Below are 115343 nucleotides of genomic sequence, written 5' to 3'. Positions count from 1 at the left end.
TAGTGGGCGTCGATGAGGCCCGGCGTGTTGACTATAGACAGGCCCTGCTTGATGGCCAAGCCGCTGCGGGGCTGGACGAAGCCGGCGTAGCCATCGGGCAGGGCGATAGCCAGCCCCGTAGAGACCAGACGGCGTTCGAAGGGCTTCAGGACGCAGTCTTCGTTGGAGCGTAGATCCAAGCCGGCATCGGTGGGATGAGCGTATTTGGGAAGCTCGACGGTGGGGTCGAGACGCTTTATGTTGACGGTAATGTTGGACATGGAATCACCTTAGCTTGTCGAGCTCTTGCAGAAACTCATCGACGTCTTTGAAATCACGGTAGACCGAGGCAAAGCGAATGTAGGCCACCTTGTCGATCTTGGCCAAGCGCTTGAGCACCATGTCACCCAACTCATGGGACGTGACGGCCGTCAGCGTGCGAGAGCGCAGCTCGACCTCGATGTCATCGATAATCTCATTAAGCTTCTTAGTGTCGATATCGCGCTTGATGGTGGCGCGCATCAAGCCGACGAGCAGCTTATTGCGATCGAACCGCTGCTTGGTTCCGTCTGACTTAATGACCTCGATTGGGTCTTCGCATCGCTCGAACGTTGTAAAGCGATAGTTACACGAGCAACATTCGCGACGGCGCTTAATGGTGTTATTTGACTCCTGCATACGAGAATCAACGACGCGGGTATGTGCCTTGCCGCATTTGGGACAGCGCATGGTACCTCCTCTTAAACGATAACAAGGGTACCATGCGCAGCGCGATAATGATTACGAACGAGCAGGAACCTTAAGATGCGCACCGGCGGCGAGCGAACCATGCTCCAGATGATTGACATTACGGATCATGTCGGAAGTCTCTTGCGTGGAAAGGCCTTCGATTGGATATTCCTCGGCAAGCGACCAAAGAGAATCGCCAGTCTGAACGCGAATGGTCTCGTAAGTAATGTTGGAAACGGACTCGGCATACGCGGCGTGACGAGCGCTAAAGACCGAAGTAGCGAGGACAAAGAAGAGCGTAAGCGCAACGGCGACGGCGACAATCGTCGGAACCTTCAGGGCAACGCGGGCCGGCGCGACTACAGCCTGCTGATTGCGAGCAGGCTGTACGGTCAAAGGTTGAATGCCGGAGCGGCCACCCTGAACAACCGTAAAAGTGGGTTCTGCAGGCGTCTCGAGCTTAAGGGCGAGGTTTCCCTGGACCATATTCGTTACGTTCATCATGTTCTCCTCTCGCGTGTTTTGCTGAGAACAGTTTTATCAAGCCGCGCGGACAAAAATGTCTAGCGCGAGAACGAATGTTCGGTTATTATTATCTTCGAACAGTTGTTCCTGTCAAGCAAAATTCGAACATTTGTTTGACATGGGTAGAGAGGATGCCCTGATGGCTCGCAAAATTACCAAGCGTCAGCAGCAAATTTACGACTTCATCAAGGAATATCAGCAGGAGAAGGGTTATCCGCCCAGCGTGCGCGAGATGGCTTCTGCCGTGGGCCTTTCCTCCCCCAGCACCGTGCACGCCCATCTCTCTGCCCTGGAGGCGCGCGGGCTACTCAAGCGCGACGCCACCAAACCGCGCGCCCTGGAACTCTTTAACGAGGACGGTTCCTCTGTATCAATTTCTAAATCTGACGAGCCCACCGCACCTCGCGGAACGGTCTCGCTACCGCTCGTTGGTCGCGTCGCGGCTGGGATTCCCATTCTGGCCGAGCAGAATATCGAAGACACGTTTACTATCCCGACCGAAATCGCCACCGATCAGGGTTCCTTTATCCTTGAGGTGCATGGGAGCTCAATGATCAATGTCGGCATCTTCAATGGCGATTACATCATCGTCCGTGAACAAAAGAGCGCCATGAACGGCGAAATTGTCGTGGCCATGATTGATGGTTCAGCGACCGTCAAGACGTTCTACAAGGAGCAGGGACGCGTACGCCTGCAGCCCGAGAATGACACCATGGAGCCTATCTATGCAACGAATCCCGTTATCTTGGGCAAAGTCGTCGGCTTGATGCGCCGGTTCTCGTAATGCAAAAACGCATCACCATCTTTGATACCGTCCGCGGGTTTACGATGATTTCTATGGCAGGTTTTCACGCTTGCTACGATCTCGCGTACCTGTACGACTGGGAGATGCCATGGTTTACCCAGACTCTCTTTCAAGACATCTGGCGCGCCAGCATCAGCTGGGTATTTTTGTTTATCGCGGGTTGGATGTGCACGCTCTCACGCAACAATGTTAAACGAGCGGCCAAGTACGCTGCCGCAGCTTTGGTCGTTTGGATCGCAACAACGCTCGTATCGGTCGACGATTCAGTGAACTTTGGCATCATTTATTGCATGGCGGCGTGCACGGCGGTGGTTGCACTCACCCGTCCGCTACTCCAAAAATTACCGGGCTCGTGGGGCATCGCGACGTGCCTTGTTCTTTTTGCCCTAACCTGGGGCATTCCTAAAGCGATCTACCCACTCCCCTGCCTGGCATGGCTAGGATTTCCGGGCCCGGGTTTTGTTTCGGGAGACTACTATCCGCTCATTCCGTTTGTCTTTATGTACCTTACCGGCTATTTTGCTGCCCAGGTAGCACAAGCATCAAGCCTCGAAGCGCCAGAATGGACCTACGCCAATCCCATCCCGGCGCTCGCCAGCCTTGGACGCCATGCACTCCCCTTTTATCTGCTGCATCAGCCCATCATTCTGGGCATTTTGGAGCTCGTCTACTCGGTGCGATAACGCTCGAGCCGCGGTGCAATACGAGCCGGCAACTTCGCCACAATGCGAACACCGTCCTCGAGATATTCTTCATGCAGAAGGGTTCCCTGCTCATGCACCAGCGTGATGAGAGCGCCCTCGCGATACGGGATATCAGCGGAGAGCAACACATCGGTGGCAGCTGCCTCGCGAGCAATCCGGTCGACGAGATCGTCGAGCCCCTCGCCCGTTTGGGCCGAGAACAGAACGGCCTCCGGATAGCGACGACGGAAACTCAATCGATCGACGCTATCGAGAAGATCGATTTTATTGAATACGGTCAGCGTTAGGCGCTCTCCGGCGCCGATCTCATCAAGCACGCGGTCGACAGCCTCCAACTGCCGCTCATAGTCCTCGTCAGACGCATCTACGACTTTGAGAATTAGATCGGCACCCAACACCTCGGACAGCGTCGATTTAAAGGCATCGACCAGACCATGCGGCAGCTTTTGAATAAAGCCGACAGTATCGGTAATCGTCATGCCGCGACCGCCGGGCAGACGATACGAACGCGTCGTCGGGTCGAGCGTAGCAAACAGCTTGTCCTGCGAAAGTACCGTAGAGCCGGTCAGACGATTGAGCAACGTCGATTTACCGGCATTGGTATAACCGGCTAACGCGACGCGAAACGCCGGTGACTCAATGCGGCTCTTGGATTGAACATCGCGACGCTGTTCAACCTGCTTGAGCTCGCGACGAAGCGCAGCGATTTTATTACGAATGAGGCGACGGTCGACCTCGAGCTGACTTTCGCCCTGACCAAAGCGTGAGCCGATGCCGCCGCGCGTCTGTTCCTTGGCGAGATGACTCCACATGCCACGCAGACGAGGCAACAAATATTGAAGCTGTGCCAGCTGTACCTGTAGGCGTCCCTCACGCGTCTGAGCATGCAGGCCAAAGATATCCAAGATCAGTGCAGTACGATCGATAATCTTTACCGGCTCGCCCACGGCTTTCTCCAAATAGGATTGCTGCGAGGGCGTCAGGTCGTCGTCAAAAATAACGACATCGGCATCCATGCGATGTACCAGGCCGCACAGCTCTTCAACCTTACCGGAACCGATAAACGATTTAGGATACGGCTTTACCAAACGCTGCGATAAGCGTGCCACGCACTGGGCACCAGCCGTGTGGGCAAGACGCTCCAGCTCATCAAGCGAGCGATCGAGCGGCCATGCATTGTCGCGCCATTCAACACCAACCAAAATGGCACGCTCGGGCTCGGGTGCCGTGGGAACAAGAGGAAAACGGGCCATTAGGCAGCCTCAATACGATGCAGGATATCTTCAACGACCTCATCGATCGTACATTCATCCATATCAAACCACACGATACGGTCATCGCGCTTAAACCACGAAAGCTGACGCTTGGCATAACGACGCGAACGCATCTTGATGAGTTCGCGAGCCTCATCCATGCTCATCATACCATTGAAAGCATCGATGATCTCTTTATAGCCAATTGCCTGCATCGACGTCAGGGCATCTCCCAGCCCCTGGCCCATAAGACCGCGGACCTCATCGACAAGGCCCTGCTCAAACATCAGATCGACACGCAGGTTAATGCGCTCGTAGAGCACCTCGCGATTACGCGTCAGACCAAACCACAGAGCGTGATAATGCTCGCGCGGAACACTAAACTGCGACTTTTGCTGCGCATAGGAGACGCCATCATCGTGCATTTCGAGCGCGCGAATCACGCGGCGAACATTATGAGGGTGGATGACCGCAGCGGACTCGGGATCACGCTCGGCAAGCAGGGCATGCAGCTCTTCCTCGCCAATACGCTCGGCAAGCTCCTGATAGCTCGCACGACGATCGTCCTCAAGTTCACCCGAGGGAAAGTCCATCTCATCAAGGGCGGCCTTGAGATACAGCCCCGTACCTCCACAAAAAACCGGCAGGCAACCCAAACCAAGGAGACGTTCAACATGCGCGCGAGCGTCAGCCTGATAAAGCGCAGCAGAATATGCCACACCCGGCTCTACAATGTCGACGAGACGCAGCGGCGCCGTACACTCATCGGGCGCCATCTTTGCGGTACCGATGTCCATGCCGCGATAGATTTGCATCGCATCGCACGACAGCACTTCGGACGAAAGACGAGCTGCCAAACGGTCGGCAACATCACTCTTACCAACCGCCGTCGGACCGACGATCGCAACGGCGGAAAGACCTGCCCCGGGAGAAACCATTAGCGCGGCTCGCCCACAACGGAGCCGGACAAATACCAGGTCTTGGCAACGTCAACATCAACATCAACGATCTTGCCAACAAGCTGATCGATGCTGTAACCCTCTGGGATAGGCGCATGCACAGTCTGATTCTTGGGACTCTTGCCCAGCAGGACCGCGTCGTTCTTTTTACTCGTTCCCTCAACGAGCGCCGGCACCACAGTATGAAGCTCACCCTGGTTATACTCGTGTGCCGTGGTCTCGATAACCTTAACCAGGCGGTTGAAACGCTCGAGAATAACCTCATGCGGCGTAGGATCGTCAATCTCGGCGGCCGGGGTACCGGCGCGCTTGGAATAGATGAAGGTATAGGCCTGAGCATAGCGGACCGTCTCGGCAAGTGAGAGCGTCTGCTCAAAGTCTTCTTCAGTCTCGCCCGGGAAGCCAACGATAATGTCGGTCGAGAGCGCGATATCGGGCATGCGGTTGCGAATGCGATCGACCAGGCCCAGATAGTCCTCGCGTGTATAACGGCGATTCATCTCTTTGAGGATCCGCGTCGAACCTGACTGGACGGCCAGGTGCAGCTGCGGCATAACGGCAGGCGTCTCGGCCATGGCGTCGATGGTCTCGGGCAGCAGGTCCTTGGGATGCGAAGACGTAAAGAAGATGCGCTCCACGCCCGTATCGCCCACGGCACGCAGCAGATCGGCAAAACGCGGCTTGCCAAACAGATCGCGACCATATGAGTTAACGTTTTGGCCCAGCAGCGTAATCTCACGCACGCCCTGGCGCACCAAACCGGTCACTTCGTCGACAATCTCCTCGAAGGGGCGGCTCTTTTCGCGACCGCGCACGTACGGCACGATGCAATAGGTGCAGAAATTATTGCAGCCCGTCATGATGGGCACCCAGGCGTGATACTGAGTCTCGCGATGCCACGGCATGCTCATGGCATCCGTATCCTCATGCTCATTGGTGCGGATATGACGCTTACCATCAAGGAACGCCTCGGCAACGAGCTCGGCCACATGTGCGATGGAATGCGTACCAAAGATGACATTGACGTTATCGACGTTGGTGAGCAGGCCCTCGCCATCGCGCTGCGCGATGCAACCACCAACGGCAACCACGCGCTTGCCCGAAGGCGAAGTCGGCAGGCTTTTGCAGGAATTGCACTGACCGTACAGGCGAGTATCGGCGGCCTCGCGCACGCAGCACGTCATGAAGACAACGATATCGGCATGCGCGGGATCGAGCGCCATGAGGCAGCCATACGAATCAAGCAGACCGCTCACACGCTCGGAGTCGTGCTGATTCATCTGGCAGCCAAAGGTGCGGATAAAGTAGGTTTTACCGGCAAGAATATCGCGTACGGAACGCTGGTCCATGTGCATAAGTCCTAACGATGGGGAGCGAAACAAGGCAAGCAGAAGCTATGCCACAGGCTTAACATCATCCATGACGACGTTATCCATAGCAGCTCGATTGATCTGGTGAACGTAGATAGAAAGGCGGATGGCCGTGCGCGACTCCCCGTTAATGAGGATGTCGGAGAACACGGGCGCGCAGGAAATATCAAAACCGGTTGGAATCAAAAAACCGCGCGCGATAGCAACGGCCTTAATGGCCTGGTTGACGGCACCGGCGCCGACACACTGGATGTTGACGGGCACACCGTCCTTGACCATGCCGGCGATGGCGCCGGCAACGGACGCGGGCGATGATTTGCTTGATACCTTCAGGCAATCCATGAAGAAACTCCTGCATTTAAAAGTACGTTTTAACTGCAATAACTGTATCGTACCGAGTGGACTCGGTAAAGGCACTATTCCTCTTTGGCAAGATCAAAGGTCACGGTGATTCGATCACGCGAAACACGAATCTTTGGGTCGCCGCAAAGGTTGAGATAGTACCGAGCGGCAAGGTCATTAAAGTCGCGCTCCACAGCACGCGAAAACTGTGCCATGTCATCCTTGGCAATACGTAGCCCGCGACGATCCTTCGCGAGATCAACAGGAGCCGGCGCATGCGAGGACGAATCACGCTCGCGCAGCAGACGCGCGGTCACACCGCGAACGGGCTTAATCTGCCCTGCCAAAATGCGATGGGCCGTGCGCTCGGACATCTCAAGACCCAAACCCAAACAGATACGGATAAAGTCCTCGGCATCAGAAGCAAGGCCTAAACGATCGACAACCGGAAGCTCGCATTCATCATCGATGAACAGGAGACGCGACGTATCGAGCCGGCTAGATGCCTGAGCGTAGAGGGTCGCGGCAATCTCAGACGGAGAACCAAGATAGACATCGCAACCACGCAACTCCTCGAGCGCAAACTCACAAGCAGCGCGAATAATATTATGTGGACCGCGAGCGCAGACATAACGTCCGTCTTCATCCTTGACGGCCTGGGGCCAGCTGGACTGATCGGCACGCTCACTGAGGCGGTCGGCCGCGACGCTCACCTTAAAGGCTGAACCAAGATCGACACCGGACGTGACCACACGGGCCTCATCGGTGTTCTGCTTGATCGAAAACAATGCCATGCCACGACCGTGAACGCCCCAGCGGTCCATCTTCATGCTCTCGAGCTTGGAGGTAACGCGGGCATCGAAGATTCGCTCTTGCATATCCTGCGGAACGCCCGAACCGTTATCCAGAAAGACAAGCGTGCGGACGCCGTCTTCCTTGGTCGTGGCGAGATAGACCTTGTCGGCGCCGGCATCGCGAGCATTACGGAGCATTTCGATGACGATATCCTCGACATGCTGAATGTCGTGCTTTGCTTGGCGCCGCTCGGCCTCCGAAACGCGGAGGCGGACATACCCCTCGCCAAGGTTCTCCTCGACGCGAAGGTTGCCCTCCCCCGACATCGACGCGATAAATGAGATGAGCTCGTTCGCGTCGCTCATGTTATTTAGCGATATCGACAGCGCGGCTCTCGCGAATCACGACGACGCGCACCTGACCGGGATACTCCATCTCTTCCTCGATCTGATGGGCGATATCGTGAGCCAGAACCGTGGACTGGGCATCGGAAATCTTGTCCGGCTGGACCATGACGTGGACCTCGCGACCGGCCTGCATGGCATAGGTACGTTCGACGCCGTCATGGGAGTTGGCGATCTCCTCGAGCTTCTCAAGACGCTTGATGTAGTTCTCGGCAGACTCGCGACGGGCACCGGGGCGAGAGGCAGAGACAGCATCGGCGGCCTGTACCAGGACATCGAGCACCGTGTTGGGGTCGACATCGGCATGGTGAGCCTCGATAGCGTGGACGATAACGGGCTTCTCGCCATAACGGCGGGCCAGCTCGGCGCCGATGACGGCATGCGGGCCCTCGACGTCATGGTCGATTGCCTTGCCCAGGTCGTGCAGCAGGCCGGCGCGCTTGGCGGTCACAACGTCCAGGCCAAGCTCGGAAGCCATCACGCCGCACAGATCAGAGACCTCAAGGGAGTGCTGAAGCACGTTCTGACCAAACGAGGTACGGTAGCGCAGGGCACCAAGGGTCTTGACGATCTCGGGGTGCAGGTCGTGGATGCCGGTATCGAAGGCAGCCTGCTCGCCAGCCTCACGCACGCGCTGCTGGACCAGATCGGCAGCCTTGTGATACATCTCCTCGATGCGGGCGGGGTGAATGCGGCCGTCGGCGATGAGGTTCTCGAGGGCGACACGGGCGGTCTCACGACGGACCGGGTCGAAGCTCGAAAGAACGACGGTCTCGGGCGTGTCGTCGATCACGAGGTTGACGCCGGAAACCTGCTCGAAGGTCCGGATGTTGCGACCCTCGCGACCGATGATACGGCCCTTGAGGTCATCAGAGGGAATGTGCACGGAGGTAACGGTGACCTCGGCAGTGTGGTCGGCAGCGCAGCGCTGAATCGCCAGAGACAGAATCTCCTGGGCGGTCTTGTGGCACTCGGCGCGAACCTGCTGCTCGGACTCGCGAATGATCGTGGCGGCCTCGTGGGTGACCTCGCCGCGAACCTTATCGAGGAGCTCCTTGTGGGCGTCCTCGCGGGTAAGGTCGGCGATACGCTCAAGCTCGGAGGTCTGCTTTGCACAGAGCTCCTCGAGCTCACGGGAGCGCTTCTCGACCTGACCGGCCTGGCTGGACAGCTGATGCTCGCGCTTGTCGAGAGCGTCGTTGCGGCGATCGAGGGATTCCTCGCGCTGCATCACGCGGTTCTCGAGCGTACGAATCTCGTTCTTACGCTGCTTGTCCTCGGCCTCGGCGGCCTGCTTGTTCTTGATGATCTCCTCTTTAGCCTCGAGCAGAGCCTCTTTTTTGAGGGTCTCAGCCTGACGCTTAGCATCACCGATCAGGGACTCAGCCTGTGCATGTGCCGACTGAATCTTTTCGTCGGCCTCGTGAAGACTACCCTGCTTGGCGGTGCGCATGTAGGCAATGGCGGCGATGGCACCCAAAACGATGCCAACGAGCGCTGCGATGATAGGCATGCTCACTCCTTTTTATGGATTCGTTACACAACAAAGCGAACCGTCCTTACGAACGGCTCGCGACATTTGAGTAATATGGGCGCAGCTTATGCGGGTCGGATACAGATAAACATATAAACAAACTCATCACAGATGAGCACATATCACAAAACAAATGACAGTGTTTATCGTACGTTGAACCACAACAACTGTCAAATAAATGGCCCCAGCACGGCGGCTAAAACGCGGTGAACGGCAGGGCCACAAAACGCATACGCCTAAAGCGCATATTCCTCGCATTCGGCATCAAGACGTGCCTTAACGGCTTCGGCGGCGATGTGATACGAGAAGCCCTTGCCCATCAAAAACCGAACCAGTTTTTCGAATCCGCGCGTCTCTGGAACACGCCGCTTGGCGAGCAGGGCTGACGCACGCGCCAAATCGTCTTCGACGGCAAAATAATCCTCGGGATAACCGGGAATGTCGTCGAGCACGACATGACGGCGCTTGAGCTCGGTCTCGATTTTTCGCTGTCCCCAACCACGCCGCTTGCGTTCCTCGATAAAGTACGAGCAAAAGCGGTTCTCGTCTAAAAAGCGATACTCGGTGGCGCGCTCGACGGCGAAATCGATCGCGGGCTGGTGAAAGCCGTAGCGAGCCAGCTTGTCACGGACCTCACCCGTCGCATGGTCGCGGCGCGATAACATCTCGGTCACCATGGTAAGCGCACATTTACGCTCGATGAGCTGCACCGCATCACGAAAGTTATCCCAATCACAGGGAAGATCGGGGCGGTTTTTGACATACAGGCGCGCGACCCGCACGGGAATCCAAATGGACCGCTCAAAACCGCCCTCAAGTTCACAATCGATATGTGCACAAGGCTTTTTGGACGCATACCCGCTCGAGAACGAGGAGGCCGCCTTCTTATCGGGAAAGACGACCGCGGCCTCGGTCACCGTATACGACATGAACGTAACCGCTACTCGTCGTCATCATCGAGCATGGCTGACCCATCGATGGCGTAAAGCTCGTCAAACTCCTCAGGCGCAGGCTGATCGGTCAGCTCAACCTCGGACGGAGCATCGTCATCAAACTCAAGTCCGCAGGCAAGACGGACCTTATGCTCAATCTCGTCGGCGCAATCGGGGTGTTCGCGCAAGAACGCCTTGGCAGCCTCGCGACCGTTGCCGAGCTTGTCCTCGCCATAGGCAAACCAGGAGCCCATCTTCTTGCAGATGCCGCACTCGACAGCCATGTCCAGAATCGAGCCCTCCTTAGAGATGCCCGTACCGTACATGATGTCGAACTCAGCAGAACGGAACGGAGCTGCCACCTTGTTCTTAACGACCTTGGCGCGCACGCGGTTACCGATAACCTCGTCCTTAAGCTTAATGCTGTCGATGCGGCGAATGTCGATACGCACCGAAGAGAAGAACTTAAGGGCGCGGCCGCCCGTCGTGGTCTCGGGGTTGCCGAACATGACGCCGATCTTCTCACGCAGCTGGTTAATGAATATGCACGTCGTGTTGGACTTGGACAGCGAACCGGCGAGCTTGCGGAGCGCCTGGCTCATCAGGCGAGCTTGCAAGCCGACCGTGGTATCGCCGATCTCTCCCTCGATCTCGGCACGCGGGGTCAGCGCGGCGACGGAGTCGACGACGATGGCATCGATGGCGCCGGAACGCACGAGCATGTCAACAATTTCGAGCGCCTGCTCACCCGTATCAGGCTGGGAAATCAGTACCTCGTCGATATCCACGCCGATGCGCGCGGCATACGTGGGATCGAGCGCGTGCTCGGCATCGATAAATGCCACAACGCCACCCATTGCCTGGGCCTCGGCCAGGATCTCGAGCGAAAGCGTCGTCTTACCGGAGGACTCGGGACCGTAGATCTCGACGATTCGGCCGCGCGGCACACCGCCGATACCCAGAGCGGCATCGAGTGCCAGAGCGCCCGTGGGGATGGCCTCGACCTCGAGCTCGGGGCCACCGTCGCCGTACCTCATGATGGAACCCTGGCCGAATTTCTTCTCGATCTCGGCCTTGGTGGTGGCGATCATCTCATCGCGCTCTTTACCCGTCGTGCGAGCATGAACGGTACGTACGGGACCTGAATTCTTGGCCATGAAAAGCCCTCCTCTTAACAACCTGCATCGATAATAAACGAACGGCTGTTCGTGGTCAACCGTTCAGATAAATCATATGCAGCCGACCTTTCCAAAACCCAACCAAACGCCGACCAAACACTGACCAAAAACTTGACCGCAGGCGAACCAAGAAAATCATGACGAGAAAAAATACAACAACTACCTGCACAAAGATAAAATTCGTCAGGGGTCCCTATCTCCACAATTAAGGGGCCCGAAGGCCCCTTAAAACACGTCTATTCCATAGAGTTAAGCACAAGGGCAATGCGTCCCAATGCCTCCGCGACCGCATGGGCACGAACACACGAACGGTCGCCCTCATAGTGGCAGCGCACAGAGTCCACGACCGGCACTTCCCCATCAGCCGCGCGATACGCCCAGCCAATATAGAAAGTGCCAGCCGGATCGTCCTCAGTGCCGCCGCCGGGGCCGGCATAACCCGTTGCGCTCACTGCAATATCGCTCTGGTACAGCTCCAGCGAACGCGCCGCCATCTCGCGCGCGGTCTGATGCGACACCGCGGTATAGCGGTCGAGCGTCTCCTGATCAACACCCAAAACGCGATGCTTGATCTCATCGCAGTAGGTCACCGCACCGCCACGCAGCACCGCCGAGGCGCCCGGGATATCGGCAATCGTCGAGGCGATCATACCTGCTGTCAGCGACTCAGCCGTCGAAACCGTCACGCCCCGAGCGCTCGCGCGCTCGACAATATGACGCGCCAGCTCCTCGTTATGTGCGGAAATCTGCTCAAAAGAGTCCGTCATACCCACCAGAACCTAGACCGAAAAGACGATCTTGCGGCAGTTCCAGAAGTACTGGGCGCCCGAGATAACGGTCAGGACAACGGCAACGGCGTACAGGAAGCGCGACACCGAGTAGATGCCGAGCGTCAGCGCCAGCGGGCCAAGGTGCAAGCCGGCCATCGCAAAGACGCACAGGTAACCGCAGATGGAGACCATCGTGGTCGCCGTCTTGTACTTGCCAAGCTTATCGGCGGCAACGACCACGCCGGCGGCACTCGCAACCATGCGCAGGGCGCTTACCAACAGCTCGCGGAACAAGATGATGAACACGGACCAAACCGACACGGCGCCAAAGTCCAAGAACAGCAGCAAGGCCGAGAACACGAGTAGCTTGTCGGCGATGGGGTCCAAGAATTTACCGAAGTCGGTGATCTCGTTGCGCGAACGCGCCAGGTAGCCGTCAACCTTATCGGTGCACGACAGGATCACATACAGAATGAAGGCAGCGGCGGCGAGCGGGCCGTCGAAGGTGCTCCAATCCGTACCGGCAACGCTCGTGTGAGACAGTGCCGACACGATCATGAACACCGGGATAAAGACGATGCGAACGCACGTCACGATGTTGGCGGGCGTCCAGACACTCGTCAGTTCCTTATTGCTCTCGTTTGCCACGATGCTCTCCTACTCCACAACATGGCCGATAAGCTCATAGCAGAAGCTATCGGTAAACTCGACGGTCAGAATATCGCCCACGGACGCCTCGCTGGCGTCCAGATGCACCGCGCCATCGGAATCGGGCGCCTGGAACCAGGCATGTCCGATGAGCTCGGCACCATCCTCGTTCTCCTCGATACCGTCGACGATCACCTGGGCGCGCTCGCCCACATGTGCGGCAGTTGCAGCAAAACCGAGCGACTCGGCCAGGTCCATGGCCTCCTGGGCGCGCTCGAGCTTGACCTCTTCGTCGACCTGACCCTCCATCTTGGCGGCCAGGCTACCCTCCTCCTGCGAGTAGGCAAAGACGCTCGTGTAGTCAAAGCCGACGGTGTCCATAAAGTCGATAAGGTCGCGGAACTCATCGTCGGTCTCGGTCGGGAAGCCGACCATGGCCGTGGAACGAATCACGATGCCGGGGATGCGCTCACGCAGATCGCGGAACAGGTCCTCGAGCTCCTGGCGCGAACCGGAGCGACGCATGGCCTTAAGGATGCGTGCGTCGCAGTGCTGCACGGGGATATCGATATAGGGTAGCACCTCGGGGGTATCGCGAATCGTCTCGATAAGCTCGTCGGTCATGCCCTCGGGCTGCAGGTAGAGAACACGGACCCAGACGTTCTGCGGACGCACGGCCTCGGCTACGGCGCGCAGCAGCTGCGCCAGATTGCGCGGCGAGCCAACGGTGACGTCTTCGTCGGCAAAGTCGGTGCCCCAGATGCCCGTGTCCTGGCCGATCAGCACGATCTCGCGCACACCGCCGGCAACCAGGTCGCGTACCTCGGAGATAATGCTCTCGGCATTGCGCGAATGATAGCGACCGCGAATATAGGGGATCATGCAGAAGCTGCAGAAGCGGTTGCAGCCATCGGAAATCTTGACGTAAGCAACGGCGCCCTCGACAGTGCGCTTGACTTGCGGAATATAGGCAGCGATCTCACGCTCGACACCCAGCACGCCATCGATGACCGCCACGATGCCGTCCTCCTCGTCGGCCTTCACAAAGGCAGCGACCTCGGGCAGCTCGTCAGGCAGGTCGTCGCCATAGCGCGACGGCACACAGCCGCACATGACGATGGGACAAGAACGAACGCCGTCCTGAACCTCGTTGGCGAGCTCGAGCGTGGTCTCGATGCTCTCGGACGTTGCGGAGGCGAGGAACGAGCATGTATTGACGATGGCGATATCGGCATCCTGTGGGTCGAATGCCTCCTCGTAGCCCGCGGCGGTTAAAAGAGAACGCATGCGGTCGGTGTCAACCTCGTTCTTAGCGCACCCGAGGGTGATGTAGAGCACGGAGCCCAACGGTGTATCCATGTTGGAGAGCAGTCCTTTCGAATGATATTAGCGGTAGTTGGTGAACTGCAGCGGCTGGCCGTAGTCCTGGTCGCGCAGGAACTGGATCACGGTCTGCAACGCGTCCTTCGAAGCAGAGGAAACACGCAGCTTCTCGGCCTCGATGGTCACCTTGACCTTGAGCTTTTGGTCCTTGATGTCCTTATTGATCTTCTTGGCGGTCGCCTGGTCGATACCCTCGACGATATGGCCGAGCACGCGCACGGTGCCGCCCGATGCCGCCTGCGGAGCATCCCACGAGACGGCCTTGAGGTCGATGCCGCGCTTGATGAGCTTGGAGCTCAGGACATCGATGATCTGCTTGGAGACAAAGTCGGCCGGGGCGTTGATCGTAAAGAGTTTGTCGCCCTTCGAAAGCTCGATCGTGGCGCCGGAATCCTTCAGGTCATAGCGCTGGGAAATCTCGCGCGTTGTCTGCTGGAAGGCGTTGTCGAACTCTTGCATGTTGACCTCGGACACGACGTCGAAGCTGGAATCTTTAGCCATGATGTTTCCTTTCGCGTACGAGCGGCTTAGTAGCTATCGTACGAATAGTCGGTAGAATCGGTGGGCGTCTGGCCGTCAGTTGCGGTATCGTCGCCATCCGTGGACTGGGCATCGGTGCCGTCGGTGGTGTCGGTACCATCGGTGGTGTCGGCACCATCAGAACTTTCACCATTCTCGGAATCAGTCGTCTCCTTCTTGGGAACGGTGATCGTCACACGCGCTACGCCCGAGGTCTTGGTATCGTAACGGACCTTTTCGCCGTTCTTGGTAACGGTGACATCGGAAGGCTTGGACGTGGTGATCTCGATCGAGGACTCGGGCGTGTACTCCTGCTCAAAGGGGCCAGTCGCCTGGGCACCATAGACCGACTTACCGTCGACCTTGACCTCAATCCAGGCGGTCTTTCCCTTGGCAACGGAGACCTTGACCTTCGTTACCTCGTTCTCTTCCTTTTTAGCCGTCGTCTTGGTGGCATCCGAATCGGTCGACTCATCCGTCGCCTCATCGGTGTCTTCGTCCTCGTCGACCGTTTCGGTCTTCTTAGAAGACTTCTTGGTCGTCGTCTTGGTAGCAGTGGGCGTCTCGAGCGTGGTCTCGGGCGTCGAAGATGCGCAGCCGCGCAGAAGTACCACGATGAGCACGACCAGCAGCAACGCCACGGCACCGATACCGGCGTAGACGATACGCGGATCGAGCCCGTTGTTTTGAGGAGCATGGGAACCGCCGCGTCCACGACTGGAACTGCTGCGGCCGCCTCCCTGAGGCATACGACCACGATTGCTATCGGAACGGCCGCGATAGCCACCCTGGCCCTGAAGGCTGCGCTGACCCGAGCGGGGCGCAAGTTCACCGCGACCTTGATAGCCACGCTGGCCCGCACGCGGAGCCGAAGAGCGCTGGCCATACGGCTGTGGTTGAGAGCGAAGACGCGGCGTCACCTGCGTGGTGTCGGCGTCCGCATAGCCACCGCGAGAGCGTCCGGTGGAGATACCACGGTGACCGCGATCGGAATAGCCGCCGTCGCCGTAGCCGGCACGAGGGTCACGCGCCACGCCGCGGGCAGCGGGAAGTGCACGGTCCTCGGGCATCGGCGTACTGCGGAACCGGTCACGCTGTGAGCGAATCTCCTCGCCCGAACCCGTCTCGGTAATATAACCGGCCTGCTGAGGACGCTGTCCATAGCGGGTCGAACGACCGCCCTGAACCATCAGAAAGCGCCCGTTATCGACAGAGGAACGCGAATTGACGTAGCCGGCAGCGTCCTGGAAACGACCGCCCTGCTGCGACGTCTCGCGTTCGTATGCCATCAGGTCGTCAAAGTAGGCATTGACGACCTCACGCGGATTGAGGCCCAAAAAGCGAGCATAGCTCGAAATCATGCCCTGCGCATAGCCACGCGGCGGCATCGAAGCAAAATTACCGGTCTCGAAAAACTCGATGATCTGCGGCCTGATTTTGATGGTGTTGGCGACCTGCTGAATGGAAAGGCCCATTCGGCGACGCTGCTCGAGCAGCATGTCACCAAAGCGTGCAGCCATCAGAATCCTCCAAACTCACGATCTTCACGTGCCATCTCGGCGTCGACAGATTCCAGCGCGGCAAGCCCCTCCTCGTCCAACAGGACCTCGCGCGGCTTGGAACCGTCGGGCGGGCCGACGACACCCTTTTCTTCCAGCATGTCCATAATACGCCCGGCGCGCGCATAGCCAACCTTCAGACGACGTTGCAGGCCAGATGTGGAGCCCAGCTGCGATTCCACCACAATATGGGCGGCTTCCCAGATGAGCGGATCATCGTCTTGCGGCTCGGAGACTCCGGTGCGGACAATGCCGCCGCCACCAGCCATGGACATGGAAGCGGGCGCCACGGCGGACAGAATCTCCTCGTGGTAGTCGGGCTCGCTTTGCGACTTGACGAACTCGACAATCTCGTTGATTTCGTCGTCCGAGACAAAGCAGCCCTGGATACGGCGAGGCTTGCCCCAGTCGACCTTTGAGAACAGCATGTCGCCCAAACCGGTGAGCTTTTCGGCACCCATCTGGTCGATGATGACGCGCGAGTCAATGCCCGTGGCGACGTTAAAGGCGATGCGGTTGGTGATGTTGGCCTTGATAAGGCCCGTCACCACGTTGGAGCTGGGGCGCTGCGTGGCAACGATAAGGTGAATACCGGCGGCACGGCCCAGCTGTGCAATACGCATGATCGAGGCCTCGACATCCTTACCGGCGACCATCATCAGGTCAGAGAGCTCGTCAATGATGATGACCAGGTAAGGCATCTTTTGCGGAGGGTTGTCGTAATGCTCAAACTCGCCGGCGGCCTGCTTTTCGTTGTAGGTCGAGATCTTACGCACGTTGAGCCGCTCAAAGACCTTCAGGCGACGCTCCATCTCGGACACGGCCCATTGCAGAGCGCTCGCGGCCTGCTTGGGCTCGGTCACCACGGGCACATAGAGATGCGGCAGACCGTTATAGCCCGCAAGCTCGACGCGCTTGGGGTCGACCATGATCAGGCGAACGTCCTCGGGAAGGGCGCGCATGAGCAAGGTCGTGATGATGGAATTGATCATCACCGACTTACCAGAACCGGTCGTACCGGCGATAAGCAGGTGAGGCATCTTGGCGAGGTCGGCGACAACCGGCGTGCCCTCGGCGTCGCGGCCGATGGCGAGCTCGAGCGGACCGCCCTTCACATAGGGCAGCACGTCGCCCAGATTGACGTTCTGGCGCTTGCGGTTGGGAATCTCGATGCCCACAAGCGAGGTGCCGGGGATCGGGGCAAAGATACGTACCGACTGGGCAGCGAGCGAAAGCGCGATATCGTCCTCGAGGCTCGAAATCTTGCTCACGCGCTCGCCCTCGCCAGGTTGCAGCTTAAAGGTCGTCACCGTGGGGCCGGCGATCCAGCCGACCACGCGGGCACTGCGGCCAAACTCAAGCAAGGTGGATTGCAGTGACTCAGCGGTCTGCTCAAGCTCCTTGTCCGAAGACGCGGCGGAAGCCGACTGCGGGTTGGCATGCAGAATTTCGAGCGGCGGAAGCTTGAGGCCGTCCTCTTCTTCGCCCTCGTTATCTGCGGCGCCGTCATCCACTCCCCCATCACGAGCCGCAGCCGATTCGACAGCACTCGTGGCAGGCGCATCGGCAACCTTGGGATGCTTCAGGAAGTCGGGAATCTGAGGTGCGGCCGAGACGGGATTTACGGCAAACGGCGGCTCGGACTCGTCGATCTTATCGGAGTCGTCTTCCATCGAAAGCTGGCCGGTTACCTGGCCGCGCTTTGCATGGCGACGCGGCAGCAAAGTTGTCTTTGCGGTCTCAATCGGAGCCTCGTCGTCCTCGTCATCGCCCTCGGTGAGCTCAATCTCGCTATCGGACCAAGACGGGTCGGGCTCACTCGTATTGAGCTTAGGCGCAGCCTTGCCCTTCTTGGCATGGCGGCGCGGCAACAGCGTGGTCTTAGCGCGCTCGGCCTCCACGGCCTCGGACACATCGACAAACGGGTCATCGTCCTCGTCGTCATCGTCCAAAACCGGGTCCACATCGTTGCCCATGACCGTGGTCACGGCAGCATCGGAGCCCTTTTGACGAAGAATGCTCAGGTGCGGACGGGCAACGCCGGGCACCGACAGGGCTTCGTCGTCACCCCAAGGGCTGGCGTTGACATCGGCACGACGGCGTTCGGCAAAATCGGAAGCGCGATCGCGTGCGGAGCGCAAAACGCCACCCACCGAAAAACCGATAATGACCAAACCAACGACGACAAGCCCCAGCAGGACTACCATGGCGATAGGCTTACCCAGGGCATTCTGCAGCGCACTCGCAATAAACGCACCGATGTAGCCACCCGACACGGAAAGGTTCTGCGGCGTAAACATAAGGTCGCACGAATCGCTCGTGCCCGGCACCATCAGCGAAAGAATGGAGACGACGGCGATAAAGACCACGGCGCCGCCCGCAACAGAGCGCACGTTGAGCGGCGAGTCCTCACCCAAAAAGAGCGTGGCGGCAAACAGCAAGATGACGATCGGCAACACGTAGGCGCCCAGGCCAAAGCCCAGGTGATAGAACCCGGCAACAGCAGCCGTCACGGGCGCTGTTGCCGGTGAGATCACGGCAATGAAGGACGCGATCGCCAAAACGGCAATGACCACGCCGGCGATATCGCGGTTGGCCGAGGGCTCGACCAAGGGCTCAAAATCGTCGAAGTCTGCCTCGTGGCCCTTATTGGCACGCAGATGGGAACCGGCACCCTTAGCAGATGCCGGTTGGTTATTGGCCTTATTGCCTTTGGCGTTTTGTGCAGATCCGCGCGCCAAACTAAACCTCCATGACGACCGGGATGATCATCGGACGGGTGCGCGTACGGCTCCAGATAAAGTTAGAGAGCGAATCGCGCACGGCCTTGCGAATGGCATCGGAACCGCTGCTGGTAAAGCTAAACTTACCCTTCTCGATCGTCTTCATAATGGACGCGGAGGCATCCTCGGAGAACTGGTCGTCGATGGCAAACGAGACGCCGCGGCCCGAGAACTCGATGGCCTCGATCTTCTTGTGTTTGAGGGAGACGATGGCAACGGCCGTGACCATACCGTCGTTGGCGAGCTTCTGGCGATCGCGAAGGACGATGGGGTCGGTATCGCCGATACGCAGGCCGTCGACGTAGACGACACCGGACTCGACGGGCGTACCGAGCTTGACGATACCGCCGCGCATCTCGAGCGTGTCGCCGTTATCGAGGATAAAGATATGATCGTCCTTGATGCCCATCTTGCGGGCCAGCTGGGCATGGGCGCGCAGATGCACGGCCTCACCGTGAACCGGCATAAAGTACGTGGGCTTGGCCATGGCCATCAGGAGCTTGAGCTCCTCCTGGCTACCGTGACCCGAGACATGGACGAGAGCGCGGTTCTTATCCCACACGTCGCAGCCGAGCTTGGCCAGGCTGTTGACGACCTGCTGGACGGCCTTCTCGTTGCCAGGAACGGGAGTTGCCGAGAGGATAACGGTATCGCCCTCGTGGATGGAGAGCGTCTTGTGCTCGCCATTGGCCATGCGGGACAGGGCCGACAGTGGCTCGCCCTGCGAACCAGTGCACATGACGACGATCTTGTCGTCAGGAAGATTATCAATATCGAAGGCATCGATGATATCGGCATCATCGATATTGAGATAACCGAGCTCGCGCGCCACGCGGGTGTTCGTGAGCATGGAGCGACCGGTCACAACGACCTTACGGCCGCACTTGCGGGCGGCATCGCAGATCTGCTGCAAACGATGGATGTGGCTCGAGAACGATGCGACGAACACGCGACCCGGGGCGTTCTTGATGGCGTGCAGCAGGTTGGGACCAACCTCGGCCTCGGACTTGGTAAAGCCGGGAACCGTGGCATTGGTGGAGTCGGAAAGCAGCAGGTCGATGCCCTGCTTGGCAAAGCGGCTGATAGCGGCATAGTCGGGCGTGACGCCATCGATGGGCGTCTGGTCGAGCTTAAAGTCGCCGGTGTGCATAACGGTGCCTTGATTGGTGCGGATGAACACGCCCAGAGCGCCCGGGATGGAGTGCGTCATCGAGAAGAAGTCGAGCGAGATGCCGCCGAGGTTGACATGGCTGCCGCCCTTGACCTCGCGGAACTTAGGCGCGCGGATGCGGAACTCGGAGAGCTTGCCCTCGATAAAACCGAGCGTCAGCTTGCTCGAGAAGATGGGCACCTTGTTGTTGAGGTCCTGCAGCAGGTACGGAAGCGAACCGGTGTGGTCCTCGTGGCCGTGAGTGACGATGATACCGCGGAGCTTCTCCTCGTTCTCCAGAACATAGGTGTAGTCGGGAAGCACCAGGTCGATACCAGGCTGGGAGTCATCCGGGAACATAAGACCGGCGTCGACGAGCACCATGTCGTCGCCGCACTCGAAGACCGTCATGTTCTTGCCGATGCCGTCAAGACCGCCGAGCGGGATGATCTTCAAGGGAGATGATTTTTTAGCTGCCATAGGTTAGTGTGGTTTCCTTTCTTCGAAACGGGTCTGGAACAACCGACGGGGCGCTTCTGGCAAACCGACCGCCGGGAACGTACAAACATGCAACGCAGAGTCGATGCAATAACCACAGTATGATACCCATTTGCACAACAACAGACCACCCATGCATCAAAGCCCCATCTGAACCGGTCTATCCCGCCGGTCTGGTCTCAGCGGGCCCGGCACGGGCTAAGTTTCCTGCTCTACAGTCCTGCGCAAGACGGAAAGCACATTAAGTGCTTTCCTTTGCGTGCGGAACTCGCGATAAACTTAGCCCGTGCCGGGCCCGCTGAGACCAGACCTGCCAAAATAGGACAGCTTTATTTTGGTCGGTTTTATCTGGGGCAATGACGCGCATGCGATTGTCAAAAGATCTGAATTCAAATAACTGAATAGACTGTCTGACACAATCGCAACCCGCCCAAACCAGCCCTTTTGCTATTCCCGGCGGGGTCCGCGGGTAAAGTTTATCGCGAGTTCCGCACGAACAGGAGGCCACTTAATGTGGCCTCCGTCGTGAGCAGGACTGTAGAGCAGGAAACTTCATGTGCGGCCCTCCCGGGCGCAAACAAAAGGGCGACCCCTGTCCGGAGTCGCCCTTTTTGAGCTGCTTATGTGTTGCTGTTACTCGGCGTCGTGGTGACGGCGGGGCTTGCGGCCTCCGTTGTCGCCGGGACGGCGCGGACGGTCGCTGCGCTCAGAGCGCTCGCGACGCGGACGCTCACGGCGCTGGAAGTGCTCGCCGTCGCCCTCGGAGGAACCCTCGGCGCGAGCCGGGGCCTCGGGCTTGTCAAGACGATCGAGCGAGATCTTGCCACGATCGTCGACCTCGATGACGACGACCTTGACCTCGTCGCCCACGTTGAGGACGTCCTCGACCTTCTCCACGCGGCCCTTGGCGACGCGGGAGATGTGCAGCAGGCCGTCCTTACCGGGCAGCAGGTTGACGAAGGCGCCGAAGGGCTGGATGGAGACCACGCGACCGGTGTACTCCTCGCCCGGCTCGGGAACCTTGATGATGAGCTTGATACGCTCGACGGCCTGGTCGACGGACTCGCCGGTGCCGCCGACAAAGACGGTACCGTCCTCCTGGATGTCGACCGAGGCGCCGGTCTCGTCCTGGATACCGCGGATGACCTTACCGCCGGAACCGATGACGTCGCGGATCTTGTCGGTCGGAACCTGGATGGAAACGATGCGCGGAGCGGTGCTGCGCGTGGTGTGGCGCGGCTCGGGGATCACATCGAGCATCTTCTGCAGGATGAAGGCGCGACCCTCCTTGGCCTGCTGCAGGGCGCGGGCCAAGATGTCAAAGGTAAGGCCGGTGGCCTTGTTGTCCATCTGCAGAGCGGTAATGCCCTCGGTGGTGCCGGTGACCTTAAAGTCCATGTCGCCAAGGAAGTCCTCGAGACCCTGGATGTCGGACAGGACCACGGTCTTGCCCTCCTCCTGGATCAGGCCCATGGCGATACCGGAGACCGGGCGCTTAATGGGCACGCCGCCGTCCATAAGGGCGAGCGTGGAGCCGCAGGTCGAAGCCATCGAAGAGGAGCCGTTGGACTCCATGACCTCGGAGACGACGCGAATGGCGTAGGGGAACTCGTTCTCGTCGGGGAGCACCGGAAGCAAAGCGCGCTCGGCCAGGTTGCCGTGGCCGATCTCGCGGCGCTTGGGGCTGCCCATGCGGCCGGTCTCGCCGGTGCAGAACGGCGGGAAGTTGTAGTGGTGCATGTAGCGCTTGCCCTCGGTGGGCTCGATGGTATCCAGACGCTGGCCCTCGTTGAGCATACCGAGCGACAGGACGGAAAGCACCTGGGTCTGGCCACGCTGGAACAGACCGGAGCCGTGAACGAGCGGCAGGTAGTTATCCTTCACCATGATGGGGCGAATCTCATCGGCGGCACGGCCGTCGACGCGCTCGCCGGTCTCGACGACCATGGTACGCATAGCCTTCTTCTCAAGCTTCTTGAGCGCCACGGGAATCTCGCGCTCCCAAGCGGACTGCTCCTCCTCGGTGAACTCGGCACGGATGGACTCCTTCAGAGCCTCGACCTTGCCGATACGGGAGAGCTTGTCGGCGTCGCGAAGGGCGGCTGCCATCTCGTCGTAGTGGGCGAAGATGCGCTCCTGAACCTCCTCGACGGGCTGGTCGAGCGGGTACTCCTTCTTGACGATGGCGCCGTTGACCTGCTCCCACTCGGCGACAAACTCGTCCTGAGCCTGGCAGAAGGCAGCAAGGGCCTCCTGGCCAAACTTCATGGCGGCGAGCATGTCGTCCTCGGAGATCTCCTCGGCGCCGGCCTCGACCATCGAGATGAAGTCGGCGGAGCCACCCAGCTCCAGATCCAGATCGGAGTTCTCGCGCTCCTCATAGGTGGGGTTGACGATAAACTCGCCGGTCTCCACGTTACGGCCGATGCGCACGCAGGCAAGCGGGCCCTCAAAGGGCACGCCGCCGAGCGTCATGGCCAGGGAAGCACCCATGACGTTGATGACGTCAAAGGGGTTGACCTGGTCGGCGACGAGCGAGGTGGCGACGATGTGCACCTCGTTGCGGAAGCCGTCCGGGAAGCTCGGACGAATCGGGCGGTCGATCATACGGGCCGTGAGCGTGGCCTTCTCGCTGGGACGGCCCTCACGCTTGAGGTAGCCACCCGGGATGCGGCCGGCGGCGTACATCTTCTCGTTGAAGTCGACGGTCAGCGGGAAAAAGTCGTAGTTCTTACGCTCCTTGGAGACGACCACGGTGTCGAGCATCGTGGTGTCGCCCTGCTTGACCAGACAGGCGCCGGTGGCCTGCTTGGCAAGCTCGCCCGACTCAAAGGTGTAGGTCTTGCCGTACAGCTCAAAGGTCTTGGATACGAGTGTCATTGTTCTCCTTTACCCCACAGGCCCCTTGCCTGCGGGCTTCTCATGTGACGCGGGCCCCCTGCCCCCGCCACGCTTCAGAGCGTGATTGTTCACGCCCTTACACAAAAAGAGCGCCCCGCTACGCAGGACGCTCTTAGCATGTACAAATCCTACTGGATGTTGTCGCGGATGCCCAGAGCCTTGATGAGCTCACGATACTCGACGATGTTGTTCTTCTTGATGTAGGAGAGAAGACGACGACGACGGCCGACGAGCATGAGCAGGCCACGACGGGTGTGGAAGTCCTTCTGGTGGGACTTCATGTGCTCGGTCAGCTCCTTGATGCGCTCGGTCAGGATGGCGACCTGAACCTTGGGGTTGCCGGTGTCGACCGGGGTGTTACCGAACTGGGCAGTCAGCTCCGCCTTGCGCTCTTTGGAAACAGTCATTGTTTCACCTTTCGTTTTGCGTCGCCCACGGGCGACTCGATTCGCCTCGGACTGGGAAGCCGCCGGTGGAGCGAGCATCCAAGGTCGAGGTACCAACAGATCGGTATGTTACCACAAGCAGCCCGTGCCTGCGCATCATCACCGACCCAACATGAATTCCATCGCACGGAGACGTTGATCGGTGTGCGTCGCAGCCCACACGTGCGAAAGCCCCAGCAAAAAGGCAGCGGTATGGGGGTCGACCCTCTCGGCCATAAGCGCATCGAAGGTCATAGACATGAGGGCGCGCAGCCATGCGACCTCACCGGTCGACACCAGCTCGGCACCCGGAACGCTCGACGCGCACGACCCGCACATGAGACCGCCCGCCTGGGGCGAAAAATACGACAACATGGGGTCTCCGCACAGCACGCAGGCCGAAAAATCGGGTCGGTAGCCAACGTGGGACAGCAGCTTAAAGGCATATGCCGCCACAAGTAGATCCATATGCGCCGCGTCGAGCCCGCCGCCCACCAAGGCAAGCGCTCGCTGCGTGATGGCAAAGGTAAACGGGTCCTCGGCGTCCTCGAACGAGCACACGCGCGCCACCTCGGCAATCGCGCTTGCGGCGCAAGTCGTCTCGTAATCGGGCGCGGCGCCGAGCGGCGCCTCCATGAGCTCGGCCTGAGAAACCACGTCGAGCGACCGACCATGCGCGAGCAGCATATCGACGGTGCAGAACAGCTCGCAGCGCGCCGCCAAGCGCCCGCCGGGTTTGCGCGCGCCCTTTGCCACGGCACGAACCTGCCGACCCCGCTCGTCAAGCATCGTCAGAATCAGGTCGGTCTCTTTGAGCTTGGTCTTATCGAGGACGAGTACCTTTGTGCGATATGTCCGGGAGCCTGCCATGCGCGCCGCGTGTCCCTAATCCTCGGCGTTATAGCCAAAGCGGCGAATCTGGGCCTCGTCGTCACGCCAGCCAGCCTTGACCTTCACGTCCAGCTCCAAAAAGACCTGCGTGCCAAAGATGCGCTCAAGATCGCGACGGGCGTCGATACCGATATGCTTGATCATCTCGCCGCCCTTGCCGATGATGATGCCCTTTTGGCCCTCGCGCTCGACGTAAATGGTGGCGTGCACGCGCAGCACCTTCTTGGTCTGCTCAAGCGCATCGCAAATCACGCCCACGGAGTGCGGGATCTCATCACGGGTGCGGCGCAAGACCTTCTCACGCACAAACTCGGCAACGAGCGTCTCATCGGAAGCGTCGGTACCCATGTCCTCGGGGAACCAACGCGGACCCTCGGGCAAAAAGTGCGCAACGGTCTCGATGAAGGCATCGACGTTAAAGTTCTTGACCGACGACGTCACGATCTCGTCGTCATATTCCATAAGCTCATGGGCGGCCTTAAGCTGCTCCATGACCTGTGCGGGGTCGGCTTCATCGGCTTTGGTGAGCACCAGGACCTTCTTGGAACGGGCATTCTTGACACGCTCGGCAACCCAGGCGTCTCCCCTGCCGATCGGTTTGGTGGCATCAATCAAAAACGCGACAACATCGACATCGTTCAGCTCGAAAAGAGAGCTCTTGTTGAGCTCGGACCCCAGACCGTCCTTGGGCTTGTGAATACCCGGGGTATCGACAAAGACCAGCTGGTAGCCGGGACGATTGACGACGGCGCGCATGCGACGGCGAGTCGTCTGGGCTACCGGCGAGGTGATGGCGACCTTTTTGCCATAGCATGCATTGAGCAGCGTGGACTTGCCGGCGTTGGGGCGTCCGACCAGGGCCACAAAGCCGCTGCGGAAACCGGGCTCCACGTCGCCAAAGCCCGCGAGGCTGTCGCCCTCGTCGCACAGGGCGTCGAGCTCCTCATCGCTCATGCCCTCAAACGGGTCGAACTCCTCGGCCTCGTCAAACGAATCGGCACCTTCAGCCTCGTCCAGGGACTCGTCGTCCAAAATCTCATCGGTAGGCTGCATATTGTCGGACATGGGAATCCCTTTCTAAATAAAGCCGAGCGCGTGGGCAAATACCAGCACGCCCACAATCGCGGCGGTGATGGAAAGAACGTATACAGAGGCGGCGGCGATGTCCTTCGCACGCTTGGCCAGCGGATGGAGCTCCTGGGTCGCCAGATCGACAATGGCCTCCATAGCGGTGTTGCACAGCTCGCCGTGAATCACCAGGCCGCAGCAAATGATAATCGTTGCCCACTCGGCAATGTCGAGCCCCACAATGCAGCCGGCAATGACGGTGCAAACGCCCGCCACGAGCATGACCTTAATGTTGCGCTCGGTCTTGACGGCGGTAACGAAGCCCTCCATGGCGTAGGAGAACGACTTTAAGAAGGACGGATGGTCCTTGTTCGATCCGGGAATCATAAACGGCTCCTAGTCGTGGGCATGATTGGTGATGGGGCCGACGTGGACCAGTTTAGGATCCTCGCCGCGCTCGAGCGCCAGATCGCGCAGGATAGCGTCCTCGCGAGCCTCCATGACCTCAGCCTCGTCGTCCTCGATGTGGTCATAGCCCAGCAGGTGCAGCATTCCGTGTACGAGCATCAGACGGCACTCGTCAGCGGGGCTATTGCCAAAACCGGGGGCCTGACGGGCAATGACCTGCGGGGCCAAGATAATATCGCCGAGCTCGAGCGTCTCGTCGGCGGGAATATCCTCGTCAAAGGCCGAGTCGCATTCAAACGAGAGCACATCGGTGGTGCGGTCGATGCCACGCCACTCGTGGTTGAGCTCGTGCATCTCGTCCTCGTCGACATACGAAAGGGAAATCTCGACTTCACGTTCAACGCCCTCGGCGGCAAGCACAACCTCGCAGATGTGCTCCACTTCCTGCACGTCGAGCAGCGTATCGAGCTCGGCATCGTTGCTGATCAATACACTCAACGGGACTCCTTTCGGTCGCGCGAGCGCTGCTCACGCACGTCATCATAAGCATCGTATGCCTCGACGATACGACCCACCAGGGCATGGCGCACCACATCGGCGCGCTCCAGGTGTGCAAACGCCACATCGTCGACACGGCCCAAAATCTTCTCGACATCCGCCAAGCCACCACGACGACCCACCAGGTCGCGCTGGCTCAGGTCGCCGGTAACCACGAACTTGGAGTTGAAGCCAAGGCGTGTCAGGAACATCTTCATCTGCTCGGGCGTGGTATTTTGCGCCTCGTCGAGTACCACGAAGGCATCGCTCAGCGTACGACCGCGCATGTAGGCGAGCGGGGCGATCTCGATCACGCCGCGCTCCATAAGCTCATCGGAGCGCTCACGATCCATCATGTCAAAAAGGGCATCGTAGAGCGGGCGCATGTACGGATCGATCTTTTCCTCGAGGGTGCCGGGCAAAAAGCCCAGGTTCTCCCCCGCCTCGACAACCGGACGCGTCAAGATCAGACGGCCCACCTCGTGGCGCTTGAGCGCGGCAACGGCGAGAGCCATGGCCAGATAAGTCTTACCGGTACCGGCTGGACCCAGGCCAAACGTGATGGTATGCGAGCGGATGGCATCCACATAGCGCTTTTGCCCGAGCGTCTTGGGGCGAATGACGCGGCCGCGATACGAAAGCAACACGTCATCGCGAAGCGACGTAGCCTCGTGCTCACCGTCGCGCAAGACGGCCAGGCAGCGAGAGACATCGTCGGCAGACAGCGTGCGCCCGGCGGCCGCCTCGCGAAAAGCGTGTTCGAAAAAACGCGCCACGAGCTCGACCTCGTCCGGGTCACCGCTCACGGCGATACTATCGCCACGGGCGACCACGTGAGCGCGAACCAAACTCTCGAGCGCACGAAGGACGCCGTCGCCGGCGCCCAAAACGCGCGAGGGATCAATTCCCTCGGGAACGGTAAGTCTAATCTTCGAGGCTTCCATGGACCTCCCTGCGCGCATGGACCAAGCCGGAATCATCGACTCCGATGATAGCAACATCGAGCAGGCACGGGGCTGTAAGTCCACAGGTATCGTCAAGACGGGCATGATGGAACGAACCGAGCGTCAGGTTGTCACCATACTCGAGCACGGCACGCTCGACAGTGCCCACGCGACAACGAGCATCGGCAATAGCGAGCTCCTGCGCCGTGTCTCGCATACGACGGCTGCGCTCGGCCATAACCTCGGGCGGCACCTGGTCGGGCATGTCGGCAGCAAGGGTACCGGGACGCTTGCTGTAGCGGAACACGTGCATACGCGAGAAACCCACACGGCGGCACAGCGCCAGCGACTCCTCGAACTCCTCGTCCGTCTCACCAGGAAATCCGACGATGACATCGCACGAAAGAGACGCCTGGGGCAAGTTGGCGCGAATCATACGCACCGTGTCCTCAAAGGCCTCGGCACTATAGGGACGACCCATGCGATGCAGCGTCGCCGTACAGCCGGACTGCACGGGCAGGTGCAAAAACGGGGCAATACGCTGCGGATAGCGCGCCATAACCTTAAGCAGACGCTCAGAGATATCCATGGGCTCGACCGAGGAAATGCGCACATGCGCAATAGTCGTGCGCTCCATGATGGCCTCGAGCAGCTCATCGATTTCGACATGCTCGTCGGTCGCGCTCTTGCCATCGTAGGCACCCAGGTTCACACCGGTCAGCACCACCTCGGGCACGCCGGCCTCCTGGGCTTCACGCACCTGTTCGAGAACGGACTCGACGGGCACGGAACGCTCGGGGCCGCGGGCCTTCCACACAATGCAATAGGTGCAGCGATGGTTGCAGCCGTCCTGAATCTTCACGCCCAGCCGCGAACGACCGAGCGCATCGACCACGTCACCATCGCTGCAGGCGGGAACGCTATCGGACTCAACGCCCAGCACCTCGCAGACACGTTCGGCGACATTGATCTTAGACGGCTCGGCAATCACGCGATCCGAAAGCTCCAACAGCTCCTCGGGGTGCAAATTGACCACGCATCCGGTCACGACCACATAGGGCTCGTTTGGATGGGCCAGCGCATGACGGACGGCCTTACGGGTCTTGGCCTCGGCCTCGCCCGTAACGGCACAGGTGTTAATGACGATCAGATCGGCATCGTGGGGCTCCACCATAGCAAAGCCCAGGCGCATAAGATCGGCAGTGATACGGTCAGACTCAACCCGGTTGACACGGCAGCCGAGGTTGACGACGGAAATATGGGGTGCGAGCACGCGGGCTCCTTAATCGAGGATATCGTCGAGGGCACTCTTGATACGGTCGGTCACCGACTTCTTACCGGAAGCGACGTCATCGCCCATCTCATCGGCAAAAGCACGGAGCAGCTCGCGTTGCTTATTGGAAAGATTGGTGGGAACGACCACGCGCAGTTGCACGATCAGGCGGCCACGCGAACCGCCACCGCCAATGCGCGGCATTCCGTAATTATTGACGCTCACGGTGTCGCCGTACTGGGCACCGGCGGGAACCGTCACCTTAACGACCTCGTCGGGCATAATGCCCTCGACCTCGATCTCGCAGCCGAGCGCAGCCTGCGCAATCGAGATATCGCTCACCAGGTACAGGTCGTCACCGTTGCGCTTAAAGCGCTCATGGTCGGCGACGCGCACGTTGACAATCAAGTCGCCCGAAGGCTCGCCGCGAAGGCCGGCCTCGCCAAAGCCGCTCACACGCAGCTGGCGACCGGTAGAAACGCCGGCGGGAATATCGATGTCGATCTTTTCGTGCGAAGGCGTGCGGCCCTGACCGTCGCAGGTCTCACAGGGATGGTCGATGACCGTGCCCTCGCCATGGCAGTCGGGGCAAGGCGAGGAAGACTGAACCTGGCCCAGGAACGAACGCTGAACCGTCGTGACGTAGCCCGTACCGTGGCAGCGGCCGCACTGCTTTTCCTGTGCGCCCTCGGCCCTACCGGTGCCGTTGCAATCCTCGCAGGGGGCAAGGCGGTCATAGCTGATCGTCTTTTTGCAGCCGAGCGCCGCCTCCTCGAGCGTCACCGAAAGCGAGATGGCCATGTCACGTCCGCGACGACGCTCACGACGGCCGCGGGCGCCACCGCCGGCACCGCCGCCAAAAAACGACGAGAACAGGTCGTCCATGCCCATGCCACCAAAGATATCGTTGATGTCGACATAACCAGAGCCACCGGGGCCGTCCGCGGTGCCGTAACGGTCGTAGTTAGCACGCTTCTGCTCATCGGAAAGAACGGAATAGGCCTCGTTGAGTTCTTTGAACTTGGCCTCGGCCTCGGGATCGTCCGAAACATCCGGATGTACGGTACGGGCCTTCTTTAGAAACGCACGCTTAATCGTCCGCGCGTCGGCATCCCTGTCGACGCCAAGTACCTCGTAGTAATCCCTATTTTCCGACACGACCGAATCCTTCCGACTTTCATTATTGTCACAGTGCGTCCTATACCCAAGCTGGGCCGACCGCAAACAGAGGGTTTGATGTTATTGCATTTGGTACGGCGAAAGCATGGCCCGTTGCGAGCAGCTCGCGAACCAAACCGACACGAGCGCGAACATGAAGCCGTTGGCAAAACCGTTGGCAAACTGCATCGCGCCGCGCTTCCACCACAGCAGGCTGCGATGAAGCACACCGTCCGAAAGCACCATGAACAGGCCCATGGTAAAGGGGATAAAGCACATCACGGCAAAGGCCGAGAACACGCCCGAGATGGCCGAGAGTACCAAAAACGGCGCCACGATGCCCATCAGGTAAAAGCCAGTACGGGCCTTGCCTTCCAAGCGCTCGGCCTCAACATGGGCGCGGCCGACCAGGTCGCCGCCCGCGGCACCGTTAGTGCCAGCATGGCCCATGCCGCTAATGCGGACCTCGTCGCCATCGTGCGTGCCGGCAGGAAACTCAATCGTCTGCTCGGAGGTCACACGGGTTCGCCCGCTGCCGCCGCAATCGGGGCAGGGGTCGGCCACGACCTTACCGGAACCGCCGCACTCGGGACAGACCGACTGGAACGTGCCCGCACCAAACAGGAAGGACAGGTCGACGTCGATGTGGCCGCGGCCACCGCAGCTCGGGCAGGTATGTGCATGCTCGGACGAAACGGAGCCAGAGCCGCCGCAGTGACCACAGGTATTGAAGCGCGTGTAGCGAACGGTCTTGCGGGCACCGCCCTTGGCCTCCTTGGCGTCGAGCTTGATATCGACGACCGCGTTGGCGCCGTTCTCGGGATTGTAGGCAGCCTGGCCGCGACGCTGCTGGCCCCAGGCGCCACCAAAGGGAAAGCCGCCCTCAAAGGGATTGCCATAGCCCGTGCTGCCGGCGTAGCCGCCACCATAGGGCGAAGCCGTAGGAGCACCGGCAAAGGGATTGCCAGAACGCATGGCGTCGTAGCGCGCACGTTTTTGCTCATCCGAAAGCACGGCATAGGCCTCGGAAACCTCTTTAAACTTTTCCTCGGCATCCGGCTCTTTATTGACGTCCGGATGGAGCTTACGGGCCTTTTGCTGGAAGGCCTTTTGAATATCACGCGAGGTGGCGTCCTTGGAGACACCCAGAATCTCGTAGTAATCTTTTTCGTTCATCGTCGCCATGCGCGGCAACCTCCTGCTCACAGCAGCGTATATATTCCGGTAATTCTACCCGAGCGGCCTAAGCTAGATCCCAAAACAGCTCGAACAGAACATTTCCATCGAGCCAGCCCAGATGGGTCGGTGCCAGACGAGCTCGAACATGGCCCGCTACGACATCTGCCGAAGTGAAGGGTCCCTCATGACCCCAGAGCGTCTCGGGCACCCAAGTGGCAAGACCCAATTCGAGCGCGCGATCGCAGGCAGCTGCCAGCTCGCCCGTTGGGATGACGCAAGCTGCACGAGCCAACAGGTCGGACGCAACACCGCGCGTCATGCGACAGGCGAGCATCAAGTCTTCGGCGACAGCCTCGCGCTGCGACAGATATTCGGCCTCGAACGCCGTCGCGTCATCGTCACGTTGCACCAGACGCACGCGGTACGCATCGCCTCGAGAAGACACGCCGGGGAACAAACCTGCAAGACGGTCGAAATCCTCGTCGTCGAGCATGCCCGCGGCAGAACGACCCAGGCCCAGGTAGCCCCGTCCGGTCCAGTAGGCAATGTTATGGGCGCACTCATGGCCGTCGAGCGCGTAGCTTGCCACCTCATACGGATGATAGCCGGCCGCACCCAGGCGCTCACGCGCCGCGTCCATGCACGAAGCCTGAAAATCCTCGTCGGGCTCGAGAGACTCGTCACGGCACGCCATGCGATAGAGTGGTGTGCCCTCCTCGAGAGTGAGCGGGTACACCGATACATGATGCGGCGCCGCCGCCAGCACGCCATCGAGCGTGCTCCGCCAGCTTGCGGCCGTCTGCCCGGGAAGGCCGCACATCAGGTCGCACGACACATCGAGGCCAGCGTCCTTCACCGTCGCGATAGCCGCAAGTGCCCGATTAGCATCGTGAATGCGGCCAATAGCAGCCAGCTCGGTATTATCGAGGGTTTGCACGCCAAGAGAGATGCGCGTGACGCCCGCCTCGGCAAGCGCGGTGGCGAGCTCAGCGGTCAACGACTCAGGATTGGCTTCGCAAGTAAACTCAACGGGCTTGCACCACATGGAGATACGACGGGCAAGTTTCACCAGGCGCTCCCCTGCCAGCGACGGCGTGCCGCCGCCTACGTAGACAGTGCGGATCTGTCTGAGTGCCCCAGCGTTGCCAAAAACATCGAGCCGCGCATACAGGTGCTCAAAATAGGCATCGAGCGCAGCCTCCAGGTCGCACGGGGCCACGCTGCGCGAGTCAAAGTCGCAATAACGGCATTTCTGAGCGCAAAACGGCACGTGCACATACAGCGCGGTAACGGCCACCCTTAAGCCTCCAGCGAATGCGCGGGCACCGACTCACCGGCGGCAAGCGCGGCCTCGCAGACCACAACGTCGCGCTCGACATCATCGACCAGCGCCATAAATTCCTCGTACGTGGAGCAGCGCACCACCTGAGCGCGCCAGGCGGCAGCATGGGGCATGCCCTTTAAGTACCAGCTTGCATACGTACGGGCGCGCGACATAAGCGGCAGAAGCTCGTGCGTCAACGTCAGGTGCTCGCGCAGAGCCTCCAGGCGCTCGACCGAGGAGCGAGAAGGAAGCGGCATGCCATCGAGTGCAAGGGCTCGGGCATCGCCGAACACCCACGGATTGCCGTAGATGCCGCGCGCGATAAACACCGCGCTGGCACCCGAGCCTTGCAGATGCTCAACAGCGTCCTCGGCCGAGAACACATCGCCCGAACCAATCACGGGAATCTCGACAGCGTCGGCAACCTCATCGACGACAGACCAATCGGCCTGGCCCGTATAGAGCTGCGTGGCACAACGACCGTGCACGGCAACTGCAGAGGCGCCTGCCCCTTCGAGCATCTGGGCAAACGTTGCGGCGTTGCGATCCTCGGCATAAAAACCCTTGCGGATCTTAACGGTCACGGGCACGTGCGCCGCGCCCACCGTGGCCTCGACGATCTTCTCCGCCAGGTCGGGCGTGCGCATAAGCGCCGAGCCCTCGCCCTTGGTAACGACCTTGCGGGCGGGGCATGCCATATTGATATCGATGAGCGACAGGCGATCGCCAACGCGCTCCTCGACGGCGGCGACGGCGCTCGCAAACTGATCGGGCTTGGAGCCAAAGAGCTGCACGCAAATCTGCTGCTCCTCGTCGGCCGGCAGCACCAGGCGCCACGTTTTGTTGCTGGCATAGGCAAGGCCTGCCACGCTCACCATCTCGCTGTAGGCAAGGTTGGCACCGCGGCGGCGACACATGATGCGATAGGCGGGGTCGGTAACGCCCGCCATGGGAGCCATAAGGAACGGCTGCTCGGCATAGGCGCCCAGCAGCCGCAGACTATATTCGGAAAGAGCCATAGACCTACTCGTCCACCTTGAGGATCGCCATAAAGGCCTCCTGCGGGACCTCGACCGATCCGATGGCCTTCATACGCTTCTTGCCCTCTTTCTGCTTCTCGAGCAGCTTGCGCTTACGCGAGATATCGCCGCCGTAGCACTTAGCAAGAACGTCCTTGCGACGCGCCTTGACGGTGGAACGGGCGATGATCTTGTTGCCGATAGCACCCTGGATGGGCACCTCGAACAGCTGACGCGGGATGATCTCCTTAAGCTTGTCGCACAAGCCGCGGGCCAGGCCATAAGCCTTATCCTTGTGCACGATAAACGACAGCGCGTCCACCTCGTCGCCCGAAAGCAAAATATCGAGCTTCACGAGCTCGGAGGGACGGTACTCGTTGAACTCGTAGTCGAGCGAGGCGTAACCCTTGGTGCGGCTTTTGAGCTGATCGAAGAAGTCCAAGATGAGCTCGGCGAGCGGCATATCGAAGCGCATCTCGACCGATTTGCTCGTCAGGTGGATCATGTCAGTCGTGACGCCGCGGTGCTCGATGGCGAGCTGCATGACGGCACCCGTGTACTCAGGCGGGCAGATGATCTTTGCCTTGAGGTAGGGTTCCTCGATACGTTCGATGCGCGTGGCCTCGGGAAGGTCCTGCGGACTGCGGACATCGATCATTTCGCCGTCGGTCTTGTAGACGTGATAGTCGACCGAGGGACTCGTGGCAATGAGGTCCAGGTTGAACTCACGCTCGAGACGCTCCTTAACGACCTCCATGTGCAGCAGGCCCAAGAAGCCCACGCGGAAGCCAAAGCCAAGCGCCACAGACGTCTCGGGCTCCCAAACCAACGAAGGGTCGTTAACGTGAAGCTTATCGAGGGCGTCGCGCAGGTTCTCGTAGTCCTTGTTGTCGATCGGGAACAGGCCCGTGTAGACCATGGGCTTGGCCTCGCGGTAGCCCGGAAGCGGCTCGGGGCAGGGGTTCGAGGCCCACGTGAGGGTATCGCCCACGCGCACGGCCTCGGGGTCCTTCAGGCCCGTGACCACGTATCCGACCTCGCCGACCGTCAGCGCGTCGACCGGGGTCTCGGCGGGACGCTTGACGCCCACGCCATCGACCAAAAAGTCGCCCTTTGCCTGCATCATGCGCAGGGTATCGCCCTTTTTGATGGAGCCGTCAAAGATGCGCACCGTGGCGACGACACCACGATACTCGTCGAAGTACGAATCCAGGATGAGTGCCTTGAGCGGCGCGTTCGCATCGCCCTTGGGCGGAGAGATCAAAAAGACAATGGACTCCAGCAGATCGTGGATGCCCTCGCCGGTCTTGCCCGAGACGCACACGGCATCGTCGGCGGGAATGGCCAGATCATCCTCGATCTCGGTCTTAACCTCATCGGGATGGGCCGAGGGCAGGTCGATCTTGTTGATGGCCGGCACAATGTCCAGATTGGCGTTCATGGCGAGCGTCGCGTTGGAGACGGTCTGCGCCTCGACACCCTGGGTGGCATCGACGACGAGCACCGCGCCCTCGCAGGCGGCCAGAGAACGCGAGACCTCGTAGGTAAAGTCAACGTGGCCCGGCGTATCGATCAGATTGAACTGATACGTCTCACCATCGTCGGCGTCATAGGAAACGCGGACGGCATTGGACTTGATCGTAATGCCGCGCTCGCGCTCGATATCCATGGTGTCGAGCAGCTGCGACTCCATGTCGCGTTCGTCGACGGTATGGGTGAGCTCGAGGATGCGGTCGCTGATCGTGGACTTGCCATGGTCGATATGCGCAACGATCGAGAAGTTGCGGATGTGGGAAATGTCAATTGAAGTATTCATGCGGACTATCTTACCCGAGCGGTACAAAAGATGGAGCCTGTTCCATAAAACAGGCTCCATTTATGCGCGTAATCTGTGTGGTGTGAAATTTACAACTTAAGCGTTGATGCTGTTCACGAGCTTGGCAAGACCGGACTTGCGGTTGGAAGCCTGGTTCTTATGGATAACATGCTTGGCGGCAGCCATGTCGAGACGCTTGGTGACGGTCTTGAGGGCAGCCTGGGCCTTCTCGGCGTCGCCCTCGGCGACGGCGGACTGGACGTGCTTGGTCAGCGTCTTGAGCTCGGACTTGACAGCCTTGTTACGCATGCGAGCTGCCTCATTGGTGCGGATACGCTTCTTCTGAGACTTGATGTTTGCCACTTCTGGAGTTCCTTTCGAGTTCCTTGCAAAAAATGTATGACACCTCTGAGACACGGTGAGGTCATGCAAGCGCCTACTATAGCACGCTCCCTCTCAAAGGGATAGAACGAATTTGTCAAATAGGCAGGTATCATCACGATTTTCTCAAGATGTTCGTAATCCAGAGCAAAAGCGCGGTCTGAGAATCGGCCGAACCCTTGAGCGCGAGCTCCACATCAACGGCACCCTCGAGCGCTGCGACGAGCTCTGCCATCGAAAAGCGACGTGCCCAGGTCAGGTGATTCTTGACCTGCCAGGACTGGAGCTTGAGCGTTGCGGCGAGCTCACGACCCTGTCCGCGCGCATCGAGCGCCTTGGCGACGATCAGCTCACGGATTCGACCGCATAGCAGCGTGTAGGTCCACACGTAGCTCTTGGCGGGCAGTAGATTGAAGAGCTCGAGCGAGCGTCGCATGTCACGGGCCGAGACCGCATTGAGAAAGTCCCAGGGCTGAACCTCGGCCGTACGTACAATCCAGCGCTCAACGTCGGCAAGCTCAATCTGGGGCACCTCGACCATCTGGGCAAGCTTAGCCAAGTCGTTATCGAGCATGCGAGTGTTTTCACCCGAACGCGAGACGAGTTCCTCGGCGGCCGCCGTCGAGATCGACTTGCCGTGCTGCGTCGCCATCTGCTGCACGCGGCGCGGTAACTCCCAGCGCTTGGTGCAGGAGCAATCGACGATAGCCTTCTTGTCGATCTTGGCGATCGCCTTATACAGGCGCGTGTTCTTGGCAAGCGAGTCGGCGATGATGAGGCAGACCGTTGTGGGACTGGGACTCGCCAGATACTCGACGAGCGGCTCCGAGACCGCCTTAGCGAGCTTTGAGCAGCCATCAAGGATTACCAAGCGAAACTCGCTGCCCATGGGAAAGGTGTTAAGCGATCCGATAATAGACTCGACATCGGGGTCCTTGGTCATGTCGCGCTCGTCGAGGTTGAACTCGACCATGCCCGTCTTTTCCAGACGCGCTTTCATACGCGAGACGGCGTGGTCGCGTTTGACGCCGTCAGTACCGACGATCAAATATGCCGGCAGCAAACCGGTTTCGGACATTGCGCTCCCCTCCCGCAGGCCTTCGTATTCGTTCCGTGTCATTCTAGCCCAGGGGCCCACCACACGCCAACGACGTCGTCACGGTCGCTGGCATCGCATCGCAAAGCCATTCGCAGTCGGCGTGACGGTAATGTCGCCGTGTTCGATAGTGCACGCGAACACACCACCCGCTTCCTTAACGGCATCGATGCAGGCGTCAGACGGATGGCCGTATCGATTCCCCTCACCCGCGCTCGCGAGGGAAAGCTCGGGCTTCAGGACGTCCAGCAACTCGCCATCGACTGAAACCTTGGAGCCGTGATGTCCAAGTTTAAGGACATCGATATCCCCCACTTCCTGCACGAATTCCCGTTCTTGGTCGAGCTCGGCATCACCGGTGAGAAGTATTCGCAGGCCCTTGCCTTCCTGAACATAAGAGAGCAACAGGACAAGCGAGTCCTCATTTCCCTCGCCATCCACGGACTCGAATGGCCACATCACGCGGGCGCAAAAAGAGCCGATGTCGACCGTATCCCCACGGCGCACCTGCCGATACTCCACGCCAGGTCGGTTCAATACCTCGGCAGGGGCATCCTCCAGCGCATCGGCCGCCACGGCAATCGTTCCGACCGAAAACTGTTCGAGCACGGCAGGCAGACCACCCCAGTGGTCCTCATCCCAATGCGTCACAAAGACGGCGTCGATATGGTGCACGTTATTGCGAACCAACGCCGCCACCACGCGCTCGTCGAGTCCGCAGTCGACGAGTGCAACTGCGCCGCCCTGGCGGATAAGAATCGCATCGGCCTGGCCCACATCGAGCACCGTCACCGAAGGCGGAGCAAATCGATCCCAGTAGACGTACGGAATCGCAGCCAAAAGCACCAGGCATACAAGCCCCACCGCCATAGGACGTGCACGGGGACGCGGCCACCAGACCAGCAGAACCGCCAGCAAACACGGCACTAAGTAAATCCACATGCTATCGGGCGGCACATTCACGGATGCACCCGGCACGGCGGCAAACAGTTGCTCGAAGAACAGCGCGCAACGGGCGGCAATCATGGGCACAAAGAGCGCCCAAGTCCGCAACGGTCCCACGAGCGAAAAGGGAGCCAACACGATCGACACAGCGAGCAGTACGCTCACCACCGGACCGATGACCGCATTTGCCAGCGGAGCAATGATCGAGAACGTACCGAAGGCGGGAACGGTAATGGGAAGTGTCGCCAACTGCGAGCACAGCGTGACGGAAAGCATGCCGGCAACGCCCGATGGCACACGCAACTCACCCAAAGCGTAGGTCGCATAGGGGCAAAAGCAAAGGATGGCTAAGACGCTGGCGCATGAAAGCTGAAAGCCCATCTCGAACAGCACCGTCGGCCGCAGTAGCACAAAGATGGACATGGTTACGAAGAGTGCCGAAAGGCCGTGCCGACGACGCCCCGCGCCGTTTACGACAAGCGTCGCGAACACCATGCAGCACGCACGCACGGCCGAGGGAGACGCGCCCGTAAAGGCAGCATAACCCACAAGCGTTATCGCCAATATCGCCCGCTGAAGACCACGTGAGCACCGAGTCTTTTGCAATACACCCTCGATTACAAACCCCACGATAGCCAAATGGCTGCCCGAGACGGCGATAAGATGCGCCGTTCCCGTCACCGAAAACCAGTCGCCCGCCGGCTGGGCGCGCAGCTCGGCCGAACGACCGCAGACGACACCGGCTATGAGCGCACGCGCCGGGTCGGTCGCAGGCGCGATGGATGCAAGCAGCCCATTTCGCAGCCGAAGCAGCGGCACCGGAAAGCCCTCATCGACCGACACGATCCGAACGGATTTAACCTTGCGCACCTCGCCTCGGAGCACGCGCGATCGTCCATACGCATCGTTCTCAAAACGTAAAACGCGACCGATAACACGCACGTGCGCCCCGACCTTGAGCTCACGATCACACGATAGGCGAACCGTTGCCAAGTTCTTACCGTCCGCGCGTGCCTCGCAGGTATAGGAATACACGTCGTCGTTTATGGATGGGTCACCCTGCACGACAAACTCGAGACTGCTTGCCGCTCGACCGTCGAGCGTCTTCGCGGCACTGAGCACATCCACGGACCACCACGCCGAGACGACCGCACTCGCTACGAGGCCGACGGACGCGGCATACAGCCACCGCTTCAAAGGGGCAAGCCGCGCACAAGATTGAGCCAGTACAACGAATACCGCCGCCGCAACGGGAATGGCCCATAGCGGCCCGAACGCCGGCGCCCGCTCCCTCAGCAGCGCATCAGCGGCCATGTTGAGCACCAAGACGCAGCTCATGCACATGCCGGCACACAAGGCCATCGTCCACGGAATCAGGGGCCGCGGAGGCATCACATGCTCGCGCTCGGTCGCATTCATACGCAGATGCAATCTTTGATTTTGGCAAGCTTCTTCTCGCCGATTCCCGACACACGCATCAGATCGTCAACCGAGGCAAAAGCACCGTTCTTTGTCCGCTCATCAATAATCGACTGGGCCATGGAGGGGCCGATGCCCGAAAGCGTCTGCAGCTCTTCTGCGCTTGCCGTATTGATGTTTACTAGACCTGTTGCGCCACTAACGCCCGACGATGCGGAAGCCCCACCATCAACACCGGCTTCCGCAATGGACGCCTGCTGCTCCCCTACCGTTGGAACGTGAATCTTCTGTCCATCGACGACCTTAGATGCCCGATTGAGTCCCGTAACGTCTGCCTCGGGCGCCAGCCCGCCGGCGGCATCAATCGCCTGAGCCACCCGCGCGCCGTCCTTGAGACGATATACACCGGGCGACACAACGGCGCCGTCAACATCGACATAGACCTCTACCGCGGCAGACGCCTTAGGCGAAGAGCCTTCGGATGTCTTTCCGCTCGAAGCATCTCCGGATACCGGCTCCACTAACGAGCCCGAACCATCAGTGCGCTCAAACGACACGCCGCCGGCACTGCCGCCTAGGTTCGCCATCGCCAGTCCACTCGCCATCGCAATGACGACCAGTATCGCCACCACCACTGCCTTATGACCGAGCAGTTTGCCCGCCCAGCGGTCCATCTTTTTGACTCGTTCGTGTTGTTCGCGCTGCGCCATAGCAAAACCTCCCAACACCATCGTGTCAGGAAAGGAGCTCCGCAACGGCCACGCCCCAAAACCGGTTTTTGCGGTCAAACCAAAAGCTGACCAAAACCTTGCACAAATCTGTCCATTTATTCAAGCACGCGTCAGCAAATGAACACTTAGTCGCAAAATGCCCAGATAGCAAAAGACCGACGATACAGGCGCATCGTCGGTCTATGCACAAATTTACTCGTGATCTTGGTAAATCTCACGCGGAGCAAGCTCCGAATGTTTGCGTTTTAAGGTCTTAGGGGCCTTATATGTGTTGCTCTCGAAGTCGATGTACTCGGTCTGCTTGAGCAGGCGCTCAATCATCTCCTCGTGATCAAACAGTTCCCACGCCTCATGCACGGCATCGAGTTTAGCGTGTGTCTCGGGACGGCGCGGCATAAACAGCGTGCAGCAGTCGGGAGCGGCCTCAGTCGAGATATCGAACGTACCGATCTCCTCGGCGCGCGCGATGATCTCCTGCTTGTCCGAACCGATGAGAGGACGGAACACGGGGATCTTCACGGCCTCGTTGACGGCCATGATGTTCTCAAGCGTTTGGGAGGCAACCTGTCCAAGCGATTCGCCCGTAACGATGGCCTTGGCACCCTCGATGTGTGCAATGCGCTCAGCAACCGAATACATAATGCGGCGATACATGATCACGCGCAGGTTGCTGGGACAGGTGACCGAAATCTCACGCTGGCAGTCGCCAAACGGCACCACGTACAGGCGGCCGACCTGGACACCCGGCTCAAGCGCACGGATGATGTCCTGCACCAAATACTCACTCGTATCGGGCGTCTGCGGACGACCGGAGAAATGTACCGGCACGCACACCGCGCCGCGGCGCGCGAGCATCCAGGTCGCCACCGGAGAATCGATACCCGACGACAGCAGCGTCACGACCTTGCCGGCAGAACCCACCGGCAGACCGCCCACGCCGCGCTCGGAGCGCGCGTACACATAAACGCTACCCTGGACCACCAGTACGTGCACCATCGCATCGGGGTCGTGCATTTGAACCTTTTTATCGGGAAAGGCCTCACACAGCACCTCGCCCACCTGACGATTGATATCGATCGAGGTGAGCTCATAGTCAGTATTGGAGCGCTTGGCGTGCACCTTAAACGAATCGAAGGAACCAAACTCGCGCAGCGCCTTCACGGCGGCGGCACAGTACTCCTGCGGGTCGCGATTGGTGTGATACGCCAAAGACACACGGGCAACGCCGGGAACGGTGCGAATGACACGCGCCGCCTCGTCGGCCTGATGCTCGTTAAAGGTCACGAGGATATAACCGGAAATTCGAGACACGGCGTTCACGGAAAAGGCGGCCAAGGCCGCCTTGATGTTATCCATGAGGATATGCTCAAAATGTGCGCGGTTCTTGCCCTTCAGCCCAACCTCGTGATAGTGGACCAGGCAGACGCGAGCCGCCATTTAGGCTTCAGCAACCTTGTGGCCGAGCGCCTTCTCGTAACGGGCCTCGTCGTAAGAGATGTCGCCGTCGACAATCTCGTCCATAGCCATCGAGATGGTATCGGCACCGGAAAGCCCGATGGTGATGTCATCGACATCCTGGACGGCAAGCACGCGGTTGTGCTGGCCACGCAGCATGCTATTGATGTCGCAGGCGCGCTTGGAGGCAAGCGAAGCGAGCAGGAAGCGGTTGTGATCGGTCTTCTCCAGAAGATCGTCAATGCAAGGCTTTACAACGGACACGGACCTCAGATCCTTTCATGCATATCGAGAACGCGAACGAGCTCATCGGTCGCGCGGTCGAGATCGTCATTCACCACGACGTCGTCGTAGCGGTCGGCAAGGGCAAGCTCATCGGCGGCGTTTGCCATACGCAGCTCAATCGTCTCGGGCGTCTCGGTACCGCGACCGACTAGACGCTCGCGGAGCACCTCAAGCGAAGGCGGCTTGATAAAGATCAGCACGGCCTCGGGGAAACGCTCCTTCACCTGCAGGGCGCCCTGGACATCGATCTCCAAAATCAGAGACGAGCCCGAGGCGAGCTTGGATGTGACCTCGCTCACCAACGTGCCGTAGCAGTTACCGTGGACCTCGGCCCACTCAACAAACTCACCGTTTGCCACGCGGCGGTCGAACTCCTCGCGCGTCAGAAAAAAGTAGTTGACGCCGTCGACCTCACCTTTGCGTGGTGCTCGCGTGGTAGCCGAAACCGTCAGACCCAGGTTCGAGCGGCGCTCGCGCACACGAGTGACGAGCGTACCCTTGCCTGCGCCTGACGGTCCAGAAATCACAAAGAGCTTGGAATCCTGAGCGCTCACTTATTTGGTCAGCTGCTCGAGGAGCTGCTCGCGCTGACGGACGCCGAGGCCCTGGACGCGACGGGTAGCAGAGATACCGAGCTCCTCCATGATCTTGGCGGCCTTGGCCTTGCCGTAACCAGGGAGAGACTCGATGAGGGTGGAAACCTTCATGCGGGAAGCGATGGGGTCATCGGAGTTGAGCACGGACTCGAGGGACTTCTCGCCCTTCTTGATCTGCTCGCGAAGCTCAGCGCGGGCGTGACGTGCGGCAGCAGCCTTCTCAAGAGCCTGCTTGCGCTGCTCGTCGGTAAGCTGAGGGAGTGCCATTCGTACCTCCAAATAGTTGGGTTATATCTGATTCAATAATTGGCATTTTAGCACGTAGAACGTACAAAATGCCCAATCGCGGCTCCATAGGTTAGACGATACCCGCAAAAAGTGCAATATACTGCGCCCAAAGTTAAGCCCCTGACCTGCGATTCCACACAAAGGATGGGAAAGTTTACGCAGGCACAGGGGCTATTTTGTGCTAATGAGACCCAAAAGTGGTGACTTAGGGGAATCTTTTACGCGACGTTTTCGACCAGCTCGGCGACGATGGCGTCAAAGGCGGCAACCGGATCGTCGGCACCGGTGATGGGACGGCCCACCACAATGTGGCTCGCGCCGCGCTCGATAGCCTGGGAAGGCGTCGCCACGCGGGACTGGTCACCAAGGGCGGCACCCACCGGACGCACACCCGGAGTCACGATCAGGGCATCAGGACCCAGCAGCTCACGCATGTCGTGAGCCTCCATCGGTGAGCACACGATGCCATCGATGCCGTTGGTCTGAGCGAGCTTTGCCAAGCGGGCGGCCTCCTCGGCCACGGGCGACTCGACGCCGATCTCGCTCAAGGCATCCTGATTCATGCTCGTAAGCACGGTGATGGCGACGAGCTTGGCGCGGTCCTCGCGCGCCTCCTCGGCACCCTCACGGCAGGCAGCGAGCATAGCGCCCGAGCCCAGGCCGTGGACCGAAAGCAGGTCGGCACCGGCAAGCGAGGCCGAGCGGGCAGCGCCGCGCACCTGATGCGGAATGTCATGGAACTTAAGGTCGAGGAAGACCTTAAAGCCAAGGTCCTTAAAGGTCTTGACGATCTGGGGACCCTCAGCGTAATAGAGCGTCATGCCAACCTTGAGCCAGGCGGCATGGCCCGAAAGCTCGTGGGCGAGCTCGAGCGCGCGCTCACGGTCGCAGTCGAGGGCGACGATAACACGGTCGCGGGCATCATTCTCTAGCATTCGAAAGCACCCACCAGCTCGTTGATGTCCTTTACGCCCTGGGACTCGGCCCAGGCCTCGAGCTCATGCGCGATCTTAAGCGAAGCACACGGATCGACGAAGTTGGCCATGCCGACCGACACGCAGGTGGCGCCGGCCAGGATAAACTCAGCCGCATCCTCGCCGGTCATGACACCGCCGACACCGTTGATGGGGATATCGACGGCCTGGGCAACCTCCCAGACCATGCGCACGGCGATATGGTGGCACAGCGGGCCCGAAAGGCCGCCCTTGGGCTTGGCCACGCGGGACTTGCGGGTATGGACGTCGATGGCCATACCCTGGATGGAGTTGATGACCGAAAGGCCGTCGGCGCCGGCAGCCTCGAGGGCCTTGGCGATCTCGGCGACGTTGACCGGTGCCATCTTCACGAACAGCGGCTTATCGGTCACCTTGCGGCAGGCAGCCATAACGGAGGAGGCGCCCTCGGGCGTGGAACCCATGGCGGCACCGCCGGCGGCGATATTAGGGCAGCTCACGTTGATCTCGTAGCCGGCGGCCCAGGGGCACAGCTCGACATACATCTCGAGTGCGCGGACAAACTCGTCAACGGAGTGGCCGGCAACCTGACAGATGACCTGGCAGCCGTCCTTGGACAGCTGTTCGAGCCACGGACCGGACTCGCGGGCAAAGGCGGCCACGCCGGGGTTCTGAAGGCCCACGGAGTTGATCATGCCGCCGGGAATCTCGGCCATGCGGGGCGCGGGATTGCCGGGCCAGGGCTCGGCAGCGCAACCCTTGGTGGTGATGGCGCCCAGCTGGGAAACATCAAAGAAGTTCTGGAACTGCCAACCGTAGCCAAAGGTACCGGCTGCGGTGTTGATGGGGTTCTGCATCTTGACGCCGCCGAAATCGACGGCCATGTTCACGGTACCCACTAGAAGACCACCACCTTGGAAGCATCGAACACGGGGCCGCACATGCAAGCACCCTTCATACCGTCAACCGTCTCGACATTGCAGGTGTTGCAGGCGCCAAAGCCACAGCTCATCATGCGCTCAAGCGACACCTCGCAGTACGCACCGGCCTCGGCGGCAGCGGCGGCGACTTTCTTCATCATGACAGCGGGGCCGCAGCTGGCCACATAGTCGTAGCCGCCCTCGCCGAGCAGCTCGGCTGCCGGGTCGGTGCAAAAACCGTGCGTGCCCAGCGTGCCATCATCGGTGCACACGTTAACCGTGGCGCCCAGCGCGCGGAACTCATCGACTCCCACGGCCTTGGAAGCGGTGCCAAAGCCCAGGCAAACGTCGACATCCACGCCCTGCTCGGCAAGCTTGTCGGCAAGGCACAGCACGGGCGGAACGCCGATGCCGCCCGCCACGAGCAGCGCCTTCCTGGTGCCCTCGGGAACAAGCCAGCCGCGGCCGCCAGGGCCCAACAGGTTGGACTTGGAGCCGGGGGCCATCTGCGACAGACGACGGGTGTCGTCGCCCACGACGGCGTACCACAGCTCGACGGTGCCGGCCTGGGCGTCGGCGCGATAGAAGCTCAGGGGCACGCGAAGCAGCGAGGACGCATCGCCGGGCACGGCAATGTTCACAAACTGACCGGGCTTGAGCGCACTTGCAAGCTTGGGGGCCGAGATAACGAGCGAGAAGATGCCGTCGGCGATCTCCTGGTTCGAGACGACCTCGAAGTCGTGCATGCGTGCAGTGGAAGGTGTGGGCATAGACGCTCCAATCCCCCATGCGGTTGCATGGTTCAGGCGAACAGAAAGCGCGGCACCGCAAGGGCACCGCGCACAAAAGCGATAAGGCTATGCTAGCAGATGCAGCCGTCGGCGAGCGTCTGCTTGCCGCCGACAAACACATCGGTGGCACGACCGGTGAGCGTGCGGCCGGCAAAACCGGAGTTCTCGGCGCGCGACTCGTAGCCGTCCTCGCCGACGGTCCAGGTGGCAGACGCGTCGAAGACGGTCAGGTCGGCAACGGAGCCCGCCTTGACCTGAACCTGGTCGAGGCCCAGGATCTCACGCGGCTTGATGGCCATGAGCTCGACCATGCGGCCCATGCTCATCTTGCCCGTGTTGACCAGCTCGGTGAGCACAAGCGACAGCGAGGTCTCGAGGCCGATCATGCCAAAGGGCGCAAGCTCGAACTCGCGGGCCTTCTCCCACGGGGTGTGGGGAGCATGATCGGTGACGATAGCGTCGACGGTACCGTCGATGACACCCTGGCGGATGGCCTCGGCATCCTCCTCGGTACGCAGCGGCGGATTGACCTTGAGCGAGGTATTGTAGGTCTCGTCCAGGTCGTTCTCGGTCAGGAACATGTGGTGCGGGGTAGCCTCGCAGGTAACCTGAACGCCAGCGGCCTTACCGGCACGCACGATCTCCAGGCCATGGGCGGTGGAGATGTGCTGGATGTGCAGCTTGGCACCGGTCAGCTTGGCGATCTCGATGTCGCGGGCGATCTGGAGCTCCTCGCCGGCAGCCGGCCAGCCCTCGAGAGCCAAACGGGTAGAGACCTTGCCCTCGTTGATCTGGCCGTGGCCGACCAGGTCCTCGTCCTGGCAGTGGCTCATAAAGACCTTGCCGAACATCTTGCCGTAGTCCATGCAGCGACGGAGCATGCCCGCGCCCTGCACGCCGCGACCGTCGTCGGTAAAGGCGACGGCGCCGTGGGCAACCATATCACCCATCTCGGACATAGCCTCGCCCTTAAGACCGCGGGTCATGGCGCCCGACGGATAGACGCGGCAGTGACCGACCTCGGCAGCGCGGGACTTGACGAACTCCACGACGGTGCCGTTATCGGTGACGGGATCGGTGTTGGGCATGGAGCACACGCCGGTAAAGCCGCCCTTGGCAGCTGCGCGGGTGCCGCTCTCGATGTCCTCTTTGACCTCGTAGCCGGGCTCGCGAAGGTGAACGTGCATATCCACCAGACCGGGGACGAGGTACTTGCCGGAAAGGTCGCGGACCTCGGCTCCCTCGACGGCGAGATTCTCGCCGACCTCGGCGATCTTGTCGCCGTCAATCAGGACGTCAACGACACCGTCAAGCTCGACGGACGGGTCGACGACGTGGGCATTCTTAAGAAGCAAGGCCATTATCGGCACCTCCAAGCAGTAGATACAGGATAGCCATACGCACGCAGATACCGGCGTAGACCTGCTCCAGGATGACGGAGCGTTGCGGGTGGTCGGCCATATAGGAGTCGAACTCGACGCCGCGGTTGATGGGGCCCGGGTGACAGATGATCGCGTCGGGCTTCATGAGCTTCTCGCGGTCCTTGGTCAGGCCGAAGAGTTTGTGGTACTCGCGAATGGTCGGGAACGGGGCACCCTCGAGGCGCTCCTGCTGCACGCGCAGCATGTAGACGACGTCCAGCTCGGGCAGGACGGAATCGAGGTCGCTCGTCACGTGGTCGCAGCCCAGAACCTCGGGCGCCGGCGGCAGCAGCGTGCCGGGGGCGACGGCGTAGGTCTCGCAGCCCATGATCTTCAACGCGGGGATCAGCGAGCCGCAGACACGGGAGTGCGCGATATCGCCGACGACGGCGACCTTCAGACCGTGGAAGTCGCCCTTGTGCTCCCAGATGGTGTACAGGTCGAGCAGGGCCTGCGTGGGGTGGTTGTGCTTGCCGTCGCCGGCGCAGATGACGCTCGCGGGCGAGTTCTGCGTGACGATGTAGGGCGCGCCGGCATGCTTGTCGCGCACGACGATGCAGTCGATCTTATAGGCGTTGAGGGTCTCGACGGTGTCGACGAGGCTCTCGCCCTTGACCGTGGAGGTCGAGGAGCCGCCAAAGTTGAGGCTGTCGGCCGAAAGACGCTTCTCGGCGAGCTCGAAGGAGCTGCGGGTGCGCGTCGAAGGCTCGTTAAACATGTTGACGATGGTCTTGCCCTTGAGCGTGGGGACCTTCTTGATCGCACGCTCGTTGACCTCGGAGAACGCCTTGGCCGTCTCGAGGATGAGCTTGATGTCCTCTTCGGAGTACTCGGTAATGTCGATCAGGTGCTTATGGTTGAACGCCACGGTACTACTCACCTCCCAGCGGCGCGGAGCCCACGTGGGAACCCGGCGCGACGTCGTTAATCTCGACGGCGGTGTGGCCGTCGACTTCCTTCATATATAGGTGCACGTTCTCCTCATGCGACGAGGGAACGTTCTTGCCGACAAAGTCCGGCGAGATGGGGAGCTCACGGTGGCCGCGGTCAACGAGAACTGCCAGCTCGATGCGGCTCGGACGGCCCAGGTCCATGACGGCGTCCAGAGCGGCGCGGATGGTACGACCCGTGTACAGGATGTCGTCCACCAGCACGACGCGCTTGCCGTCGACGCTGAAGGGAATGTTGGTAGCGTGGATCGCGGGAGCGAAATTGGTCGCATAGTCATCGCGGTAGAAGCTGATGTCCAGGCTGCCGAGCGGAACGTCGACGCCCTCGATCTCCTTGATCTCCTCGGCGAGCTTCTTTGCCAGAAGGTCGCCGCGCGTGACGATGCCGACCAGAGCGAGGTCTTCACAGCCCTCGTTGCGCTCGAGAATCTCGTGCGCGATGCGGGTCATCGCTCGATTGACGGCGGTCTCGTCCATGATGACCGCCTTGGGGGAAGTCGTGCCCATCGATCTCCTTCCTCACATGTCTTGACTGCTGACACAGTCAAAAAAATAGATGCCCGACCGCTCAAAGCGGACCAGACACCCACAGGAAGGGCTGCTCTTTGGCAGCTATGTAATTCCATGTGGGTATCTCGTACCCCTTTAATGGTCAAGGGATAGTGTAGCCAACCTTGAGCTTAATTGCGAGCATAAATACAGAGCAATCCGTAAACGGAGCCCTACGCTCAATAAACCTATATATATTTGTGGGACGAGCTTGAAAACGCACGCACGAGCTGGCATAATCCCCCCTGCTGCACGCAAATCGGATCTACGTCCAGGGCCGTGGCGTGGGCACTATCGCCAAAAGAGGAATATCTCTGTGTAGATTGCGCACAGGGAGTGACTTCTGTGCTATAGTTCAGGCTTGTTTGTTAACGCGACATGTTCGTTTGTCGCCCAAGGAGGGTCAGTTATGTCCAAAGTTTGCGAAGTTTGCGGTAAGCACCCCGTTGCCGGTCGCTCCATCAGCCACTCTCACCGCGTCACCAACCGTAAGTTCCGCCCCAACATCCAGCGCGTCTACGTCGTCGTCGATGGTCACCGTCGCAAGATGAACGTTTGCTCCACCTGCCTCAAGTCCGGCAAGGTTGCGCGCTCCTAAATAAGGTCTTACCAACAAGTACCTCGGACTCTCCGGGTCAAAGACCTCGCGTTCACATAGAACTTACCAAAGGCGTCCTCCCCTACGGAGGGCGCCTTTTTGCACTCATTGGGGACGGATTTAAATGAGTGTTTGCGAATGTCAAAGGGATCGTAGCCCAGCTGATATGCCTTGTAGCTTGACCTGCGCCCAATAATTGAGGCGATGCGGCAGGCGGATCGTTTTGTTAAAACGCTTCAGTATATTGAAGCGTTTTAGTATGCCTTTTACGGGAATCTTACCGTTCGCCGAATAATTTCTTGCTATCATGCAAGGCGTAGGGTAAATCTCCGATCGCAAGGAGACACAAATGGTGAAGAAGTCACCGGAAAACACTACTCCCGCAATTGTGGACAACGTAGAGGCGCTTGAGGCTAAGCTCGCTCAGATGCGAGAGGCCCAGGCGCTTTTTGCTACGTACACGCAGGAGCAGGTCGACAAGATCTTCTATGAGGCCGCCATGGCCGCCAACAAGGCTCGTATCCCGTTGGCGAAGATGGCCATCGAGGAGACCGGCCGCGGCGTTCTTGAGGACAAGGTCATCAAGAACCACTACGCCGCAGAGTACATCTACAACGCTTACAAGAACACCAAGACCTGTGGCGTTCTGGAGCGCGACGAGGCTTACGGCATCACCAAGATCGCCGAGCCCATCGGCATCGTGGGCGCCGTCATCCCGACGACCAACCCCACCTCCACTGCGATCTTCAAGACGCTGATCAGCCTGAAGACCCGCAACGCCATCATCATCTCCCCGCACCCGGCTGCCGCCAAGTGCACCATCGCCGCCGCCAAGCTCGTGCTTGACGCCGCCGTCAAGGCCGGCGCCCCCGAGGGCATCATCGGCTGGGTCGATGTCCCCTCCATCGAGCTGACCAACATGGTCATGCGCGACGTCGACATCATCCTCGCCACCGGTGGCCCGGGCATGGTCAAGGCCGCTTACTCCTCGGGCAAGCCCGCCCTGGGCGTTGGCGCCGGTAACACCCCGGTCGTCATCGACGACACCGCCGACGTGCTGCTCGCCGTCAACTCCATCATCCACTCCAAGACCTTCGACAACGGCATGATCTGCGCTTCCGAGCAGTCCGTGACCGTCATCGACACCATCTATGACCAGGTTAAGGCCGAGTTCCAGAAGCGCGGCTGCTACTTCGTCAAGCAGGGTGCCGAGATGGAGGCCCTGCGTGCCGCCATGTTCAAGAACGGCGCCCTCGACCACCGCATCCCCGGCATGGCTGCTGCCAAGATCGCCGAGCTCGCCGGCATCGAGGTTCCCGCCAAGACCAAGATCCTGATCGCTGAGGTCACCTCCACCGACCCCGCCAAGGAGGAGTTCTCCCACGAGAAGCTCTCCCCGGTCCTGGCCATGTATCACGCCAAGGACTTCCAGGAGGCCGTCGACAAGGCCGAGCACCTGGTGCTCGCCGGTGGCCCGGGCCACACCGCCTCTCTGTACGTGCACCCCGCCCAGGCCGAGAAGATCAGCCTGTTCGAGCACGTCATGAAGGCCTGCCGTATCGTCATCAACACCCCGTCCTCGCACGGCGGCATCGGTGACCTTTACAACTTTGGCATGAAGCCGTCTCTGACCCTGGGCTGCGGCTCCTGGGGCGGCAACTCCGTCTCCGAGAACGTTGGGGTGAAGCACTTGATCAACGTTAAGACTGTGGCCGAGCGCCGTGAGAACATGCTGTGGTTCCGCGCTCCCGAGAAGGTCTACTTCAAGAAGGGTTCCACGCCCGTCGCCCTCGACGAGCTCGGTACCGTCATGGGCAAGAAGCGCGCCTTCATCGTCACCGACCAGTTCCTCTTCAAGAATGGCAACACCCGCGCCATCGAGGCCAAGCTCGACGAGATGGGCATCGCCCACGACTGCTTCTACGACGTCGAGCCCGATCCGTCGCTGCAGTGCGCACGTCGCGGCGCCAAGCAAATGGCTCTCTTTGAGCCGGACGTCATCATCGCCGTCGGCGGTGGCTCCGCTATGGACGCCGGCAAGATCATGTGGATGATGTACGAGCACCCCGAGTGCAAGTTTGAGGACATGGCCATGGACTTCATGGACATCCGCAAGCGTATCTTCACCTTCCCCGAGATGGGCAAGAAGGCCTACTTCGTCGCCGTCCCGACCTCTTCGGGTACCGGCTCCGAGTGCACGCCGTTCGCCATCATCACCGACAAGGAGACCGGCATCAAGTGGCCGCTCGCCGACTACGCGCTGCTCCCCAACATGGCTATCGTCGACGCCGACAACTGCATGACCGCCCCGCGCGGCCTGACCGCTGCCTCCGGCATCGACGTCATGACCCACGCCATCGAGTCCTACGTCTCCATCATGGCTTCCGACTACACCAAGGGCCTCTCCGAGCGCGCTGCTAAGCTCGTCTTCGAGAACCTGCCCTCCAGCTTCACGAACGGCGCCAAGGACCCGCATGCCCGCGAGGAGATGCACAACGCCTCCTGCATGGCCGGTATGGCCTTCGCCAACGCCTTCCTGGGCCTCAACCACTCCATGGCTCACAAGCTCGGCGCTTTCCATCACCTGCCCCACGGCCTCGCCAACGCCGTCATCCTGACCCGCGTCATGCGCTACAACGCCGCCGAGGCTCCCGTCAAGATGGGTACCTTCTCCCAGTATCCTTACCCCAACGCACTGCACAACTACGCCGAGATGGCCAAGTACTGCGGCATCGAGGGCAAGGACGACAAGGAGGTCTTCGAGAACTTCATCACGAAGCTCGAGGAGCTCAAGGACTTCATCGGCGTCAAGAAGACCATCGCCGACTACGGTGTTGACGAGCAGTACTTCCTCGACACCCTCGACGAGATGACCGAGCAGGCATTCAACGACCAGTGCACCGGCGCTAACCCGCGCTACCCGCTCATGAGCGAGATCAAGGAGCTCTACCTGGACGCCTACTACGGCCGCGAGCCTCAGGACTACGCCGTCTGCTAGTTTTAGCACGGTTTTTAACGGCGGGGGTGCACGGGTGTTTCACACACCCCCGCCGTCACTTCTATCGCATCGTTGAAAGGATGCAACCATGCTGCTACCCGATTCCAAGACCGAGCTCGTCCGCCGTGGCAACAAGGTCGTTTACGACCTGGGCGACAAGATCGTCAAGGTCTTTAACGAGACCAAGCCCGTCTCCGACGTGTTCAACGAGGCTTTGAATCTTGCCCGCATCAATGAGTGCGGCATCCGCAGCCCCAAGGCTCTCGAGGTTTCCCAGCTCGAGAACGCCAATGGCTGGGCGCTCGTGACCGAGAAGGTTCCGGGCACCACCCTTGCCGAGAAGATGACTGCCGAGCCCCAGCGCTTTGGTGAGTACCTTGAGATGTTCGTCGACCTCCAGATCGAGATCCACGGCTACACCTCCCCGTTGCTCAACCGTCAGCGCGACAAGTTCGCCCGCATGATCGACAGCCTTGATCAGCTCAATGCCACCACGCGCTACAACCTTCAGGAGCGTCTGGACGGCATGACCAAGGAGTTCAAGGTCTGCCACGGCGACTTCAACCCCTCCAACGTCATCGTCGGCGACGACGGCCAGCTCTATGTGTGCGACTGGGCACACGCCACCCAGGGCTCCCCTGCTGCCGACGTTGCCACCACCTACCTGCTCTTCGCCCTCAACAGCAAGGACCAGGCCGAGGCCTACCTGGAGCTCTACTGCGACCGCGCCGACATGCCCATGCAGGTCGTGCGTCAGTGGACGAGCATCGTCGCCGCTTCCGAGCTCGCTCGTAAGCGCAACGTGAACGATGAGTTCCTGAAGAACTGGATCGACGTCGTCGATTATCAGTAATATCTGAGCGATTTATTTCGCATCGGAGGCACAAGGAAAAACCCCGCAGCTCATATGGGCTGTGGGGTTTTTCCTTTTAGATATTGAGAATGCCACGAGATAAAAGGACGGCTCCGCATCTCCCCGATTTGGAGAAATGCGGGGCCGTCCCGTATATCGAACTACAAGCGAAATCGTCGATTAACGGCGGGCCGCCTTAACAAGCTCAGCAACCTTGGCGACGACCTCGTCGATCGCCACGTCCTCACGCTCGCCCGTGGCACGATCCTTGAGCTCCACAGTACCATTCTTGAGACCACGCTTACCCAGAACGACCTGATACGGGAAGCCCATGAGGTCGTTATCGGCAAACTTAAAGCCGGGACGCTCGTCACGGTCATCGACGACAACCTCGATACCCTCGGCGCACAGGCCCTCGACGATTTGGTCGCAAACGTTAGCGCACTCCTCCTTCTTGGGATCGAGCGGAATCACCGCGACCTCGTACGGGGCAACGGAGACCGGCCAGACGATGCCGTGTTCGTCGTTGTGCTGCTCCACGACGGCAGCAAGCGAGCGGGACACACCAACGCCGTAGCAACCCATGATGAGCGGCTTCTCCTTGCCGTCCTCGTCCATAAAGGTGGCACCCATGGCCTCGGAGTACTTGGTGCCCAGCTGGAACACCTGAGAGACCTCGATGCCGCGGGCAGCAGAGAGCGGCTTGCCGCAGTGCGGGCAGGGATCGCCGGCAACGACGGTGACCAGATCTGCCCACTCATCGACGGTAAAGTCGCGCTCGGGGCAGGCACCGGTAAAGTGATAATCGACCTCGTTGGCACCGCAGACCCACTGCTTGGACTCGCGCAGGCTCTCGTCGCACACCAGACGGATGCCCTCGGGCAAGTTAACCGGTCCGATAAAGCCCTTGTGCAGACCGTAGGTCTGGAGCTCCTCGTCGGTCATCATGCGATAGCCCTTGCCAAAGACGTGCTCGGCCTTGCAGTCATTGAGCTCGTGGTCGCCCGGGACAATGGCCACGACGGGCTTGCCCTCGGCATCGATCAACGCCAGCGACTTTCGCGTACCGTTCTCGGGGAAGCCAAAGAACTTGGCAACGGCCTCGATGGTGCCCATGCCCGGAGTCTCGACCTTGGTGAGCGTACCGTCGCCGGGGCCCTCGGTCACGACGACCTTGGTGCTTGCCGCCTCGTCATCGGCAGCAAAGCCGCAATCGTCGCAGTAGACCAGCGAAGCCTCGCCGGCGTCGGCCAAAGCCATGTACTCGACGGAGGTATCGCCACCGATCTCGCCGGAGTCAGCGACAACGGGCAGAGCCTTGATGTAGCAGCGCTCGCAGATGTTGGCGTAGGCCTGCTTCATCTTGTCGTACTCCTCCTGCAGACTCTCCTGCGTGGCGGAGAAGCTGTAGGCGTCCTTCATGATGAACTCGCGACCGCGCATCAGGCCAAAGCGAGGGCGGAACTCGTCGCGGAACTTGTCCTGAATGTGGTACAGATTGACAGGCAGCTGCTTGTAGGAACGCAGCTCATTGCGCACCAGGGCCGTGACGGTCTCCTCGTGGGTGGGGCCCAGCACGAACTCGCGACCATGACGGTCGTCAAAGCGCACAAGCTCCTTGCCATAGGCATCGATACGGCCGGACTCACGCCACAGCTCGGCGTCGACCATAATGGGCATCATGAGCTCCTGGGCGCCGGCGGCGTCCATCTCGTCGCGCACGATGTTCTCGATCTTGCGAATCGAGCGCCAAGCAAGCGGCAGGTAGGAATACAGGCCGGCGGCCTCCTTGCGGATCATGCCGGCACGGAGCAGCAGGCGATGGCTCGCAAGCTCGGCGTCGGCCGGATCCTCTTTGAGCGTCGGAGCATACAGCTTAGACATATACATTGCTCGGGTCATTTATTTCTCCTCAATAAGCTTGTCGACCTCGGCCATGAGCGCGTCGACAATTTGATCCTCAGCTACTTTACCAATGATCTGGCCATGCGAAAAGAGCAGGCCCTGACCTCGTCCACAGGCCACGCCTAGGTCGGCGTCGGAAGCCTCGCCGGGGCCATTAACGGCACATCCCATCACGGCAATCGAAAGCGGCGCGGAGTAGTTCTTAAGCCGCTCGGTGACCTCCTCGGCGATGGGAATGAGGTTAACCTGGCAGCGGGCGCACGTGGGGCACGAGACAATCTCGGGACCACGGCGACGCAGGCCCAGCGACTGCAAAATTCCCCAGGCGACCGGCGGCTCCTCAACCGGATCGGCCGTGAGCGACACACGCATGGTGTCGCCGATGCCTTCGGAAAGCAAGATACCCAAGCCTACAGAGCTCTTGATGGTGCCCTGAAGCTTGGTTCCCGCCTCCGTCACGCCCAGGTGGAGCGGAACATGCGGTATCTCGCGCGACAGAGCGCGATAGGTATCAAGCGTCGTCTGTACGCTATGGGCCTTGGCGGAAAGCACGATGTTGGTAAACCCACGGTCCTCAAAGTGCCGCACAAAGCGCTCGCTCGACATCACGAGCTTCTCGGGCTGCGTAAGCTCGTCGCGCTCTGCGATGTCCTGCTCGAGCGAGCCGGCGTTGACGCCGATGCGAATCGCACAGCCCGCAGCGCCGGCAGCGTCGATGACGGCATCGACCTTAGCCCAATCGCCGATATTACCGGGATTGATGCGCAGTTTGGCGGCACCAGCCTCGACGGCGCCGATGGCGAGCTTATGGTTAAAGTGAATATCGGCGACAATCGGCACCGGGGACTCAGCACAGATGGTACGGAAGCCCTCGAGCGCGGCCTCGGTGGGCACGCTCACGCGCACGATATCGCAGCCCGCCCGCGCCAACGCGCGAACCTGCCCAAGCGTTGCCTGAGCATCGGCGGTATCGCTGCAGGTCATGGACTGAACCACGACCGGCGCGCCGCCGCCGATCTGCACGCCGCCCACATGCACGGGGCGCGTCAGCTCGCGCGGCAAAGAATGGGATAGAGACAATCCAAACACTCCCCTACAGAATAAATCGAAGGATGTCGGAACGAAGCATATAGACAAACAGCAGTGCAAAGAGTGCGATGCCCACATAGCTCACAATCGTCTGGACCTTGAGCGGCAGCTCGCGGCCAGCAATCTTTTGAATGATCTCGATGACCAGCTTGCCGCCGTCGAGCGGCGGGATAGGCAACAAGTTCATAAAGCCCAGCGAGAACGAGATGAGCGCGGCAAACGACAAGAACGTGATGGGACCGGCAGCAGCTGCCTGCGAAGACATGACGCTAATACCCACGATCGAGGAGGATTGATCGAGGATCTCCATCGTATGCTGCGGCTGGAGCAGGCGTAGCACGCCCTCCGCCGTCTGCGCAACATAGGAGAAGGAGAGGCGCGCCGAGGTGATGGGGTCCAAACGAACCACCTGCGTAGAGGCATAAACGCCCAGGCGTTCGTTCTCTTTGAGTGCGACCGAGGTCGAGCACTGCTTGCCATCGCGCTCATATTCAATAGCAATATCGTCCTTACCGGCGGCCTTGCCGATGGCATCGTAGACATCCATCCAAGTGGAACATGAGACACCGTCAACCGAAAGGATCGCATCACCGGCCTCGATACCCGCTTTGGCGGCAATAGACCCCTCGTCAACCTGACCGATCACGTTGGTATCCATCGGCACGGTGACACCCGCAATGGAATAGATGCTCATAAGGAGCAAAAAACCCGTCAAGATATTGACGATAATGCCCGCGAGCAGCATAAAGGCGCGCTTGAGAAAGCCTTGGCCAAGATAGGTGTGCGAGCGCTCTTGCGCAAGGAACTCGGCCTCGCCGCACGGCAGCTCCCACACATCGCCCTCGGCAGTCGCATGTTCGCGATCGAAACGGCGACCATCAAAGGTGGTATAGCCTGCCGTATCTCGCGGCAACGTCTGATATTTGGTGGGATAGTAGCTCGGCGAGGGCTTCTCCCCTTCCTCATACCAGGGTGCGATGGAGCCCCAGCCTAGCAAAAGGGCGCATGCCTCGAGCACATCCTCCTCGGAAAGCTCGAGCTCGACAGCAAGGTCGGCCACGGTCACGCGACCATGACGATAGATAGCCGCGAGCACGCGATCGGAGCACGAGACATCGGTCGGATCCATACCGCAGATGGCAGCGTAGCCACCCAGCAGCAGCGGGGTCACGCCAAACTTGGTTCCAATGCGACGCGACGTGTAATGGATGTCAAAGCGGCACGGCAGACCCAAAAAGAACTCTGTCACACGGACGCCGCAGGCACGCGCCGCCAAAAAGTGGCCGCCCTCGTGCAAAAACACGAGGACGGAAAGCATCAGCAGGCCCCAAAAGACCGATGAGAGAACGCTCAGAACAGTATCCATAAAACGAAAAAGCAATCCTTATGGGTTAGGAACGGGTTGCAGCGAGCACCTGCGCAGCCTTTTCACGCGCCCACGCATCGATGTCGCGAAGCTGCTCAAACGAATCGACCGCCTGCATATCGTGGGCGTCCATGCAGGATTCCACAATGCGATCGATATCGGTAAAGCTGCAGCCATCGTGCAGGAAGGCATCGACGGCGACCTCGTTGGCGGCATTGAGCACGCACGGCATGGTGCCACCCGTCTTGCCGGCACGCTCGGCCAGTGCCAGACAGCGGAAGGTATCCATGTCGGCAGCATCAAACGTGAGCTGCCCCAGCTCGCGGAAATCGATACGAGGCGCCGGGGTATCCCAACGCTCGGGATACGAGAACGCGAACTGGATGGGAATACGCATGTCGGATGCACCGAGATGCGCCATCACGGAGCCGTCGGCGAACTCGACCATAGAGTGAATCTTGGACTGACGCTGCACGACCACGTTAATGAAATCGAGGTCGCAGTTAAACAGATGCATGGCCTCAATGCGCTCCAGGCCCTTGTTCATAAGGGTGGCGGAGTCAATGGTGATCTTGGCACCCATGGCCCACGTGGGATGCGCGAGGGCATCGGCACGCGTCACGCGATCGAGCTCGTCGCGCGTGCGGCCAAAGAACGGACCGCCCGAGCAGGTGAGCCAAATGCAGTGGGCCTCGCGCGGGTTCTCCCCCAGATAGCACTGGTAGATGGCGGAATGCTCAGAGTCGACCGGAATAAGCTGGCCCGGTTGCGCCAACGGCATAAGCAAGTCGCCACCGACAACGAGGGACTCCTTGTTGGCAAGGGCAAGGCGCTTATTCGAGGTCAAGGCCGCATGGCTCGCCTCGAGACCGGCGGCGCCCACAATAGCGACAAGCACGCAGTCGACATCGTCGCGACGCGCGAGCTCGCAAACCGCCTGCGCGCCAACGCCGAGCTGCGTGCCCTCGGGCAACTCTTGCAGCACGGCGTCATCGCCATGATCGACATCGGCCACGGCAACCGCCGGAACCGAGAACTCGCGGGCAGCGGCAACGAGCTCGGAGGTACTGGAGTTAACGGACAGCGCCGTCACCTGCAGGCGATCGGCATGCTGGCGGCACACATCGAGCGCCTGGGTGCCGATAGAGCCCGTACAACCCAGGATGGCAACGCGAAGGCGTCCATCGGGGCCATACGCCGTCTGGAAGGACATTACAGCACGCCTCCGATCATGAGCAACAGCTGCGCGGTGATGCAGCCGAAGATAAGCGAGTCGCTACGATCGAGCATGCCGCCGTGGCCCGGGATAAGGTTGCCGGAATCCTTGACGCCCACACCGCGCTTGATGCGCGACTCGATAAGGTCGCCGATAACGCCCAGGATGGACACGACCACGCCGCACAGCAGCGCATAGGGCAGGCTGAGCTTGTAGAAGTGCGTCGCCCACAGGATGAGCCAAATCAAAACCGAGCCCAGGATGCCGCCGGCAAACCCCTCCCAGCTCTTTTTGGGAGAGATCTTGGGAACCATCTTGTGCTTGCCGATACGGCTGCCCACGATGTAGGCAAACGAATCGGAGACCCAAAGGGACGCGCAAACGCCCACTGAAAGCAGGGCACCGGCAAAACCGGGCACGGCATCGCGCAGCAGCACGATAGCCGACAGCATAAAGCCAGTGTAGATGGGGCCCATGAGCGTCACGGCCACATCAGAGATACGGGTACGCGGCGACCAGACATACCAAATGCCCACAGCGAGCATCAAGGCAAAAAGCAGGGCATTCAGCAACATCGAATCGCCCAACGCCGATAGCGGAAAGAGTACGGCGGCAGCGATACCCATGCGCTCGTTAGCCATCTTGCCATCGAGCCTTGTCATACGGAAAAACTCATAGCAGCACAGACCGCTCATAACAGAAACAAAGATGGCCGTGGGCACGATACCCAAAACCAAGCACAGGATAAAGACAACGGCGTAGACGATACCGGCGGCGGCACGGGTGATAAAGCCCGCCAGCCACGAACCGGCGCCGTTCTTCGCTGCAGGCGCTCCCGCAGCGGCAGCTTTGCGCGCAGGCGTCTTGGGAGCAGATGCCTTGGGACGATCGGACACGATTAAGCCTCCTCGGTCTTGCTCAGTCCACCAAACCTACGGTCACGGCCCTGATAGGCCAAAATGGCGTCGACAAGGCCCCAACGATCAAAGTCGGGCCAATAGGTATCGGTGACGTAGAATTCGGAATAAGCCACCTGCCACAGCAGATAGTTCGAAAGGCGCAGCTCACCAGAGGTGCGAATCACAAGCTCAGGATCGGGAAGGCCGGCAGTATAGAGGTGGGAAGCCACCATGTCGTCATCAATTGCGGCAGGATCGATCTTACCGGCGGCAGCGTCGAGTGCAATCTGACGGACAGCGCGGGTAATCTCGGCACGCGCGCCGTAGTTGACGGCAAGCGCCAGCGTCATACCGGTGTGATCGGCGCACTCGGCAAGACCGCGTTCAAAAACGTCGCGGGTCTTCTTGGGCAGCGCGGAAATGTCACCCAAAAAGACAACACGCACGTTTTCGCGCTTCAGAAGCGGCAGCTCGTCGATAAACGTCTTGACAAACAGATGCATCAAGACGTTGACCTCATGCTGCGGACGGTTCCAGTTTTCGGTAGAAAACGCATAGGCAGAAAGCACGTCGACGCCCAGGCGCACGCAGGCGGTAATGATCTCGCGCAGCGAGACGATACCTGCCTTATGACCCTCGGTGCGTGCAAGACCGCGCGACGTGGCCCAACGACCGTTGCCGTCCATGATGCACGAGATATGGTGCGGAATGTTATTGAGGTCAAGGTCGGAAAAACCGACGCCCGCAGGGGCGTCGGCAAAGTACTCGACCAGTTTATGCTCGTCGTATTGCACCTTAGATCTCCATGACCTCGGCTTCTTTTTCCTTCAGAAGCTCCTCGACCTTGGCAACATACTCATCGGTGTGCTTCTGGACCTTGGCCTGCTCGCGACGGACATCGTCCTCGGTGAGCTCCTCATCGCGCTCGAGCTTATTATTGAAGTCGCGACGGATGTTACGGATAGACACCTTGGCCTGCTCGGCGTACTCGCGGCACTCCTTGACGAGCTCGCGACGGCGCTCCTCGGTGGGAGCCGGGAACGGCAGACGAACGACGGTGCCATCGGAGTTGGGGGTAATACCCAGATCGGAAGCGCCGATGGCCTTGACGATGGCGTTGATAAGCGCCTTGTCCCACGGCTCGATGAGGAGCATGTGGGCCTCGGGGGTCTTGACGGCGGCAACCTGCGTGACCGGCGTGGGAACACCGTAATAATCGACGGTGATGTCGGACAGAATGTTAGCGTTGGCGCGGCCGGTACGGACCTTGGAGAAGTTATGCTTGAGGGACTCGAGCGACTTGTCCATATGGGCGGTGATGTTCTCTGCCATGCTTAATCCTCCTGATAGACGAGCGTGCCGACGGGCTCACCCGAAAGCGCGCGCTTGACGGTGTCCTCGCCATCGATGTTGAGGACCAAAATGGGCATACGGTTATCCTGGCACAGGGCCGTAGCCGTGGAATCCATAACCTGCAGGCCGCGAACGAGAACCTCGTGATAGGTAATCTTGTCAAAACGGACGGCATCGACGCACTTGACGGGATCCTTGTCGTAGATGCCGTCAACCTTGGTGGCTTTAATCAGAATCTCGGCGCCGATCTCGCACGCACGAAGAGCCGCGGCGGTGTCGGTCGTAAAGTACGGATTGCCCGAACCGGCAGCGAAGATGACGACGTTGCCCTTGGACAGATGGTTGATAGCGCGACGACGAATATAGGGCTCGCAGATCTCGTTCATCTGGATAGCGCTCATCACGCGGCAGGGAACATCGTTGTGCTCGAAGGCATCCTGCAGGGCGAGCGCGTTCATAACGGTTGCAAGCATGCCCATGTAGTCGGCCTGAGCACGCTCCATGCCACCGGCAGCGCCGGCCATGCCGCGGAAAATATTGCCACCGCCGACAACGACGCCGACCTCATGGCCAACGGCGAGCAGCTCCTTGACCTGCTTGGCAAGATGGTCGGTAACCTTGGGGTCGATGCCATATTGGCCGTCGCCCATCAGTGCTTCGCCGGAAAGCTTAAGAAGCACGCGTTTATATCGGATGTCGGACAAAGCGATCCTCCTTTAATTAGACTCTCAATATGATAACAAAGGCTTAACGGGGAGCCATGAAAAAGCAGGCTGTGAGTAAAACCCACAGCCTGCTCATTACCAGCTACAAGAGCTTATTTACTCGCCACGGACCAGGCGGTCAAAGGCAACGACGGTAATGGTGTCGCCGAGCTCCTTGGAGACCTGCTCAGCGTACTTCTTGATGGTGAGGGAGCTGTCCTTGATGAACTCCTGCTCGGTGAGCACGGACTGCTTGTAGAACTTCTCCAGACGGCCAACAGCCATCTTCTCCTGGATAGCCTCGGGCTTGCCGGACTCGGCAGCCTGGGCCATGTAGATCTGCTTCTCATGCTCGACGGTCTCGGCCGGAACCTGATCGCGGGTAGCGCAGATCGGTGCGACGGCGGCAACCTGAAGGGCAACGTCGTGAGCGAAGGTCTTGAAGGACTCAGCCTGAGCGGTCTCGGCCTTCTCGAAGGCGAACTCGACGAGGACGCCGATCTTACCACCCATGTGGATGTAAGAAGCGAGCGCGCCGTTCTCGGCCTTGCGGGCGGCGAAGCGGGAGATCTTCATGTTCTCGCCCATGATGTGAATCATCTCGGTGAGCTCGGAGGAAACGGTCTCCTCGCCCATCGGCTTCTCGAGCAGAGCGTCGACGTCAGCAGGCTCGGTGGTAGCGACAACCTCAGCGACCTTAGAAGCAAAGCCGGTGAACTTGGCGTTGGAGCCAACGAAGTCAGTCTCGCAGGAGAGCTCGAGCAGAGCGCCGGTCTTGCCATCCTCGGAGACGAACGCGGCGACAGCGCCCTCGTTGGTCTCACGGCCAGCCTTCTTGGCAGCCTTGGCAAGGCCGTTCTTACGCAGAACGTCGACAGCGGCGTCCATGTCGCCGTCAGCCTCGACGAGAGCCTTCTTGCACTCCATCATCGGGGAGTCGGTCATCTCGCGGAGCTGCTTGACCATAGCGGCGGTAATCTGGGCCATTGTGGTTCCTTTCAAAGAGATGAAAAAGAATTAACTAAGACTGATTTACTCGGCCTTGGGCTCAGCGGCCATCTCGGCCTCGGAGACCTGCTCCTTGCCGGAGCCAGCGAGGCAGGCGTCAGCCATGAGCTCGCACATAAGGGTGACAGCAGAGATAGCGTCATCGTTGCAGGGGATGCCGTACTCGACCTCGTCGGGATCGGAGTTGGTGTCGATCAGAGCGACGACGGGGATGTTCAGGCGCTGAGCCTCCTTGATAGCGTTCTCCTCGCGCTTGGTGTCGATGACGAAGAGAGCCTGGGGCAGACCCTTCATGTCGCGGGCACCACCGAGGTTGGTCTGGAGCTTGGTGAGCTCCTTGCCAAGAACAGCCTGCTCCTTCTTGGGCAGAACAGCCATGCGACCGTCCTCGACCATGGCCTCGAGCTCCTCCATGCGGTTGATGCGGGAGCGGATGGTGACGAAGTTGGTCAGCATGCCGCCGAGCCAACGCTGGTTGATGTAAGGCATGTTGGCGCGCTCAGCAGCGTTCTTGACGGCCTCCTGAGCCTGCTTCTTGGTGCCGACGAACAGCACGTTGCCGCCCTTGGCGACGTTCTTGACGAAGGTGTAGGCCTGGTCGGCGTCGAGGATGGTCTGCTTGAGGTCGAGGATGTAGATGCCGTTGCGCTCACCGAAGATGAACGGCTTCATCTTGGGGTTCCAGCGACGGGTCTGGTGACCGAAGTGGCAGCCGGCCTCGAGCAGGGTGCGGATATTAATCTTGGTAGCCATGTTAAACCTCCTGTGGTTTGCCTCCGCGCGGGGTCATCCTCCAAAACCAACCCGGACATGTGCTACCAAAGCCCGGGCACCACGGTATGAAGTAGCCGCGCGTGCGTGATAAAAACATGTTGCCGTGAAGCAACCCGATGAATGATAGCAGGATTGCTTCTTCCTGCCAACCCGCAATCAAAACCACACACCTGAGTGCGGCATGGAGGGCATCCCTCTCAAAAAATCGCCGCGCGTTACTCACCGCGGGGATGAGCTTGAGCCACGGCACGTTTGAGCCGATCGGGCGTGAGGTGCGTGTAGATCTGCGTCGTGGACAGGCTCGCATGACCCAGCAGCTCTTGAACCGAGCGCAGGTCCGCACCGCCCTCGAGCAAGTCGGTCGCAAAGGTATGGCGCATCGCATGCGGGGCGATGTCGGCCGGAATGCCGGCGAGTGTCGCCAGCGTATGGAACCGCCGCCTGAGCATGGCGGCACTCATGCGATTACCGCGCGCCGATATAAGCAGCGGATGCGGCCCGGTAGCGGGGTCACGGCGCTTTGCCCGAGCGAGCAACTCCGGCCTCCCCTCCTCAATATAGAGACGCGTCGCCTCGAGCGCACGACGATACAGAGGGACGATACGTTCTTTGCTCCCCTTGCCCCACAGGCGCAGCGTGCGTTCGGACCACGCAATGGACTCCACATTGAGTGCTGCGAGCTCAGAGATACGGGCGCCCGAGGCATAGAGCAGCTCGAGCATCGCCGCATCGCGCAGTCCCGCGGGTGTTGAGGTATCAGGCGTCTTGAGCAGCGCCTCCACCTGTTGGGTTGTAAGGACGCCCGGCAGGTCACGCGGCAGCTTGGGCGATGCGATCGCCGAGACCGCATCGCCCTCGACAATCCCCTCGGCAGCCATCCAGCGATAGAGAGATCGGATAGCCGACAGGTGCGCCGCAAGCGTTCGGGGAGCTACCTGCTCACGCGAAAGCTCGGCAAGATAGCGACGAATGGTGCGCACGTCGGCAGCGAAGGCATCGATATCCTCGCGCTCGCACCAGGCAGCGAAGCGCTCCAGCCTCGAGCCATAGGCCGTCACCGTGTTGGGAGAAAGTCCCTCGACACGTGAGATATAGGCGATAAACGAGTCGACGGTGTCGTACAGGTCAAAGGCTATGACCGGTCGCCTCCAAACAGATCGGGGCGAGTGGCCAGATAGGCATCAAGGGCCTCGAGCGCACGGTCCGCATAGGCCTGGTAGCGGTCGCGCTTGCTGCGGCGCTTACCGTCCTCGAGCGGCGGCACCAGGCCAAAGTTGACATGCATAGGCTGATAGCCCACGGTGGCAGGATCGGTCGCATAGCCCACGAGCGCACCCAGGGCGCCAACACGCGGCAACTCGATGCCCGCGGCACCGATAGCCTCGGCATAGGTGTTGAGCGCCGCGAGCAGACCTGTCGCCACGGCTTCCATGTACCCCTCGGTGCCGGTGATCTGACCGGCCAGGCGCACGCCGGTACCGGGCACGGCAAAGGTGCCATCGAGCACGTGCGGGGCGTCGACAAAGGTATTGCGGTGCATGACACCGTAGCGGAAGAACTCAGCGTTCTCCAGGCCCGGCACCATATGGAAGATGCGCTTCTGCTCGCCAAAGGTCAGGTTGGTCTGGAAGCCCACCAGGTTATAGGCGGTCTTCTCCTTGTTCTCGGCACGCAGCTGAATCGCCGCCCAGGGACGACGACCGGTTCGCGGGTCGGTGAGGCCGACGGGCTTCATGGCGCCAAAGCGAATGGCGTCCTTGCCGGTGCGCGCAACTTCCTCGGCAGGCTGGCAGGCCTGGAACAGATCGCCGCCCTCAAAGTCCTTGAGCACCACGCGGTCGGCCGTGGTAAGCGCCTCGATAAAGGCATCGTACTCTTCCTTGTTGAGCGGAGCGTTGAGATAGTCGCCGCTCCCCTGCTCCTCGTAGCGCGACTGCGAGAACAGCACGTCCATATCGAGCGTGGAGGCATCGACGATCGGCGCTGCGGCATCGAAGAACGCAAGGGCGTCGCCACCGACGAGCTTCATGACCTCTTCGCTCAGCGCCGGCGAGCACAGGGGGCCGGCGGCAATGACCACGTGGCCTTCGGGAATCTGCGTGACCTCGCCGTGAACGATCTCGATATTGGGACGGGCGGCAACCTCGGCCTCGACAAGCTCGGAAAACTTGACGCGGTCGACTGCCAAGGCGCCACCGGCGGGAACAGCCGCGCGATGGGCGCAATCGAGCAGGACTGAACCCATGCGCTCAAGCTCGGCCTTCAGCAAACCAGCCGCGGAATCCGGACGGGTCGACTTAAACGAATTGGAACAGACGAGCTCTGCCAGGTGATCGGTATGGTGGGCCGGGGAGCTCACCTGGGGGCGCATCTCGCACAGCTTTACGGCAAACCCGCGGTCTGCCAGTTGGATCGCGCATTCCGAACCCGCCAGACCGCCACCGATAACCGTCACCTGATCAAACAGCATCTGCAAACACCTTTCTAATTGACACGTTTTCCATTGTGACCGAAGGGTGTCTGGGCGTGAAGGGCAAACTTGGAGGGCGCATACCTTCCATCCATCATGCGCTCGATAAGACCCTCGAACTCAAGCGAGCCCAGGAGCTTAAGTACGCCGACGGCATCGAGCGAGACGAGCGCCGCGATGTCGTCGACCTTGAGCGGAGAGGCGATGAGCGCATGCATCACGGTCTGCTGCGTTGGATCCAGGTCGGCAATGCCGGGAGCATCGGGGCGCGAGTAGCGCAGGGTGCCGTAGATGCGTGAGATAGCCATCTCGATAGATTCCTCGTCGATGATGCAGCAGGCACCGTTCGCAATGAGGTAATTCGTGCCACGCGACTCGGGCGATAGGATCGACCCCGGCACAGCAAGAAGTTCTCGCCCCAAATCCATAGCAGCCTCGGCTGTAGAAAACGTCCCGGAAGGCATACCCGCCTCGGATACAAAGAGGGCTTGCGACAGGGCCGCGATCACGCGATTGCGGCGTGGAAAGGCAAACTTGCGCGGACCCATGCCCCACGGAGAAATCGACACGACCGCGCCACCCGTATCGAGCGTGCGCGTAATAAGCCCCGCGCTCGAGCGCGGATAGACCACGTCGGCGCCCGTCCCCAGCACCACGACGTGTTTGCCGCCAGCGTTGACCGCAGCCCAACCCGAGGCCTGGTCACAACCGACCGCGCCACCCGAAACTACCGTCACGCCCGCCTCGACCGCAACCTTTGCCGCAAGCTCTGCCACGGCAAGACCATACGGAGAGGCCTTGCGCGCGCCGATGATGGAGAGCGCGGGCGTCGAAAGCACCTCGGGGTTGCCGCGCACATAGAGCGTCTGGGGTACATCAGAAAGCTCCAAAACGGTCTCGGGATACAACGCATCACCTGGATGCAGCTCAAAGGTCTCCTCGGCCATCATTGGTCCCTCCTTCCCTGATACATCGCCGCCTCGAGCACGTGGTTCTGCGTCACTTGCTCGCTCTCGGCGACATCTGCGATCGTACGCGCAATGCGAACCAGGCGCACGATGCCGCGGCCCGTGAGATGCGTGCGCTTCGACAGGCCGAGCACACACTTCTCCGCCGCATCATCGAGCTCAAAGGTCGATACGACGCCGTCAATGGACCGCGTCTCATCATCCTCGGCCTCGGCATCCGCATCGTCCATACGGGACTCGCGCCAGGCGCGAAAGGCGCGACCGCGCACAACGTAGTCACGCAACTCGGCAGACGACATACCCTCCGCTCCCTCGATAATCACCTGGGGGTCGGGACGGGTCACATCGATCATCATGTCGATACGGTCGGCCAAAGGACCGCGCAGTTTAGACCGATAGCGCTCGACCATCGATGCCGAGCAGCGGCATGGCACCTCACGGTCGCCCAAAAAGCCGCAGGGGCAGGGATTACTCGCAGCCAGCAGCTGAAAGCGCGACGGGAAGGTAAAGGCCCCGTCGACGCGCACGATCCTCACATAGCCGCGTTCGATGGGCTGACGCAGCGTCTGCAGCACACCCGTGGGAAACTCGGCAAGCTCGTCCAAAAAGAGCACGCCGCCATGAGCCAGGCTGATCTCACCCGGATGCACCGGGCGTCCTCCGCCAATGAGGCCAGCCGTTGAAATGCTGTGATGGGGACTTCGAAACGGCCGATGACCTGCCAATAATCCATCGATGTTCTCGCCCAAGACCGAATGGATGCACAGCGCCTCCTGTTGATCCTCAACGGAAAGCTCGGGCAGGATGCCGGTCATACGACGGGCGAGCATCGTCTTGCCCGATCCCGGGGACCCGATCATAAGCAAACCGAGCTCACCTGCCGCCGCAAGCGCCATGCCGCGTTTTGCGACTTCCTGCCCTAGTACGTCGGCATAGTCGAGCTCGGGCTCAAAGGTCGCCTCGACGCCCTCAGAATCCAAGTAGTGCCGCGCGGCATCGCCCATACCATGAGCAAGCTGAGACAAATGATCGATGAATCCACAATCCACGCCCGCAAGCGGCACATGCTGATCGGACCTGCCGGCGATAAAGGACAGCCCCATATCACGCGCCAACAGCTGAAACGCCACCTCGCCCTTGACGGGCAGCACGGTGCCGTCCAGACCAAGCTCACCTGCGATAAGGCAGCGATCGAGGTTGTCGTGGGGAATCTGACCATCGGCCGCCAATACCGCGATGGCGATGGGCAGATCAAAGCCGCTACCGGTCTTGCGAATATCGCCGGGTGCCAGATTGACCGTAATGCCCGAGCGCGGGATCTCGAACCCGGCGGAGCGCATCGCGCAGCGAATACGACCGCGTGACTCCATCACCTCCATACTCGGAATGCCGAGCATCTGGATGCCCGGCACGCCGCCGGCAAGCGAGACCTCGACCGTGACGTGAATCGCCTCGACGCCGCGGATGCAGGCCGCGTGAACGGCAAACGTCTCGAACGCCATCACGACACCTGCCAATCGAACGCGTTGTACTGATGCTCGATCTCGGCGATATGCCCGCCACGAATGGTGACACCCACGGCATCGAAGCGAATCGCCTTGAGCGGATAATGCTCCATGAGATAGCAACTTGCGATGCGGCGATAGCGGCGTTGCTTTCGGGCGTCCACAGCCTCCTCGGGAAAGACCCGCGTGCTGCAATCCAGCGCAACGCGTCTGGTCTTGACCTCGGCCATCACCACGACATCGTCGAGCTCATCGAGCAGCACCAGATCGGCCTCGCCCTCGGAGCAACGATAACCCTGCTCCAGCAAGGTGTAGCCGCGCTCGTTAAAGTAGTCGATGGTGATCAGCTCGCCCAGCATGCCCAGCTCGCGGGGACTGAGTCCCTTGATAAACTCGGGCGTCATCGCCCCGCAGTCGAGCTCGCCGTTTTCCCAACGCTCCTTGAGCTGCTGCGTCTTGCTCTTTTTGCTTGCGGCACTCATGGGGTCTCCTTTCCCGCACGCTGCATTGCCCCGATGATGAGGGCACCTTTCATGCGGGTAAGTACCGGAAGCAAACCAAAAGCTGACCAAATGCCGTCAAAAAACGGGCCGTACGCAACAATGGTGTTGCATACGGCCCGCTACCAGCAGGTTTATAAAGCCCCAGAGGTCCCTGTCTCCACAATTGACCTAGAAAAGGCGCTCAGTCTGCAGAAAGTTTCCGCAAAAGCTCACGCGGTGCAGTGGACAAAGTCCATGTTTGCGAATGGCCTCGATATGCTCGGGGCTTGCATAGCCCTTCGACTCGGCCAGATGGTACTCGGGATACTCGGCGTCGTACTCGACCATCATCTCGTCACGCGTGACCTTGGCCATGATGGACGCCGCGGCGATGCAGGCGATTTTGGCATCGCCCTTCACCACATCGCGCTCGTTAGGAACGGCGCCCAAGGGGTTGCCATCCATGAGGACGCAGTCGGGTTCAAGTCCCGTATCAGCCACGGCGCCCGCAACGGCGGCACGGATAGCACGGGCCATGCCCATCTCATCGATATCCGCAGGAGCGATATGGCAAAAGCCAATGGCAGTCGCCACCTCGGCTATCTTCACCGAGAGCAACTCGCGGCGCGCGGGCGTGAGCTTTTTGGAATCGTTGATACCCCAGACGCGCGGCTCCATAGGAAGACAGACGGCGCATACCGTCAAAGGGCCGGCCACCGATCCGCGACCCACCTCGTCGACACCAACGACCACCCCATCGCCGCCAAGCTCATGCATAAGCTCGTACATGTCATTGACGCGTTCGCGCTCGGCAAGCTCTTTGGCATGGCGTTTGAGGGCGCGCTCACAAGCCTTGATCACCTGCTGGCGCGGGTCCTCGCGATAATGCTCTACGAGGGCGGGAATCTCCTCAAACGTAGCGCTCGCCAACTCACCGGCAACCTGCGATGCCGAAACCGAGCTCGTCATGTTGGCCATACCAGGCCCTCCTTGCATGCAAATCAGATAAAAAGAAGGGCCACCCGAAGGTGACCCTTGTGTCCAAACGAGTGGACAGACGCTGCGATCTTCTTAGCGCTTCTCGGGGATGCGAGCAGCCTTGCCCACCTTGTCGCGGAGGTAGTACAGCTTGGCGCGACGGACGCGACCATGGCGAACGACCTCGAGCTTGGCGATCTTGGGGCTGTGAAGCGGGAAGGTACGCTCAACACCGACACCGAAGGACATCTTGCGGACGGTGAAGGTCTCGCGGGCACCGGCGCCGGCCATGCGGATGACGTCGCCCTGGAAGACCTGGATGCGCTCGCGGTCGCCTTCCTTAATGCGGTAGTGAACCTTGACGTTGTCGGCGACGCGAACCTGAGGAATGTCCTCGCGGATCTGCTGACGCTCGATTGCGCGGATGTAATCCATGTGCAATTCCTTACTCTTCTAGAGGTGCCGTACCATCTTGGCCGGCACGTAGTTGAACAAACGTATTCGAGTATACACGCGCGGGTTTCTGCTGCAAGAACAATTTTTTACGCAGACAAAAAGACAAAACCCGCACATGATAACCGCCCGCCTCACGAATGAGACGGGCGGCATGAAGGGGGGCTACACTAGACGTCGATATGCGGGGCGCTAGGCGTTGTGCTTGGCCTCGAGCTTGGCCTGAGCGGCAGCCAGGCGCGCGAGGGGCACGCGATAGGGCGAGCAGGACACGTAGTCCACGTCGGCCACGTTAAACAGGCCCTTGATCGACTTGGGGTCGCCGCCGTGCTCGCCGCATACGCCAAAGTGCATGCCGGGGTTGGTGGCGCGACCCTTCTCGACGGCCATGCGCACGAGCTCCAGCACTGCCGTATCGATGGTCTCGAAGGGGTTGTCCTTCAGGATCTTCTTGTGCAGGTACAGCGGGATAAACTTGGCCTCGGCGTCGTCACGGGAAAAGCCGAAGGTCGTCTGGGTGAGGTCGTTGGTGCCAAAGCAGAAGAAGTCGGCATGATGGGCGATCTCGTCGGCGACCATGCAGGCACGCGGCAGCTCGAGCATCGTGCCTACGGGAATGTTGAGCTCGACGCCCTCCTCGGCGGAAACCTCGGCAATCACGCGCTCAATGACCTCGCGGGTCTGGACATGCTCGGCCGTGATGGAAACGAGCGGAACCATGATCTCGGGGCGTGGGTCGACGCCCTCCTTGATAAGGCGGGCAGCAGCCGTGGCGACGGCGCGAACCTGCATGAGCGGCAGATCGCTAAAGACGACGGACAGGCGCACACCACGCAGGCCGAGCATCGGGTTGGACTCGACCATGCCGTCGATACGACGCAGGCGGGCGCGCAGGGCAGTGAGCTCCTTCTCGGGAGCGCCGGCGGCCTCCTTCTTGGTGATGGCGACCTCGAGCTCGCGGGAATCGTCCAGGAACTCGTGCAGCGGCGGATCAAGCAGGCGAACGACCACATCGCGACCGGACATGGTCTTGAACATGGCCAGGAAGTCCTCGGTCTGAACCTTGAGCAGATCGGCCAGGGCCTGCTGCTTCACGGCCTCTTCGTCAGACAGGATAAAGCTCTGGATGATGTTCTTACGATCGCCCAGGAACATGTGCTCGGTGCGGCACAGACCGATGGCCTCGGCGCCAAACTCGAGCGCGAGCGCGGCATCCTCGGGGTTGTCGGCGTTGACGCGCACGTGGTTGGCGTGACCGTCGGTCTCGTCCAGACGGATCTCGTCGGCCCAGGACAGGATGGTGTCCAGGTCGCCGGTGAGCTCGGCCGAAACCAGATCAACGGCGCCGTCGACGACGATACCCTGGGTGCCGTCGATGGAGATGACATCGCCCTCATGCAGCACGCGGTCACTGCCCTCGATGTGCACGACCTTCTCGGCGGCGTCGATATGGAAGCGCTCGACGCCGCAGACGCAGGGCGTACCCATACCGCGGGCGATAACGGCGGCATGGCTCGTCTTGCCACCGTGGCTGGTCAGGATGCCCTCGGCGGCAACCATACCTTTCAGGTCGTCGGGGTTGGTCTCCCAGCGAACCAGAATGACCTTGTGGCCCTCGGCGGAACGTGCGACGGCGTCATCACTCGAGAACACGACCTCGCCCACGGCGGCACCGGGGCTGGCGTTCAGACCGCTAGCCAGCGCCTCGTACTTCTTGGAGGCGTCGAACTGCGGGTGCAGGAGCTGGTCGAGCTGTGCGGGGTCGATGCGGCTCACGGCCTCCTCACGGGTGATCAGGCCCTCCTCGACCATCTCGATGGCGATACGCAGGGCGGCGGTAGCGGTGCGCTTGCCCACGCGAGTCTGGAGCATCCAGAGCTTACCCTGCTCGATGGTGAACTCGATATCGCACATATCGCGATAGTGATCCTCGAGCGTCAGGAACACGCGCTCGAGCTCCTCACCTGCAGACTCGAGGCCCGGGGTGGTCTTGAGGTCGGCGATGGGCTCGGTGTTGCGGATGCCGGCGACAACGTCCTCGCCCTGGGCGTTCACCAGAAAGTCGCCGTAGAACTCCTTAGTGCCGTCGGCCGGGTTGCGCGTAAAGGCAACGCCGGTCGCGGAGGTCTCGCCCTTATTACCAAAAGCCATGGCCTGCACGTTGACGGCGGTACCGAGCTCGTCGGAGATAGCATGCTGCTTGCGGTAGATGCACGCACGCTCGTTCATCCAGCTGCCAAAGACGGCTTGGATGGCAAGGCGTAACTGGAGCTCCGGGTCGTGCGGGAAGACGGGCTTGCCATCGACAACCTCGAGCTCGGGGTACAGGGCGGCCTCGACGTTCTCGGAGAAGAGGCCCTTGAAGGTCTCGACGAGCTCTTGCAGATCCTCGGCCGAAAGCTCGGAATCGACGCGAACGCCGGCGACCAGACGAGCCTGGGTCAGGGCGTTCTCGAACAGGTCGGCATCGACGCCCATGACGACGTTGGAGAACATCTGGATAAAGCGGCGGTAGCTATCCCAGGCAAAACGCGGGTTTTGCGTCTGGGCAATGAGACCCTGAACGGAATCGTCGTTGAGACCCAGGTTGAGAACCGTGTCCATCATACCGGGCATGGAGAACGGAGCACCCGAGCGCACCGATACGAGCAGCGGGTCGTTGGCGTCACCGAGCTTCTTGCCGCAGCGAGCCTCGAGGTCTGCCTCGGCGGCAACGATCTCATCGAGTGCACCATCAGGCCACACGTTGCCGGCACCGGAATACTCGACACAGGTCTGGCAGGTAATGGTAAAGCCGCCGGGAACCGGCAGGCCGATACGGCTCATCTCGGCAAGGTTCGCGCCCTTGCCGCCAAGCACAAAGTCCATGGACTTGTCGCCCTCAGTCACACAAGTGCCTTGGGCGTCGGTGCCAAAACGGTAAACCCTCTTGCAATCGCTCACGATACTTCCCCTTCCATGCGCTCACGCGCACGACCGTGGTAACGAATCGACCCGCCGGATGCGGGCCGTGAGGGAACTATACGGCGGGTTTTGGACAGGCTTGAGCAGAGGGTGCGCGGTTTGGTAAACGTGCTAAAACCGGCGGTAAACGGTAGGTAAAGGTGGTTACCTTATGAAGATACCACTACAAGGAAAATGCAGGTAGGATGCGATGTTTTTGCTAAATCGCTTTACCATTTATCAGCATTATTTCCAAGTATTCTCTTTGGGTAGCTAAAAGAGCCCCGTCCCAAATTAGCTACCCAAACAACCTTGTCCCAAGTGAGCTACTTTTGTTGAGCGCGGCGGGCGGCACGGCGGGCTCTTGCCTCTTGAATCTCTTCGAGGTGAGCAATGATCTCGGCAGCGCTTTCCTCGATGGCTTTGCCGTCGGTACGCACTACAAAGCAGCCCAGGCGTTTCATGAGCGCGCGGGCTTCCGCAAGCTCACTACGCACGCTCTCGGGCTCGGCATAGGAGACGGCAACGGCACGGGCGTAGTCATCGCCCAAGCGGCTATCGCGAATTTCGGAAATCATATCGACGGTCGAAATCAGGCCGAACAGGCGCATCGGGTCGACCTCGTAAATCGACTTGGGCGGCTCCATGCCATGCGCCAGTGGGACATTGGCGACCTTGTAGCCCTGATAGGCTAAATACATCGACAGCGGCGTCTTGGATGTACGCGACACACCCAGCAGCACGATATCGGCACCCGACAGATCGTCGCAACCACGACCGTCATCGTGCTCAACGAAATACTCCATGGCCTCGATACGATGGAAATAGCGGTCATCGGTCTTGTGAATCACGCCCGCAACGCCCTTGGGCGGCGCCCCGATGAGCGACGTAAGCACGGCGAGCGTCGGACCGATCAGGTCGACCGAGCGAATGTGCAGCATGCCCAGGTAGTCGAGCACGCGAGCACGAAGGGCCGGGTCGACGATGGTATGGAACACGGCGATATCGCGATGGTCGGCATCGACGCGCGGCCCCACAAATGACTTGACCTGCTCCACGGAGGTCACCTTGGGCAGGCGCAAAACGCGAAAAGCCCCTTCATCAAATTGCCCGGACGCCGCAAGCACCACCTCACAAGCGGTATCGCCGAGCGAGTCGGAGATAACGATAACGGTGGGACGAGCGGTGACCGGGCAATCCATGCGGGGCTCCTTTTGCGCTTATGCGCAAGCTGGCTTACTTTTTGCGGGCAAGCTCACCGATGTTGGCGATGCCGGAGAAAACGGCCTCGAAGCGGTTGAGCAGCTTAAGGCGATTATCGCGAAGCTGCTCGTCCTTGTCCATGACCATGACCTCATCGAAGAAACGGTCGATGGGCGCGCGCAGGGCGGCGAGGGCGGCAAATGCGGCCGGGTAGTCCTCGGCAGCAAGGGCGGCATCGACAGCGGTCTGAGCAGCCTCGGAGGCGTCGGCGAGCGCGAGCTCGACCTCGCCCATCAGGCTGCGGTCATACTCCGCACCCAGCTCGGGCTTGGAGATGTGCGCGGCACGGGCATAGGCGGTAGCCAAGTTGTCAAAGGTCTCGGCATCATTCTTGCGGGCCTCGTCGAGGGCGGCGCAGCGGGCGAAGAAGACGGACGGGGCGATGATGTGCACCGCGGAGACGGCGGCAACGGTATCGGCCGGGATCTTTTCGTCGCGGGCCATGCTCACCAGGCGGCCATGGAAGAAGTCACGAACCTGCTGGGCGACCTCGGCGGCGTCGAACTCAATGCCCTGCTCGCTGTAAAGCTGCAGAGCAAAGTCAATCAGCGACGTGGGGTCGATCGGCAGACGGTCGCGCAGGATGTTGATGATGCCGATAGCGGCACGACGCAGCGCGTAGGGGTCGGAGGAGCCGGTCGGGGGCTCGCCGATGGCAAAGATACCGGCGATGGTATCGAGCTTGTCGGCGCAGGCCACGATGCAGCCAGCGGTGCCCTCGGGCAGCTCGTCACCGGCAAAGCGGGGACGATAGTGATCGCGAATAGCATGAGCGACCTCGTCGTTCTCCCCCATCGCGGTGGCGTAGTAACCGCCCATCACGCCCTGTTGGCTCGTGAACTCGACGACGGCGTTGGACACCAGGTCTGCCTTGCACAGGTGCGCGGCACGAGCAGCGTCGGCGGCAAGATGGGCGCCCAGATGAGCCTCGCGGGCAATAGCGAGCGCGAGCTGCTCGATGCGCTCGGACTTGGCGAGCACGCTGCCGAGCTTCTCCTGGAAGGCGACCTTGGACAGACGCTCACGGAACTCGTCGAGGGAGATCTTCAGGTCCTCCTCGTAGAAGAACTTAGCGTCGTCCAGACGGGCGCGCACGACGCGCTCGTTACCGTCGATCACGCGCTCGGCGTTCTCGGGCTTGCTGTTGGAGACGACCACGAACTCACGCGTCAGCTTGCCCTCGCCGTCATAGATCGGGAAGTAGCGCTGGTTGGTGAGCATGGACTCGCAGATGATCTCGTGCGGGACCTTGAGGAACTCCTCATCGAAGGTACCGACGAGCACCGTCGGCCACTCGCAGAGGTTGATAACCTCCTCAAAGACCTTCTTGGGCGTATCGACATGGCAGCCGGGACGGGCGGCCTCGACCTCGGCGATACCGGCGAGAATCGCCTCGCGACGGCGCTCGGCAGAAAGCACGCCGGCGTCCTCGAGCACCTGCTCGTAGGCGGCGGGGCTGGCGACAACGTGGTCACCGGGGCCAAGCACGCGATGGCCGCGCGTGGTGTTGCCGCTCGTCACGTCGGCAAACGACACGGGCACAACTTCCTCGCCCAAAAGGCAGCAGATCCAGCGGACCGGGCGCACGAAGGTGGCGTGCTCGTGGCCCCAGCGCTGACTACGGTAGTTGGGCCACTGCAGGCCGGCGATGGTCTTCTCGCACAGGGCCGTCAGGATCGGAGTAGCCGGAGCGGAAGGAATGTTCTTCTCGGCAAAGACATACTCACGGCCGTCGGTGTCCTCGCGACGGACCAGATCCTCGGCAGCCACACCGCACTTGCGGGCGAAGCCCTGGGCGGCCTTGGTGGCGTTACCGTCAGCGTCGAAGGCGATGTTGGCCGCAGGGCCACGCTTGACCTCGTGAACCTCATCGGTCGCGGTGGCGACGTCGGCAACGAGCGCAGCCAGGCGACGCGGGCTCGAGATCACGCGGACCTCGCCGTGGACCAGACCGGCCTCGTCGAGACCCTTGGCGATCATGGTGCCAAGCTGCTTGACGGCATTGTTCAGCGGTGCAGAGGGCATTTCCTCCGTACCGATCTCAAACAGGAAATCCTTAGCGTCTGCCATGGCTTACGCCACCTCGCCTTCCTGGTCGGCATTCTCATTGACTCCGGCGACCTCGGCCATATAGGCCTCGCAGCACGCCTTGGCGACGGCGCGGACGCGCAGGATGTAATTGGCACGCTCGACCGCGGACAGCGCGCCGCGGGCATCGAGCAGATTGAAAGCGTGGCTGCACTTCATGACGCAGTCGTATGCGGGCAGCGGCAGCTTGCGCTCCAGGCAGGAATGGCACTCGGCCTCGTAGTCGTCAAACTTCTGACGCATCATCTCGACGTTGGCGACCTCAAAGTTATAGGCACTGAACTCGCGCTCGTTCTCGAGGAACACGTCGCCATAGGTCATGGGCGTACCGTCGGGCAGGTAGCTCCACACCAGGTCGTAAACGGAGTTGACGCCCTGGGCATACATGGCGATACGCTCCAGGCCATAGGTGATCTCGACGGGCACGGGGTCGACCTCGATACCGCCCACCTGCTGGAAGTACGTAAACTGCGTGACCTCCATACCGTTGAGCCAGACCTCCCAGCCAAGGCCCCAGGCGCCCAGGGTCGGGCTCTCCCAGTCGTCCTCGACAAAGCGGACGTCATGGTCGTTGGGGTCCAGGCCAATGGCGGCCAGCGAACCCAGGTAGAGTTCCTGGGCGTTGACCGGCGACGGCTTGATGAGCACCTGGAACTGATAGTAGTGCTGCATGCGGTTAGGGTTCTCGCCGTAGCGGCCGTCGGCGGGACGGCGGCAAGGTTGAGCATAGCAGGTGCGCCACTCGGCGGGACCGAGCGAGCGCAGCGTGGTCGCGGTATGGAAGGTACCGGCACCGACCTCGGAGTCATAGGGCTGCATAATGACGCAGCCCTGCTCGCCCCAGTACTGCTGGAGGCGCAGGATAATGTCTTGGAAGGAAAGCGATGAAGCGTTCATGCCTCTAATATCCCCTCGTCGAAACGAATACACGGTTAGGTACTGTACTATAGCGGTTTTTAATCGATAGCGCCGATGCGGTTGAGCGGCCAGTAGCGAACGAGTGCAACGGCCATTAAGTCGGAGCGGTCGACCGGCCCAAAATAGCGGGAGTCGGCTGAGTTCTCTCGGTTGTCGCCCATCACCCACACACACCCGTCGGGGACGGTGTAGGGAAAGCTCACCTGGGCGGCGGGCGCCTGGACCGAAAGCGGCCAGCTCATGCCGGTCGTATAGTCCTCATCGAGCGCCTGGCCGTCGACGACGACCTTGCCGTCCTGAAGGTCGACCGTCTGACCGGCCGTGGCGATGACGCGCTTTACCAGCACGTCATGCTCGGACGTGGCATCGGGGTTGTGGAACACCACGATATCACCCTGTTTGACGGGCTGACCGAGCTCGAGGCTCACCTTTTGTGCCAGGATCTGGTCGCCAATCTCGATCGTGTCCTCCATGGAGCCGGTGGGCACCACAAAGGGCTCGACCACAAAGGTGCGGATCAGGAAGGTGGCCACGAGCGCGATTGCGATGACCGCGATCCACTCAAAGGCGCCCCTCAACGCGGAATGCTGCGATGGAACCATTCTCACTCCTCGCTCTGCGAATACGAAGCGTCCAGAATCTCCTGCGCGTATGCGCGCTCCTGGGGCGTAAGGCGCGCCGTCTCGATCAGGTCGGGACGCCAGCGGCAGGTGCGCTCGATTGAATTCTTACGGCGCCAGGCGTCAACCTTGGCATGGTCACCGCTCACGAGCACCGGCGGCACGCCCTCGCCGTTGAATTCGGCAGGGCGGGTGTACTGCGCGTACTCGAGCAGGCCTCCGTCCTCGGCGGTCGAGAACGACTCGTCCACGTTGCTCATCTCGTCGCCCAGGGCACCGGGGATGAGGCGTACGACGGCATCGGCAACGACCATAGCGGGAAGCTCGCCGCCCGTGAGCACGTAATCGCCAATCGACAGACGCTCGTCGGCATACGCATACGCGCGCTCGTCGACGCCCTCGTAACGGCTGCACACAAACAGCAGGCGCTCGCTTTTGAGCAGGCGCTCGGCCACATGCTGCGTAAAGGGCTCGCCGCACGGGGTGAAGAACACCACCGTTGGCTTGGGGCCCTCCGCGCTAATGGCCTCGATGGCCTCGGCGATAGGCTCGACCTTCATGAGCATGCCCTGCCCGCCGCCGTACGGCTCGTCATCGACGGTACGATGACGGTCGTGCGTCCAGTCGCGCAGGTTATACGCCTTAAAATCAAAAAGGCCGGCCTTGCGGGCGCGGCCCAAAATCGATGTGGACATGACGGGCTCAAACATCTCGGGAAAGACCGAAAGGGTCTCAATCAGCATGTTGTCCTCCCTACTTGTCCATATCGATCAGGCCGTCCATAACGTGGACGGAAATTGTTCCTGTGTCGGGAAGATCGAGCACAACCTGCTCGATCACGGGAATCAGTACCTCGCCGTACCGATCGCCCTCGACAACCCAAACATCGTTAGCGGGCGTCGACATGATCTCGACGATCGTGCCGAGTGAACCGAAGCGCTCGTCGACCACCTCGCGACCCATCAGGTCGGTATAGGCGGCGTCGAGTGAATCGAGCTCAAAATCGTCACGATTTGCCAGCACATAGCATCCCGTGATACCCTCGGCGGCCGTCAAGTCGTCAATGCCCTCAAACGAGACCAGATCGCCATCGCCCGTATCGGTGACGGACACAACCGTGCAAAAGCGGTCGCGCTTGAGCGCCGGCGGCGTCAGGGCGACGCGCATACCCGGCTCTAATACAGAAGGAAGCCCCCGCAGCGGCTGCGCGAGGACCTCCCCCTTCCTTCCGTGCGGCTTGACCACACGGGCGATGTTTTTGTACTGGGACCTCAAGGTCCTAGCCCAGAACCTCTACCTCGACAGCAGTGTCGAGGCGAGCGGCCAGCGCACGGGCGAGCGTGCGAATGGCCTTGATGGTACGGCCACGACGGCCGATGACCTTAGCAACGTCATCCTCGGCGACAGAAACCTCAATCGTAGAGGCGTCGTCACCATCGATGACCTCAAGGCTCACGGAATCCGGGTCGTCGACGATCTGAACAACGAGATATTCGACGAGATCGGCGATGCGATCTGAGAGCATTGCCTCACCCTCGAGCTGTGCAGCGTCAACCTCAGGCACGATTTACTCCTCGGCGCCCTCAGCGGCCTCAGCGGCAGCCTTAGCGGCCTCGGCCTCTTTGGCGAGCTGCTTCTTGGACTTCTTGACGACGGTCTCGGTCTTCTCGCCCTCGTTGGCGGCCTTGACCAGAGCGGCGACGGCGTCGGTGAGCTGAGCGCCCTTGGACTGCCAGTCGGCGATCTTCTCGAGGTCGAGGTTGATGGTCTTGGGGGCGGTCATCGGGTTGTAGCGGCCAACCTCCTCGATGATACGACCGTCACGCGGGGCGCGGGAATCGGCGACGACGACACGGTAGTACGGACGCTTCTTAGCGCCGTGACGAGCAAGGCGAATCTTGACTGCCAAAGGAAACTCCTCCAACCAAGCAGCTTTAGGCTGCAACTACAAACAAACAGTTGAACATAATACGCCATCGACGCGGGCAGGTGAAGTCCGTGAGACCAACTTCTTCGGTGTAGTCGAGGGCAAATCCATATCTTAGACAAGAATTCGGGATTTGCAAGCACATACACGCACCCCACATGAGCTGCGCGGTATACTCATGACATGGAAAGACGCGAACATACATACGGTTATGAGGATGCCATGGGCCTCACGCCGCCTCCCTGGACGGGTCCGGCGGTGGGCCTCATGGACCTCGATGCGTTTTTTGCGAGCGTGGAGATGCTCGATCATCCCGAATGGCGCGGAAAGCCGCTCATCGTGGGCGGGGACGCCGATTCTCGTGGCGTTGTGTCCACCTGTTCTTACGAGGCACGTCGCTTTGGCGTACACTCCGCCATGCCCTCAGCCGAGGCACGGCGCCTGTGTCCGCAGGCCATTTGGACGCACGGGCATTTCGATCGCTACCGCGAGGTCAGTGCGCAGGTCATGGCGATTCTTGCCGAGGAGACGCCGCGCGTGGAGCGCGTATCCATCGACGAGGCATTTATCGATATCACACCGGGTCGCTTTGCGCCCGAGGACCCGCTGCTGGTTGCGCGGCGTATAAGCGACCGTGTGGCAGCGCTGGGAGTAACGTGCTCCATTGGCGTGGGCTGCAACAAGACGGTCGCAAAGATCGCAAGCGAGCGGGATAAGCCGTTTGGGCTGACCATCGTGCGACCCGGAACCGAGCAGCGCTTTTTGGCCGCGCTGCCGGTATCTGCCATGAGCGGCATCGGGCGCTCGGCCGAGGAGCGACTGCGCCGTATGCGCATCTACACCCTCGGCGAGCTATCACGTGCACCGGAATCCACCTTGGCCTCTATTTTTGGCGTCAACGGCGAACGCATGCGCCAGCGTGCGCTGGGACTCGAAATCTCCGAAGTCACGAGTCTCGATGAAGAGCGCAAGATCAAGTCGGTCAGCAATGAACGCACCTTTGCGAAAGATTTGACTGAGCGCGGGGACATCGAAGCGGCGATTGCGCTGCTGGGCGAGTCAGTGGGACGCCGCCTGCGCCGTCAGGGACTAACGGGCGCCACGGTGACGCTCAAGCTCAAGTATTCGTATGGAAGCGGTCGCTCGGCACAGCGCCGGCTGCCTCATCCGACCGACGATGAGAACATCTTCGTGGCAGTTGCGCTCGAACTGCTCGACAACATCTGGCAGGAAGGCATGCATGTTCGCTTAGCAGGCATCGGCATGAGCGACTTTGACCATCAGGGCGGCATCCAGACCGACCTGTTCTGCGAAGTCGACGACCGCGGAGCCCAATCCAGCGACCGACGCGACCTCTCCGTCGCCATCGACGCCGTCCGAGACAAATTCGGCGACACCGCCCTATCTTACGGCCGCCAATCCCGTTTCAACGATTAACCGCCTTTAGGCAAAAAGAAAGCCGGGCAGGTACGGAAAACCGCAACTGCCCGGCGAAATGCGCGAAGCTAGCTAAAAAAGCCCGTCCCAAATGAGCTACTAGAGGAGGTCGAGGGGAAGCTGAGGAGCGTCACCCCAGAGCTTTTCTAGGCGGTAGAAGTCGCGGGCTTCGGGAGTGAAGACGTGGACGACGACCGAGCCGTAGTCCATGAGCATCCAAGTCTTCTGCTCACGGCCCTCGATGGAGAACGGATGCTCGCCGCAAGCCTCGGCGACCTTCTCCTCGATCTCGTCGACGATCGAATCGACCTGGCGGTTGTTGGTGCCGGTAGCGAGCACAAAGTAGTCGCACACGTCGGAAAGCTCGGTCAGGTCGAGTACCTGCACGTCCTCGCCCTTCTTGTCGTAGGCGGCCTGCGCGGCGGCGCGGGCGACATCCTCGGCGGCGACACCGCTCGCGGACAGCGAGGCGGCGGTGCGGTCGGACGTGGCAACGAAACTCTTGTGCTCCACACCTTCAAGAATCTGCTCGTCGGTCATGGTCTCGTCGGCCATGGAATACCTCTTTCTAGACACACCCGAGCTAGCACAGCTGGGCGTAATGGTTGTAAATCGTAATAGCCGTGGGATAAAGATAGCGCCCGGACTGGATCACATAGACCAGACCCTGCGCAAAACAGGAGAAGAACAACTCATCGAGCGAGGACTTCCCCACCATCTTGCGCAGCGCGTGGGCATAATCACCATGGCGGTTGGGCTCGATGGCGTCGGCCACAAAGACCACCATATCGAGCGGCGTCATGTCGCAGGCACCCACGGTGTGACGGTCGACAGCCTGGAAAACGGCCGGCGACAGCTCGGGAAAAAGCTGCGGAAGCTCATAGGCGGCAACAGGGCCATGCAAAAGCGGCGTCGCGGCGGAAGGAGAGCCGGCAACCTTGATGCCATAGTGAAGCGCGCGGGCCACGAGCTCGTCATCGGAAAGCACCTTGTCCCAGTCGTGAATTAAGCCGGCGGCAGCGGCATCAAAGCGGTCAACGCCGTAGACATCGGCCAGATGAAGTGCGGTCTCGGCAACACCCAACGAATGCACATAGCGCTTGCGCTTATCTTTCATGCGAACATCGAGCAGCTCTTGAATGCGCTTGAGCAGCGCGCGCTCATCGCCCTCAAACTGATCCTCTACCGACAACGTAACCCCCATCACTCAAAATCTTCTTGACCCAAATCGGCATATAGCCTGCGTTTGCGAATGTAGCCGAGCACGGACTCGCTCGTAAGATAGCGCACGCTCATACCGCGGGCAACACGCTTGCGAATGTTCGTCGAGCTGATCGCCAGCGCCGGAATCTGGATATAGCGCACGTCGAACGGCAGCCCCGACTCTTTGATTCGGGCACGCGCCGTATCGATATCAAAACCCGGTCGCGTCGCCGCAATAAAGGTAGCAAGCTCAGCGATTCGCTCGGCATCATGCCAGGTCACAATATCGATAATCGCGTCGGCGCCCGTAATAAAGTAGAGCTTTACCAGCGGCGGGTAAAAGTCGCGAAGGGCATGAAGCGTATCGGCCGTATAGGTTACGCCCGGACGGTCAATCTCGAACCGGCTCGCCAAAAAGGCCGGGTTCGCGGCGGTGGCGAGGACCGTCATGGCATAACGGTCCTCGGCAGGCGTCACCGGCTTGTCAAGCTTAAAGGCGGGAGAGCCCGCCGGCATAAAGAGCACAGCGTCCAAGTCGAGCGACTCGCGCGCCTGCTCCGCAGTCACCAGGTGCCCGTAATGAATCGGGTCGAATGTGCCGCCCATAATGCCAAGCCGAAACTCTTTGCCCTCTTTTATGGGCAGCTCGGGCAAACCGATTCCACCGCGCAGCGACATGGCTTACTCGCCCTCCGAGGTCTCGGCATCGTCCGCGGCATCCGCCGCATCGACAACCTCGACGCCCTCATCCGCAGCATCGGCCACGTCAATGGCCTCAACGGCAACGTCCTCGCCAGCGTCCTCGAGCTCCTCGTACTCCGAGAAGTCCTCAGCGCCCTCAAAGTCAAAGGCGCGCTGGCAAATGCGGACCTCGTCGCCCGCACGGCAACCGGCCTTCTCGAGCGCGTCGTCAACACCCATACGCGCAAACTTGTGCTGCAGGTAGATGACGGCTTCCTCGTTTTCCCAGTCGGTCTGGATGACCATGCGCTCGATGGCACGACCGACCACGCGGAAGGCACCGGGCTCTTCCTGGACAATGCGGAAACGCTTCTCGCGCTGCAGACGGCGGCGTTCCCACTCCTCGTCGCGCAGATCGACCGGCTCATCGGAAACCGCCAACTCGGCGCGCAGCTTAGCCACCTGCTCGCCCACGGCAAGCATCAGCGTGTTGAGGCCGGCGCCCGTCACGGCGGACACGGCAAAGAACATATGTCCGTCGTCGAGCGCGGCGCGCTTGAGATCGGCAATCTTGTCGGCCGTGCCCGGCGCGTCGCACTTGTTGGCGACGACGATCTGCGGACGCTCCGAGAGCTCGGCGCCATACTGCTCGAGCTCACGGTTGATGATGCGGTAATCCTCAACCGGGTCGCGATCCTCAAAACCGCCCGTCATGTCGACGACATGCATGATCAGGGCCGTACGCTCGATGTGGCGCAGGAACTGGTGGCCCAGGCCCTTGCCCTCGCTCGCGCCCTCGATCAAACCAGGAACGTCGGCAACGACGTAAGAATACTCACCGGCACGCACCATGCCGAGGTTCGGCACGAGCGTGGTAAACGGATAGTCGGCGATCTTGGGACGGGCGGCACTCATGCGCGCGATGAGCGAAGACTTACCCACCGAGGGAAAGCCCACGAGCGCGGCATCGGCCATAAGCTTCATCTCAAGCTCAATCCAGTGCTCCTCGGCCGGTTCGCCCAGCTGTGCGAACGCGGGCGCGCGGCGCACCGACGTCACAAAGTGCGTGTTGCCCAGGCCACCGGCACCGCCGGGCGCCACGACAACGCGCTCGCCATCGTGCACCAGGTCGGCAATCTCGAACATCGGGGTCTGCGTCTCGGGGTCGAGCTCGCGCACCACGGTGCCCATGGGAACCTTCAGGATCAGGTCCTCGCCGCTCTTACCGTTACGACGGGCACCCTGCCCGTGCGTGCCGCGTTCGGCGCGGAAGTGATGCTTAAAGCGGTAATCGATCAACGAAGACAGCTGAGCATCGGCCTGGATGACGACATTGCCGCCACGACCGCCGTCGCCGCCATCGGGGCCGCCCTTGGGGACAAATGCCTCGCGCCTAAACGACATGCATCCGGCTCCGCCGTCGCCGCCGCACACGTTAATGCGGCTGATATCGGTGAACTGTGACAACAGAATCGCCTCCTACAAAAAGAGGGAGACCCTTGAATCCTAAAACTCAAGTGCCTCCCACATATGTGCTCTATGAAGGGTGAATTACGCGTTCGCGAGCGGGCGTACGCTGACCCTGTGCTTGATACCCTTGTGGAACTCAACGGTACCGTCGACCAGCGCGAACAGCGTGTCGTCCTTGCCACGGCCAACGTTCTCACCCGGGTGGATGTGAGTGCCGTGCTGACGGACGAGAATCGTGCCCGTGGTTACCGTCTGGCCGGCATAGCGCTTCGTGCCAAGGCGCTGACCGCGGGAGTCACGGCCATTACGGGAGGAACCGAGTCCTTTTTTGTGTGCCATTGTGTATACCTACTCTTTCGTTACGAGTGTAATCTACTCGGCGACGGGAGCCTCGGCAACAGCCTCGGCCTCTGCCTTGACAGCCTTCTTGGCGCGGGACGTAGCCTGGACCTTCACGATCTTCAGCTTGGTGAGCTGCTGACGGTGACCCTTCAGACGACGATAGCGCTTACGCTTGTGGAACTTGAAGACCAGCTGCTTCTCGCCCTTGAACTGCTCAACGATCTGAGCGGTAACCTTGGCCTTGGCCAGCTTGTCGGGATCGGTGACGATCTTCTTACCATCGTTGAGGAAGATGACCGGCAGGGTGACCTTGTCGCCCTCATTGCCCTCGATCTTCTCGACGGTGATGACATCGTCGGTGGCGACCTTGTACTGCTTGCCGCCCGTGTTAACGATTGCGTACATGTTTACTTGCCCTTCATGCATCAGTTAGTGCAACAGCCGAATATAGTAGCAGGCGAAAATACCCCCGTCAACGAGTATGTGGAGCAAATCCACAAGTTCGCACAGGTATGGGGCTGACGAGTCGGCCCTCGTCGTCCTCGCATGCTTGATTCTGACGCTCGACATCGTAGGAGCAGATGGTCACGAGGTCTTGCATACCGGTGGAAACAATAGGTGCATCCACGCCCGGGGTCAAGCCCTGCAACAAAACATCAGCGGCGGAAAGCAAAATTTCCGGACGCATGGAGCCCTCGTTATCGGCATGGGTGTCGAGCATGAGCACTAAATGGTCCGGGCGCTCCCCCGCCGTGAGCTCATAGCCCACGAGCGTGTGATCCAAATCCAAGCGCTTGCTCTTTTTGCCGCGCGCGTAGTCGATGCCATGGTCCGCGCGCAACGTGTCGATCGCACGACGCACCTCGTCGGCGCTTACGGGCGCCTCGGAATCCAAGTGCAAATCGATGCGATACGACAGGCGCGTGAGCTGCGCCGTCAACGCCGGCGTGCGCACGTCGATGTACACCGCCTCGATGGGTGCCAGATCGGCCGGAGACGCCGCAGACAGGCGCCCAAACGCCTCGTCGAGCGCCACGAACTCGGTCATAAACAGGTCATACCACTCGCAGGTCGACGACGTACCCACCGGTAGCGCCGAAGAGAAGCCCACGCGCATGTGCGGAGAAAAGCCCTGCGTGACGGCATAGGGAAGTCCCGCACGGCGCACAATGCGCTCAATGGTATGGATCACTTCGAGATGGCCCAGGTACTTAAGACGATCGCGCTTGCCATAGCGAACACGAAGTCTAAAGAGCGTGGGGTTGTCGGTCAGGCGCTCACTCATGCGCGATCACCCATCAATACATTCTTGGCGTGGAGCGTGGGGCAGATTCCGCAGCCGGTGCACGACGTGCGGGTGCAGTCGGGAGTCGTGACGCCCTCGAGCGAGCGACGGTACTCGCGCTCGAGGAAGCCGCGCGTGCAGCCGGGGCTCACGTGCTCCCACGGCAGGCGCCAGTCCAACTCGTAGGGAAGGTGCACGAGCTCATTGAGGTCGATGCCGTTTTTGGCAGCAGCTTCCTTCCAATTATCGAGCGAGAAATGCTCTACCCAGGCGTCAAAGCGAGAGCCCGCGCGCCAAGCATCGATGATGACGGGCGTCATGTCACGACCGGCGCGGGACAGCGCGGCCTCGATGAGCGAAGTCTCGGCATCGTGGTAATGCACGCGGACGGCACGGTTGCGAACGCTCGTGATAAGCAACTTCTGGCGACGCTTGACGTCGTCGTAGTCGAGCTGCGGGCACCACTGGAACGGCGTGGCAGCCTTGGGGATAAAGACCGAAACCGAGATGGACACCGAGATCGAGCCGCGACGAGCCTTGGGCACCACGGAACGACCGAGCTCCAGCACGTGATCGGCCAGATTGGCGATGGCCACGATGTCCTCGTCGCGCTCGCCGGGAAGGCCCATCATAAAGTAGAGCTTCATGCGGTTCCAGCCGGCCTCGAAGGCCGCCTTGGCCGCACGGTCCAGGTCCTCCTCGGTCACGTTCTTGTTAATGATGTCGCGCATGCGCTGGCTGCCGGCCTCGGGCGCGAACGTCAGGCCGCCCTTCTTTTCGCCGGCGACCGACTCGGCCATATCCACGCCAAACGAATCCAAGCGCTGCGACGGAATAGACACGCGAATACCCGTATCCTCCAGGCGACGGTTGAGCCTGCCGAGCACGTCACGAATGCAGGAGTGGTCGGTCGTGGAGAGCGAGGTCAGCGACACCTCGTCATAGCCGGTCTTTTCCAGACCCTGAATCACCGACGAGACGATCTGGTCGGCCGAACGCTCGCGCACCGGGCGATACGTCATGCCGGCCTGGCAAAAACGACAGCCGCGAGCGCAGCCGCGCAGAATCTCGATAGACAGGCGGTCGTGGACCAGCTGCGCATAGGGCACGCACGACTGCGACAGCGGATTCGTGGCGCCGAAATCCTCGACGACGCGCTTGTAGACCACGGTCGGCGCATCCTTGCCCTCGCGCGGCACGGTGTAGCCATGCGGCGAGCAGGGCTCGTCGTGACGAACCTCATAGAGCGACGGCACGTAGTTGCCGGCAATGGATGCAAGCTGCTCAACAATCTGCGCGCGCGGGACTCCTTCGTCACGCAGGCGGCGATGCAGCTGGCAGGTCTCGAGCAGCGATTCCTCGCCCTCGCCGATGAGGATGGCATCGAAGAAGGCCGCATACGGCTCGGGGTTGTACACCGAAGGACCACCGGCAATGATGATGGGGTCGTCTTCGCCTCGGTCGGCCGCTAACAGCGGAATGCCAGCGAGGTCGAGAGCCTCGAGGAAGTTCGTCACCGCCATCTCGTGCGGCACATGCAGACCGACGATATCAAACGATGCGACGGGGGCAGCACCTTCGAGCGACAGAAGCGGAATACCCGCCTCGCGCATGGCGTCACCCATATCAGGCCACGGCACATAGCCACGCTCGCAGGAGATGCCCTCGGCCTGGTTAAGGATGTTGTAGAGGATGGCGATACCCTGGTTGGGCAGACCGACCTCGTATACATCCGGATAAATCAGGCAGCAACGATAATCGGCATCGGCCTTGGAAAGCGTGCCCCACTCGTGATCGATATAGCGACTCGGCTTCTCGACCTTGGCGAGCAGCGGCTCAATTAAATGAAAACAGTCTTGGTATGGAACGCGCAAAAGAAACCCCTAAGCAGCGAGATCGGATGCATCCTCGAAAGGACTCATAGGACGGGTGGCACCGGCGACCGTGGTCACCAGGTCACGAACGCGCGAGAACGTGGCAGCAGCGACCTCGTTGGCACGGCTGTAGTCCACATCGCGCTCGTAGAGCGACACGAGCGCGCGGCCCATGCCATAGGTACCCGCGGCGGCGGTAAGTGCCTTAACGGCAAACCCAATATGCGGCGTCTGCTTGACGAGCGCACGAGTGACCGCGCGGATCACAAGGCCGCCAGCAAGCACGCCCGCGACCTCGTAGCCGCGCTCAGGCTTAATGCCGCGTCCAAAGACGGCAGCGAGCTCAAAGAGCATGCCCACCTGCGCCAACGCCATAACGGGATAATCGGCGCCCGGCAAAAACACCAGCGCACCGGTCGCCATATTGGTGAGCGCGCACGAGGTGATGATACGATTGGCCGCCGCGATGCGCATGAAGGTAAAGTTCGCCGCAAAAGCAGTTTCCTTGTCGGTGCGATCGAGAATCCAGCGGGCAAGCGTCTCGAGCAGATACGTTTTATCTGTTGCCGCTACCACGCCGAGCATGGGCGTGGACTCCTCGATAAACGGCACCTCCACAGCAGACTCAGCAAGCACGCACACGGGCGCGCCGGCGATCACGAGCTCCTGCACGGCACTCTCCAAGCGGTCGGAACCACACGAAAGTACCAGTACCACATCGGTATCGGTCTTTGGAGCAATTCGCTCCTCCCCCAGACGCTCGACGCGCACAATGCCCGAGGTCGTCTGCGGCACAAAGGCGTCACGCACCGTCTCGGCGAGAAAGCGCGAGGCGGACGAATCCAGATAGACCGAGACGCGCACCGGCGTATCGGAATCCTTCTTAACGGACGCGCCCATCTTAAAAGCGCGGGTCAGCTTATCTACGGGAATTTTCATAGCAAACCCCTCCAGCGGTTACGCGGCGCCCGAACGATGCCGCCATATGGATTGTACGATACCCACCGTCAGCAGCTGAATCATCATCGAAGACGAACCGAAGCTAATAAACGGTAGCGGAATACCGGTAATCGGCATCATGCCGATGCACATGCCGATGTTTTCGAAGGTCTGGAACGCCCACATGCCAACGATGCCCACACACGATAGGCGCAAGAACAGCGACTCGCACTTAAAGGCGACGCGAATCGTCGAAAAGATCAGCAGCACGTAGAGGCACAGGAGCAAAAGGGAACCGCAAAAGCCAAAGGTCTCGGACAGGAAGGCGAAGACGAAGTCGGTGTGGAACTCAGGCAGAAAGCCGCCGGCCGACTGCGTCGCATGGCCCAAGCCCTTACCAAAGAAGCCGCCCGAGCCAACGGCGATAAGCGACTGCTGCAGGTTGTAGGCATCGTCCGAATCGGCATTATCGGGGTCGATAAAGACCGTCAGACGGTTCATCTGATACTGCTTGATGAGCACATCGTGGCCGAGCAACGAATCAAAGACCGAATCGAGCGCCAGGACGAGGGCCACCAGGCCCACGAGCAGGGCCAGGGTCGACAGCACCCATTCGCGGCGTGCACCGCTCATGCAGATGACAATAGCGCCCGAAACCAGCACGACCAGGCCTGAGCCCAGGTCGCCCATGGCAACGACGGCCAAAAACGGAATGGACAGCATGCCGCAGAGCTTGACGTAGTCGCGAACGGTATCGATGCGGCCGTTATACTGCGAGCCAAGCGTGGCAATAAAGAAGATGGTGATGAGCTTGGCAAGCTCAACCGGCTGGAATGTCAAGCCGATACCGGGAATCTTGATCCAGCCCGTCATGCCCAGACCGCCCGTATAGGACAGACCCGGAATCTTGGGCGAGAAGATAACGATCAGATCGATGACGAGCAACGCCGTCGAGAAGTTGGAAATACCGCGCAGGTCGGTACGCCAGACCAGCACCGCCAGCACCGCCCCGATACCAATTCCCAGCAGATGACGTGAGAACGAAGCATCGGCCTTAAACTGCGAAGCCGACCAGATAATGATGGCACCGTAGGCGACGAGCGCCACTGTAGCCACGAGCACACCGATATGCACCTTTTGGCGAAACGTGCCGCGCGAGGCCGAAAGTTGCTTGTTGACGCGGTCCAGGCTGCTGCGAGAGCCGGTCTTGGTTGAACGGAACAGATCCGCCGGAGAAAAATCCATCGCAACCTCCTATCGAACCGAAGAATCGCCCGAGGCCGAAGAGGTATCGGGCTCGTCATAAATCACGCCGAGCACGTCGCGCACGACATGCATCGCGGTATCTGAGCCACCGCCGCCCTGCTCCAGGACAGTAGCGATGACATACTTGGGATCATCGGCCGGTGCATAGGCGCAGAACCACGCGTATTCGTCCTCGCCGCTTTTCTCTCCCGTGCCCGACTTGCCGTATACCTGCGGCGTCAGGGTGCCAAAGTGAGCCGCCAGGGACGTCGATGCCGTGTAAATCACGTCGTGCATGCCGTTGCGAACAAGAGTCAAATCCGAATCGCTGTTGATCTTGGCCTCCAGGCGCTTCTTCTTGCCCTTGCCGTTGTACTTATAGGCATCGCCGTCGCCATCGCGCGACACGGCAGACAAAAACACGTGAGGCACGTACTGTTTGCCGCCGTTGGCAAGGCCCATGTAGGCGCACGCCATCTGCAGGGGCGTCACCAAAATGTCGCCCTGGCCGATGGCAATGTTGGTCATATCGCCGGCATTCCACTTGCGGTCCTCGGCAGAGGCGTCGGTAAAGTACGACTCTTTCCACTCGGCATCGGGAATACGGCCCGCGCCCTCACTCGGCAGATCGATACCGCAGGTCTTGCCGAGGCCCCAGCGACGAAAGACCTCCTGCAGGCCCTCGGAATGTTGCTCGTCATAAAAGAACGCCTTGCCCATGTCGTAGAAGACGGGGTCGCACGAGTTGGCGATACCCGACTGCAGCGTCATGGTGCCGTGGCCGGAATGCAGCCAGCAGTACTTGCCCCACGACTTGCCCAGACCCGTCCAATAGCCCGTGCAGTTGGTCGTCTGCCCCGACGTGTAGGTTCCAAACTCAAGACCGGCCAGTGCCGAGAGCGGCTTGATGGTCGAGGCCGACATGTACTGTCCGCTAATGGCGCGGTTGAGCAGCGGGTGCGAACCCTTGTCATCATTGAGCTCGGTCCACACGTCATTTGAGACGCCGCCGATAAAGACGGACGGATCGAACTTGGGCTCGCTCGCCATGCCCAGGATCTCGCCATTGTTGGGATCGAGACACACCACAGCGCCGTTGCCGGCATTGCTGTAGCCAGTGGTCTTGGCAAGCTCGATGGCGCTCGCCAGAGCCGTCTCACAGGCCTGTTGGATCTTAAGGTCGAGCGTGAGCTTAATGTCGGAGCCGGCCTTGGCGGGTACGGCGCCGGCCTGACCGGTAACATTGCCCGAGGCATCGACCTTGACGGTCTGCTCGCCACGAATACCCTGCAGCAGGTTTTCGTAGTAGCTCTCAACGCCCGCTTGGCCCACGATATCGCCCGACTGGTACGTAATCCGGCCAGCAGAAGCATCATCGTCGCCAGAGGTTTTCTTATTCTGGGCCTCGAGCTGCTCGGAGGTAATGGTGCCGGTATAGCCCAAAATGTGACAGGCCGTCTCGCCATATGGATACTGGCGCTCGGTACGCTCGGCAATCTTGACGCCCGGGAACTCGCCGGCGTGCTCCTTGATATAGGCAACCGTGGAGCGACGGACGTCTGTCGCGATGGTATGCAGGCTCTGGGCGCCCTCGGAATTGTCCTGGATATTGCGCAGCACAGCCACGTAGGGCATACCGAGCACGTTGGCAAGATGACGAACCAGAACCTCATCCTCGGCAAGGTCGCGGTAGGCCACGACAGCAAGTGAGGGACGGTTCTGGACAAGCGCCACGCCATTGCGGTCGAGGATGCGGCCGCGCACAGCGGGTGTGGTAACGGTGCGCGTCTGATTACTATTAGCCTGCTTCTCGTAATAGCCCGACGAGACCATCTGCATGCCCCACAGCTTGACGGCAAGCGCCGCGAACATCGCGCCCACACCCGTAGTGAGGATGGAAAAGCGGCCCTTAAAGGCGGTCGCCGCGGTATTGCCCTCGCCCTCGGTGGCGCGCGGGGCCGTTCCATGCTGCGTATCGTAGGTAAAACGGGAATCGCCGCGACGCATGATGACCAGCGCGACCACGATGGCCACAACCAACACGATACCGGCGATAATAACCGTCATCTGGGAAGACATCTACGGGCCTCCCCTATTTGAGCTTACGGGTCTTGGGCTTAAAGCGCATGCCCGTCTGGCGTCCGCCACGTGCGGAGAATCCATAACCGGACTGCGGCACGACGCCGGACATCAAAAACGGAATGGCAACCAGACCCGTCAGGATCGAAGACGGCAGCGCATGGCCGAAGATCGCAACGACAAAGCTCGTCTCCAAACCCATAAACAGCAAGATGATGCTGTAGATCACATTAATGACGAGCGCAAAGGCGCCCACAGTGATGCCGCGCGCACTCGGGGTACCGCCGGTCTGACCGGCAGCGCTATGCACCAGGGCAAAAGAACCCACGGTCAGCAGGAGCGACATAACGCCCACCGGCACGGCAGCGGAAAGGTCATAGAACAAGCCACTGCAAAAACCGCACGCGACGGCACGCGTCGGGTCGCCCGAGAACACGCTTAGGCACACCAGGATAATCATGAAGTTGACGCGACCGCCCGCAATGGAGATCTGCGGTGCCAGGCCTGCCTGCAGCAGCACGCACACGATGGCGGCGATAACAAACGTGCGGGAGCTCATCCCCTGCTCGTGTAGATCCATGGACATGCCCCCTATTCGCTCGAGCCGGAATCGGTCGTCTCGGACGTGTCGGAACCGTCATCCGAGCTCTCGTCCTTCGTCTTGGTCGCAGCATCGCGCGACGTTCCCTGCGGCGTGCTGTTGGCCGTGCTCACGTCCTCATCCGAGGCCGACTGTTCGTCGGTCAGCGAGGTGATGACCAGCACTTCCTCGTTGTTCTCGGCCGTCGTCTGGGCGCGCACCACAATGGTGTAGTACACGTCGTTTGCCGATTTCTCAACCGACGAGACGGTGCCGAGCGGTAGACCCTTGGGGAACACACCGCCAATGCCCGAGGTCACGATGATGTCGCCAACCTTAACGTCGGAATCGACGCTCACATACTCAAGACGCAGCGTGCCGTCAGCCTGACCCTGCAGCATGCCCTGGGCGCGCGTGTCCTGCACCATGGCGGACACGCCCGAGTTCTCATCGCCAATCAGGCGCACAGTGGACGTCTTGGCCGAGACCTCGATAATCTGGCCTATGACACCGGCAGAACTCGTCACGGGCATGTTGATGGTAAGCCCGTCGGCAGAACCCTTATCGATGGTAACGGTCGAGGTCCAGGCATCGCCCGAAGCGCCGACGATACGAGCTGCAGTGGACTTGAGGTTGTAGGTCGACTGCAGACCGACCAGACCCTCCAGTCGCTCGGCGGTCTTTTGAGCCTCGGAGAGCTCGGCGACCTTAGAGGTCAGTTCCTCGTTTTGCTTCTTAAGCTCGTCAAGCGTGTCCTGTGACGCCGTAAGGTTAGAGAACACGTTACCGATCGCATTGAAGGGAGCCGCCACAGCCGAGCCCAGAAAACGCACCGGCGAGGTAATCGTCGTCACGCCCGAACGAACGGCATGAATCGGCCCCGTCTCGCCCTCACGAATATAAAACGTGAGCAGCAACACCGAAATCAGGCTGAAAACAATCAACGGGCGCATACCCGTTGATTGTCGCTTGGTATTCAGATTTGTGGAGAAACCCGAAGATCGTGCCAAATGGAATCCACCTTTTGGAAATTAAGCATTGGTCTGGACGAAGCCGCCATCAAACGCATTGGCCTCGAGCACGCGGGCACAGCCGTTAACAACGTTATCGAGCGCCGTGGGGCTGACGTTGACCGAAACGCCGGTCTCATCGCGCAGGCGCACGTCGAGACCGCGCAGCAGCGCGCCGCCACCAGTCAGCAAAATGCCGTAGTACATAAGGTCCGAGGCAAGATCGGGAGGCGTAGCGTCGAGTGCGTCCTTGACGGCCTTGGCCATCTCGTCGAGCGGCTTGTTGAGCGCGCGACGAATCTCCTCGCTCTCGATGCGCACGGTCTTGGGCAGACCGGTGATCACGTCGCGGCCGTTGACCTCGACGTCGAGCTCGTCCTTGAGCGGCACGGCGGAGCCGACCTTGATCTTGATGTCCTCTGCCGTACGCTCGCCGATGGCCAGGTTGTAGGCATCACGAACGTGCGTAAGGATGGCCTGATCGAACTCGTCGCCGGCAATACGAATGGACTGCGAGACGACGATGCCGCCCATAGCGATAACAGCGACCTCGGTGGTACCGCCACCGATGTCGATGACCATGGAGCCGGTGGGCTCCTCGACGGGCAGGTCGGCGCCGATAGCGGCGGCCATAGGCTCTTCGATCAGATAGGCCTGGCGGGCACCGGCCTGGATCGTGGCCTCAAAGACAGCGCGCTTCTCGACCGACGTGACACCGGAGGGAACGCAGACGACAACACGCGGACGCGGAGTCCACGGATAGCGCTTCTCGGACGCCTTGTCGATAAAGTAGCGAAGCATGGCCTCGGTAACATCGAAGTCGGCGATGACGCCGTCCTTCAGGGGACGAACGGCCACGATGTTGCCGGGCGTACGGCCGAGCATGCGCTTTGCCTCGATACCGACCGCCAGGATGCGCTCGTCGTTCTTGTCGATGGCGACAACAGAGGGCTCGCGAATGACGATGCCCTTGCCGCGTACGGAGACAAGCGTATTTGCGGTGCCGAGGTCGATGGCAAGATCGCCCGCATAGCTACCGAAGAACATATCCATCAAAGAAAACAACGCAACTCCTGATGTGTTGGATGATTGCTGGAAAACTACTAGCTCATCATACTAGCGCAAGCCCGGCACCTCACTTGCGGTGAAGCGCCGGGCAAAGCTAAATCCCATAAGGTCACTACTGGTTGTCAGCAGCCGAGAAATCCATATCGAGCGAAGAAACGGCCCAGCCGATATGGTTGTCGGAGCGCACGAATTTGACGGTGTACTCCTGCTCGCCGCCCTTGGACAGCGATGCCTTCACCTTGGCGGTCGTCTCGGTCATGGACTGATCCATGCCCTCGACGGACACGGTGGCACCCTGCGGAATCGAGGAGATGATCATCGACTTAGCGTCCTCGGACAGGTTCGAGGCCAGGCAAGACTCGGCCTTTGCGGTGTCACCGTCGCCGGCAGCCTGGAACAGATCGGTAACGACAGACTCCTGAGACGGGAAGCCAAAGCCGCGCGTGTAGGCAAAGCCCAGACCGCCCGCGGCGATCAAAATGAGCAGAAGCAGCACGATGAAGACTTTGAGACCCGTGTGGCGATGGCGACGACGGACCTTGGCCTGCTTACGATCCTGACGGTCCTGCTGGACCATCTCGGACTCGGACAGCGTAAAGAAGCCGGTGTCCGAGGGATCGGGCATAAACTGACCGGTCGCGCCCGTAGGATCGAGAGGATCGACGGCAGGAGCGTCCATCGCGGGCGCCGGAGCCGTGGCCATAGCCGTCTGGGCAGACAGCGCGGCAAGCGAATCGTGCACGCGGGCAAGCTCATCGGCCTGCTCGGAGGTGAGCTGGTAGATGCCATCGGCAGTAGCGGCGTTAAAGGCGTCGAGTGCGTCGGAGGGACGGCCGGCGGCAGAAAGCGCCTGACCCATGCCGGCGTTGAGCGCACGCGTGTCGTCGCGGGGGCCGGCAAAGTCGATAGCCGTGCGGTAGGTCTCCACGGCATCCGCCGGACGGCCGAGCTTAATGAAGCAACGACCGAGCTCGCCGAGCGCGGCGGCAGGAGCCGGATTGGCGCCGTCGATGGCAGCCTGACGGAAGGCGGTTCCCGCGTTGGCATAGTCGCCCGATTGGAACAGCGCATTGCCTAGACCCAGATAGGCCTTGAACGGCGTGGCATAGGAAGCATCCTGCGTAGCAGCAGAGAACGCCTGGGCGGCCGTCGTGTAGTCGCCCACGGCGGCGAGCGCCTTGCCGCGGTTGGTGAGCAGCGCGCCGCGCTTGCCGTAGGTGCCGTCGTTGAGGGCGGCGGCATAGGCCTCGGCGGCCTCGGCATACATGCCCAGGTGCATCAAGGCGTTGCCACGAAGGTGATCGGCCTCGCCCATAATCTCATCGGGAGTCTTTGCCGCCCCAAGCATCTGGGCTGCAGCGGAAAAATCACCCGCGCGGTAAGCGGCGCGGCCCTGTTGGATCAGCTGGCTATTCAAGGAAGTCCCCTTTACTCGTGAACGATCTCGACATGGACGATCTCGTCGCCGGCACGCAGCTGCGAAATCACATCGAGACCCTCGACCGTGGTACCAAAGACGGTGTAACCGGAATCGAGGTTATGCTGGGCACCCAGGCAGAAGTAGAACTGCGAACCCGCGGAATCGGGGTCCATGGAGCGTGCCATGGCAAGGGCGCCATCGACATGGCTGTTGCGCGGATTGGTGGCAAACTCGCCCTTGATGCAGTAGCCGGGGCCACCGGTACCGGGCATGCCGTCGGGGCCCTCAAGACCGGCAGCGACGTCGGCGCCGGACATGTCGCGGGTATTGGGGTCGCCGCCCTGGATAACAAAACCGGGCACATAGCGATGGAACTTAAGGCCATCATAGAAGCCCATCGTGGAAAGCTCGCAGAAGTTCGCGACATGAATGGGAGCGCCCTCGCCGTCAAACTTGACCTTGATGGTACCCTTCGACGTCTCGATTACGGCGCACTCGTCGCCGACAAGTTGATACTCGGGCGTGTAGAGCTCTTTCTTAAAACCAAACATGTGGTTCCTTCCTCGTGCGTTTAAAGCATATTTGTACGAATTGTAGCAATAAGCACGGGCTTACATCAATTGCGCACGTAGGTTATGCCGACTATGGCGAACTAATTTTAGGAACGCTGCTGCGGCTTCCAGGAACCCACATTGGCATCGTACTGGTTCAGCGCGCTGTTGCCGCTCTGCGCGATGGGCGCCAGGATCTCGCTTTGGTGGGAACTCATCGACTCGCCATCGGGAATGGCCAGCGAGATATCCCAGCTCTGGCAGATCACGTCGACGCGCTCATACATCCACTCGGCAAGCTGCTTTAAGTGGGCAATGTCATCCGCATAGACCGTATCGTCCTGTACTTTCAGGTTGTTGAGCTCATCTTGCGTCTTTTTAATCTGGTCGCGCAGGGCGTAGGCACTCTGCGACAGCTCCTGACGGGTGGACAGCGGCGTTCGGAGATAGCCGTTGTTAAAGGAATCGATGACCTCGCCGATCTGGTCCTCGTCAGCGTAGGACACGATGGTCTGATACAGACCGTCGAGCCTGGTATAGAGTTGATCATCGGTGAGCACGGTTTCTTCCTGGACCACCTCGGCAGAATCGCCCTGCTTGGTATCGTCCTCAGTCGCCTCGCCCTTTTGACGCGTGGGGAAGGTGGTTTGTGCAGCTTGGCCAAACTGATCATAGAAGCCAGGCATGACACCCATGGGATCGGTCGTCACGAACCAATAGGCACCACCGCACACGACGGCAAGGACCGCGATGATAATGAGCGGCTTAGGAATATGACGCTTATGCTTGTGATAGGCGTCCTCGTCGGGGTGCAACTTGCGCTTGGGTTTTTGAGCATCGTCATGCAGGGAAACGGACGTGGGAATATCGACCTTGGGGATACCGAAATCCTTATCGAAAGCTGGCAGCACGCAGGTCTCATTGGGGTCGGCGGCGTCCGAAAGCACCGCAGCGGCAGAGGCCGGCGCATGCGGCACCTCGGTATCGATCTGCTCTTGCGTTAGGCGCGGAAAGCCCGCCGTGCGGCCCGCTGCCAGATCGGATGCGGCCGCGTCCTCGGAGAGGATACCCGGAGCCGGGCGTCCGCATTTGGGGCACGTACGATCATGCGGAGAAAGACGGGCACCGCAGCCCTCACAGAACACGAACTCGGTGTGCTCGGGACCATCGCCCGGACCCACATAGGCGTTGCAGTAGGGGCAGAACGAGGCGCCGTCCTCGATAGTCTTAAGGCAATGCGGGCAGATCACGGCATCCTCTTTTCGAAGCAATTCAAACAATCGAGGTTAGAGCATAACATCGCCACGGCCCCACAGGAGCAAGGCACCAATTCAACATCGCCAGGGCGCGTAGTTACTTCTTCTTTTTGCTCGGCATCGAGACTTTGATGCCTTGGGCGGACTTGGTTACGCGAGAGCGCTTGGCTCCGCTACCCTTCTTTTTCTTGGGCTGGGCCTGGGCCACGCCCTCGAGTGCACGGGCCTCGGCCTCGCGGACAGTGCGCGCCTCACGGCGCTGCGCCATATCGGCGGCAACGCGCTTGGCAAAACGCTCCGCCGTCGAACCCGTCGAGCTCACCTTGCCGCCACCGCGACCCAGGCGGACGCGCACACCACGGCCAAAACCAGTTGCGGCATGACGACGACGCGGCTTGAGCGAATCCATCATCGTGGCGAGCTTAAAGAACACCGAGCAGGTAAAGACTACGATGACAGCCAAGATAACCATCTGGCCCATCGACAGGTTGGCAATAGACAGCAGCTTCGGGAATCCGATAACACCCGTCAGGATGCCGGCAACTACAAACACAAAGAGCGCCACACGTAAGGGCGTGAGGGGCTGCGAGATACGCCAGATCAGGCTGACGCTCGCCGCGCACGACGTAAGTAGGCACATCGTAGACAGCGTGAGCTGGTTAAAGCCAAACACGCGCGCCACAAAGATATCGAGCGCCGCGGCCAAAATGACCGCAATCGACGCCGGCAGTGCCCGCTTGAGCACGTTCGTCAGGAACGACCCCTTCACGCGAGCATTGTTGGGCTCCAGGCCCAACACAAAGCCCGGCGCGCCGATGCAGAAGAAGTTGATGAGCGTCATCTGAATCGGCTCGAAAGGGTACGGCGGCAGCGCGATGCACAGCGCCGCCAGGCCCATCGAGAACAGCGTCTTAGTCAGGAACAGCGAAGCCGAACGCTGCAGGTTGTTGATGGAGCGACGGCCCTCGGCCACCACGGCGGGCATCGAGGCAAAGTCGTTGTCGACGAGCACGATCTCGGCCACGTTACGCGCGGCATCGGAGCCGGCCGCCATGGCCACGGAGCAGTCGGCCTCCTTGAGCGCCAGCACGTCGTTGACGCCGTCGCCTGTCATGGCCACGGTGTGCTCGCGGCGCTTGAGCGCCTGCACGAGCTCGCGCTTCTGCTGCGGGGTCACACGACCAAAGACATGGTAGCGGTCCACTGCGGCATCGAGCTTGGCCGGCGTATCGAGCGTCGTGGCGTCCACATAAGCGTCCGCCCCCGGCACGCCCACCACGCGAGCGATCGACGACACCGTACGCGGGTCGTCGCCACTGATCACGTTGAGGGTCACGCCCTGCTCGTTAAAGTAACCGATGGTCTCGGCCGCCGAGGTACGAATCTCGTCGCGGATGGTCACAAAGCCCACGGGCTCGGCCTCGCCCGCCATATCGCCATCGGGCGTAAAGCCGTCCACGCGCGCCACCACGAGCACGCGGCAGGTATCGGCAAGCTCGGCGACACGGTTCTCGACCTGGGCAAACGCACGATCAGAGAGCACAAACTGCGCCGCACCCATCACATAGGAGCCCTGCGCAAACGACGCGCCGCTCCACTTTTTGGAGGACGAGAACGGAATGACCGACAGCGGCTCGGACACCTCGACCGGGCGATCGGCGTAATAGTTGAGCAGCGCCTGGCAGGTCTCGTTGGCATCGGCCGAAGTCGCACGTGCCACGTTAGCCAGCGCAAAATCGAGCACCGTGGTATCGACGGGAACGGCGGCTTCGCCCTCCCCCGCGCCCATGCCAAAGCCCTCGATCGGCAGCGGATACGTGCCCTCGACCTCCATGCGACCCGACGTGATGGTGCCCGTCTTGTCCAGGCACAGCACGTCGACGCGCGCGAGCGTCTCGATGCAGTAGAGCTGCTGCGCCAGCACCTTGCGGCGGGCCAGGCGCACCGTGGCGATGGCGAGCACCGACGAGGTCAGCAGCACCAGGCCTTGCGGGATCATGCCCAGCAGGGCGCCCACCGTGGACAGCAGCGCCGACGAGGGCACGCGGCCGGCCAGCAGCTCGGAGAAGCACCACGAAAGCGCGCTATCGCCCGGGGTTCCCGCGGCATCCCACAGCTCGCTCACACTCGAGGAAAACAACGCCAAACCGAGCGGGATCATGATGATGCTCGCAAACCGCACGATGGCGTTAAGCGCGTTCATGATCTCGGAATTGACCTTTTTGACGTACTTGGCCTCGTTATTAATTTTGGCTACGTAGTTGTCGGCGCCGACATGGATCACGCGGGCGCGCAGCAGGCCCGAGTCGATAAAGCTGCCGCTCATGAGCTCGGAACCTGGCTGTTTCTTAATAAGATCGCTCTCGCCCGTCAGCAGGCTCTCGTTCACGAGCGCCTCGCCCGAAACCACCACGGCGTCAGCGGGGATCTGGTCGCCGCGCCCCAAGCGGATGATGTCATCGAGCACGATCTGGTCCAGGTCGAGCTCCACCTCGGCGCCGTCGCGCACCGCGATGGCCTTCTTGGAGGTCAGCAGTGTGAGCTTATCGACCATCTTCTTGGAACGCATGGATTGAATGACGCCAATAGCAGTATTGAGGAACACCACGAACAGGAACGTCAGATTCTTAAACGAACCGGTCAAAATGACCAGGAACGCCAAGATCACGTTGATCAAATTGAACAGCGTGCAGAGGTTCTCGATGATGAGCTCTTTGACCGACTTGGTCTTGAGCTCCATGTTGCGGTTGATCTTACCGGCGGCGATGCGCTCCTCGACCTCGGCGGTCGAGAGTCCGCGCTCGATATCCGTTGCTGCCATACCACGTCCCATCACGTCGCGTCGGTATAAGAAAAACCGCCCGGACCATGCGAGGTTCGGACGGTCTTACGTTCGATGGTGCCCCATGTTGGATTCGAACCAACGGCCTTCTGCTCCGGAGGCAGACGCTCTAATCCCCTGAGCTAATAGGGCCAACGTTTGGCATTATACCCAAGTGCACCACGGGCTATCAAAATAAAAGAAAAAGCTTTGCAATTCCGAGGAAGACGCGGCACAACGGCTCACTTTAGAAGGCAAAAGCGAATCAGATAGTATAAACTCTCATGCACCATATATACACGGCTCGCGATGCGGGCCGTTTTTGCAAGGGTTATCCATCGAGGTGAGAGGCACACCATGATTGCAATTTTAAAGCAGAGCGCCAGCGACGAGGCCGTCAGCCATATCGTCAGCTGGATTGAGAAAAAGGGCCTGAAGACCGATGTCTCGCGCGGCGAGAACGAGACGATCATCGGCCTGGTGGGCGATACGACCAAGATCGACCCGTTCCTGCTCGAGTCCATGGATGTCGTCGAGCGCGTGCAGCGCGTCTCCGAGCCGTTCAAGCGCGCCAACCGCAAGTTCCACCCCGAGGACTCCGTCATCGACTGCGGCCACGGCGTCAAGATCGGCGGCGATCAGTTCCAGGTCATCGCCGGCCCGTGCTCCGTCGAGGGCGAGAACCTCATCCGCATCGCCCGCCGCGTGAAGGCCGCCGGTGCCACGATGCTGCGCGGCGGTGCCTACAAGCCCCGCACTTCCCCGTACGCCTACCAGGGCATGGGCCCCGCCGGTCTGGACCTGCTGTGCGAGGCGTCCGCCGAGCTCGACATGCCGATCGTCACCGAGATCATGGACCCACGCGACGTGCAGGTCTTCCTGGACAAGAAGATCGACGTCATGCAGATCGGCGCCCGCAACGCCCAGAACTTCCCCCTGCTCAAAGAGGTCGGCAAGACCAAGACTCCGATCTTGCTTAAGCGCGGCATGTCCGGCACGATCGATGAGCTGCTCATGGCCGCCGAGTACATCATGAGCGAGGGCAACGACAACGTCATCCTGTGCGAGCGCGGCATCCGCACCTTCGAGACCCGTACTCGCAACACATTCGACCTCAACGCCGTGCCGGTGCTGCACCACCTGTCGCACCTGCCCGTCGTCGCCGACCCCAGCCACGCCACCGGCTACACCCGCTACGTTGAGCCCATGGCGCTCGCCGCGACCGCTTGCGGCGTCAACGGCCTGGAGATCGAGGTCCACGACGAGCCGAGCCGCGCCTGGTCCGACGGCGCCCAGGCCCTCACCCCTGATCAGTTCGACGACACCATGCGCCGCATCCGAGCCATCCGCGAGGTTGTCTGCCAAGAGACCGTTCAGGAGTAGGCCATGGGTACGGTAAGAAACGCACGCGTTAACCAGGGTGGCCCCAAGTGCGCCGGCATCGTGGGCCTGGGCCTCATCGGCGGCAGCTTTGCCCGCGGCTATGCGCAGGCGGGCGTCCGCGTGCTGGCCTGGGACCCCGATGACGATGTCATGACGGCAGCCAGCATGGGCACCGTTGCCGGCGAGCTCAACGACGAGACGCTCGGCGAGTGCGACATCATCGTCCTGGCTTGCTACCCCGAAGCCTGCATCGAGTGGCTCGAGGCACACGCCCAGGCACTCGCCGACGCCACCGATACCGAGGCCATCATGGGCCCCGTGGTGATCGACACGGTGGGCGTCAAGGGCATCGTGTGCGAGCGCGCCTTTGAGCTTGCCCGCGAGCACGGCTTTTACTTTGTGGGCGCGCACCCCATGGCGGGCACGCAGTACTCGGGCTATGCACACTCCCGCGCCGACCTGTTCCAGGGCGCCCCGCTGGTGCTCATACCGCCCGCGGTGGACGATGCGCTCAAGCTGGAGCTTTTGGGCCAGGTGCGCGAGATGGTGCGCCCCTTGGGCTTTGGCAAGTTCAGCGTGACCAGCGCCGCCGAGCACGACCGCGTCATCGCCTTTACGAGCCAGCTCGCGCATGTCGTCTCAAACGCCTATGTTAAGAGCCCGACCGCTCAGGTTCACCACGGTTTTTCTGCCGGCAGCTACCGCGACCTCACCCGCGTGGCACACCTCAACCCCCAGATGTGGTCCGAGCTCATGATCGACGACGCCGACGCGCTCGCCTTCGAGATCGACCATCTGATCGAATCGCTCGGCGCCTACAGCCGCGCCCTTAAAGACCGCGACCAGCGCTATCTGGAGAATCTCCTTGCCGAGGGCGACCGAATTAAGCGCGCACTCGACGACGAGGCCTCCCACTAGACCACCCATCACGCCAGGTCGAAAGGACCGAAGCTTATGGCGATTACCATCGATATCGACACCGCACGCCCCTACCAGGTGCATGTTGGCACGTTTTTGCTGGAGCAGGCGGGACCGCTCGTGCGCGCCACTGCCGGCGGCACCAAGGCCGTCATCGTTACGGACACCAACGTGGGCCCCCTCTACCAGATGCCCGTTAAGCAGAGCCTGGAAGCGTCAGGCTACGAGGTGAGCATCTGCACCTTCGAGGCCGGCGAGGCCCATAAGCGCGCCGAAACCTATGTTGCCATTTTGGAGTTTGTGGCCGAGCACGAGCTTTCGCGCTCCGACGTGATCGTGGCACTCGGCGGCGGTGTCGTGGGCGACGTGACGGGCTTTGTGGCCGCCACCTACATGCGCGGCTGCAAGTTTGTGCAGATCCCCACGAGCCTGCTCGCCATGGTGGATTCGTCGGTGGGAGGCAAAACCGCCATCGACCTGGCTGCCGGCAAGAACTTGGCCGGCGCCTTTTGGCAGCCGAGTGTGGTCATTGCCGATGTGGGGTGCCTGGCCACCCTCACGCCCGAGCAGTTCGCCGACGGCTGCGGCGAGGTCGTCAAGCACGCCGTGATCGCCGACCCGGAGCTCTTCGCCGAGCTGGAGAAGACCCCGCTCACGCTGGAGCTGCTCAACCGCGACGTGGCCCGCGTAGCGCTCATCATCGCCCGCAATATCGACATCAAGCGCGCCGTGGTCGTCGCCGACGAGCGCGAAACCAACCAGCGCAAGCTCCTCAACTTTGGACACAGCGCCGGACACGCCGTCGAGGCCTGCGAGCACTTTGAGCTCGGACACGGCAACTGTGTGTCGATCGGCATGGGCATCATCACGCGCGCCGCGGCCCTGCACGGCGTTTGCGATGCTGCACTGCCCGGTCGTATTGAGGAACTCTGCGCCCGCCATGGCCTCAAGACCCGCTGCGACCTAGATGCCGATGCCGTCTTTGCCGAGGCGCTCCACGACAAGAAGCGCGCGGGCGACACCATCGACCTGGTGATTCCGCACGGCATTGGCCGCTGCAGCATCGACCGCACGCCGCTTTCCACTTTCCACGAACTCATTGCCGAGGGCCTCGGCCAGAAGGGAGACGCATCCGCATGCTAGCCCGCATCACCCCGTCCCCGCTCAAGGGCACCGTTCCCGCCATCGCGTCCAAGTCGATGGCACATCGCCTGATCATCTGCGCCGCACTTGCCAACGGCGAGACGCACGTCACCTGCAACACCACCTGCGCCGACATCGAGGCTACGGTGCGTTGCCTTACGGCCCTGGGTGCTCGCATCGAGACCGTCGAGGACGGCTTCCAGGTCCACCCCACCATGAAAAGTGTTGAGTTTGGCCTGCTCAAGGCCCTTGCCGGTGGCACGCTTGACTGCGGCGAAAGTGGCTCCACGCTCCGCTTTATGTTGCCCGTCGCCTGCGCTCTGGGGGCAGAGGCCACCTTTGTGGGTCAGGGTCGTCTGGGCGCCCGCCCGCTCTCCCCACTCTCGGACGAGATCATCGCCTCCGGCTGCGACCTACAGGACCTGGGCGGTTTTCCGCTCAAGACGAGTGGACGCATGCGCCCGGGCACCTTTGTACTACCGGGCAACGTGAGCTCGCAGTATATCTCCGGCCTGCTGCTGGCAGCCCCGCTGCTGGCCCAGCCCTCCTGCGTGCAGGTAACCGGCCTCATTGAGAGCCGTCCCTACATCAACCTGACGATCCAGGCCATGAAGGCCTTTGGCGTCGAGGTCAACGTCGAGCGTATTCCGGCCAAGGACGGCCAGCCCGAGGTCACGAACTTCCGCGTGAGCAGCGGCTCGTACCGCACGCCCGGCAGCGTTGCTGTCGAGGGCGACTGGTCCAACGCCGCCTTTTGGCTGTGCGCCGGCGCTATCGGCGCCGACCCCATCACCGTGGAGGGCGTATCCCTGAGCTCCGCGCAGGGCGACCGCAACGTGCTCGCCGCGCTTTCGCGCTTTGGCGCCCGCATCGTGCGCTCCACCAACGCCGCCACCGTGCAGTCCGACAAGCTCGCCGGCTTTGAGATGAGCGCCCACGACATTCCCGACCTGGTGCCCGTCATCTCGGCCGTGGCCTCGCTGGCACAGGGCCGCACCTTTATCCGCGATTGCGCCCGTCTACGCATCAAGGAATCCGACCGTCTGGTCACCACCACCCGCGAGCTCACCGCGCTGGGCGCGCAGGTGCGCATTGCCGGCGATGACCTCATCATCAAGGGTGTCGATGCCTTCACCGGCGGCGTGGTCGATTCGCACAACGACCATCGCATCGCCATGATGGCCGCTATCGCCGCGAGCCGCGCCACCGGCGAGGTCGTGATCCACGGCGCCGAGGCCGTCAACAAGTCCTATCCCGATTTCTTCGACCACTACCGCCTGCTGGGCGGCAAGGTCACACTCGAGGAGGAATAGCATGTCCTCGACCTTTGGCAACGTCTTGCACTTAAGCATCTTCGGCCAGTCGCACTCCCCCGCCATCGGCTGCTCGCTCGATGGCATTCCGGCGGGCATCGCTGTTGACCAGGAGCAGCTGCAGGCCTTCCTCGACCGTCGTGCCCCCGGTCGCGACGAGACCGCAACCAAGCGCCGCGAGGCCGACGCCGCGCACATCATCGCCGGTGTGGTCGATGGACACACCACTGGCGCACCCATCGCAGCAATTATCGAGAACACCAACACGCGCTCCAAGGATTACTCCGAGCTGCGCCGCAAGCCCCGTCCGGGACATGCGGACTTTCCGGCGCGCGTGAAGTACCACAACATGCACGACGTCGCCGGCGGCGGGCATTTCTCCGGCCGCCTAACGGCCCCATTGTGCATCGCCGGCGGCATCGCCCTGCAGGCACTCGAGGCCCGTGGCATCAAGGTCATGGCGCACGTGGCGCAGATTGGCGGCATCTCCGACCTGCCCATGGACGACATGGTCTATCGCGAGGCCGACCGCAAGGCAATCCTTTCGAATGATCTGCCTTGCATCGATGCCGCCGCCGCCGGCCGCATGCGCGAGGAGATCCTAGCCGCGCGCGACGAACTCGACAGCATCGGCGGCATCGTGGAGTGCGGCATTTACGGGCTTCCCGCGGGCATCGGCGACCCCATGTTCGACGGCATCGAGAACCGCATCGCGCAGATCGCGTTTGGCATTCCCGCCGTAAAGGGCGTGGAGTTTGGCATGGGCTTTGCCGTGGCCGCCATGCGCGGCAGCGAGAACAATGATCCGTATCGCATCGATGCCGAGACCGGCGAGATCGAGGTCGAGTCCAACAACGCCGGCGGCATCCTGGGCGGTATTTCGACCGGCGCGCCCGTCATGTGGCGCATGGCCGTAAAGCCGACGCCCTCCATTGGCCGCGAGCAGCAGACGGTGGACATGGACGCTATGGAAAATGCCGAGCTCTCGGTCCACGGCCGCCACGATCCCTGCATCGTCCCCAGAGCTGTCCCCGTAGCCGAGGCAGCCGCCGCCCTTGCCATCTGGGACGCCCTCCTCGAAGACGCAGGCCAGCGCTAACCCGCCCACCCCAGGCAACGATTCACGAAAGGGGCCTCCATGGACCTTGCTGACATTCGCCAGGCCATCGATGGCATCGACACCACGCTCCTCAACAGCTTTGTCGAGCGCATGGACATTGCCACCGAGGTCGCCAAGTCAAAAATCGAGATGGGCAAGGCCGTCTTCGACCCCGCCCGCGAGCGCTCCAAGCTCAACAACCTCGCCAGCCGCGCACCCGAGCGTTACGAGGCGCAGACCATCACCCTGTTCCGTCTCCTCATGAGCATGAGCAAAGCCGAGCAGCAGCGCTACATCAACGAGCTCAAGGGCATCACGGTGTCGCAAAAGGCCCATGCCACGGCCGCAGCCTCCGACACGCCCTTCCCTCAAACGGCCACCGTTGCCTGCCAGGGCGTGGAAGGTGCCTATAGCCAGATAGCCGCGTGCAAGCTCTTCGACGTGCCCGACATCGCGTTTTTCGAGACCTTCGAGGGCGTCATGCGCGCCGTGCGCGACGGCTTCTGCGAGTTTGGCGTGCTGCCCATCGAGAACTCCACCGCCGGTTCGGTCAACGCCGTCTACGACCTGCTCGCCCAGTTCGACTTCCACATCGTGCGCTCGCTTCGCCTCAAAATCGACCACAACCTGCTCGTCAAGCCCGGCACCAAGCTTGCGGACGTGCACGAGGTCTACAGCCACGGCCAGGCCATTGCCCAATGCGCCGGCTTTATCGAGGCGCACGACCTGCACGCCACCAAGTACCCCAACACGGCCATGTCGGCCGAGATGGTCGCCAGCTCCGAACGCGCCGATGTTGCCGCCATCGCATCGCGCAGCTGCGCGGCACTCTACGGCCTGGAGGTACTGGAGCCCAACATCCAGGACTCGGACAACAACTACACGCGCTTTGTCGTCATCAGCCGCGAGCCACGCGTCTACCCCGGCGCCAACCGCACCTCGCTCATGATTACCACGGCCAACGAGCCGGGCGCACTCTATCGCGTACTCGAGCGCTTCTACGCACTCAATATCAACCTCATCAAGCTCGAGAGCCGCCCCATCCCCGGGCACGACTTTGAGTTTATGTTCTACTTTGACCTTGACTGCCCCTTTGGCAGCAAGGCCCTCGACGACCTGCTCGACTCGATCGACGACGTGTGCGAGAGCTTCACCTACTTTGGCAGTTACACGGAGGTGCTCTAGATGACCGATGTCGCCGCAACCCGCCCCTACGGCGTGCTGGGCCGCGTGCTGGGCCACAGCTACACCCCGACCATCTACAAGGAGCTCGCGGGGCTCGAGTACGTACGATTTGAGCGCGAGCCCGAGGACCTCCAGGCTTTTATGACGGGTGACGAATGGGAGGGCACCAACGTGACCATCCCCTACAAGCGCGCCGTCAGGGAATACCTGGACGAGCTGAGTCCACTCGCCGAGCGTATGGGAAACGTCAACACCATCACGCGCCTGCCCGACGGCCGCCTGCGCGGCGACAACACCGACTACTTCGGCTTTCAGTGCCTAGTCGAGGAGCTGGGCGTAGAGGTTGCCGGCAAGAAGGCCCTCGTGCTCGGAGCCACCGGTGGCGCCGGCACCACTGCCAGCATGGTGCTCGGCGACCTGGGCGCCATCGTCGTGCCGGTCGGCCGCACGAGCGAAGTCAACTACGACAACATCGCGCAGCAGTCCGACGCCGCGTTGCTCGTCAACTGCACGCCCGCCGGCATGTTCCCCCACTGTCCCGACGCGCCTTGCACGCTCGAGGGGCTCGATGCGCTCGAGGGCGTCATCGACATTGTCTACAACCCTGCACGCACGGGACTCATGCTCGAGGCCGAGCGCCGCGGCATCCCCTGCATCGGCGGCCTGCTGATGCTCGTGGCCCAAGCGGCACAGGCCGTCGAGCGCTATACCGGCCAGGTCACCCCGCGTGAGCGCATCCAGGACGTAACGGAGCGCTTGTCACGCCGCGAACAGAACATCGCGCTGATCGGCATGCCGGGCTCGGGCAAGACCCGCGTGGGCGAGCAGATCGCCCTGCTCACGGGGCGAGAGCACATCGACCTGGACCGCGCCCTCGAGGAACGCCTGGGCATGCCCTGTGCCGACTATATCGTCGAGCGCGGCGAGCCGGCCTTCCGCGAGCAGGAGACGGCGGCACTGGCCGACATCTCCAAGCGCAGCGGCCTGGTGCTCTCCACCGGCGGCGGCGTGGTCACGCGCGACGAGAACTACCCGCTGCTGCACCAGAACAGCCAGATTGTGATGCTCAACCGCAAGCTCGACGAGCTCGCCCACAAGGGCCGCCCCATCACCGCCCGCGATGGCATCGACAAGCTGGCCGAACAGCGCATGCCGCGCTACCGCGCCTGGGCCGACTACATCATCGACTCACGCGACTGCGCCGCCAACACCGCCCAAGCCCTCCTCGACACCCTCCCATCCGCTCTCTAATCAAAACCACCACAAAGGGGACGGGCACCTTTGTGGTGGTTTTCCAATCGCAAAGGAAGCAACCATGAAAGCACTCGTCATCAACGGCCCTAACCTCAACATGCTTGGCATTCGCGAGCCGGGCATCTATGGCAGCGACAACTACGACCGCTTAGTGCAGATCTGCCAGGAAGCGGGCGCCGCACAGGGCTTCGACGAGGTCGAGGTCTTCCAGTCCAACCACGAGGGCAGCATCGTCGACAAGATCCAGGAGGCCTACGGCAAGGTCGACGGCATCGTCATCAACCCGGCGGCATACACGCATACGAGCGTGGCGATCCTCGACGCCCTCAAGGCCGTCGCCATCCCGGCCGTGGAGGTCCACATTAGTGCCGTCGAAACACGCGAGGACTTCCGCCAGGTGAGCTATGCACGCCTAGCCTGCTTCGCCACCATCACCGGCGAAGGCCTCCAAGGCTACGCCCACGCGTTGGAGCTGCTGAAAGAGCATCTGGAAAAATAAAATGCCAACCCCAACAAACAGCAGCGGCTTGCTCGCGCTCGGCTTCAGCAGCATACAAGATGAAAAAAGCCCAGACCACCAAGCGGTCCGGGCTTAATAAACGATGGTGCTCCATGGCGGATTCGAACCGTCGACCTTGGGATTAGAAGTCCCCTGCTCTATCCAACTGAGCTAATGGAGCAAATAACCACACGCCCAAGCAAGCGCAAGCCTGTCGGGCGCAAGTAATTATAACCTAGTTGAACTGCTCGCGATACGCCTTGCAGACCTCATCGACCGGGCCGTCCATGCGAAGGTCACCCTTCTCAATCCAAACGGCACGCTGGCAGATGCGCTCAACCTGCTCCATGGAGTGCGAAACGAACAGAACCGTCACGTCACCGCTCTGGATAAAGTGCTGAATGCGGGCCTCACACTTCTGCTGGAAGAACACGTCACCGACGGACAGCGTCTCGTCAACGATCAGAATATCGGGCTCGGTAATCGTCGCGATTGCAAAGGCGATACGCGCCACCATACCCGAGGAGAAGTTCTTAAGCGGCATATCGACAAAGTTCTGCAGCTCAGCGAACTCGATAATGCCGTCAAAGTTGGCATCGATGAACTCCTTGGTATAGCCGAGCAGGGCGCCGTTCAGATAGATGTTCTCACGGGCAGTCAGCTCGGGGTCAAAGCCTGCGCCAAGCTCAATCAACGGTGCGATGTTACCATGCACCTTAACGCTGCCCTCGCTAGGCTCAAGCACGCCAGCGATGATCTTGAGCATCGTAGACTTGCCGGAGCCATTGGTGCCAACCAGACCGACAACTTCGCCGCGATGAATCTCGAACGAGATGTGCTTAAGCGCCCTAAACTCCTCAAAGAACAGCTCGTGCTTGGCGAGCTTGATGAAGTACTCCTTGAGGTTGGTCAGCGACTCAGACGCCATGTTAAAGATCATGGTGACGTCGTCGACCTCGACAGCCAGAGGCTGCTCGCTGTAATCAACAACAGATTCAGTCATCACAGCACTCCTTAGATGTAGAGGATAAATTTGCGCTCGGACTTATGGAACACGGTGTAGCCAATAATAAGCGCAAGAACCGCCCAGGCAACGCACATACCAAACGTCATGAGCGAGGGCATAGTCTGGAACAGAAAGATATCGCGCATAAACTGCAGGTAGTTGAACATGGGGTTCGCATACATCAAGATACGCACGAGATGCGGCATTTGCGCAATATAGTCAGTCGTCCAGAAGATGGGCGTAATGTAAGTCCACGCCGTAATGACGACGCTCCATAGATGCATAACGTCGCGGAAAAAGACCGTAAGAGCAGAGAGCATCATGCCCAGGCCCATGCAGAAGCACATAAGCAGCAGCAGGCAAACCGGCAGCAGAATGAGGTGCCAAGAAGGCATAACGCGGAACCACAGCATGACGATGGCGACGGCGACCAGCGAGAAGGCAAAGTTGACCAGCGAGAAGAGCACCTTCTGCACCGGGAAGACCCAGCGGTGCACCTTAACCTTCTTGAGCAGAGGGGCAGCGCCCACGATAGACGTCAGGGCCTGGTTCGTAGACTCGGACATGACGGCAAAGGTAATGTTACCCACGATCAAGTACAGCGGGTACATCTCGGGCGTCATTGAGCCATTGCGGCCCTGGCCAAAAATCGTCGAGAACACGATGGCCATGACGATCATCATCAGCAACGGATTGAGCACCGACCATGCGACGCCCAGAACGCTACGGCGATACTTGATCTTAAAATCCTTGGTAACCAGCTGACGAAGGATAAACGCGTCCTTCTCAAATTCGTTCTTAGCAAACGTCGCAGGCAGACTGCGAGCTTCTTGTTGCTTTGTCTGATCCGACACGGATGCAACTCCTTTACTCGTAATCGTTGACAAACGAACAGTATAGACCCGACGGCCATGTAAACGATTCGCGCAACAAAACTGGAGAACTAACCCACATCTTAGGATGCCAAGCCCAAACGGCTATACTTTCAAGGATTGAATGTATAAGGAGCATTGAGTGAATTCTGAATCCATCGCCGTCATCATCCCCTGCTACAACGAAGCCCTCACGATCGGCAAAGTCATCGACGACTTTCACCGCGAGCTTCCGCAAGCGACGGTCTATGTCTATGACAACAACTCGTCGGACGACACCTCACGCATCGCCACCGAGCACGGCGCCACGGTCCGCTTTGAACCCCGTCAGGGAAAGGGCAACGTGTGCCGCCAGATGTTTCGCGACATCGACGCCGATTGCTACCTGATGGTCGACGGAGACGACACCTATCCCGCCGAGGCGGCCAAAGCCCTCTGCGAGCCTATCCTCAACGGCACGGCCGATATGACCGTAGGCGACCGCCTTTCCAACGGCACCTACGCCGAGGAAAACAAGCGTGCTTTCCACGGCTTTGGCAACAATCTGGTCCGCGCCATGATCAAGTGGATCTATGGCTACAGCTTCGATGACGTCATGACCGGCTACCGCGCCATGAGCCGCCCGTTCGTCAAAACCTTCCCCGTGCTTTCCGAAGGCTTCCAGATCGAAACCGAGCTCTCGATCCACGCCGTCGACCACCGCTGGCGCATCAAAGATGTGCCCATCGAGTACCGCGACCGTCCGGAAGGCTCCGAGTCCAAGCTCAATACCGTGAGCGACGGCATTAAAGTCGTTGCGATGATCGGCACGCTGTTCAAGGACTACCGCCCGCTGAAGTTCTTCAGCCTCGTCGCGCTTCTGTTTGCGGTGATCGGCCTCGTCCTGGGCATGCCCATCGTTGTCGAGTATTTCCAGACCGGCCTCGTTCCGCGCTTCCCCACCGCCATGCTCGCCGCGTCGTTTATGTTCCTTTGTGGTCTGAGCCTTGCAACCGGATTCATCCTCGATTCCGTGGCAAAGGTCGAAAAAAAGCAGTGGGAGGTCAACGTGTACAGCAAATACGCCTACGACGACCAGCTCGGCCACCCCACTTCCAAGCCAAGCGAGAGGTAAACCACCATGCCGCTCATCTCCATCGTCGTGCCGTGCTACAACGAGCAGGAATCACTTCCGATCTTTCTCAAAGAGCTCGATGGCGTCGTTCGCATCATGACCCAGCAAGACCCCGGCATCTCCTTTGAGACAGTCCTCATCGACGATGGCTCGGCAGACAAAACGCTCGCCGTCATGAAAGCAGAAGCCGCGGCGGCGCATCCATACGCCATCCGCTGGCACTCTTTCTCGCGCAACTTTGGCAAGGAGGCGGCGTTACTCGCCGGACTCCAGCACGCAAAGGGCGACTATGTCGCCACCATGGATGCCGACATGCAGGACCCGCCCTCGCTCCTGCCGCAGATGTACGAGATCTTACAAACCGAAGACTACGACAACGTCGCCACACGCAGGACCACCCGCAAAGGCGAGCCTCCCATCAGGTCGTTCTGTGCCCGTATGTTCTACAAGATCATCAACCGCATTTCCAAGGCCGACATCGTCGACGGAGCACGCGATTTTAGGCTCATGAAGCGGCCTATGGTCAACGCCATCATCTCCATGGGCGAATACAACCGATTCTCCAAGGGCATTTACGGTTGGGTGGGCTTCAAAACCAAATGGCTCCCCTACGTAAACGTCAACCGCGTGGCCGGCGAGACCAAATGGAGCTTTTGGTCGCTGCTCCTCTATTCCATCGACGGCATCGTCGCTTTTTCCACGGCGCCGCTCTCCCTCGCCGCCCTCACAGGTATCGTCTTCTGTCTCATCGCTATTCTGGGATTCGTCGTCATCCTAGTAAAGACGCTTGTCTGGGGCGACCCCGTCGGCGGATGGCCGTCGCTCGCCTGCCTCATAACGCTGTTTGGCGGCATGCAGCTTCTGTGCCTGGGAATCATAGGTGAATACTTGGCAAAAGCCTACTTGGAAACCAAGCGACGTCCCATCTATATCATTCGAGAATCCAACGAGGAATCTGATGACACGGCCCAATAACAGCACGCTCAAGAATGTGGCGTTCTACGCCGCCTGCTTCGCATTTTCCGTCGCACTCTTTGTCGCACTTGCAGCGGCAGGGCATGTCTACCCCTTTGGCGACAACTCGTTTCTCACCAACGATCTCAAATACCAATACATCGACTTCTTTGCTTGGTTCCGGCGCGTCCTTTTAGGTGAGGCAAACCTTCGCTATTCCTTCTCGCAAGGACTCGGCATGAACACATGGGGGCTCTATAGCTACTACCTCGCCAGCCCCTTCAACCTGCTCTGCGCGCTGTTTCCCGCAGACAAGCTGACGCTCTTCGTGTTTGTTATCTCCGCGCTCAAACTGGGCTGCATCCACATCAGCAGCGCTTGGTATGTGCAAAAGCGCTTTGACCTGTCTAAGCCCGCCATATTCCTGCTTTCCCTCTCGTTCACGTTTTGCAGCTGGACCATCAGCAACATGCGCAACCCGCTCTGGATCGATTGCCTGATCCTGCTGCCCATCTGCGCCTACGGATGCTACGAGCTCATCCGCAAGCAGCGCATGATCTGCCTCGTCATCGCAACGGCGCTCAATGTCATGTTCTGCTGGTATACGGCCTACATCAGCATCCTGTTCCTCTGCATCTTCGTATTGGTCGAATTTGTCGATTATGTTGCAGAAGAAGGATTTAGTTGGAAGCTCATGCTCGATCGGGCCCTGCGATTCGCCGGGGCCATCGCGCTTGGACTGCTTCTGTCCGCTTGGACCTTTTTGCCGACCATACTTGCCATGTCCAAGGGCGGTCCCGTTCTAGCACTCGGCCCCCTACTTAAAACCAGCCTCAAGTCGCTCATCAGGGGCTTTCTTCCCTGCATGTGGGTAAGCAACGAAAGCACACCGCAGTTCTATTGCGGCATCATCATGATGCTGCTTGCGGTGAGCCTGCTGGTTAACCGCACGGTTTCAATCAAGACGCGCATCGCAACACTCGTCGTCACGATAATCCTGGTCGCAAGCTCCGTTTTGAGCCCGCTCGAGTACATCTGGTGCGGCATGCGCGTTCCCAACGGCTTCTACTCGCGCACGGCTTTTTTGCTGAGCTTCTTTGCGCTGTGGGCCGCAGGATACGCGCTGCAGAAACTCAAAGAGCGGCCAACATTACGTCGAGCCCAACGTCCAGCCATCATCATGTCACTTCTGGCACTCACGGCAATCGAACTATTTGCCAACGCCCATGTTATGTGGAACCAGCTGTACACAGGCTATTCCGAAAAAGCCAACAGCGCCTATGTTGCCACCGCAACCGACACTATAACGGCCATTCAAGACCAGACTTCGGCGTCGTTCTATCGCATTGACCGCACAACCACACGCGTCGACAGCGCCGCCCTCAACGAAGGCCTGGCGCTTGGATACAACCAGTTGTCTTC

The 115343-nt window shown here is 60.6% G+C and carries 108 protein-coding genes and 2 tRNA genes (2 of these 110 running past the window's edge); 17 read left to right on the top strand and 93 right to left on the bottom strand.

The features are described from left to right. The 3 genes in view from dut to ACEG18_RS01050 are tightly spaced (at most 51 nt apart) and all read right to left on the bottom strand, a layout consistent with a single transcriptional unit that may run on beyond the window. On the bottom strand, positions 1-260 hold the 5' portion of the coding sequence (gene dut / locus ACEG18_RS01060; protein WP_117766605.1) for a dUTP diphosphatase. It extends 184 nt beyond the left edge of the window; 260 of the gene's 444 nt are visible here — the first part of the coding sequence; it begins with the start codon at positions 258-260; the stop codon falls past the left edge of the window. 4 nt (positions 261-264) lie between these two features. Further along, a complete protein-coding gene (nrdR, locus tag ACEG18_RS01055) occupies positions 265-708 on the bottom strand; it encodes a transcriptional regulator NrdR (RefSeq protein WP_022093781.1) in 444 nt (147 codons plus the stop codon). 51 nt (positions 709-759) lie between these two features. Next, on the bottom strand, positions 760-1209 hold the full coding sequence (locus tag ACEG18_RS01050) for a LysM peptidoglycan-binding domain-containing protein (protein WP_372540925.1): 450 nt from the start codon (positions 1207-1209) through the stop codon (positions 760-762). A 163-nt stretch (positions 1210-1372) separates the two neighbouring features. Here ACEG18_RS01050 and lexA point away from each other — a divergent pair, with 163 nt between their 5' ends. Continuing rightward, positions 1373-2017 (top strand): transcriptional repressor LexA, encoded by a 645-nt coding sequence (gene lexA, locus ACEG18_RS01045; RefSeq protein ID WP_040359862.1) that lies wholly within the window; start codon positions 1373-1375, stop codon positions 2015-2017. Next, entirely contained in the window at positions 2017-2721 is a 705-nt protein-coding gene (locus tag ACEG18_RS01040) for a heparan-alpha-glucosaminide N-acetyltransferase (RefSeq protein WP_372540924.1), read from the top strand. The genes lexA and ACEG18_RS01040 overlap by 1 nt, the downstream gene beginning before the upstream one ends. Here the strand turns inward: ACEG18_RS01040 and hflX are convergent. The 42 genes from hflX to pyrR all read right to left on the bottom strand — a co-directional run bounded on the left by hflX (position 2706) and on the right by pyrR (position 48500). After that, positions 2706-3995 (bottom strand): GTPase HflX, encoded by a 1290-nt coding sequence (gene hflX, locus ACEG18_RS01035; RefSeq protein ID WP_117654789.1) that lies wholly within the window; start codon positions 3993-3995, stop codon positions 2706-2708. The genes ACEG18_RS01040 and hflX overlap by 16 nt on opposite strands. Further along, the gene (gene miaA, locus ACEG18_RS01030) at positions 3995-4933 is read right to left on the bottom strand and encodes a tRNA (adenosine(37)-N6)-dimethylallyltransferase MiaA (protein WP_372540923.1); all 939 of its coding nucleotides are present in this window, start codon (positions 4931-4933) and stop codon (positions 3995-3997) included. Before miaA ends, hflX begins: the two co-directional genes overlap by 1 nt. Next, entirely contained in the window at positions 4933-6303 is a 1371-nt protein-coding gene (gene miaB / locus ACEG18_RS01025) for a tRNA (N6-isopentenyl adenosine(37)-C2)-methylthiotransferase MiaB (protein WP_372540922.1), read from the bottom strand. Before miaB ends, miaA begins: the two co-directional genes overlap by 1 nt. A 45-nt stretch (positions 6304-6348) precedes the next feature. Further along, on the bottom strand, positions 6349-6666 hold the full coding sequence (locus ACEG18_RS01020; RefSeq protein ID WP_006235982.1) for a stage V sporulation protein S: 318 nt from the start codon (positions 6664-6666) through the stop codon (positions 6349-6351). Positions 6667-6740: 74 nt separating this feature from the next. Beyond that, positions 6741-7826 (bottom strand): ATP-binding protein, encoded by a 1086-nt coding sequence (locus tag ACEG18_RS01015; protein WP_372540921.1) that lies wholly within the window; start codon positions 7824-7826, stop codon positions 6741-6743. 1 nt (position 7827) lies between these two features. After that, positions 7828-9378, bottom strand: coding sequence for a ribonuclease Y (rny, locus tag ACEG18_RS01010; protein WP_089573375.1), 1551 nt, complete (start codon positions 9376-9378; stop codon positions 7828-7830). 257 nt (positions 9379-9635) lie between these two features. Next, a complete protein-coding gene (locus ACEG18_RS01005) occupies positions 9636-10328 on the bottom strand; it encodes a regulatory protein RecX (RefSeq protein ID WP_372540920.1) in 693 nt (230 codons plus the stop codon). 11 nt (positions 10329-10339) lie between these two features. Beyond that, positions 10340-11488, bottom strand: a complete 1149-nt coding sequence (gene recA / locus ACEG18_RS01000; protein WP_022094695.1) for a recombinase RecA — start codon at positions 11486-11488, stop codon at positions 10340-10342. A gap of 257 nt (positions 11489-11745) precedes the next feature. After that, on the bottom strand, positions 11746-12276 hold the full coding sequence (locus ACEG18_RS00995) for a CinA family protein (protein WP_117736850.1): 531 nt from the start codon (positions 12274-12276) through the stop codon (positions 11746-11748). Between the two features lie 12 nt (positions 12277-12288). After that, a complete protein-coding gene (pgsA, locus tag ACEG18_RS00990; protein ID WP_229071689.1) occupies positions 12289-12837 on the bottom strand; it encodes a CDP-diacylglycerol--glycerol-3-phosphate 3-phosphatidyltransferase in 549 nt (182 codons plus the stop codon). A 99-nt stretch (positions 12838-12936) separates the two neighbouring features. Beyond that, positions 12937-14286: a 30S ribosomal protein S12 methylthiotransferase RimO gene (gene rimO, locus ACEG18_RS00985; protein ID WP_372540919.1), complete on the bottom strand. Its 1350-nt coding sequence runs from the start codon at positions 14284-14286 to the stop codon at positions 12937-12939. A gap of 27 nt (positions 14287-14313) precedes the next feature. Continuing rightward, the gene (locus ACEG18_RS00980) at positions 14314-14811 is read right to left on the bottom strand and encodes a YajQ family cyclic di-GMP-binding protein (protein ID WP_372540918.1); all 498 of its coding nucleotides are present in this window, start codon (positions 14809-14811) and stop codon (positions 14314-14316) included. Positions 14812-14837: 26 nt separating this feature from the next. Further along, a complete protein-coding gene (locus ACEG18_RS00975; RefSeq protein ID WP_372540917.1) occupies positions 14838-16349 on the bottom strand; it encodes a RodZ domain-containing protein in 1512 nt (503 codons plus the stop codon). Further along, positions 16349-19129: an FtsK/SpoIIIE family DNA translocase gene (locus ACEG18_RS00970; protein ID WP_372540916.1), complete on the bottom strand. Its 2781-nt coding sequence runs from the start codon at positions 19127-19129 to the stop codon at positions 16349-16351. Before ACEG18_RS00970 ends, ACEG18_RS00975 begins: the two co-directional genes overlap by 1 nt. Position 19130: 1 nt before the next feature. Beyond that, the gene (locus ACEG18_RS00965; RefSeq protein WP_372540915.1) at positions 19131-20801 is read right to left on the bottom strand and encodes a ribonuclease J; all 1671 of its coding nucleotides are present in this window, start codon (positions 20799-20801) and stop codon (positions 19131-19133) included. Between the two features lie 651 nt (positions 20802-21452). Continuing rightward, positions 21453-23699 carry a polyribonucleotide nucleotidyltransferase gene (locus tag ACEG18_RS00960; protein WP_372540914.1) on the bottom strand — a complete coding sequence of 749 codons (2247 nt, stop codon included), beginning with the start codon at positions 23697-23699 and terminating at the stop codon, positions 21453-21455. Positions 23700-23848: 149 nt separating this feature from the next. Then, positions 23849-24127 carry a 30S ribosomal protein S15 gene (gene rpsO, locus ACEG18_RS00955; protein ID WP_372540913.1) on the bottom strand — a complete coding sequence of 93 codons (279 nt, stop codon included), beginning with the start codon at positions 24125-24127 and terminating at the stop codon, positions 23849-23851. A 138-nt stretch (positions 24128-24265) separates the two neighbouring features. Continuing rightward, entirely contained in the window at positions 24266-25015 is a 750-nt protein-coding gene (recO, locus tag ACEG18_RS00950) for a DNA repair protein RecO (RefSeq protein ID WP_372540912.1), read from the bottom strand. Positions 25016-25030: 15 nt separating this feature from the next. Next, on the bottom strand, positions 25031-26101 hold the full coding sequence (gene era / locus ACEG18_RS00945) for a GTPase Era (protein ID WP_372540911.1): 1071 nt from the start codon (positions 26099-26101) through the stop codon (positions 25031-25033). 12 nt (positions 26102-26113) lie between these two features. After that, the gene (locus ACEG18_RS00940) at positions 26114-26491 is read right to left on the bottom strand and encodes a diacylglycerol kinase family protein (RefSeq protein WP_117639888.1); all 378 of its coding nucleotides are present in this window, start codon (positions 26489-26491) and stop codon (positions 26114-26116) included. A gap of 9 nt (positions 26492-26500) precedes the next feature. Further along, positions 26501-27010: an rRNA maturation RNase YbeY gene (gene ybeY / locus ACEG18_RS00935; RefSeq protein WP_372540910.1), complete on the bottom strand. Its 510-nt coding sequence runs from the start codon at positions 27008-27010 to the stop codon at positions 26501-26503. Continuing rightward, entirely contained in the window at positions 27007-27993 is a 987-nt protein-coding gene (locus ACEG18_RS00930) for a PhoH family protein (RefSeq protein ID WP_372540909.1), read from the bottom strand. The genes ybeY and ACEG18_RS00930 overlap by 4 nt, the downstream gene beginning before the upstream one ends. Then, on the bottom strand, positions 27974-29266 hold the full coding sequence (locus ACEG18_RS00925; RefSeq protein ID WP_372540908.1) for a MiaB/RimO family radical SAM methylthiotransferase: 1293 nt from the start codon (positions 29264-29266) through the stop codon (positions 27974-27976). Before ACEG18_RS00925 ends, ACEG18_RS00930 begins: the two co-directional genes overlap by 20 nt. A 9-nt stretch (positions 29267-29275) precedes the next feature. After that, positions 29276-30424 carry a molecular chaperone DnaJ gene (gene dnaJ / locus ACEG18_RS00920; RefSeq protein ID WP_372540907.1) on the bottom strand — a complete coding sequence of 383 codons (1149 nt, stop codon included), beginning with the start codon at positions 30422-30424 and terminating at the stop codon, positions 29276-29278. Positions 30425-30505: 81 nt separating this feature from the next. Then, complete coding sequence (locus ACEG18_RS00915) at positions 30506-31609, bottom strand: DnaJ domain-containing protein (RefSeq protein WP_372540906.1); 1104 nt, start codon at positions 31607-31609, stop codon at positions 30506-30508. A 58-nt stretch (positions 31610-31667) separates the two neighbouring features. Next, a complete protein-coding gene (gene hemW, locus ACEG18_RS00910; RefSeq protein ID WP_372540905.1) occupies positions 31668-32900 on the bottom strand; it encodes a radical SAM family heme chaperone HemW in 1233 nt (410 codons plus the stop codon). A gap of 2 nt (positions 32901-32902) precedes the next feature. Continuing rightward, complete coding sequence (gene dusB, locus ACEG18_RS00905) at positions 32903-33946, bottom strand: tRNA dihydrouridine synthase DusB (protein WP_372540904.1); 1044 nt, start codon at positions 33944-33946, stop codon at positions 32903-32905. A 4-nt stretch (positions 33947-33950) separates the two neighbouring features. Further along, complete coding sequence (lepA, locus tag ACEG18_RS00900) at positions 33951-35762, bottom strand: translation elongation factor 4 (protein ID WP_055285150.1); 1812 nt, start codon at positions 35760-35762, stop codon at positions 33951-33953. A 96-nt stretch (positions 35763-35858) separates the two neighbouring features. Further along, on the bottom strand, positions 35859-36125 hold the full coding sequence (gene rpsT, locus ACEG18_RS00895; RefSeq protein WP_022094714.1) for a 30S ribosomal protein S20: 267 nt from the start codon (positions 36123-36125) through the stop codon (positions 35859-35861). A gap of 133 nt (positions 36126-36258) precedes the next feature. Further along, positions 36259-37221: a DNA polymerase III subunit delta gene (gene holA, locus ACEG18_RS00890; protein WP_372540903.1), complete on the bottom strand. Its 963-nt coding sequence runs from the start codon at positions 37219-37221 to the stop codon at positions 36259-36261. A gap of 78 nt (positions 37222-37299) precedes the next feature. Continuing rightward, the gene (locus ACEG18_RS00885; protein WP_372540902.1) at positions 37300-39603 is read right to left on the bottom strand and encodes a DNA internalization-related competence protein ComEC/Rec2; all 2304 of its coding nucleotides are present in this window, start codon (positions 39601-39603) and stop codon (positions 37300-37302) included. Beyond that, entirely contained in the window at positions 39600-40313 is a 714-nt protein-coding gene (locus ACEG18_RS00880; RefSeq protein ID WP_372540901.1) for a helix-hairpin-helix domain-containing protein, read from the bottom strand. The genes ACEG18_RS00885 and ACEG18_RS00880 overlap by 4 nt, the downstream gene beginning before the upstream one ends. A gap of 213 nt (positions 40314-40526) precedes the next feature. Further along, positions 40527-41771, bottom strand: a complete 1245-nt coding sequence (thiI, locus tag ACEG18_RS00875) for a tRNA uracil 4-sulfurtransferase ThiI (protein ID WP_372540900.1) — start codon at positions 41769-41771, stop codon at positions 40527-40529. Next, the gene (locus ACEG18_RS00870) at positions 41772-42053 is read right to left on the bottom strand and encodes a DNA-directed RNA polymerase subunit omega (protein WP_035138532.1); all 282 of its coding nucleotides are present in this window, start codon (positions 42051-42053) and stop codon (positions 41772-41774) included. Between the two features lie 5 nt (positions 42054-42058). Further along, complete coding sequence (gmk, locus tag ACEG18_RS00865) at positions 42059-42628, bottom strand: guanylate kinase (RefSeq protein ID WP_099431806.1); 570 nt, start codon at positions 42626-42628, stop codon at positions 42059-42061. Next, positions 42629-42937: an integration host factor, actinobacterial type gene (mihF, locus tag ACEG18_RS00860; protein WP_006236130.1), complete on the bottom strand. Its 309-nt coding sequence runs from the start codon at positions 42935-42937 to the stop codon at positions 42629-42631. A gap of 239 nt (positions 42938-43176) precedes the next feature. Beyond that, positions 43177-43893, bottom strand: a complete 717-nt coding sequence (gene pyrF / locus ACEG18_RS00855) for an orotidine-5'-phosphate decarboxylase (protein WP_118256509.1) — start codon at positions 43891-43893, stop codon at positions 43177-43179. Next, complete coding sequence (locus tag ACEG18_RS00850) at positions 43887-44795, bottom strand: dihydroorotate dehydrogenase (RefSeq protein ID WP_006236128.1); 909 nt, start codon at positions 44793-44795, stop codon at positions 43887-43889. Before ACEG18_RS00850 ends, pyrF begins: the two co-directional genes overlap by 7 nt. 14 nt (positions 44796-44809) lie before the next feature. Then, positions 44810-45577 carry a dihydroorotate dehydrogenase electron transfer subunit gene (locus ACEG18_RS00845; RefSeq protein WP_372541240.1) on the bottom strand — a complete coding sequence of 256 codons (768 nt, stop codon included), beginning with the start codon at positions 45575-45577 and terminating at the stop codon, positions 44810-44812. 116 nt (positions 45578-45693) lie between these two features. Continuing rightward, positions 45694-46983, bottom strand: a complete 1290-nt coding sequence (locus ACEG18_RS00840; protein ID WP_372540899.1) for a dihydroorotase — start codon at positions 46981-46983, stop codon at positions 45694-45696. Further along, positions 46967-47911 carry an aspartate carbamoyltransferase catalytic subunit gene (locus ACEG18_RS00835; RefSeq protein ID WP_035138537.1) on the bottom strand — a complete coding sequence of 315 codons (945 nt, stop codon included), beginning with the start codon at positions 47909-47911 and terminating at the stop codon, positions 46967-46969. Before ACEG18_RS00835 ends, ACEG18_RS00840 begins: the two co-directional genes overlap by 17 nt. Positions 47912-47915: 4 nt before the next feature. Then, positions 47916-48500: a bifunctional pyr operon transcriptional regulator/uracil phosphoribosyltransferase PyrR gene (gene pyrR, locus ACEG18_RS00830; RefSeq protein WP_006236123.1), complete on the bottom strand. Its 585-nt coding sequence runs from the start codon at positions 48498-48500 to the stop codon at positions 47916-47918. Positions 48501-48951: 451 nt separating this feature from the next. On the opposite strand from pyrR, the gene rpmB reads away from it, so the two are divergent. The 3 genes from rpmB to ACEG18_RS00815 all read left to right on the top strand — a co-directional run bounded on the left by rpmB (position 48952) and on the right by ACEG18_RS00815 (position 52991). Further along, on the top strand, positions 48952-49140 hold the full coding sequence (rpmB, locus tag ACEG18_RS00825; RefSeq protein ID WP_022094725.1) for a 50S ribosomal protein L28: 189 nt from the start codon (positions 48952-48954) through the stop codon (positions 49138-49140). A 349-nt stretch (positions 49141-49489) separates the two neighbouring features. Beyond that, positions 49490-52138: a bifunctional acetaldehyde-CoA/alcohol dehydrogenase gene (gene adhE, locus ACEG18_RS00820; protein ID WP_055250041.1), complete on the top strand. Its 2649-nt coding sequence runs from the start codon at positions 49490-49492 to the stop codon at positions 52136-52138. Positions 52139-52226: 88 nt separating this feature from the next. Further along, positions 52227-52991, top strand: a complete 765-nt coding sequence (locus ACEG18_RS00815) for an aminoglycoside phosphotransferase family protein (protein ID WP_006236119.1) — start codon at positions 52227-52229, stop codon at positions 52989-52991. A 180-nt stretch (positions 52992-53171) separates the two neighbouring features. Here the strand turns inward: ACEG18_RS00815 and ACEG18_RS00810 are convergent, their stop codons facing one another. The 26 genes from ACEG18_RS00810 to rpsP all read right to left on the bottom strand — a co-directional run bounded on the left by ACEG18_RS00810 (position 53172) and on the right by rpsP (position 79902). Next, positions 53172-54881, bottom strand: coding sequence for a proline--tRNA ligase (locus ACEG18_RS00810; RefSeq protein ID WP_372541239.1), 1710 nt, complete (start codon positions 54879-54881; stop codon positions 53172-53174). A 12-nt stretch (positions 54882-54893) separates the two neighbouring features. Further along, the gene (gene ispG, locus ACEG18_RS00805; protein WP_372540898.1) at positions 54894-55976 is read right to left on the bottom strand and encodes a flavodoxin-dependent (E)-4-hydroxy-3-methylbut-2-enyl-diphosphate synthase; all 1083 of its coding nucleotides are present in this window, start codon (positions 55974-55976) and stop codon (positions 54894-54896) included. A gap of 13 nt (positions 55977-55989) precedes the next feature. Continuing rightward, positions 55990-57351 (bottom strand): M50 family metallopeptidase, encoded by a 1362-nt coding sequence (locus ACEG18_RS00800; RefSeq protein WP_372540897.1) that lies wholly within the window; start codon positions 57349-57351, stop codon positions 55990-55992. A gap of 25 nt (positions 57352-57376) precedes the next feature. Next, positions 57377-58564: a 1-deoxy-D-xylulose-5-phosphate reductoisomerase gene (gene dxr / locus ACEG18_RS00795; protein ID WP_372540896.1), complete on the bottom strand. Its 1188-nt coding sequence runs from the start codon at positions 58562-58564 to the stop codon at positions 57377-57379. Beyond that, positions 58564-59463 (bottom strand): phosphatidate cytidylyltransferase, encoded by a 900-nt coding sequence (locus tag ACEG18_RS00790; protein WP_372540895.1) that lies wholly within the window; start codon positions 59461-59463, stop codon positions 58564-58566. Before ACEG18_RS00790 ends, dxr begins: the two co-directional genes overlap by 1 nt. A 2-nt stretch (positions 59464-59465) precedes the next feature. Beyond that, entirely contained in the window at positions 59466-60260 is a 795-nt protein-coding gene (gene uppS / locus ACEG18_RS00785; protein WP_372540894.1) for an undecaprenyl pyrophosphate synthase, read from the bottom strand. A gap of 1 nt (position 60261) precedes the next feature. After that, entirely contained in the window at positions 60262-60798 is a 537-nt protein-coding gene (gene frr, locus ACEG18_RS00780) for a ribosome recycling factor (protein ID WP_006236112.1), read from the bottom strand. 2 nt (positions 60799-60800) lie between these two features. Further along, positions 60801-61523, bottom strand: a complete 723-nt coding sequence (gene pyrH, locus ACEG18_RS00775; RefSeq protein ID WP_372540893.1) for a UMP kinase — start codon at positions 61521-61523, stop codon at positions 60801-60803. 117 nt (positions 61524-61640) lie between these two features. Continuing rightward, positions 61641-62510, bottom strand: coding sequence for a translation elongation factor Ts (tsf, locus tag ACEG18_RS00770; protein WP_022094736.1), 870 nt, complete (start codon positions 62508-62510; stop codon positions 61641-61643). Between the two features lie 45 nt (positions 62511-62555). After that, entirely contained in the window at positions 62556-63284 is a 729-nt protein-coding gene (rpsB, locus tag ACEG18_RS00765) for a 30S ribosomal protein S2 (protein WP_006236109.1), read from the bottom strand. 236 nt (positions 63285-63520) lie between these two features. Continuing rightward, complete coding sequence (locus ACEG18_RS00760) at positions 63521-64429, bottom strand: tyrosine recombinase (protein ID WP_372541238.1); 909 nt, start codon at positions 64427-64429, stop codon at positions 63521-63523. Positions 64430-64437: 8 nt separating this feature from the next. Continuing rightward, positions 64438-65775, bottom strand: coding sequence for a methylenetetrahydrofolate--tRNA-(uracil(54)-C(5))-methyltransferase (FADH(2)-oxidizing) TrmFO (gene trmFO / locus ACEG18_RS00755; RefSeq protein WP_372540892.1), 1338 nt, complete (start codon positions 65773-65775; stop codon positions 64438-64440). A gap of 14 nt (positions 65776-65789) precedes the next feature. Further along, positions 65790-66722 (bottom strand): DNA-processing protein DprA, encoded by a 933-nt coding sequence (locus ACEG18_RS00750; protein WP_372540891.1) that lies wholly within the window; start codon positions 66720-66722, stop codon positions 65790-65792. Continuing rightward, a complete protein-coding gene (locus ACEG18_RS00745) occupies positions 66722-68245 on the bottom strand; it encodes a YifB family Mg chelatase-like AAA ATPase (RefSeq protein ID WP_372540890.1) in 1524 nt (507 codons plus the stop codon). The genes ACEG18_RS00750 and ACEG18_RS00745 overlap by 1 nt, the downstream gene beginning before the upstream one ends. Then, positions 68245-68730 carry a YraN family protein gene (locus tag ACEG18_RS00740; RefSeq protein WP_346972263.1) on the bottom strand — a complete coding sequence of 162 codons (486 nt, stop codon included), beginning with the start codon at positions 68728-68730 and terminating at the stop codon, positions 68245-68247. Before ACEG18_RS00740 ends, ACEG18_RS00745 begins: the two co-directional genes overlap by 1 nt. Positions 68731-68919: 189 nt before the next feature. Next, complete coding sequence (gene rnhB, locus ACEG18_RS00735) at positions 68920-69708, bottom strand: ribonuclease HII (RefSeq protein WP_372540889.1); 789 nt, start codon at positions 69706-69708, stop codon at positions 68920-68922. Between the two features lie 93 nt (positions 69709-69801). Beyond that, on the bottom strand, positions 69802-70143 hold the full coding sequence (gene rplS / locus ACEG18_RS00730; RefSeq protein WP_006236098.1) for a 50S ribosomal protein L19: 342 nt from the start codon (positions 70141-70143) through the stop codon (positions 69802-69804). 210 nt (positions 70144-70353) lie between these two features. Beyond that, positions 70354-73104: a pyruvate, phosphate dikinase gene (gene ppdK / locus ACEG18_RS00725; protein ID WP_372540888.1), complete on the bottom strand. Its 2751-nt coding sequence runs from the start codon at positions 73102-73104 to the stop codon at positions 70354-70356. Positions 73105-73430: 326 nt separating this feature from the next. Continuing rightward, positions 73431-74306, bottom strand: coding sequence for a pyruvate, water dikinase regulatory protein (locus ACEG18_RS00720; protein ID WP_372540887.1), 876 nt, complete (start codon positions 74304-74306; stop codon positions 73431-73433). Positions 74307-74340: 34 nt separating this feature from the next. Beyond that, a complete protein-coding gene (gene glyS, locus ACEG18_RS00715) occupies positions 74341-76437 on the bottom strand; it encodes a glycine--tRNA ligase subunit beta (RefSeq protein WP_372540886.1) in 2097 nt (698 codons plus the stop codon). A 3-nt stretch (positions 76438-76440) separates the two neighbouring features. Beyond that, complete coding sequence (locus ACEG18_RS00710) at positions 76441-77352, bottom strand: glycine--tRNA ligase subunit alpha (protein WP_006236091.1); 912 nt, start codon at positions 77350-77352, stop codon at positions 76441-76443. A gap of 59 nt (positions 77353-77411) precedes the next feature. Continuing rightward, complete coding sequence (gene lepB, locus ACEG18_RS00705; RefSeq protein ID WP_372540885.1) at positions 77412-77975, bottom strand: signal peptidase I; 564 nt, start codon at positions 77973-77975, stop codon at positions 77412-77414. Positions 77976-77977: 2 nt separating this feature from the next. Continuing rightward, a complete protein-coding gene (gene trmD, locus ACEG18_RS00700; protein WP_372540884.1) occupies positions 77978-78736 on the bottom strand; it encodes a tRNA (guanosine(37)-N1)-methyltransferase TrmD in 759 nt (252 codons plus the stop codon). Between the two features lie 10 nt (positions 78737-78746). Beyond that, positions 78747-79268, bottom strand: a complete 522-nt coding sequence (gene rimM / locus ACEG18_RS00695) for a ribosome maturation factor RimM (RefSeq protein ID WP_055309865.1) — start codon at positions 79266-79268, stop codon at positions 78747-78749. Between the two features lie 4 nt (positions 79269-79272). Then, the gene (locus ACEG18_RS00690) at positions 79273-79518 is read right to left on the bottom strand and encodes a KH domain-containing protein (RefSeq protein WP_171021534.1); all 246 of its coding nucleotides are present in this window, start codon (positions 79516-79518) and stop codon (positions 79273-79275) included. Between the two features lie 42 nt (positions 79519-79560). Beyond that, a complete protein-coding gene (gene rpsP, locus ACEG18_RS00685; protein WP_022094749.1) occupies positions 79561-79902 on the bottom strand; it encodes a 30S ribosomal protein S16 in 342 nt (113 codons plus the stop codon). A gap of 201 nt (positions 79903-80103) precedes the next feature. Here rpsP and dinB point away from each other — a divergent pair, with 201 nt between their 5' ends. Further along, the gene (gene dinB / locus ACEG18_RS00680; RefSeq protein WP_372540883.1) at positions 80104-81357 is read left to right on the top strand and encodes a DNA polymerase IV; all 1254 of its coding nucleotides are present in this window, start codon (positions 80104-80106) and stop codon (positions 81355-81357) included. Positions 81358-81456: 99 nt separating this feature from the next. Here the strand turns inward: dinB and rsfS are convergent, their stop codons facing one another. The 19 genes from rsfS to ACEG18_RS00585 all read right to left on the bottom strand — a co-directional run bounded on the left by rsfS (position 81457) and on the right by ACEG18_RS00585 (position 101334). After that, a complete protein-coding gene (rsfS, locus tag ACEG18_RS00675) occupies positions 81457-81912 on the bottom strand; it encodes a ribosome silencing factor (protein WP_006236081.1) in 456 nt (151 codons plus the stop codon). 28 nt (positions 81913-81940) lie between these two features. Beyond that, positions 81941-82474 carry a bis(5'-nucleosyl)-tetraphosphatase (symmetrical) YqeK gene (gene yqeK / locus ACEG18_RS00670; protein ID WP_372541237.1) on the bottom strand — a complete coding sequence of 178 codons (534 nt, stop codon included), beginning with the start codon at positions 82472-82474 and terminating at the stop codon, positions 81941-81943. A gap of 86 nt (positions 82475-82560) precedes the next feature. After that, positions 82561-83238, bottom strand: coding sequence for a nicotinate-nucleotide adenylyltransferase (gene nadD / locus ACEG18_RS00665; protein WP_148346249.1), 678 nt, complete (start codon positions 83236-83238; stop codon positions 82561-82563). Between the two features lie 3 nt (positions 83239-83241). Continuing rightward, positions 83242-84708 carry a GTPase ObgE gene (gene obgE, locus ACEG18_RS00660; protein ID WP_199410562.1) on the bottom strand — a complete coding sequence of 489 codons (1467 nt, stop codon included), beginning with the start codon at positions 84706-84708 and terminating at the stop codon, positions 83242-83244. Between the two features lie 84 nt (positions 84709-84792). Further along, positions 84793-85050, bottom strand: a complete 258-nt coding sequence (rpmA, locus tag ACEG18_RS00655; RefSeq protein WP_006236075.1) for a 50S ribosomal protein L27 — start codon at positions 85048-85050, stop codon at positions 84793-84795. A gap of 33 nt (positions 85051-85083) precedes the next feature. Further along, complete coding sequence (gene rplU, locus ACEG18_RS00650) at positions 85084-85458, bottom strand: 50S ribosomal protein L21 (RefSeq protein WP_035138585.1); 375 nt, start codon at positions 85456-85458, stop codon at positions 85084-85086. A 67-nt stretch (positions 85459-85525) separates the two neighbouring features. Continuing rightward, positions 85526-86338 (bottom strand): TIGR03936 family radical SAM-associated protein, encoded by an 813-nt coding sequence (locus ACEG18_RS00645; protein ID WP_372540882.1) that lies wholly within the window; start codon positions 86336-86338, stop codon positions 85526-85528. Continuing rightward, complete coding sequence (locus ACEG18_RS00640; protein ID WP_055249992.1) at positions 86335-88212, bottom strand: TIGR03960 family B12-binding radical SAM protein; 1878 nt, start codon at positions 88210-88212, stop codon at positions 86335-86337. Before ACEG18_RS00640 ends, ACEG18_RS00645 begins: the two co-directional genes overlap by 4 nt. A gap of 9 nt (positions 88213-88221) precedes the next feature. After that, complete coding sequence (locus tag ACEG18_RS00635) at positions 88222-89151, bottom strand: YcjF family protein (RefSeq protein WP_372540881.1); 930 nt, start codon at positions 89149-89151, stop codon at positions 88222-88224. Positions 89152-89169: 18 nt separating this feature from the next. After that, positions 89170-90396 (bottom strand): FtsW/RodA/SpoVE family cell cycle protein, encoded by a 1227-nt coding sequence (locus ACEG18_RS00630; protein ID WP_372540880.1) that lies wholly within the window; start codon positions 90394-90396, stop codon positions 89170-89172. Positions 90397-90405: 9 nt separating this feature from the next. Then, positions 90406-92475 carry a penicillin-binding protein 2 gene (mrdA, locus tag ACEG18_RS00625; protein WP_372540879.1) on the bottom strand — a complete coding sequence of 690 codons (2070 nt, stop codon included), beginning with the start codon at positions 92473-92475 and terminating at the stop codon, positions 90406-90408. A 13-nt stretch (positions 92476-92488) separates the two neighbouring features. Then, the gene (locus ACEG18_RS00620) at positions 92489-93055 is read right to left on the bottom strand and encodes a rod shape-determining protein MreD (protein WP_372540878.1); all 567 of its coding nucleotides are present in this window, start codon (positions 93053-93055) and stop codon (positions 92489-92491) included. 11 nt (positions 93056-93066) lie between these two features. Continuing rightward, complete coding sequence (gene mreC / locus ACEG18_RS00615; RefSeq protein ID WP_372540877.1) at positions 93067-94008, bottom strand: rod shape-determining protein MreC; 942 nt, start codon at positions 94006-94008, stop codon at positions 93067-93069. Between the two features lie 78 nt (positions 94009-94086). Beyond that, positions 94087-95118 carry a rod shape-determining protein gene (locus tag ACEG18_RS00610; RefSeq protein ID WP_006236061.1) on the bottom strand — a complete coding sequence of 344 codons (1032 nt, stop codon included), beginning with the start codon at positions 95116-95118 and terminating at the stop codon, positions 94087-94089. A 127-nt stretch (positions 95119-95245) separates the two neighbouring features. After that, a complete protein-coding gene (locus ACEG18_RS00605) occupies positions 95246-96550 on the bottom strand; it encodes a tetratricopeptide repeat protein (RefSeq protein WP_233541322.1) in 1305 nt (434 codons plus the stop codon). Positions 96551-96561: 11 nt separating this feature from the next. Beyond that, positions 96562-97104 (bottom strand): peptidylprolyl isomerase, encoded by a 543-nt coding sequence (locus ACEG18_RS00600; RefSeq protein WP_055249980.1) that lies wholly within the window; start codon positions 97102-97104, stop codon positions 96562-96564. Positions 97105-97211: 107 nt separating this feature from the next. Next, on the bottom strand, positions 97212-98354 hold the full coding sequence (locus ACEG18_RS00595) for a zinc ribbon domain-containing protein (RefSeq protein WP_372540876.1): 1143 nt from the start codon (positions 98352-98354) through the stop codon (positions 97212-97214). Between the two features lie 103 nt (positions 98355-98457). Next, a complete protein-coding gene (locus tag ACEG18_RS00590; protein WP_372540875.1) occupies positions 98458-101181 on the bottom strand; it encodes an HAD-IC family P-type ATPase in 2724 nt (907 codons plus the stop codon). Positions 101182-101257: 76 nt separating this feature from the next. Continuing rightward, positions 101258-101334 (bottom strand) — tRNA-Arg (locus ACEG18_RS00585). Positions 101335-101538: 204 nt separating this feature from the next. Between ACEG18_RS00585 and aroF the strand changes: the two genes are divergently transcribed. The 8 genes from aroF (at position 101539) to aroQ (ending at position 109975) form a co-directional block, all read left to right on the top strand. Next, complete coding sequence (gene aroF, locus ACEG18_RS00580; protein ID WP_372540874.1) at positions 101539-102564, top strand: 3-deoxy-7-phosphoheptulonate synthase; 1026 nt, start codon at positions 101539-101541, stop codon at positions 102562-102564. A 3-nt stretch (positions 102565-102567) separates the two neighbouring features. Then, positions 102568-103482, top strand: coding sequence for a prephenate dehydrogenase (locus ACEG18_RS00575; protein ID WP_372540873.1), 915 nt, complete (start codon positions 102568-102570; stop codon positions 103480-103482). 36 nt (positions 103483-103518) lie between these two features. After that, a complete protein-coding gene (aroB, locus tag ACEG18_RS00570) occupies positions 103519-104625 on the top strand; it encodes a 3-dehydroquinate synthase (protein ID WP_372540872.1) in 1107 nt (368 codons plus the stop codon). After that, positions 104619-105938 (top strand): 3-phosphoshikimate 1-carboxyvinyltransferase, encoded by a 1320-nt coding sequence (aroA, locus tag ACEG18_RS00565; protein WP_372540871.1) that lies wholly within the window; start codon positions 104619-104621, stop codon positions 105936-105938. Before aroB ends, aroA begins: the two co-directional genes overlap by 7 nt. Position 105939: 1 nt before the next feature. Continuing rightward, the gene (gene aroC, locus ACEG18_RS00560; RefSeq protein ID WP_372540870.1) at positions 105940-107037 is read left to right on the top strand and encodes a chorismate synthase; all 1098 of its coding nucleotides are present in this window, start codon (positions 105940-105942) and stop codon (positions 107035-107037) included. Between the two features lie 39 nt (positions 107038-107076). Continuing rightward, positions 107077-108222 carry a prephenate dehydratase gene (gene pheA, locus ACEG18_RS00555; RefSeq protein WP_372540869.1) on the top strand — a complete coding sequence of 382 codons (1146 nt, stop codon included), beginning with the start codon at positions 107077-107079 and terminating at the stop codon, positions 108220-108222. Next, on the top strand, positions 108223-109473 hold the full coding sequence (locus ACEG18_RS00550) for a shikimate kinase (RefSeq protein WP_372540868.1): 1251 nt from the start codon (positions 108223-108225) through the stop codon (positions 109471-109473). 64 nt (positions 109474-109537) lie between these two features. Then, the gene (gene aroQ / locus ACEG18_RS00545; RefSeq protein WP_022094776.1) at positions 109538-109975 is read left to right on the top strand and encodes a type II 3-dehydroquinate dehydratase; all 438 of its coding nucleotides are present in this window, start codon (positions 109538-109540) and stop codon (positions 109973-109975) included. Between the two features lie 104 nt (positions 109976-110079). Here the strand turns inward: aroQ and ACEG18_RS00540 are convergent. From ACEG18_RS00540 to ACEG18_RS00530, 3 genes are all read right to left on the bottom strand, one after another. Next, positions 110080-110156 (bottom strand) — tRNA-Arg (locus ACEG18_RS00540). 54 nt (positions 110157-110210) lie between these two features. Then, positions 110211-110978, bottom strand: coding sequence for an ABC transporter ATP-binding protein (locus ACEG18_RS00535; RefSeq protein ID WP_195245985.1), 768 nt, complete (start codon positions 110976-110978; stop codon positions 110211-110213). 11 nt (positions 110979-110989) lie between these two features. Next, complete coding sequence (locus ACEG18_RS00530) at positions 110990-111835, bottom strand: ABC transporter permease (protein WP_372540867.1); 846 nt, start codon at positions 111833-111835, stop codon at positions 110990-110992. 160 nt (positions 111836-111995) lie between these two features. On the opposite strand from ACEG18_RS00530, the gene ACEG18_RS00525 reads away from it, so the two are divergent. The 3 genes in view from ACEG18_RS00525 to ACEG18_RS00515 are tightly spaced (at most 6 nt apart) and all read left to right on the top strand, a layout consistent with a single transcriptional unit that may run on beyond the window. After that, positions 111996-112967, top strand: a complete 972-nt coding sequence (locus ACEG18_RS00525) for a glycosyltransferase family 2 protein (protein WP_372540866.1) — start codon at positions 111996-111998, stop codon at positions 112965-112967. A gap of 6 nt (positions 112968-112973) precedes the next feature. Further along, on the top strand, positions 112974-113942 hold the full coding sequence (locus ACEG18_RS00520) for a glycosyltransferase family 2 protein (RefSeq protein ID WP_372540865.1): 969 nt from the start codon (positions 112974-112976) through the stop codon (positions 113940-113942). Further along, positions 113926-115343, top strand: the 5' portion of a protein-coding gene (locus tag ACEG18_RS00515) for a YfhO family protein (RefSeq protein ID WP_372540864.1). Its footprint extends 994 nt past the window's final position; 1418 of the gene's 2412 nt are visible here — the first part of the coding sequence; the start codon lies at positions 113926-113928; its stop codon lies beyond the right edge, outside the window. Before ACEG18_RS00520 ends, ACEG18_RS00515 begins: the two co-directional genes overlap by 17 nt.

Origin of the sequence: Collinsella aerofaciens, from assembly GCF_041537385.1 — a bacterium.
Taxonomy (GTDB): domain Bacteria; phylum Actinomycetota; class Coriobacteriia; order Coriobacteriales; family Coriobacteriaceae; genus Collinsella; species Collinsella aerofaciens_BV.
The sequence above is the reverse complement of the archived record's forward strand: the minus strand, read 5'-3'. Positions and strand labels throughout refer to the sequence as shown.

Excerpts from the sequence above, each read along its gene's own strand:
- ACEG18_RS00840 (WP_372540899.1), bottom strand. The coding sequence starts at position 46,983 with ATGGCCTTGCTTCTTAAGAATGCCCACGTCGTCGACCCGTCCGTCGAG.
- nrdR (WP_022093781.1), bottom strand. The coding sequence starts at position 708 with ATGCGCTGTCCCAAATGCGGCAAGGCACATACCCGCGTCGTTGATTCT.
- frr (WP_006236112.1), bottom strand. The coding sequence starts at position 60,798 with ATGGCAGAGAACATCACCGCCCATATGGACAAGTCGCTCGAGTCCCTC.
- ACEG18_RS00690 (WP_171021534.1), bottom strand. The coding sequence starts at position 79,518 with ATGCTCTCAGATCGCATCGCCGATCTCGTCGAATATCTCGTTGTTCAG.
- ACEG18_RS00745 (WP_372540890.1), bottom strand. The coding sequence starts at position 68,245 with ATGGCGTTCGAGACGTTTGCCGTTCACGCGGCCTGCATCCGCGGCGTC.
- ACEG18_RS00930 (WP_372540909.1), bottom strand. The coding sequence starts at position 27,993 with ATGGAAGCCTCGAAGATTAGACTTACCGTTCCCGAGGGAATTGATCCC.
- rny (WP_089573375.1), bottom strand. The coding sequence starts at position 9,378 with ATGCCTATCATCGCAGCGCTCGTTGGCATCGTTTTGGGTGCCATCGCC.
- dinB (WP_372540883.1), top strand. The coding sequence starts at position 80,104 with ATGGAAAGACGCGAACATACATACGGTTATGAGGATGCCATGGGCCTC.
- miaA (WP_372540923.1), bottom strand. The coding sequence starts at position 4,933 with ATGGTTTCTCCCGGGGCAGGTCTTTCCGCCGTTGCGATCGTCGGTCCG.
- ACEG18_RS00740 (WP_346972263.1), bottom strand. The coding sequence starts at position 68,730 with ATGAGTGCCGCAAGCAAAAAGAGCAAGACGCAGCAGCTCAAGGAGCGT.
- mihF (WP_006236130.1), bottom strand. The coding sequence starts at position 42,937 with ATGGCACTCCCTCAGCTTACCGACGAGCAGCGCAAGCAGGCTCTTGAG.
- ACEG18_RS01005 (WP_372540920.1), bottom strand. The coding sequence starts at position 10,328 with ATGTCGTATACGGTGACCGAGGCCGCGGTCGTCTTTCCCGATAAGAAG.
- ACEG18_RS01040 (WP_372540924.1), top strand. The coding sequence starts at position 2,017 with ATGCAAAAACGCATCACCATCTTTGATACCGTCCGCGGGTTTACGATG.
- dxr (WP_372540896.1), bottom strand. The coding sequence starts at position 58,564 with ATGTCCTTCCAGACGGCGTATGGCCCCGATGGACGCCTTCGCGTTGCC.
- ACEG18_RS00915 (WP_372540906.1), bottom strand. The coding sequence starts at position 31,609 with ATGGCGACGATGAACGAAAAAGATTACTACGAGATTCTGGGTGTCTCC.
- rpsO (WP_372540913.1), bottom strand. The coding sequence starts at position 24,127 with ATGACTGTTTCCAAAGAGCGCAAGGCGGAGCTGACTGCCCAGTTCGGT.
- ACEG18_RS00535 (WP_195245985.1), bottom strand. The coding sequence starts at position 110,978 with ATGACTGAATCTGTTGTTGATTACAGCGAGCAGCCTCTGGCTGTCGAG.
- rimO (WP_372540919.1), bottom strand. The coding sequence starts at position 14,286 with ATGGATACACCGTTGGGCTCCGTGCTCTACATCACCCTCGGGTGCGCT.
- tsf (WP_022094736.1), bottom strand. The coding sequence starts at position 62,510 with ATGGCCCAGATTACCGCCGCTATGGTCAAGCAGCTCCGCGAGATGACC.
- mreC (WP_372540877.1), bottom strand. The coding sequence starts at position 94,008 with ATGCGCCCGTTGATTGTTTTCAGCCTGATTTCGGTGTTGCTGCTCACG.
- aroF (WP_372540874.1), top strand. The coding sequence starts at position 101,539 with ATGATTGCAATTTTAAAGCAGAGCGCCAGCGACGAGGCCGTCAGCCAT.
- ACEG18_RS00630 (WP_372540880.1), bottom strand. The coding sequence starts at position 90,396 with ATGGATTTTTCTCCGGCGGATCTGTTCCGTTCAACCAAGACCGGCTCT.
- ACEG18_RS00815 (WP_006236119.1), top strand. The coding sequence starts at position 52,227 with ATGCTGCTACCCGATTCCAAGACCGAGCTCGTCCGCCGTGGCAACAAG.
- ACEG18_RS00995 (WP_117736850.1), bottom strand. The coding sequence starts at position 12,276 with ATGACGGACTCTTTTGAGCAGATTTCCGCACATAACGAGGAGCTGGCG.
- miaB (WP_372540922.1), bottom strand. The coding sequence starts at position 6,303 with ATGGACCAGCGTTCCGTACGCGATATTCTTGCCGGTAAAACCTACTTT.
- ACEG18_RS00885 (WP_372540902.1), bottom strand. The coding sequence starts at position 39,603 with ATGAATGCGACCGAGCGCGAGCATGTGATGCCTCCGCGGCCCCTGATT.
- ACEG18_RS00800 (WP_372540897.1), bottom strand. The coding sequence starts at position 57,351 with ATGGATACTGTTCTGAGCGTTCTCTCATCGGTCTTTTGGGGCCTGCTG.
- ACEG18_RS00810 (WP_372541239.1), bottom strand. The coding sequence starts at position 54,881 with ATGTATATGTCTAAGCTGTATGCTCCGACGCTCAAAGAGGATCCGGCC.
- rplS (WP_006236098.1), bottom strand. The coding sequence starts at position 70,143 with ATGGATTACATCCGCGCAATCGAGCGTCAGCAGATCCGCGAGGACATT.
- ACEG18_RS00575 (WP_372540873.1), top strand. The coding sequence starts at position 102,568 with ATGGGTACGGTAAGAAACGCACGCGTTAACCAGGGTGGCCCCAAGTGC.
- recA (WP_022094695.1), bottom strand. The coding sequence starts at position 11,488 with ATGGCCAAGAATTCAGGTCCCGTACGTACCGTTCATGCTCGCACGACG.
- ACEG18_RS00980 (WP_372540918.1), bottom strand. The coding sequence starts at position 14,811 with ATGGCTAAAGATTCCAGCTTCGACGTCGTGTCCGAGGTCAACATGCAA.
- rpmB (WP_022094725.1), top strand. The coding sequence starts at position 48,952 with ATGTCCAAAGTTTGCGAAGTTTGCGGTAAGCACCCCGTTGCCGGTCGC.
- holA (WP_372540903.1), bottom strand. The coding sequence starts at position 37,221 with ATGTCCGAAACCGGTTTGCTGCCGGCATATTTGATCGTCGGTACTGAC.
- ACEG18_RS00850 (WP_006236128.1), bottom strand. The coding sequence starts at position 44,795 with ATGGCCGTCGATTTCGGCGGCGTCAAGATGCAGAACCCCATCAACACC.
- ACEG18_RS00645 (WP_372540882.1), bottom strand. The coding sequence starts at position 86,338 with ATGAGTGAGCGCCTGACCGACAACCCCACGCTCTTTAGACTTCGTGTT.
- aroQ (WP_022094776.1), top strand. The coding sequence starts at position 109,538 with ATGAAAGCACTCGTCATCAACGGCCCTAACCTCAACATGCTTGGCATT.
- thiI (WP_372540900.1), bottom strand. The coding sequence starts at position 41,771 with ATGGCGGCTCGCGTCTGCCTGGTCCACTATCACGAGGTTGGGCTGAAG.
- trmD (WP_372540884.1), bottom strand. The coding sequence starts at position 78,736 with ATGCTGATTGAGACCCTTTCGGTCTTTCCCGAGATGTTTGAGCCCGTC.
- nadD (WP_148346249.1), bottom strand. The coding sequence starts at position 83,238 with ATGTCGCTGCGCGGTGGAATCGGTTTGCCCGAGCTGCCCATAAAAGAG.
- glyS (WP_372540886.1), bottom strand. The coding sequence starts at position 76,437 with ATGGCAGACGCTAAGGATTTCCTGTTTGAGATCGGTACGGAGGAAATG.
- dusB (WP_372540904.1), bottom strand. The coding sequence starts at position 33,946 with ATGGCTCTTTCCGAATATAGTCTGCGGCTGCTGGGCGCCTATGCCGAG.
- ACEG18_RS01050 (WP_372540925.1), bottom strand. The coding sequence starts at position 1,209 with ATGAACGTAACGAATATGGTCCAGGGAAACCTCGCCCTTAAGCTCGAG.
- ACEG18_RS00610 (WP_006236061.1), bottom strand. The coding sequence starts at position 95,118 with ATGGATATGTTCTTCGGTAGCTATGCGGGCGATCTTGCCATCGACCTC.
- aroC (WP_372540870.1), top strand. The coding sequence starts at position 105,940 with ATGTCCTCGACCTTTGGCAACGTCTTGCACTTAAGCATCTTCGGCCAG.
- ACEG18_RS00520 (WP_372540865.1), top strand. The coding sequence starts at position 112,974 with ATGCCGCTCATCTCCATCGTCGTGCCGTGCTACAACGAGCAGGAATCA.
- ACEG18_RS01020 (WP_006235982.1), bottom strand. The coding sequence starts at position 6,666 with ATGGATTGCCTGAAGGTATCAAGCAAATCATCGCCCGCGTCCGTTGCC.
- ACEG18_RS00720 (WP_372540887.1), bottom strand. The coding sequence starts at position 74,306 with ATGGATTGCCCGGTCACCGCTCGTCCCACCGTTATCGTTATCTCCGAC.
- rpmA (WP_006236075.1), bottom strand. The coding sequence starts at position 85,050 with ATGGCACACAAAAAAGGACTCGGTTCCTCCCGTAATGGCCGTGACTCC.
- rsfS (WP_006236081.1), bottom strand. The coding sequence starts at position 81,912 with ATGGCCGACGAGACCATGACCGACGAGCAGATTCTTGAAGGTGTGGAG.
- ACEG18_RS00550 (WP_372540868.1), top strand. The coding sequence starts at position 108,223 with ATGACCGATGTCGCCGCAACCCGCCCCTACGGCGTGCTGGGCCGCGTG.
- ACEG18_RS00960 (WP_372540914.1), bottom strand. The coding sequence starts at position 23,699 with ATGACACTCGTATCCAAGACCTTTGAGCTGTACGGCAAGACCTACACC.
- pyrR (WP_006236123.1), bottom strand. The coding sequence starts at position 48,500 with ATGGGCACGACTTCCCCCAAGGCGGTCATCATGGACGAGACCGCCGTC.
- hflX (WP_117654789.1), bottom strand. The coding sequence starts at position 3,995 with ATGGCCCGTTTTCCTCTTGTTCCCACGGCACCCGAGCCCGAGCGTGCC.
- ACEG18_RS00940 (WP_117639888.1), bottom strand. The coding sequence starts at position 26,491 with ATGATTCCCGGATCGAACAAGGACCATCCGTCCTTCTTAAAGTCGTTC.
- ACEG18_RS00710 (WP_006236091.1), bottom strand. The coding sequence starts at position 77,352 with ATGAACGCTTCATCGCTTTCCTTCCAAGACATTATCCTGCGCCTCCAG.
- ACEG18_RS00590 (WP_372540875.1), bottom strand. The coding sequence starts at position 101,181 with ATGGCAGCAACGGATATCGAGCGCGGACTCTCGACCGCCGAGGTCGAG.
- ACEG18_RS00880 (WP_372540901.1), bottom strand. The coding sequence starts at position 40,313 with ATGGCGCAGCGCGAACAACACGAACGAGTCAAAAAGATGGACCGCTGG.
- recO (WP_372540912.1), bottom strand. The coding sequence starts at position 25,015 with ATGGCAGGCTCCCGGACATATCGCACAAAGGTACTCGTCCTCGATAAG.
- lexA (WP_040359862.1), top strand. The coding sequence starts at position 1,373 with ATGGCTCGCAAAATTACCAAGCGTCAGCAGCAAATTTACGACTTCATC.
- ACEG18_RS00635 (WP_372540881.1), bottom strand. The coding sequence starts at position 89,151 with ATGAAAATTCCCGTAGATAAGCTGACCCGCGCTTTTAAGATGGGCGCG.
- trmFO (WP_372540892.1), bottom strand. The coding sequence starts at position 65,775 with ATGCTGTTTGATCAGGTGACGGTTATCGGTGGCGGTCTGGCGGGTTCG.
- ACEG18_RS00750 (WP_372540891.1), bottom strand. The coding sequence starts at position 66,722 with ATGGCCGAGGAGACCTTTGAGCTGCATCCAGGTGATGCGTTGTATCCC.
- rnhB (WP_372540889.1), bottom strand. The coding sequence starts at position 69,708 with ATGGCCAACATGACGAGCTCGGTTTCGGCATCGCAGGTTGCCGGTGAG.
- ACEG18_RS00620 (WP_372540878.1), bottom strand. The coding sequence starts at position 93,055 with ATGGATCTACACGAGCAGGGGATGAGCTCCCGCACGTTTGTTATCGCC.
- mrdA (WP_372540879.1), bottom strand. The coding sequence starts at position 92,475 with ATGTCTTCCCAGATGACGGTTATTATCGCCGGTATCGTGTTGGTTGTG.
- yqeK (WP_372541237.1), bottom strand. The coding sequence starts at position 82,474 with ATGAAAGATAAGCGCAAGCGCTATGTGCATTCGTTGGGTGTTGCCGAG.
- lepB (WP_372540885.1), bottom strand. The coding sequence starts at position 77,975 with ATGGTTCCATCGCAGCATTCCGCGTTGAGGGGCGCCTTTGAGTGGATC.
- pheA (WP_372540869.1), top strand. The coding sequence starts at position 107,077 with ATGGACCTTGCTGACATTCGCCAGGCCATCGATGGCATCGACACCACG.
- ACEG18_RS00845 (WP_372541240.1), bottom strand. The coding sequence starts at position 45,577 with ATGCACGACTTCGAGGTCGTCTCGAACCAGGAGATCGCCGACGGCATC.
- rplU (WP_035138585.1), bottom strand. The coding sequence starts at position 85,458 with ATGTACGCAATCGTTAACACGGGCGGCAAGCAGTACAAGGTCGCCACC.
- pyrF (WP_118256509.1), bottom strand. The coding sequence starts at position 43,893 with ATGCTAGAGAATGATGCCCGCGACCGTGTTATCGTCGCCCTCGACTGC.
- era (WP_372540911.1), bottom strand. The coding sequence starts at position 26,101 with ATGTCCGACAATATGCAGCCTACCGATGAGATTTTGGACGACGAGTCC.
- adhE (WP_055250041.1), top strand. The coding sequence starts at position 49,490 with ATGGTGAAGAAGTCACCGGAAAACACTACTCCCGCAATTGTGGACAAC.
- ACEG18_RS00600 (WP_055249980.1), bottom strand. The coding sequence starts at position 97,104 with ATGTTTGGTTTTAAGAAAGAGCTCTACACGCCCGAGTATCAACTTGTC.
- ACEG18_RS00975 (WP_372540917.1), bottom strand. The coding sequence starts at position 16,349 with ATGGCTGCACGCTTTGGTGACATGCTGCTCGAGCAGCGTCGCCGAATG.
- ACEG18_RS00965 (WP_372540915.1), bottom strand. The coding sequence starts at position 20,801 with ATGGCAGCTAAAAAATCATCTCCCTTGAAGATCATCCCGCTCGGCGGT.
- aroA (WP_372540871.1), top strand. The coding sequence starts at position 104,619 with ATGCTAGCCCGCATCACCCCGTCCCCGCTCAAGGGCACCGTTCCCGCC.
- ACEG18_RS01015 (WP_372540921.1), bottom strand. The coding sequence starts at position 7,826 with ATGAGCGACGCGAACGAGCTCATCTCATTTATCGCGTCGATGTCGGGG.
- pgsA (WP_229071689.1), bottom strand. The coding sequence starts at position 12,837 with ATGATCGTGTCGGCACTGTCTCACACGAGCGTTGCCGGTACGGATTGG.
- rpsB (WP_006236109.1), bottom strand. The coding sequence starts at position 63,284 with ATGGCTACCAAGATTAATATCCGCACCCTGCTCGAGGCCGGCTGCCAC.
- lepA (WP_055285150.1), bottom strand. The coding sequence starts at position 35,762 with ATGAATACTTCAATTGACATTTCCCACATCCGCAACTTCTCGATCGTT.
- aroB (WP_372540872.1), top strand. The coding sequence starts at position 103,519 with ATGGCGATTACCATCGATATCGACACCGCACGCCCCTACCAGGTGCAT.